Source organism: Pseudomonas sp. MF09150 (genome assembly GCF_059862355.1).
The window spans coordinates 1-112,400 of sequence record NZ_JCBCUS010000014.1; the positions used below are offsets into that span (position 1 = coordinate 1).

107 protein-coding genes and 5 pseudogenes (1 of these 112 running past the window's edge) are annotated in these 112,400 nt (G+C 59.8%); 46 read left to right on the top strand and 66 right to left on the bottom strand.

The annotated features are described in order from the left end of the window. Positions 1-125: 125 nt before the first annotated feature. The 8 genes and pseudogenes from AC19YX_RS31845 to AC19YX_RS31880 all read right to left on the bottom strand — a co-directional run. Positions 126-833: pseudogene (locus AC19YX_RS31845) on the bottom strand (TIGR03571 family LLM class oxidoreductase); the annotation flags it as partial. Between the two features lie 66 nt (positions 834-899). Beyond that, positions 900-2,024, bottom strand: coding sequence for an alkene reductase (locus tag AC19YX_RS31850; protein ID WP_500607826.1), 1,125 nt, complete (start codon positions 2,022-2,024; stop codon positions 900-902). A gap of 63 nt (positions 2,025-2,087) precedes the next feature. Next, complete coding sequence (locus AC19YX_RS31855) at positions 2,088-3,587, bottom strand: aldehyde dehydrogenase family protein (protein ID WP_010562393.1); 1,500 nt, start codon at positions 3,585-3,587, stop codon at positions 2,088-2,090. A gap of 261 nt (positions 3,588-3,848) precedes the next feature. After that, a complete protein-coding gene (locus tag AC19YX_RS31860; RefSeq protein WP_010562394.1) occupies positions 3,849-5,240 on the bottom strand; it encodes an NAD-dependent succinate-semialdehyde dehydrogenase in 1,392 nt (463 codons plus the stop codon). Between the two features lie 92 nt (positions 5,241-5,332). After that, positions 5,333-5,626: a DUF1330 domain-containing protein gene (locus tag AC19YX_RS31865; RefSeq protein ID WP_010562395.1), complete on the bottom strand. Its 294-nt coding sequence runs from the start codon at positions 5,624-5,626 to the stop codon at positions 5,333-5,335. 10 nt (positions 5,627-5,636) lie between these two features. Continuing rightward, the gene (locus AC19YX_RS31870; protein ID WP_010562396.1) at positions 5,637-6,314 is read right to left on the bottom strand and encodes a type 1 glutamine amidotransferase domain-containing protein; all 678 of its coding nucleotides are present in this window, start codon (positions 6,312-6,314) and stop codon (positions 5,637-5,639) included. An 81-nt stretch (positions 6,315-6,395) separates the two neighbouring features. Beyond that, positions 6,396-7,553 carry an iron-containing alcohol dehydrogenase gene (locus AC19YX_RS31875; protein WP_010562397.1) on the bottom strand — a complete coding sequence of 386 codons (1,158 nt, stop codon included), beginning with the start codon at positions 7,551-7,553 and terminating at the stop codon, positions 6,396-6,398. Positions 7,554-7,618: 65 nt separating this feature from the next. After that, positions 7,619-8,211, bottom strand: a pseudogene (locus AC19YX_RS31880) (TetR/AcrR family transcriptional regulator). Between the two features lie 7 nt (positions 8,212-8,218). Here AC19YX_RS31880 and AC19YX_RS31885 point away from each other — a divergent pair. After that, a complete protein-coding gene (locus AC19YX_RS31885) occupies positions 8,219-8,422 on the top strand; it encodes a hypothetical protein (protein WP_130926025.1) in 204 nt (67 codons plus the stop codon). 593 nt (positions 8,423-9,015) lie between these two features. On the opposite strand, the gene AC19YX_RS31890 is transcribed toward AC19YX_RS31885, so the two are convergent. From AC19YX_RS31890 to AC19YX_RS31930, 9 genes and pseudogenes are all read right to left on the bottom strand, one after another. Next, entirely contained in the window at positions 9,016-10,026 is a 1,011-nt protein-coding gene (locus tag AC19YX_RS31890; RefSeq protein ID WP_010562400.1) for a zinc-dependent alcohol dehydrogenase family protein, read from the bottom strand. A gap of 55 nt (positions 10,027-10,081) precedes the next feature. Continuing rightward, positions 10,082-10,378, bottom strand: a complete 297-nt coding sequence (locus AC19YX_RS31895) for an ArsR/SmtB family transcription factor (RefSeq protein WP_042946287.1) — start codon at positions 10,376-10,378, stop codon at positions 10,082-10,084. A 377-nt stretch (positions 10,379-10,755) separates the two neighbouring features. After that, on the bottom strand, positions 10,756-11,040 hold the full coding sequence (locus tag AC19YX_RS31900) for an integrase (RefSeq protein ID WP_373419523.1): 285 nt from the start codon (positions 11,038-11,040) through the stop codon (positions 10,756-10,758). Further along, positions 11,037-11,606 (bottom strand): tyrosine-type recombinase/integrase, encoded by a 570-nt coding sequence (locus AC19YX_RS31905; protein WP_231998119.1) that lies wholly within the window; start codon positions 11,604-11,606, stop codon positions 11,037-11,039. Before AC19YX_RS31905 ends, AC19YX_RS31900 begins: the two co-directional genes overlap by 4 nt. A 276-nt stretch (positions 11,607-11,882) precedes the next feature. Then, positions 11,883-12,856, bottom strand: a pseudogene (locus AC19YX_RS31910) (FUSC family protein). Positions 12,857-13,508: 652 nt separating this feature from the next. Beyond that, positions 13,509-14,698, bottom strand: a pseudogene (locus AC19YX_RS31915) (MFS transporter). 103 nt (positions 14,699-14,801) lie between these two features. Next, positions 14,802-15,779, bottom strand: coding sequence for an NAD(P)H-dependent flavin oxidoreductase (locus tag AC19YX_RS31920; protein ID WP_221732857.1), 978 nt, complete (start codon positions 15,777-15,779; stop codon positions 14,802-14,804). A 36-nt stretch (positions 15,780-15,815) separates the two neighbouring features. Next, positions 15,816-16,478 (bottom strand): 3-oxoacid CoA-transferase subunit B, encoded by a 663-nt coding sequence (locus AC19YX_RS31925; protein ID WP_010562408.1) that lies wholly within the window; start codon positions 16,476-16,478, stop codon positions 15,816-15,818. Next, a complete protein-coding gene (locus AC19YX_RS31930) occupies positions 16,475-17,161 on the bottom strand; it encodes a CoA transferase subunit A (protein ID WP_010562409.1) in 687 nt (228 codons plus the stop codon). Before AC19YX_RS31930 ends, AC19YX_RS31925 begins: the two co-directional genes overlap by 4 nt. Positions 17,162-17,342: 181 nt before the next feature. On the opposite strand from AC19YX_RS31930, the gene AC19YX_RS31935 reads away from it, so the two are divergent. Next, positions 17,343-18,269 (top strand): LysR family transcriptional regulator, encoded by a 927-nt coding sequence (locus tag AC19YX_RS31935; RefSeq protein ID WP_010562410.1) that lies wholly within the window; start codon positions 17,343-17,345, stop codon positions 18,267-18,269. Positions 18,270-18,376: 107 nt separating this feature from the next. On the opposite strand, the gene AC19YX_RS31940 is transcribed toward AC19YX_RS31935, so the two are convergent. The 3 genes from AC19YX_RS31940 to AC19YX_RS31950 form a co-directional block, all read right to left on the bottom strand. Then, positions 18,377-19,651 (bottom strand): MFS transporter, encoded by a 1,275-nt coding sequence (locus AC19YX_RS31940; RefSeq protein WP_010562411.1) that lies wholly within the window; start codon positions 19,649-19,651, stop codon positions 18,377-18,379. Between the two features lie 64 nt (positions 19,652-19,715). Then, on the bottom strand, positions 19,716-20,870 hold the full coding sequence (locus AC19YX_RS31945) for an acyl-CoA dehydrogenase family protein (RefSeq protein ID WP_010562412.1): 1,155 nt from the start codon (positions 20,868-20,870) through the stop codon (positions 19,716-19,718). 57 nt (positions 20,871-20,927) lie between these two features. Beyond that, positions 20,928-21,794 (bottom strand): IclR family transcriptional regulator, encoded by an 867-nt coding sequence (locus AC19YX_RS31950; protein WP_010562413.1) that lies wholly within the window; start codon positions 21,792-21,794, stop codon positions 20,928-20,930. Between the two features lie 236 nt (positions 21,795-22,030). On the opposite strand from AC19YX_RS31950, the gene AC19YX_RS31955 reads away from it, so the two are divergent. The 7 genes from AC19YX_RS31955 to AC19YX_RS31985 all read left to right on the top strand — a co-directional run bounded on the left by AC19YX_RS31955 (position 22,031) and on the right by AC19YX_RS31985 (position 30,147). Then, positions 22,031-22,816 (top strand): enoyl-CoA hydratase, encoded by a 786-nt coding sequence (locus tag AC19YX_RS31955; RefSeq protein ID WP_010562414.1) that lies wholly within the window; start codon positions 22,031-22,033, stop codon positions 22,814-22,816. A gap of 3 nt (positions 22,817-22,819) precedes the next feature. Further along, complete coding sequence (locus AC19YX_RS31960; RefSeq protein WP_500607827.1) at positions 22,820-24,349, top strand: 3-hydroxyacyl-CoA dehydrogenase; 1,530 nt, start codon at positions 22,820-22,822, stop codon at positions 24,347-24,349. Between the two features lie 27 nt (positions 24,350-24,376). Next, entirely contained in the window at positions 24,377-25,579 is a 1,203-nt protein-coding gene (locus AC19YX_RS31965; RefSeq protein WP_010562416.1) for a 3-oxoadipyl-CoA thiolase, read from the top strand. 25 nt (positions 25,580-25,604) lie between these two features. Beyond that, on the top strand, positions 25,605-26,843 hold the full coding sequence (locus AC19YX_RS31970) for a CaiB/BaiF CoA transferase family protein (RefSeq protein WP_010562417.1): 1,239 nt from the start codon (positions 25,605-25,607) through the stop codon (positions 26,841-26,843). 60 nt (positions 26,844-26,903) lie between these two features. Then, positions 26,904-27,668, top strand: coding sequence for an electron transfer flavoprotein subunit beta/FixA family protein (locus tag AC19YX_RS31975; RefSeq protein ID WP_010562418.1), 765 nt, complete (start codon positions 26,904-26,906; stop codon positions 27,666-27,668). A gap of 2 nt (positions 27,669-27,670) precedes the next feature. Next, on the top strand, positions 27,671-28,600 hold the full coding sequence (locus AC19YX_RS31980) for an electron transfer flavoprotein subunit alpha/FixB family protein (protein WP_010562419.1): 930 nt from the start codon (positions 27,671-27,673) through the stop codon (positions 28,598-28,600). Positions 28,601-28,878: 278 nt separating this feature from the next. Continuing rightward, positions 28,879-30,147 (top strand): OprD family porin, encoded by a 1,269-nt coding sequence (locus AC19YX_RS31985; protein WP_010562420.1) that lies wholly within the window; start codon positions 28,879-28,881, stop codon positions 30,145-30,147. Positions 30,148-30,245: 98 nt separating this feature from the next. Here the strand turns inward: AC19YX_RS31985 and AC19YX_RS31990 are convergent. From AC19YX_RS31990 to AC19YX_RS32000, 3 genes and pseudogenes are all read right to left on the bottom strand, one after another. Beyond that, positions 30,246-30,472: pseudogene (locus AC19YX_RS31990) on the bottom strand (type II toxin-antitoxin system RelE/ParE family toxin). A gap of 576 nt (positions 30,473-31,048) precedes the next feature. Next, on the bottom strand, positions 31,049-31,837 hold the full coding sequence (locus tag AC19YX_RS31995; protein ID WP_010562421.1) for a hypothetical protein: 789 nt from the start codon (positions 31,835-31,837) through the stop codon (positions 31,049-31,051). Between the two features lie 110 nt (positions 31,838-31,947). Further along, complete coding sequence (locus AC19YX_RS32000; RefSeq protein WP_010562422.1) at positions 31,948-32,301, bottom strand: hypothetical protein; 354 nt, start codon at positions 32,299-32,301, stop codon at positions 31,948-31,950. A 140-nt stretch (positions 32,302-32,441) separates the two neighbouring features. Here AC19YX_RS32000 and AC19YX_RS32005 point away from each other — a divergent pair, with 140 nt between their 5' ends. Further along, entirely contained in the window at positions 32,442-32,789 is a 348-nt protein-coding gene (locus AC19YX_RS32005; protein WP_010562423.1) for a helix-turn-helix domain-containing protein, read from the top strand. A gap of 373 nt (positions 32,790-33,162) precedes the next feature. Here the strand turns inward: AC19YX_RS32005 and AC19YX_RS32010 are convergent, their stop codons facing one another. The 5 genes from AC19YX_RS32010 to AC19YX_RS32030 form a co-directional block, all read right to left on the bottom strand. Then, positions 33,163-33,369, bottom strand: coding sequence for a hypothetical protein (locus AC19YX_RS32010; protein WP_010562425.1), 207 nt, complete (start codon positions 33,367-33,369; stop codon positions 33,163-33,165). 42 nt (positions 33,370-33,411) lie between these two features. After that, entirely contained in the window at positions 33,412-34,308 is an 897-nt protein-coding gene (locus tag AC19YX_RS32015) for a recombination directionality factor (RefSeq protein WP_500607828.1), read from the bottom strand. An 80-nt stretch (positions 34,309-34,388) separates the two neighbouring features. Further along, positions 34,389-35,393, bottom strand: coding sequence for a YqaJ viral recombinase family nuclease (locus AC19YX_RS32020; RefSeq protein ID WP_010562427.1), 1,005 nt, complete (start codon positions 35,391-35,393; stop codon positions 34,389-34,391). A gap of 73 nt (positions 35,394-35,466) precedes the next feature. Then, the gene (locus AC19YX_RS32025; RefSeq protein WP_010562428.1) at positions 35,467-36,435 is read right to left on the bottom strand and encodes a DUF932 domain-containing protein; all 969 of its coding nucleotides are present in this window, start codon (positions 36,433-36,435) and stop codon (positions 35,467-35,469) included. A 92-nt stretch (positions 36,436-36,527) separates the two neighbouring features. Next, complete coding sequence (locus AC19YX_RS32030; RefSeq protein WP_081480315.1) at positions 36,528-36,857, bottom strand: hypothetical protein; 330 nt, start codon at positions 36,855-36,857, stop codon at positions 36,528-36,530. Between the two features lie 476 nt (positions 36,858-37,333). Between AC19YX_RS32030 and AC19YX_RS32035 the strand changes: the two genes are divergently transcribed. Together AC19YX_RS32035 and AC19YX_RS32040 are read left to right on the top strand one after the other, a co-directional pair. Continuing rightward, entirely contained in the window at positions 37,334-37,615 is a 282-nt protein-coding gene (locus AC19YX_RS32035; protein WP_081480316.1) for a helix-turn-helix transcriptional regulator, read from the top strand. Further along, positions 37,608-39,038 carry a YfjI family protein gene (locus tag AC19YX_RS32040; protein WP_081480317.1) on the top strand — a complete coding sequence of 477 codons (1,431 nt, stop codon included), beginning with the start codon at positions 37,608-37,610 and terminating at the stop codon, positions 39,036-39,038. The genes AC19YX_RS32035 and AC19YX_RS32040 overlap by 8 nt, the downstream gene beginning before the upstream one ends. Positions 39,039-39,144: 106 nt before the next feature. Here the strand turns inward: AC19YX_RS32040 and AC19YX_RS32045 are convergent, their stop codons facing one another. The 10 genes from AC19YX_RS32045 to exaC all read right to left on the bottom strand — a co-directional run bounded on the left by AC19YX_RS32045 (position 39,145) and on the right by exaC (position 49,911). After that, positions 39,145-39,885 (bottom strand): hypothetical protein, encoded by a 741-nt coding sequence (locus tag AC19YX_RS32045; protein ID WP_130926023.1) that lies wholly within the window; start codon positions 39,883-39,885, stop codon positions 39,145-39,147. A 29-nt stretch (positions 39,886-39,914) separates the two neighbouring features. Further along, on the bottom strand, positions 39,915-41,111 hold the full coding sequence (locus AC19YX_RS32050; protein WP_042946344.1) for a tyrosine-type recombinase/integrase: 1,197 nt from the start codon (positions 41,109-41,111) through the stop codon (positions 39,915-39,917). A gap of 523 nt (positions 41,112-41,634) precedes the next feature. Next, the gene (gene ppa, locus AC19YX_RS32055) at positions 41,635-42,162 is read right to left on the bottom strand and encodes an inorganic diphosphatase (protein WP_003176323.1); all 528 of its coding nucleotides are present in this window, start codon (positions 42,160-42,162) and stop codon (positions 41,635-41,637) included. A 112-nt stretch (positions 42,163-42,274) separates the two neighbouring features. Continuing rightward, complete coding sequence (locus AC19YX_RS32060; RefSeq protein ID WP_500607829.1) at positions 42,275-43,087, bottom strand: M90 family metallopeptidase; 813 nt, start codon at positions 43,085-43,087, stop codon at positions 42,275-42,277. Between the two features lie 5 nt (positions 43,088-43,092). Beyond that, positions 43,093-43,749: a DedA family protein gene (locus tag AC19YX_RS32065; RefSeq protein WP_020295256.1), complete on the bottom strand. Its 657-nt coding sequence runs from the start codon at positions 43,747-43,749 to the stop codon at positions 43,093-43,095. Positions 43,750-43,987: 238 nt separating this feature from the next. After that, complete coding sequence (locus AC19YX_RS32070) at positions 43,988-44,443, bottom strand: GNAT family N-acetyltransferase (protein ID WP_020295257.1); 456 nt, start codon at positions 44,441-44,443, stop codon at positions 43,988-43,990. Positions 44,444-44,549: 106 nt separating this feature from the next. After that, positions 44,550-45,374 carry an ethanolamine ammonia-lyase subunit EutC gene (eutC, locus tag AC19YX_RS32075; protein ID WP_078471631.1) on the bottom strand — a complete coding sequence of 275 codons (825 nt, stop codon included), beginning with the start codon at positions 45,372-45,374 and terminating at the stop codon, positions 44,550-44,552. A gap of 11 nt (positions 45,375-45,385) precedes the next feature. Continuing rightward, positions 45,386-46,780, bottom strand: a complete 1,395-nt coding sequence (locus tag AC19YX_RS32080; RefSeq protein ID WP_500607830.1) for an ethanolamine ammonia-lyase subunit EutB — start codon at positions 46,778-46,780, stop codon at positions 45,386-45,388. Positions 46,781-46,906: 126 nt separating this feature from the next. Continuing rightward, positions 46,907-48,187 carry an ethanolamine utilization protein EutH gene (gene eutH, locus AC19YX_RS32085; RefSeq protein ID WP_078471633.1) on the bottom strand — a complete coding sequence of 427 codons (1,281 nt, stop codon included), beginning with the start codon at positions 48,185-48,187 and terminating at the stop codon, positions 46,907-46,909. A gap of 203 nt (positions 48,188-48,390) precedes the next feature. After that, positions 48,391-49,911, bottom strand: coding sequence for an acetaldehyde dehydrogenase ExaC (exaC, locus tag AC19YX_RS32090; RefSeq protein ID WP_020295261.1), 1,521 nt, complete (start codon positions 49,909-49,911; stop codon positions 48,391-48,393). Positions 49,912-50,302: 391 nt separating this feature from the next. Between exaC and AC19YX_RS32095 the strand changes: the two genes are divergently transcribed. The 4 genes from AC19YX_RS32095 to AC19YX_RS32110 all read left to right on the top strand — a co-directional run bounded on the left by AC19YX_RS32095 (position 50,303) and on the right by AC19YX_RS32110 (position 54,620). Continuing rightward, entirely contained in the window at positions 50,303-52,222 is a 1,920-nt protein-coding gene (locus AC19YX_RS32095) for a sigma-54-dependent Fis family transcriptional regulator (protein ID WP_500607831.1), read from the top strand. Positions 52,223-52,361: 139 nt separating this feature from the next. Beyond that, the gene (gene mpl, locus AC19YX_RS32100) at positions 52,362-53,711 is read left to right on the top strand and encodes a UDP-N-acetylmuramate:L-alanyl-gamma-D-glutamyl-meso-diaminopimelate ligase (protein WP_078471635.1); all 1,350 of its coding nucleotides are present in this window, start codon (positions 52,362-52,364) and stop codon (positions 53,709-53,711) included. Beyond that, on the top strand, positions 53,708-54,340 hold the full coding sequence (ubiX, locus tag AC19YX_RS32105) for a flavin prenyltransferase UbiX (RefSeq protein ID WP_020295264.1): 633 nt from the start codon (positions 53,708-53,710) through the stop codon (positions 54,338-54,340). The genes mpl and ubiX overlap by 4 nt, the downstream gene beginning before the upstream one ends. Continuing rightward, complete coding sequence (locus tag AC19YX_RS32110; RefSeq protein WP_078471636.1) at positions 54,333-54,620, top strand: YceK/YidQ family lipoprotein; 288 nt, start codon at positions 54,333-54,335, stop codon at positions 54,618-54,620. Before ubiX ends, AC19YX_RS32110 begins: the two co-directional genes overlap by 8 nt. A 33-nt stretch (positions 54,621-54,653) precedes the next feature. Here the strand turns inward: AC19YX_RS32110 and AC19YX_RS32115 are convergent, their stop codons facing one another. The 3 genes from AC19YX_RS32115 to AC19YX_RS32125 form a co-directional block, all read right to left on the bottom strand. Next, positions 54,654-55,295: an oxidoreductase gene (locus AC19YX_RS32115; RefSeq protein ID WP_078471637.1), complete on the bottom strand. Its 642-nt coding sequence runs from the start codon at positions 55,293-55,295 to the stop codon at positions 54,654-54,656. Between the two features lie 28 nt (positions 55,296-55,323). Then, positions 55,324-57,042, bottom strand: coding sequence for a C13 family peptidase (locus AC19YX_RS32120; RefSeq protein WP_201128172.1), 1,719 nt, complete (start codon positions 57,040-57,042; stop codon positions 55,324-55,326). A 103-nt stretch (positions 57,043-57,145) separates the two neighbouring features. Next, positions 57,146-57,601, bottom strand: a complete 456-nt coding sequence (locus tag AC19YX_RS32125) for a MaoC family dehydratase (RefSeq protein WP_020295268.1) — start codon at positions 57,599-57,601, stop codon at positions 57,146-57,148. A 179-nt stretch (positions 57,602-57,780) separates the two neighbouring features. Between AC19YX_RS32125 and AC19YX_RS32130 the strand changes: the two genes are divergently transcribed. Genes AC19YX_RS32130 through AC19YX_RS32140 form a run of 3 tightly spaced genes read left to right on the top strand, consistent with a single transcriptional unit; the run spans position 57,781 to position 59,456 of the window. Next, positions 57,781-58,143 carry a CidA/LrgA family protein gene (locus AC19YX_RS32130; protein ID WP_078471640.1) on the top strand — a complete coding sequence of 121 codons (363 nt, stop codon included), beginning with the start codon at positions 57,781-57,783 and terminating at the stop codon, positions 58,141-58,143. Continuing rightward, the gene (locus AC19YX_RS32135) at positions 58,140-58,856 is read left to right on the top strand and encodes an LrgB family protein (RefSeq protein ID WP_020295270.1); all 717 of its coding nucleotides are present in this window, start codon (positions 58,140-58,142) and stop codon (positions 58,854-58,856) included. Before AC19YX_RS32130 ends, AC19YX_RS32135 begins: the two co-directional genes overlap by 4 nt. A gap of 9 nt (positions 58,857-58,865) precedes the next feature. Next, the gene (locus AC19YX_RS32140) at positions 58,866-59,456 is read left to right on the top strand and encodes an LON peptidase substrate-binding domain-containing protein (protein WP_078471641.1); all 591 of its coding nucleotides are present in this window, start codon (positions 58,866-58,868) and stop codon (positions 59,454-59,456) included. Positions 59,457-59,520: 64 nt separating this feature from the next. Here the strand turns inward: AC19YX_RS32140 and AC19YX_RS32145 are convergent, their stop codons facing one another. Next, entirely contained in the window at positions 59,521-60,837 is a 1,317-nt protein-coding gene (locus tag AC19YX_RS32145; protein WP_500607832.1) for a bifunctional DedA family/phosphatase PAP2 family protein, read from the bottom strand. Between the two features lie 88 nt (positions 60,838-60,925). After that, positions 60,926-61,612, bottom strand: coding sequence for a DNA-3-methyladenine glycosylase (locus AC19YX_RS32150; protein ID WP_201128160.1), 687 nt, complete (start codon positions 61,610-61,612; stop codon positions 60,926-60,928). A 176-nt stretch (positions 61,613-61,788) separates the two neighbouring features. Here AC19YX_RS32150 and AC19YX_RS32155 point away from each other — a divergent pair, with 176 nt between their 5' ends. The 13 genes from AC19YX_RS32155 (at position 61,789) to AC19YX_RS32215 (ending at position 74,365) form a co-directional block, all read left to right on the top strand. After that, complete coding sequence (locus AC19YX_RS32155) at positions 61,789-63,060, top strand: glutamate-5-semialdehyde dehydrogenase (protein WP_078471644.1); 1,272 nt, start codon at positions 61,789-61,791, stop codon at positions 63,058-63,060. Then, positions 63,029-63,751 carry a nicotinate-nucleotide adenylyltransferase gene (gene nadD, locus AC19YX_RS32160; RefSeq protein ID WP_242487417.1) on the top strand — a complete coding sequence of 241 codons (723 nt, stop codon included), beginning with the start codon at positions 63,029-63,031 and terminating at the stop codon, positions 63,749-63,751. The genes AC19YX_RS32155 and nadD overlap by 32 nt, the downstream gene beginning before the upstream one ends. A gap of 70 nt (positions 63,752-63,821) precedes the next feature. Continuing rightward, on the top strand, positions 63,822-64,316 hold the full coding sequence (rsfS, locus tag AC19YX_RS32165) for a ribosome silencing factor (protein ID WP_078471645.1): 495 nt from the start codon (positions 63,822-63,824) through the stop codon (positions 64,314-64,316). A gap of 9 nt (positions 64,317-64,325) precedes the next feature. Further along, complete coding sequence (rlmH, locus tag AC19YX_RS32170; RefSeq protein ID WP_003185785.1) at positions 64,326-64,793, top strand: 23S rRNA (pseudouridine(1915)-N(3))-methyltransferase RlmH; 468 nt, start codon at positions 64,326-64,328, stop codon at positions 64,791-64,793. 12 nt (positions 64,794-64,805) lie between these two features. After that, the gene (gene mrdA / locus AC19YX_RS32175; protein ID WP_078471646.1) at positions 64,806-66,701 is read left to right on the top strand and encodes a penicillin-binding protein 2; all 1,896 of its coding nucleotides are present in this window, start codon (positions 64,806-64,808) and stop codon (positions 66,699-66,701) included. 31 nt (positions 66,702-66,732) lie between these two features. Continuing rightward, on the top strand, positions 66,733-67,836 hold the full coding sequence (gene rodA / locus AC19YX_RS32180) for a rod shape-determining protein RodA (RefSeq protein WP_078471647.1): 1,104 nt from the start codon (positions 66,733-66,735) through the stop codon (positions 67,834-67,836). A 5-nt stretch (positions 67,837-67,841) separates the two neighbouring features. Next, complete coding sequence (gene mltB / locus AC19YX_RS32185; RefSeq protein WP_371106507.1) at positions 67,842-68,864, top strand: lytic murein transglycosylase B; 1,023 nt, start codon at positions 67,842-67,844, stop codon at positions 68,862-68,864. Continuing rightward, positions 68,864-69,874: a septal ring lytic transglycosylase RlpA family protein gene (locus AC19YX_RS32190; protein ID WP_078471649.1), complete on the top strand. Its 1,011-nt coding sequence runs from the start codon at positions 68,864-68,866 to the stop codon at positions 69,872-69,874. The genes mltB and AC19YX_RS32190 overlap by 1 nt, the downstream gene beginning before the upstream one ends. A 175-nt stretch (positions 69,875-70,049) precedes the next feature. Next, positions 70,050-71,207 carry a D-alanyl-D-alanine carboxypeptidase family protein gene (locus AC19YX_RS32195; RefSeq protein WP_078471650.1) on the top strand — a complete coding sequence of 386 codons (1,158 nt, stop codon included), beginning with the start codon at positions 70,050-70,052 and terminating at the stop codon, positions 71,205-71,207. 84 nt (positions 71,208-71,291) lie between these two features. Then, a complete protein-coding gene (locus tag AC19YX_RS32200) occupies positions 71,292-71,567 on the top strand; it encodes a DUF493 domain-containing protein (protein WP_008152827.1) in 276 nt (91 codons plus the stop codon). After that, entirely contained in the window at positions 71,567-72,214 is a 648-nt protein-coding gene (gene lipB / locus AC19YX_RS32205) for a lipoyl(octanoyl) transferase LipB (protein WP_500607833.1), read from the top strand. The genes AC19YX_RS32200 and lipB overlap by 1 nt, the downstream gene beginning before the upstream one ends. 31 nt (positions 72,215-72,245) lie before the next feature. Beyond that, positions 72,246-73,241 carry a lipoyl synthase gene (gene lipA, locus AC19YX_RS32210; protein ID WP_161955756.1) on the top strand — a complete coding sequence of 332 codons (996 nt, stop codon included), beginning with the start codon at positions 72,246-72,248 and terminating at the stop codon, positions 73,239-73,241. A gap of 176 nt (positions 73,242-73,417) precedes the next feature. Further along, on the top strand, positions 73,418-74,365 hold the full coding sequence (locus AC19YX_RS32215) for a S66 peptidase family protein (RefSeq protein ID WP_500607834.1): 948 nt from the start codon (positions 73,418-73,420) through the stop codon (positions 74,363-74,365). A gap of 38 nt (positions 74,366-74,403) precedes the next feature. Here AC19YX_RS32215 and AC19YX_RS32220 read toward each other — a convergent pair whose 3' ends face one another. The 5 genes from AC19YX_RS32220 to leuS all read right to left on the bottom strand — a co-directional run bounded on the left by AC19YX_RS32220 (position 74,404) and on the right by leuS (position 80,459). Next, entirely contained in the window at positions 74,404-75,726 is a 1,323-nt protein-coding gene (locus tag AC19YX_RS32220) for a lytic murein transglycosylase (RefSeq protein WP_500607835.1), read from the bottom strand. A gap of 61 nt (positions 75,727-75,787) precedes the next feature. Further along, on the bottom strand, positions 75,788-75,949 hold the full coding sequence (gene arfA, locus AC19YX_RS32225) for an alternative ribosome rescue factor ArfA (RefSeq protein ID WP_020295286.1): 162 nt from the start codon (positions 75,947-75,949) through the stop codon (positions 75,788-75,790). Positions 75,950-76,079: 130 nt separating this feature from the next. Further along, the gene (holA, locus tag AC19YX_RS32230) at positions 76,080-77,117 is read right to left on the bottom strand and encodes a DNA polymerase III subunit delta (protein ID WP_201128156.1); all 1,038 of its coding nucleotides are present in this window, start codon (positions 77,115-77,117) and stop codon (positions 76,080-76,082) included. 39 nt (positions 77,118-77,156) lie between these two features. Next, entirely contained in the window at positions 77,157-77,762 is a 606-nt protein-coding gene (locus AC19YX_RS32235; protein WP_078471655.1) for an LPS-assembly lipoprotein LptE, read from the bottom strand. 90 nt (positions 77,763-77,852) lie between these two features. After that, positions 77,853-80,459, bottom strand: coding sequence for a leucine--tRNA ligase (gene leuS / locus AC19YX_RS32240; RefSeq protein ID WP_500607836.1), 2,607 nt, complete (start codon positions 80,457-80,459; stop codon positions 77,853-77,855). A 260-nt stretch (positions 80,460-80,719) separates the two neighbouring features. Between leuS and AC19YX_RS32245 the strand changes: the two genes are divergently transcribed. Together AC19YX_RS32245 and AC19YX_RS32250 are read left to right on the top strand one after the other, a co-directional pair. Further along, positions 80,720-81,040: a hypothetical protein gene (locus AC19YX_RS32245; RefSeq protein ID WP_201128154.1), complete on the top strand. Its 321-nt coding sequence runs from the start codon at positions 80,720-80,722 to the stop codon at positions 81,038-81,040. Between the two features lie 126 nt (positions 81,041-81,166). Further along, the gene (locus AC19YX_RS32250) at positions 81,167-81,928 is read left to right on the top strand and encodes a YdcF family protein (protein WP_500607837.1); all 762 of its coding nucleotides are present in this window, start codon (positions 81,167-81,169) and stop codon (positions 81,926-81,928) included. Positions 81,929-81,983: 55 nt separating this feature from the next. Here AC19YX_RS32250 and lnt read toward each other — a convergent pair whose 3' ends face one another. The 5 genes from lnt to miaB form a co-directional block, all read right to left on the bottom strand. Then, the gene (lnt, locus tag AC19YX_RS32255) at positions 81,984-83,507 is read right to left on the bottom strand and encodes an apolipoprotein N-acyltransferase (protein ID WP_078471659.1); all 1,524 of its coding nucleotides are present in this window, start codon (positions 83,505-83,507) and stop codon (positions 81,984-81,986) included. An 8-nt stretch (positions 83,508-83,515) separates the two neighbouring features. Continuing rightward, entirely contained in the window at positions 83,516-84,355 is an 840-nt protein-coding gene (locus tag AC19YX_RS32260; protein WP_020295293.1) for a CorC family transporter, read from the bottom strand. A gap of 41 nt (positions 84,356-84,396) precedes the next feature. Beyond that, entirely contained in the window at positions 84,397-84,855 is a 459-nt protein-coding gene (gene ybeY, locus AC19YX_RS32265) for an rRNA maturation RNase YbeY (protein WP_020295294.1), read from the bottom strand. After that, positions 84,848-85,858, bottom strand: a complete 1,011-nt coding sequence (locus AC19YX_RS32270; RefSeq protein WP_020295295.1) for a PhoH family protein — start codon at positions 85,856-85,858, stop codon at positions 84,848-84,850. Before AC19YX_RS32270 ends, ybeY begins: the two co-directional genes overlap by 8 nt. Before the next feature lie 170 nt (positions 85,859-86,028). Beyond that, complete coding sequence (miaB, locus tag AC19YX_RS32275; protein WP_078471660.1) at positions 86,029-87,411, bottom strand: tRNA (N6-isopentenyl adenosine(37)-C2)-methylthiotransferase MiaB; 1,383 nt, start codon at positions 87,409-87,411, stop codon at positions 86,029-86,031. Positions 87,412-87,545: 134 nt separating this feature from the next. On the opposite strand from miaB, the gene AC19YX_RS32280 reads away from it, so the two are divergent. Continuing rightward, entirely contained in the window at positions 87,546-87,872 is a 327-nt protein-coding gene (locus AC19YX_RS32280; RefSeq protein WP_020295297.1) for a DUF1820 family protein, read from the top strand. A gap of 132 nt (positions 87,873-88,004) precedes the next feature. On the opposite strand, the gene AC19YX_RS32285 is transcribed toward AC19YX_RS32280, so the two are convergent. The 4 genes from AC19YX_RS32285 to AC19YX_RS32300 form a co-directional block, all read right to left on the bottom strand. Continuing rightward, positions 88,005-88,559 (bottom strand): tetratricopeptide repeat protein, encoded by a 555-nt coding sequence (locus AC19YX_RS32285; RefSeq protein WP_020295298.1) that lies wholly within the window; start codon positions 88,557-88,559, stop codon positions 88,005-88,007. Positions 88,560-88,782: 223 nt separating this feature from the next. Further along, positions 88,783-90,066, bottom strand: coding sequence for a glutamate-1-semialdehyde 2,1-aminomutase (hemL, locus tag AC19YX_RS32290; protein WP_500607838.1), 1,284 nt, complete (start codon positions 90,064-90,066; stop codon positions 88,783-88,785). Between the two features lie 17 nt (positions 90,067-90,083). After that, positions 90,084-90,707, bottom strand: coding sequence for a thiamine phosphate synthase (thiE, locus tag AC19YX_RS32295; protein WP_201128151.1), 624 nt, complete (start codon positions 90,705-90,707; stop codon positions 90,084-90,086). A gap of 16 nt (positions 90,708-90,723) precedes the next feature. Beyond that, positions 90,724-91,521: a hydroxymethylpyrimidine/phosphomethylpyrimidine kinase gene (locus AC19YX_RS32300; RefSeq protein ID WP_078471819.1), complete on the bottom strand. Its 798-nt coding sequence runs from the start codon at positions 91,519-91,521 to the stop codon at positions 90,724-90,726. A gap of 289 nt (positions 91,522-91,810) precedes the next feature. On the opposite strand from AC19YX_RS32300, the gene AC19YX_RS32305 reads away from it, so the two are divergent. From AC19YX_RS32305 to AC19YX_RS32320, 4 genes are all read left to right on the top strand, one after another. Continuing rightward, on the top strand, positions 91,811-94,207 hold the full coding sequence (locus tag AC19YX_RS32305; RefSeq protein WP_500607839.1) for a hybrid sensor histidine kinase/response regulator: 2,397 nt from the start codon (positions 91,811-91,813) through the stop codon (positions 94,205-94,207). A gap of 72 nt (positions 94,208-94,279) precedes the next feature. Continuing rightward, positions 94,280-95,929, top strand: a complete 1,650-nt coding sequence (locus tag AC19YX_RS32310; RefSeq protein ID WP_500607840.1) for an acyl-CoA dehydrogenase family protein — start codon at positions 94,280-94,282, stop codon at positions 95,927-95,929. Between the two features lie 86 nt (positions 95,930-96,015). Beyond that, complete coding sequence (gene amn, locus AC19YX_RS32315; protein ID WP_201128143.1) at positions 96,016-97,488, top strand: AMP nucleosidase; 1,473 nt, start codon at positions 96,016-96,018, stop codon at positions 97,486-97,488. A gap of 149 nt (positions 97,489-97,637) precedes the next feature. Next, positions 97,638-98,204 (top strand): pseudouridine synthase, encoded by a 567-nt coding sequence (locus AC19YX_RS32320; protein WP_201132075.1) that lies wholly within the window; start codon positions 97,638-97,640, stop codon positions 98,202-98,204. On the opposite strand, the gene AC19YX_RS32325 is transcribed toward AC19YX_RS32320, so the two are convergent. Next, positions 98,199-98,408 carry a DUF2788 domain-containing protein gene (locus AC19YX_RS32325; RefSeq protein WP_020295306.1) on the bottom strand — a complete coding sequence of 70 codons (210 nt, stop codon included), beginning with the start codon at positions 98,406-98,408 and terminating at the stop codon, positions 98,199-98,201. The genes AC19YX_RS32320 and AC19YX_RS32325 overlap by 6 nt on opposite strands. 120 nt (positions 98,409-98,528) lie before the next feature. Further along, the gene (locus tag AC19YX_RS32330; protein WP_020295307.1) at positions 98,529-99,008 is read right to left on the bottom strand and encodes an Lrp/AsnC family transcriptional regulator; all 480 of its coding nucleotides are present in this window, start codon (positions 99,006-99,008) and stop codon (positions 98,529-98,531) included. A gap of 413 nt (positions 99,009-99,421) precedes the next feature. Here AC19YX_RS32330 and AC19YX_RS32335 point away from each other — a divergent pair, with 413 nt between their 5' ends. After that, positions 99,422-100,540 (top strand): DUF6515 family protein, encoded by a 1,119-nt coding sequence (locus AC19YX_RS32335; RefSeq protein WP_500607841.1) that lies wholly within the window; start codon positions 99,422-99,424, stop codon positions 100,538-100,540. Here AC19YX_RS32335 and AC19YX_RS32340 read toward each other — a convergent pair. Both AC19YX_RS32340 and pmcY read right to left on the bottom strand, forming a co-directional pair. After that, positions 100,534-101,430: a cation diffusion facilitator family transporter gene (locus tag AC19YX_RS32340; RefSeq protein WP_201128141.1), complete on the bottom strand. Its 897-nt coding sequence runs from the start codon at positions 101,428-101,430 to the stop codon at positions 100,534-100,536. The two genes, AC19YX_RS32335 and AC19YX_RS32340, sit on opposite strands and share 7 nt — an antisense overlap. Before the next feature lie 27 nt (positions 101,431-101,457). Next, positions 101,458-101,877, bottom strand: a complete 420-nt coding sequence (gene pmcY, locus AC19YX_RS32345) for a periplasmic Zn2+ metallochaperone PmcY (RefSeq protein ID WP_020295310.1) — start codon at positions 101,875-101,877, stop codon at positions 101,458-101,460. A 119-nt stretch (positions 101,878-101,996) separates the two neighbouring features. Here pmcY and hrpB point away from each other — a divergent pair, with 119 nt between their 5' ends. Continuing rightward, positions 101,997-104,528 carry an ATP-dependent helicase HrpB gene (hrpB, locus tag AC19YX_RS32350; protein WP_500607842.1) on the top strand — a complete coding sequence of 844 codons (2,532 nt, stop codon included), beginning with the start codon at positions 101,997-101,999 and terminating at the stop codon, positions 104,526-104,528. A 19-nt stretch (positions 104,529-104,547) separates the two neighbouring features. Here the strand turns inward: hrpB and AC19YX_RS32355 are convergent, their stop codons facing one another. Then, positions 104,548-105,627 (bottom strand): endonuclease/exonuclease/phosphatase family protein, encoded by a 1,080-nt coding sequence (locus AC19YX_RS32355; protein WP_500607843.1) that lies wholly within the window; start codon positions 105,625-105,627, stop codon positions 104,548-104,550. 87 nt (positions 105,628-105,714) lie between these two features. Beyond that, positions 105,715-106,377 (bottom strand): DUF7847 domain-containing protein, encoded by a 663-nt coding sequence (locus AC19YX_RS32360; protein ID WP_078471670.1) that lies wholly within the window; start codon positions 106,375-106,377, stop codon positions 105,715-105,717. A gap of 203 nt (positions 106,378-106,580) precedes the next feature. Here AC19YX_RS32360 and AC19YX_RS32365 point away from each other — a divergent pair, with 203 nt between their 5' ends. From AC19YX_RS32365 to AC19YX_RS32375, 3 genes are all read left to right on the top strand, one after another. Then, on the top strand, positions 106,581-107,357 hold the full coding sequence (locus AC19YX_RS32365) for a DUF2076 domain-containing protein (protein WP_500607844.1): 777 nt from the start codon (positions 106,581-106,583) through the stop codon (positions 107,355-107,357). Between the two features lie 149 nt (positions 107,358-107,506). Further along, positions 107,507-107,986 carry an NYN domain-containing protein gene (locus AC19YX_RS32370; protein WP_020296927.1) on the top strand — a complete coding sequence of 160 codons (480 nt, stop codon included), beginning with the start codon at positions 107,507-107,509 and terminating at the stop codon, positions 107,984-107,986. Between the two features lie 27 nt (positions 107,987-108,013). Then, positions 108,014-108,625 (top strand): 3'-5' exonuclease, encoded by a 612-nt coding sequence (locus tag AC19YX_RS32375; protein WP_078471672.1) that lies wholly within the window; start codon positions 108,014-108,016, stop codon positions 108,623-108,625. Positions 108,626-108,658: 33 nt separating this feature from the next. Here the strand turns inward: AC19YX_RS32375 and AC19YX_RS32380 are convergent, their stop codons facing one another. Further along, a complete protein-coding gene (locus AC19YX_RS32380; RefSeq protein WP_020296929.1) occupies positions 108,659-109,111 on the bottom strand; it encodes an Lrp/AsnC family transcriptional regulator in 453 nt (150 codons plus the stop codon). Positions 109,112-109,271: 160 nt separating this feature from the next. Here AC19YX_RS32380 and yedA point away from each other — a divergent pair, with 160 nt between their 5' ends. Then, complete coding sequence (gene yedA, locus AC19YX_RS32385; protein WP_201128126.1) at positions 109,272-110,183, top strand: drug/metabolite exporter YedA; 912 nt, start codon at positions 109,272-109,274, stop codon at positions 110,181-110,183. 130 nt (positions 110,184-110,313) lie between these two features. On the opposite strand, the gene AC19YX_RS32390 is transcribed toward yedA, so the two are convergent. Next, on the bottom strand, positions 110,314-110,772 hold the full coding sequence (locus AC19YX_RS32390) for a hypothetical protein (RefSeq protein WP_421548980.1): 459 nt from the start codon (positions 110,770-110,772) through the stop codon (positions 110,314-110,316). A gap of 222 nt (positions 110,773-110,994) precedes the next feature. On the opposite strand from AC19YX_RS32390, the gene rhlE1 reads away from it, so the two are divergent. After that, complete coding sequence (rhlE1, locus tag AC19YX_RS32395; protein WP_500607845.1) at positions 110,995-112,323, top strand: RNA helicase RhlE1; 1,329 nt, start codon at positions 110,995-110,997, stop codon at positions 112,321-112,323. A 51-nt stretch (positions 112,324-112,374) separates the two neighbouring features. Here the strand turns inward: rhlE1 and AC19YX_RS32400 are convergent, their stop codons facing one another. Next, positions 112,375-112,400, bottom strand: partial view of a TIGR03862 family flavoprotein gene (locus AC19YX_RS32400; RefSeq protein WP_500607846.1) — the end only. The gene runs 1,207 nt beyond the window's last position; the window shows 26 of its 1,233 coding nt (coding positions 1,208-1,233); its start codon lies off the right edge, out of view; its stop codon occupies positions 112,375-112,377.

Sequence of the window (112,400 nt, forward strand, 5' to 3'; positions counted from 1 at the left end):
AACCCTGCTCACGCATGCGTAGGGCCGTGGAGCGCTTTTCACGTTGTTCTTGGGGGCTGAGTTTACGGGCATCTATTTTCATGGAGACAGATTATCTAATATGCCCTATTTATTTGCCAGGTTAATATTTCCTGTCGCCAATCCTCCACGATCAGTCGCTGTATTTTTGGCGGACGTGGATAGTTGATCCATCCATGGCTTTCACGTGCGATCCAATCGAGCGGCTGGCGGCTGTGTCCGGTTACGAATAGCGGTATTTCCCGAGTCGTAGGTTTGGGAACGAGGTCGGCCCCCACTAACTCGCCGCCACTCCAGCGAATGGGCTCGAAGTGTGTTCGATGGGCTTGGCGTATCACATTGAAGTTTTCTTGAAAGGTCTCGCCACGCTTTTCTGGATCAATGCTGAATGCGGGAAACTCCACGGGACGATCGCCAGAGGCTACTCCCAGGAGCAAGCGACCTCCGCTCAACTGATCAATGCTCGCTGCGGCCTTTGCCGTGTGCAAGGGATTACGCAAAGTAAGGGCGATGGAGGCGGTACCTAGTGCGATTTCTGTTGTATGGGCTGCCATGTAGCCCAGATACACCCAAGGGTCGAAAACCTGGCCGACATCGCCGAAGCTAGGGTCCCTGAGTGGGACGTCGCGAAACCAGAGCGCCGAAAAACCAAGTGCCTCTGCACGTTTGGCCAGCGCGACCTGATCTAGCATGCTCGGTGTATCACCTTCGAAAGCCTCTAGGGGAAAGAACAGCCCAAGGCTTAGATGACCCTGCCTGAAGGTTCGTTTGAATCCCCTATGCTCTTGGTAGGGGATCGTGCTCGGTTGGTACATGCTTAACTTCCTCGGTCAGCAAACGCTGAGCCACGCCCCTGAGTTATGGGGCGTGGCATTGAGCGTTTAGGATTTGTAAGTCGGGTAGTCGGTGTAGCCCTTATCGGTACCGCCGTACATGCTGCTTGGATCAACTGGGTTAAGCGGCCAGTTGTTGGCGATACGAGCGGGCAGGTCGGGGTTCGCAATGAAGGGGCGACCAAAAGCGATCAGGTCGCCCCAGCCAGCTTTTATCACGCGATTTCCTCGTTCAGCGGTGTACTTGCCGGCATAGAGAATCTTGCCGCTGAAGGTCTTACGAACATCTTCCCGGAACGTCTCAGGCAGCTCGGGTGCGTTTTCCCAATCGGCTTCGGCGAGCGACAGGTAGGCAATGCCCACTTCCTCGAGGATCTTCACTGCCTCGATGTAGGTTTGGTGAGGATCTTCTTCGACCAGGCCAAGGTATACGCGGTCTTCGTCTGTGGTCGCGAACAGCGGGGCGAAGCGAACGCCCATGCGCTCCTTGCCGACGACACCAGCAACGGCCAGGGTGATTTCGCGCAGGAAGCGAAGACGGTTCTGCAGCGAACCGCCATATTCATCATCACGCTGGTTGGTATGGGCCGAAATGAACTGGTTTACCAGGTACCCGTTCGCGCAATGAAGCTCCACCCCGTCAAAACCTGCGTCCAAAGCATTTCGGGCTGCTTGGGCGTAGAGCTCAACCAGTTCCTTTACCTCCTTGGTGGACAGGGCTCGTGGGGTCGATGGGTCGGCCAGTGCACCCGTGCCGGGTCCAGTTTCGATGAACACCTTGACGTTCTCCGCGCGGATGGCTGATGGCGCGACGGGCGCTTCACCACCGGGTTGCAGCGATGTGTGTGACACGCGGCCTACATGCCAAAGTTGAGCAAAGATCACCCCCCCTTCGGCGTGAACAGCGTCGGTGACCTTACGCCAGCCTTGTATCTGTTCTGGGCTATGAATGCCGGGTGTCCAGGCATAACCCTGTCCTCGGGGTTCGATCTGTGTGCCCTCGGTCACCATGAAGCCAGCACCGCTGCGCTGACGGTAATATGTGGCCATTAGGTCGTTCGCAATATTGCCGGGTTGGGAGCTGCGCGAACGCGTCAGTGGCGGCAGAACGATACGGTTCTTGAGGGTGTATGGGCCCAGCTGAGTGGTTTTAAAAAGTTCTGATTGTGTCATTTCGTTTACCTGCATATCTAAAATATTCGATGTTATAGGTCAAAAAAACATGGATCAGCGAGGTCAGAAGAGCCCGAGCGGTGCTTCGTTGAGGCTGACGTAGATGTTCTTCTTCTGGCTGTAGGCTTCCAGCATTGACTTGTGAGTTTCCCGTCCTAGGCCAGATTTCTTATAGCCACCAAAGGGGGCGTGGGCAGGGATCTCATGGTAGGTATTTACCCACATACGTCCGGTTTCCACCGCGCGTGCCACACGTAACGCCCGGTTGATGTCTTGGGTCCAGACTGCGCCCGCTAGGCCGTACTCGGAGTCGTTGGCCATGGCAATGACCTCCGCTTCATCCTTGAAAGGAATGACGCACAGAACAGGGCCGAAAATTTCCTCGTAGGCGACGCGCATATCGTTGCGCACACCGACCAGAATCGTTGGCTGGATGAAGAAGCCGGCATCGTAATCGGCACCTGTAAGGCGACCGCCGCCGATCAGTACCTCGGCACCTTCCTGTTTGGCGATATCAACGTAGCCGAGGATCCGTTCCATCTGGGTCTTGCTGACCTGTGCGCCCATCATGGTGTCTGGGTTCAGTGGGTCACCCACACGCACAGCTTCGAACTTATGCTTGAGCTCAGCCAGGAATTGCTCGTAGATGGACTCGTGAACGAACAGCCGTGCGCCGGATTCGCAGACTTGGCCTTGGTTCCACAGGATGGCGAGGACTGCGCCTTCCACGGCCTTGTCCCAGTTCGCATCGGGGAAAACGATGTTGGCTGACTTGCCGCCCAGTTCAAGGGTGGCAGGAATGATTTTCTTCGCTGCCGCATTGGCGACGAGTTCGCCGACACGCGTCGAGCCAGTGAAGGCAAGCTTGCGCAGGTCTGGATGATCCAGTAGCGCCTGGCCAACTGAGGTGCCTAAGCCTGTGACGATGTTGACCACGCCGGCCGGAAGTACCTTGGCGAAGATCTTCGCCAGTTCAAGGATGGTTACCGGGGTTAGCTCAGAAGGTTTGATGACTACGGTGTTACCCGCCGCGATGGCTGGAGCGATCTTCCAGGCGGCCATAAGAAGCGGGAAGTTCCACGGAATCACTTGGCCCACGACGCCGAGGGGTTCACTGAGAGCGATGCTGAGTGTTTGCTCATCCAACATGACCGCCTCATCCGATTGGCTGCGGATTGCGCCGGCGAAGTAGCGGAAGTGATCAATCGCCAGTGGGATGTCGACGGAGCGACTTTCACGAATGGGTTTGCCTACATCAAGGGTTTCCAGAACGGCGAACCGATCGGCATCGGCTTCCAGCAGGTCGGCGATCTTCAGCAACGCATTGGCGCGTTCCGCTGGCGAGGTGGTACGCCAGGTCACGAAGGCGCGTTTTGCGGCCTGCACCGCGCGGTCGACGTCGGCAGCTGTGGCGTTTGGGATGTTGGTGAGAATTTTTCCGTTGGCGGGGTTGATAATGTCGAGGGTTTCACCGTTTTCGGCCGCCACCCACTGGTTGTCGATAAACAGGCCGTAGCTGTTGTCGGGAAGGTAGCTCGGATGGGTATCACTGGAATTTTGCATGGGTTACCTCCTGAGGTAAGTGCGATGGGTTTGGTTGAGATTATTTTAGATATTGATATATGTCAATATGTAGTTGTGTATTTGCGCAGGCATTCCTATCGCCGCACCTTTTCAGCCTGCTTCTGGATCGGCGGGGAGCGCGCTGTGCTGCGCGCCAGGCTTTGCTACGTAGTCCAGCCCCCCCCCCGATCTCTTCATCAAGGAGGGGGGGCTGCTGCATAAAAGCACTGAGGCCTGTTTGCGTTGAGGTGAAGATGTAAGTTAGAACGGCGCGTCGATATCCATGACGTTAATCAGCTTGTGGTTGACGAATTCCTTGATTCCCAAACCAATCAGCTCGCGACCGTAACCAGATCTTTTGATTCCGCCGAAAGGTAGGTCGGCTTTCGATGACGTTGGGTGATTGACGAACACCATGCCTGTCTCGATGCGCTTAGCAACCTCAACACCATGCTGTCCGTCTGCGGTGAATACCGAACCACCGAGCCCGAACGGAGAGTCGTTGGCGATAACTATCGCGTCTTCTTCGTTTTTAGCTCGTAGGATCATCGAGACCGGACCGAAGAACTCCCAGTAGTAGGCAGGGTTATCAGGCGTCAGGTTGGTCAGAATGGTCGGTTGAACAAATGCACCCTTGCTTGGTACCTTGGGCCCAACCTCGGTGGCCGTAGCACCGTAGTTGACTGCTTCACGAATCTTCGCGCGGATTTCGTCGGCGGCAGTTTGAGATGACAGGGGGGCTAGATTTGTTTCCGGATCGAACGGGTCGCCGGCCTTCAGTTGTGCTACACCTTCGGCATAAAGGCGCAGGAACTCGTCGTAGACTTCTTCCACTACAATCATGCGTTTGGATGATATGCACACCTGTCCAGCATTCCAGTGACGGCCTACAACAGCCCACTTCACGGTCTTTTTCAGTTCAGCGTCGCGCAGAACTATGAAGGCATCTGCCCCCCCCAGTTCCAATGTAGATTTCTTCAGTGCCTTGCCAGCCTGGGAGGCGATTATGGCACCTGCGCCTTCGGAACCGGTCAGTGCCACACCGTGTACTCGAGAGTCGTTGAGGATTGTCTCGATTTGCTGGCGAGTTGCGTACATGTTGCTGAATGCGCCAACAGGTAGACCAGCATCAAGCAGTAGTTGTTCGAAAGCTTCGGCACATTGCGGTACGTTTGAAGCATGTTTGAGCAGCACGGTATTACCCGCTGCCAACTGCGGTGCGAGAATGCGAGCAATTTGATAGTAAGGAAAGTTCCATGGTTCAATGGCCAGGATAGTGCCCAACGGCTCATGGACCAAGATTGCTTCACCCTCGGCTGGGTCGGCTACCGGCAGCTTCTGCGGAGTTAACAACGCTTCTGCATGTTTAACGTAATACTCAAAGATACTTGCTGAGATTTCTACTTCACCTAATGCTTCGGCAGTGATCTTGCCCATTTCCAGTGTTAGCAACCGGGCATAGTCGTTTGCTCGCGCGCGCAGCAGGTCGGCAGCTCGCTGAAGGACGGCCCCACGCTCTGCGATTGAGCAATTCTTCCAGACAAGAAATGCGTTGTGAGACGCCTCAAGAGCCTGTTCAATCTGAATATCTGTTGCATCTGGAAAACTTTTTAGAACTTCACCTGTATAGGGATTAACGGATGCGTATGCCATGCTGTTTCTCCAGTAATTTAAGTAAATTTGATTTGTTAATGAGACTGGTAAGTAGACAGAACCTAAACTGCGGGAATATTTTGGTGCATTTACTAATGATTGATGCCATCAATCAGGAATACTCGGTAAACCGCACCTTTAAGACGATGTTGCAGTGCCTCTTGGTAGGCGGGGCTGGAGTACCACTCTCGAGCTGCTGCTATGTCCGGAAATTGAAGAATGACTGCGCCCTCAATCGGTCCGCCTTCGAGCACCTCCAGTTGGCCGTAGAAGGCCAATGGTGTGAGGTTCCGACCCTGGCGTGCCGCCGGTGCTTTACGGGCATAGAGTTTCAACTCAGCCTCGTCTGTGGTGTGTTCACGTGTGAAGACTACGTAGGCGGACATTGACGTAGTCTCAGGCCAACAGTTTGAGCAGCGAGTGAGCCGTAGCTTCAGAGGAAGCTGGGTTCTGGCCAGTTACGAGCAACCCATCGACTTCGACATGAACGCTCCAGTCAGCACCCTTGGTATAGCGCCCACCATTTGCCTTGAGCATATCCTCTACCAGGAAAGGCACGATTTGAGTTAGACCCACCGCAGCCTCCTCGCTATTGCTGAAACCGGTTACTTTCTTGCCTGCAACCAGAGGTTTGCCATCTACACACTTGACATGGCGCAAAACCGCTGGTGCGTGACAAACCGCTCCGACAGGTTTGCCGGATTGGATTGATTGCTCGATCAGAGAGATAGAAAAGGTGTTCTCCGCAAGATCCCACAGCGGACCATGGCCGCCAGGGTAGAACACCGCATCAAACTCGGAACTGATCACGTCGCTCAGTTTCTCGGTGTTGGTCAGCGCGTGAGTGGCGACTGAATCGGTCTCAAAGCGACGGGTGGCGTCTGTCTGGAAGTCGGGCTCATTGCTCTTCGGGTCGATGGGTGGTTGGCCGCCTTTCGGCGATGCTAGGGTCACTTGCACGCCAGCGTCGATGAAGGCGTAGTAAGGCGCGGCCAGCTCTTCGAGCCAGAAACCGGTCTTCTCGCCAGTGTCACCAAGCTGGTCGTGGGAAGTCAGAACGAGGAGAATCTTCATGTCGTATACCTTGCAGTTGTGCGTGCTTGTGGATGTTTTGTAATGCGCTGCCTGTGTGGATAAGCAGTGCGGGAAGTTGGCTTATAGGCTCGCTTCAAGCACACGGCGGCTGACGTCTAAACTGACGTTTTTGTGTTCGCCGAGTGCGGTGAGGTGGTGTGTGTCGAGCTGGTTTATTAGCGCGTCTATAGCGTCAGTGCCGAGCTTGTAGGCGGATAAGTGCGTCGGTAAGCCCAGGCTCTCGAAGAACATCCGGGTCTGTTGTATGGCCGTGTCAATCCGTTGTTCTTCGTCCCCTTGGCTGATCTGCCAAACCCTCTCGGCGTACTGCAGCAGCTTCGCGCGCTTGGCTTCACGACGAATCTCTAGGTTCGCAGGAAGCACGATGGCCAGGGTCCGTGCGTGATCGATGCCGTACAGTGCGGTGAGCTCATGGCCGATCATGTGGGTGGACCAGTCCTGTGGTACGCCCGCTCCGATCAGGCCATTGAGCGCCAAAGTGGCCGTCCACATGAGGTTGGCACGCGTGTTGTAGTCCGCGGACTCTTTCAGTACAAGTGGGCCAATTTCGATCAGCGTTTGTAAAAGACCTTCGGCAAAACGATCTTGGACGCGCGCATCGATTGGGTAGGTCAGGTACTGCTCAATGACATGCACGAACGCATCGACAACGCCGTTTGCGAGTTGACGGGTGGGGAGGGTTTGGGTTTTGGTGGGATCGAGAATCGAGAATTGTGGAAACATGTAAGCGCTTCGAAACGGCAGCTTGTCTTGTGTCGCCCGGCGAGTAACCACGCCTCCATTGTTCATCTCCGAGCCAGTTGCCGGTAGGGTCAGAACGGTGCCAAATGGCAGCGCTCGTCGAATACTTGCACCCCGCGTTTCCAGAATGTCCCAAGCATCACCCTCGTAGCCAACAGCAGCGGCAACGAACTTGGTGCCATCGATGACCGAACCTCCACCGACAGCCAGGAGAAAATCCAAGCGATGGGTGCGAACCTGATCAACAGCCTTGATTAGCGTTTCATAGCTGGGGTTTGGTTCTATACCCCCGAATTCTTGCACTTCCCGAGAGCCTAATGCGTCACGGACTTCGCGGAGCGTACCGTTTGCACGAGCGCTCTGGCCACCATAGAGCAGCAGGATGCGGGCCGCAGCCGGAACCAGTTCATCCAGGCGGCTGATGGTTTCGTTGCCGAAGACAATTCGCGTAGGGTTGTAGAAGTCAAAATTAAACATTGCTTTAACTCCGATTAAATAGACCAGTCGTATATTTTTTGAGTAAATTTTTTACATTGAAAATCTCATCGGTCGGATATCTGACTGAGTAACAGAGAAGTAGTCTCGAAGGCCGCCTGCAAAGGCATCTGATCACGCGTGACCTTGGCCCTTAGACTGGCTCCGAGCCAAAGTTGGTACAGCATGGTCGCCAAGCCACGGGTGTCAGTACCGCCCGGCAGAGATCCATCGTTTACAGCGTCACTCACCGCATTGGCTAGACGAGTAATTACTCCTTCCATGCCATCCTGGACCACCATGCGCATTGGCTCCGATAGATCACTGACTTCCGCTGCAAGCTTCACTGCCAAGCATTTCCCCTCGGGATAACAGGCTGATTGGGTTTCAATCCAGGTAGCCCAGTAGGCCAGCAAGCGTTGTGCTGCTGATACACTTGGACGGTTCATAGCGTTTCCAATTGCACCATGTAGTCACTGAAATAGCTCTCCAAGAGCGCCTCGCCAAAGGCTTCCTTGGAATTGAAGTAATGATAGAACGAACCTTTTGGCACATTCGCAGATAGAAGGATTTCGCTCAAACCAACAGCTGTGAATCCTCGCCCGACGATGATGTTTTGAGCAGTGTCGAGGATGTGTTGCCGTACATCGGTGGTTGTCATCGTATTCATGGATGTACCATATCAACAATTAGACCAGTCGTCTACTTTGGGTTTTGAGCAAGCCCTCAACGAAATTTTGGTAATCGCAGTTCGTGAGCCAGCCATCACTTCATTTGATGCGCAGCATTATGTCGGTGCGATGATCGCCGCCGCGTTAGGAAGAAAGATCTATGATGCTCGTTGGAGGGGAGCAAATTGCAGCTCTTCTTGAACCGAGCTGATTTTGCTACAGCATTGCTTAGGCTGGGAACGAGTTTTGACATCCATCGTGAACCAAGCGGCTCGCCATAGTTTTGGACAACGAACTGTACGCATCAAATTTGACGAAAAATAGCGCGCTGCCTGCACTGTGGTTTGAGTCGGAACGGCTGCTGGGCGGATTATCCGGATCTGTGGACTGGAACAGTGGGTAATTGCACAGGCTTGCCCAGCCATTTGCATTCGACCTGACCAAGCATTTGCCTCGGATTTCACCATCACGTTGCGTGAACCATGACCGGCAGAGAGCGACCATGGCTCTGTGAGAATGCCTGCGATTGTCTATTCTTCAACCCAATAACTGCATGACAAAATTGTTGTAGCCCTAATGATTCTGCTTTGACTAGAGGGGCTAAATCGAATCGTTTTCATGACACTTAGAATGACTGCTTCTTAGCTGATTGCCTCGGAGCACAGCATGGGTGAGTCGACCCAATGCTGCCGGTTGCGACAGACAGCAATGGGCAAATCCGTCTCGCGCTGCGTCGGCAGCCACCTCGACACGACTTTGAGGAGGGCATACGGATCTTGCCCATTCATGCGCGCTTAGATATCCAGGCAAATTTTGCCGAAATGCTGGTTGGTTTCCTGATACTTGAACGCTTCTACAATCTCGCTCATAGGGAAATGACGATCAATAATCGGGCGTATACCGTTAACGTTGATGGCTCGGACCATGTCTTGCTGCTGGCTGCGGCTGCCTACCAACACACCCTGCAGGCGCACTTGCTTGATCAGTGCCGGTACAAAATTCATTGCACCGCTTACGCCACTCAGTATCCCGATGACGGAGATGTGACCAGCAACCCGAACTGCAATCATCGATTGCTCAAGCGTCGCAGGGCCGCCGACTTCTATGATGTGATCAATACCGCGGCCCCCCGTTAGAGCGCGTGCAGTTTCGCCCCAGTTAAGGTCTTTGCGATAATTGATCACATGATCAGCGCCTAGTGCTTTCAGACGTTCAAGTTTTTCGTCGCTTGAAGAGGTAGCAATGACGGTAGCACCGGCCATTTTAGCGAACTGCAGGGCAAAAATTGAAACGCCACCAGTGCCTTGAACGAGCACGGTGTCGCCCGGCTTGAGTGAGTCATCGGCCATCAGAGCGCGCCATGCAGTAAGGCCGGCGGTGGTGAGCGTCGACGCTTCAGCGTGGCTGTATCCGGTCGGCGCGAGGGTGAACGATGTGGCTTGGGCAGTCACTTGCTCACGAGCGTAGCCGTCAATGCCATCACCTGGCACGCTAACAAAGCCTTCAACCAGTGGTGCGCCGCTGATCCACTCCGGGAAGAAGGTACTGACGACCGAGTCACCCACCTTGAATTCAGTGACATCTGGGCCGACAGCAATGACTTCGCCTGCACCATCGGCCATGGGGATGCGTTTTTCGCTAGGGCCCCACATACCGCTGACTACCGCGAAGTCGTGGTAGTTAAGCGAGTTGGCGTGCAGGCGCACGGTGATTTCGCCATGGGCTGCGGCTCGGGCTTCGCTGCTGCCAACCACAACCTTTTCATAGCCGCCACCGGGTTGGACGAAGATTGTTTTGCTGCTCATAGGGGTTTCCTTGTGTTTTCTAATTACGCGAAATAACGAAATGAAAGGTTAAAAATTACAAATCGCTGGTCAGCCTAGCCGCAAAGTCATCAATCGCCTCCTCGTTGCGTCGGTAATAAGTCCATTTTCCGATGCGTGTGGTTAGCACGAAGCCTGCACGTTGTAAGATAGCTAAGTGTGCAGACGCGGTAGAAGGTGAAAGCCGTGCCTTGTGCTGCAAATGGGTTACGCACACCCCTATGGCAGGATCGCCATGATCCTGAGGTGGGAAATTACTGAGAGGGTCTTTGAGCCACTCCATCATTTGCATGCGAGTGTCATTGCCCAGGGCTTTGAGCTGTTCGAGTATCATGGCGGGCAATGTTACGGATTTTTACGAAATGTTCAATAAGTATTCTATTGCCCGGCGCAAGGGTTTGAAATCAAAAAAAACGCATCTAGCTGAATCGCCCCGGGTTTTCGAGATACTCTTCAAGCTCGCTTGACTGCGGACGATCCAGTCGTTGGGAGAGTTTTACTCGTATTTATGCGCCTTTTAATGGTGCGATCTGCGTATTCGAGCAGAATGCTGCCCAGTCTTCCATTACTGCTTTGCGTTTCTCTAAGAAGTCAGAGTGGAAGTCGTCTGGTGAAGCTCATTGTCTTCGCGCTAGTGCTGACCATTTCGCGGCCTTCCCTTGACGGCAACCGCAGCCTTTATCGCAGCCTCGCTCCCCGTCTAGCTATTGCTTAGTACTGAATTTCATACTTTAAACTCACGAAGGTGGCCCAGTCAGCCATCAAGCTACGGCGTTTTTCTAGCAAATCACTGCGCCAATAAGCAGCTTCTGCTCCGCTCGCGACCACATGAGCCAGAGACATTTCGCAAACCTCGAGTGCGTAGTCGGTTTTCTCTGCGGCCCAATCTCGGAATGTGCTGCGAAACCCATGCGCGGTAATGATTCGGTCATTGTTGTTACGCCAACCTTTACCGCCATCTTCCAAATCCCTCTGATCCATGCGTTGCAATGTCATGAGCATGGCCATATTGATGATCGGCTTACCCGTGCGTGTACCCGGAAATAGAAGCGAGCTATCGTTGAATCGGGGCACCCGTTTAACAATGTTACGAGTGCTTCGCTGAACGGGACGGTATGAGTTTTGCCAGCTTTCATGCGCTCTGCGGGAATAAGCCATAGCTTGGCTTTCAAGTCGATTTCACTCCAGCGGGCGGCAAGGACTTCGCTGGTTCGACACGCCGTGAGAATGGTCATTTTGAGTGCGCAAGCGGATTGTCCTTCGACACGGTCAAGCGCTCGCATAAAACGAGACAACACTAAGTAGGGCAATGCGGGATGATTTTGAGTCCGTTTCGTCTTGGATGTTGAAGGTAGCACTTTGTCCAGGTGTCCACGCCAGCGTGCTGGATTTTCACCATCGCGCAACCCGCGTGCTTTAGCTGCATCGAGAACCAATTCGAGTCGATTGCGTACCCGGCTAGCAGTTTCGGCTTTGCTGGCCCAGATGGGTTTGAAAATTTCGAGAATATGCTCGGTGGTGATCTGGTTTGTTGCGAGGTCACCGATAATGGGGGGCGGCATAAGTCGCCAGTGTGTTTGTCCATTGCTGAGAATGGTTTACGTTTTCCCAGCCGGGACGATGGGCCTCTAATTAATCGACTGACACGTCTTGGAAGTTGATTGATTTGCTTTTTCGTTGCTGTTCAGTAGTGAGTTGCACAGCTCGTTCGTTGTCACGAGCTTGTAAGGGGTCAATGCCATCTCGCAGTAAACGACATCTATCACTGCTTTTTTGTCGAGCCTCCTTCAGGCCTTTTGCAGGATCGGCGCCTAACGTGATATCAATACTTCAAGCGATCACTCACCCAGAAAATCTTCGTGTTCTGTCGCTGCCTCGGTAATGGATAACGATAGAATTGCCGCGCGCAACAGGTCCTGGCGTTTGCGTTCATTGGCGCCACGAGATTGCCAGGTGAAACTGCGTGCACTGGAACGGGCTGCGGTGGCCAGGCGCAATGAATCGGCGTTGGTGAGCCGCCCCAGGATGACAACCACAGGCCGACGTACCGGGTGAAAATCTTCGGCGAGATAATGTAACGCAATGGTGGCATAGCCTATCGTCCAGGCGCCCAAGAGCCCTCGGAGTTCACGTTCGGCCTGGGTATCGATGTCGCCGTTGGCGGTCGCTAGTTGGCGGCCCAGACGGTCCGCGGTCCGGGTCTGCCACCCCCTGAAAGACCATCTGTTCGGATGGCGGCCAATACGCCTAAAATCCCTGCGGACGGCGCGATGCAGCCGATATCGGGTTGCAAGGAGGTTGGAGGGGAAGATCAGGGCGAAAATCAACGTGCCGCATGCGATGCCGAGCAGCAGTATCAGCACACCATTGAAGAAACCGGCAGCGTCGAACATCTGCGATGTGTTTTGCGGTGGGACAGACTCCAGAAAATAATCGCGAAACTGGCCCCCGGCGCAGCGGTACGTGGATGACGCATTGCCAGTCCTGCGGCAAACATGAATCCGCCTGTAATGACCGCCAGCATGGCAAAGTCGGATACAGCAGGCAGCAGCACGAAATTGCACAGCGCCGCAGCGACGGCCGCGCAAGCCGCGCCCGACATGAAGCCGATACCGCCCGCCACGGGGTCCGCCCGGGTGGCAAACAGTGAGCACATCACACTCACGATCGTCACGAAACCAGGACCGGACGACCAGCCGGTAACAATGCAGAACAACGCTGCCGCAGTACGGTAAGAAACGTTCGCAAACCATTGTGTACAGCGCGACTGAATCGATGTGAAAAGCCAATGGCAACGCACGTGCCTTCCCATGAGCGAGCGACTCCCATTGTACCAATGACTGGTGTAGCGATTCGAGCAATACGCTCAGCCGGTCGAGCAAAATTAGCCTGGACGTGGGCAACTGTTCTACGGTGAGCGCTTCCCGCGAGTAAGCCACTTTGACACGTTCGTTCAGTGATGCGACAGCCATGTGCATGGCTGATGGATTGACGGCGATAGCTTCCAGCAATGCCTGCGATTCACCCGTCAGTTCGAGTCCGCCAACTCGCGATGCTTTTGAAAGCTTTACCTGCAGCGACTGGGCCGCAGCCAATTGCGCAAACGTCGCTGCGGTGCAGACCTGAAAACTGCCCATTGAGTGTTTCATGACCGTCGAGCCTGCCGCCGAGTATTCCAGCGCGGTATGCAGATTTATCGCCTTGGCAAAGAGCCGATGCAGTGCAACATCGTTCACTTCGCCTTTGAGTGCTACGGCGCAGGTCGCCGCCGATTGCTGGATGTAACTGTCAAGCTGCGCACGGACATCGTGACGACTAGCACACTACCGCATTGATCCAGAGTGACTGCGTTGCTGGCCGATTGCATCTGTGCATTGCTCATCGAGTGTTCTCCGCAGGTTCGAACGGGGCCGACTGCTAAAGATGAAGGTTGCTGGTCAGAGGAGGGCCGTGCGGGCCCGGCATCAGTGCATCGGGTCATATTGCTTCTCTTTAATGAACAGCGCCGGGATCAGGCCGCAGAACAGATAGGCAACACCCATCGCCAGGAAACCCATGCCGATTGAGCCGCCGGTGGCGAGATAGCCGATACCGGCCGGTGCAATCGCAGCACCTACGCGACCAATGTTGTAGGCACCGCCCACGGCCGAGCCGCGAATCTTGGTCTCGAAGCTCTCGGTCATATAGGTGGCGTTCACGCCATAAGGGATGCCGTACAGGAAGCCAAAGAAGATCAGCAGGTAGGCAATGTTTTCTGGCGATTGGTAGAACACAATCAGTGGCAGGAACAGCGCAGTGCCAAGCGCGCCGAAGGAGTACATCACGCGCCGCCCGAACTTGTCGGCCAGCCAGCCGGCGACCACCTTGCCGAGGATCATGGCGACATAGGTGCCGACCATGTAGAGGGTCATCGCCTTGAAGCTCATGTGCAGTTCTTTTTCCAGGTAGGTCGGCATCCAGTTGTTGGATCCGTAGTAGCCGAACTGCAGAAAGCTGGCGGTCAGCGACCATAGAATGAACATACGGCGATGCTTCGGATTGCCGAAGATCAGCTTGATCGCGCTTTCAGGTTTTTCCTGACTGACGCTGTGCTTTTGACCATCGCTTTTTGCCTGCCCAGCGACCCAGGCAGGTGGTTCAGGAATAACGCGGCGCATCACTACGGCCATTAACACTGGCATGATTGCGATGTAGAACAACCAGCGCCAGCCGTAGGTCGGCAGGATCCAGCCGCTCAGTAGTGTGGCCACCACGTCTCCTGGAGTGCGCACAAGGCAGTACTGCGCCGCTTAGTCGGTACATACTCGGCCAGCAGCGTGTTGCAGACCACGTATTCGGCACCCAGGCCTAGTGCAGCAATGAAGTGGAATACCGCAAACTCGGTGTAGCTGTGGGTCATGCCGAGCGCGGCAGTACCGACCGAGAAGACGACGATGGTCCAGACCACAGTCCGCACCCGGCCATAGCGGTCAGCAGCCCAACCGCCGAAAATGCCACCGATCGCCATTCCGACCAGCGTAATGCTGCCGAGCATGCCTGCTTCAAGACTGGTCAGTTGGAACTCTTTCGTCAGGCTCGACAGGCTGTACGACAAAAACATCAGGTCGGCGCCATCGACCATCAGACCGAGAAAGGCAAACCCGAACACCAGCATCTATTTCCTGTCTTGCGTAGGCGCTAAGGTGTCAATTTGGGCTTTTACCAATGCCATGATTGCGTCCTCTAATTGTTTTAATAGGATGGCTGGCGGACTAAGGTCAGGCAGTCCGCAGGCTAGCCAGCCGGTTGGCAATCAAGTCTCCCGCGTCGCCGACAATGCGCGAGACCAATTGCTCGACGGTGGGGATGTCGTAAACCAGACCCTGGGCCATGCCGACGCTCCATACCCCGTTGTCCCAGTCACCGCTGCTGTAGACCGCGCGGCCACGCGTGCCGGCCACCAACGGCGCCACATCCGGGAACTGCGTACCCGTCTGCTTTTCGAGACTGATTACCTGTTCGGTCAGTGCATTTTTGTGCACGCGCCAAGTATTATTGAAACTGCGCAGAACCAGCTCGGTCTGGCGCTCGTCAGCCTCGACCAGACGACGCTTGATGTCGGGGTGAGCCGGCGCCTCTTGGGTGGCCATGAAGCGTGTGCCCATGATGATGCCGTCGGCGCCCAATGCCAGGGCTGCCACCAGGCCGCGGGCGTCGGCAAAACCACCCGAAGCGATCAGAGGGATTTTGATTGAGTCGGCCGCACGAGGGATGAGTACCAAGCCGGGAATGTCATCCTCGCCCGGGTGGCCGGCGCACTCGAAGCCGTCGATCGAGACTGCATCGACGCCGATCTGCTCGGCCTTGAGCGCGTGCCGCACCGATGTGCATTTATGGATGACCTTGATCCCGGCTGTCTTGAAGCGGTCCATATAGGCGACCGGATTGTTGCCTGCAGTTTCGACAATCTTGATGCCGCTGCGGATGATGACGTCGATGTACTCGTCGTAGGGGATCGGCCGGATCGCCGGCAGGAAGGTCAGGTTGACGCCAAACGGCTGAGTCGTCATCTGGCGACAGCGCTCGATCTCCGCATGCAGATCATCTGGGCTGGGCTGCGTCAGAGCGCTGAGAAAACCCAGAGCGCCACTGTTGGCAACGGCGGCCACCAGCTCGGCGCGGGCAATCCATTGCATGCCGCCCTGGATGATGGGGTGCATGACCCCGAAGGTTCGGGTGAAGTTGGTTGATAACATGAGGTCTCCTGATTAAGCGTCGTGTGGTAGTGGGTGTCAGGCCAGCAGGTTGGCTTCGGTACGGCTCTGCAGGTAGTCGAACGTGACGCCGGGCGCCATGGCCTTGACTTGTAGGCCGGCTTGGGTGACGTCCAGCACGGCCAAATTGGTGTAGATACGCGTCACAACACCCGCAGCTGTCAGTGGTAAGTTGCAACGTCGCAATAGACGAGGGCGACCCTGGGTGGTGTGCTCCATCAATACCCATACCTGCTTGGCGCCAAAGGCGAGTTCCATGGCCCCGCCAACGGCCGGAGGCGTCCCAGGATCAAGCCGGGTCCAATTAGCCAGATCACCGTTTTCAGCAACTTCGTAAGCGCCTAGAATCGCTAGATCAAGATGACCGCCGCGCATCATTGCGAAACTGAGTGCCGAGTCGAAAATGGCCGAGCCTGGCAGCAGTGAAATGGGCTGCTTGCTGGCGTTGATCAGGCAAGGGTCGGCCTCGTTAGCGGGTGGGCGAGCGCCGAAATGCAAGATGCCATTTTCACTGTGGAGGAAAATTTCACGCTCAGGTGCCATCAGGTTGCCGACCAGTGTGGGTAAACCGATTCCCAGGTTGACGTAGGCGCCATCCGGTATGTGTTGTGCGGCATGTGCGGCGATCTGCTCACGGGTCCACGGCGTCACCCCGTTTTCAAGGTTGAGAACGGGGTTCATAAGTACTCCTGAGTTGCCGATTTATTGGCCAATACAACACGGTCGATGAAAATGCCGGGTGTGACCACGGCTTGCGGGTCAACTGTCCCCAATTCCAAGAACTCGTCCACCTCCACGGCCACCAGATCGGCGGCGGTCGCCATGAGGGGATTGAAGTTCCGGCCTGTCAGGTGATAGATCAAGTTGCCGTAACGGTCAGCCGCGCGCGCGCGCAGCAGTGCGAAGTCGGCTCGCAGGGGCAACTCAATCAAGTAGTCTTCGTCGCCGACACGGTGAATGGTTTTTCCGTCGGCCAACATGGTTCCGATGCCGATTGGACTTAGAAAGCCTCCGAGGCCGGCTCCCCCGCAACGTATCCGCTCCGCGAGGGTGCCTTGCGGAACCAGCTCCAATTCAATCTTCTTGTCGCGGTAGGCGTTGCGGAAGACGGTCGCACCCGCAGTCAAGGGGTAGGAGCAAATCAGCTTGCGTACAAGGCCGGCAGCGATCAGCATCGCCACCCCTTCACGGTCGTAGCCAGCGTTATTCGAGATCACCACCAGATCCCGAGCACCTTGGTCGAGCACTGCTTCAAGCAGCCCTGTCGGCAAACCAGCGCTGCCAAAGCCGCCGATCATCACGCAACAACCATCTTTGAGGTTCTCTATGGCTGCGGTGTGGGACTCCACATATTTGTTAATCACAGCATTGCCTCCTGAACACGTCGCTTTGCAGGACTTCATCTTCAGGAATGCAGTTGATAACATCAATCAACCGTAAGTTTTGATTCTATAAGCTAGTCTTATGATGTCTGGCAGTATCGACCTGGATCACAATTAGGTGGAATGGCTGTCTATAGAGCCGTTGATAAATGGGTTATTTGTGATGGAAATTGAATTACGCCACTACCGCTATTTTTTGGCGCTGGCCGAAGAGTTGCACTACGCCAAGGCCGCCGAGCGCTGCGGCATTTCGCAACCAGCACTTAGCCAACAAGTGCGCGCACTGGAAGAGCGCGTGGGCGCCAGCCTATTGTCGCGTAGCCGACGCCATTTGGAGTTGACGGAAGTCGGCAAGGTGTTCTATGCCCAGGCGGTTGCCATGCTACGTCAGGCCGATGCTGCCAATTCGGCCATCGTAGAGGTGGCTCAAGGCCGGTCAGGTCGGGTGGTGATCGCCTATCTCGCCTCGGCCGCGTTGTCAGGTGCATTGCCCGGTATCGTGTACCTGTATCGACAGCAAAGGCCCCACGTCGAGTTGGTCCTGCACCAGATGGATATGGAGGAACAGATCGATGCTGTGACCAAGGGGCTGTGTGATGTTGGGTTTATTCGTCCACCCATTGCATTGCCCGAGGGGGTGGCGTTGTTTGATGTATTGCGCGAACCGTTGATGGTGGCACTGCGCAGCAATCATCGCTGCGCCGCAATGGCTCGCGTGCGCCTGGAAGATTTGCAGGATGACACGCTCATCAGCGTGCACCGCAAGGAAGGTATCGGTTTCTATGACACAACGATGAAGGCTTGCGCTGCTGCGGGCTTTGTTCCGCGGGTCGAAGTCATTTCGTCGCAGATGTCGATCGTGATCAGCATGGTGGCGGCCGGTTTTGGCGTTGCAATCGTGCCCGCATCGACGCGTACTTTCATGCCGCCCGACGTGGTGTTTCGGTGCATTGAAGGGTGTGATGTGACGACGGCATTGTCGATGATCCATGCCCGCAATAATCAGTCACCAGCCGTCCAGTTATTCACCAAGATGGCACGCGACTGGGCCCGCAGTACGTCCATAGCGAGCGTCAGCATTAGCAGGTAACCGATGGCGTCAGAGTGAGTCAATGGTGCCAGGCCGCGTAGGTTTCCACCGCCACGAGGCAAAGAGGCGAGGCGGCGAACCGCTAGGCCTCCCGGAATTACAAAGCGCTATTGCTTTTGCGGGTCGAACTGCTTATCTCTGATAAACAACGCCGGGATCACGCCGCAGATAAAATAGGCTGCGCCCATGACCAGAAAACCCAAGCCAATCGAGCCGTGAGAGGCGAGAAATCCAATTGCTGCCGGAGCAATCGCTGCGCCCAGGCGCCCGATATTGTAAGCACCGCCTACAGCAGATCCTCGGAATTTTGCCTCGAAACTTTCAGTCATGTACGTGGCGTTTACACCGTATGGAATACCGTACAAGAAGCCAAATACCACCAGCATCCACAGGATATTTTCCGGGCTTTGAAATAACACGATCACCGGCAGGAAGAGTGCCGTTCCCAATGCTCCAAAGGCGAAGACGGCGCGGCGCCCAAGACGGTCAGCCGCCAGACCTGCGAGTATTTTACCGAGGATCATGGCGGTGTAGGTACCAACCATGTAGGCCGTCATGGACTTGAGGTTCATGCCCAGTTCGCTTTCCAGGTAGGTTGGCATCCAATTGTTGACACCGTAATAGCCGAATTGTAGAAAACCAGCAGTCAAAGCCCAAAAAATGAACATGCGGCGAGCCTGTGGGTCGCTAAAAATAAGTTTGTACTTACTATCGCTTTTTTTGCTCGCTACTTTCGTGATGCCATCGATTTTTTGCTTGGCACGCTCAGCCTGAGCGTTGATCCACGCTTGTGGTTCTGGGACAAAGCGTTGCATCACTACGGCCAAAATCACCGGGATAATGGCAATGTAGAATAGCCAGCGCCAGCCATGGATCGGTAGGATCCAGCCCGCCAGTAGCGTCGCAACGATATAACCTACTGACCAACCTGCTTGCAGCGTGCCGAGTACAGTTGTGCGGTAGCGAGTGGGTACGTATTCAGACATCAGCGTATTGCAAGCCACATACAGTGCACCGATCCCTAGCGAGGCCACAAAACGGGTGATCGCGAATTGCCAATAGTTATGCGTCATGCCGAGCACTGCCGTGCCAACTGAAAAAAGTATGATACTCCAGACTACCGTTTTCACTCGACCGAAACGATCGCAGGCCCAGCCACCGTAAATGCCCCCGATCGCCATTCCAGCCAGGGTAAAGCTTCCCAGGCTGCCGGCCTCTATGTTGCTCAGACCGAATTCGGCTTTCAAGCTACTGAGGCTGTAGGAAAGAAACATCAGATCGGCACCGTCGATCAAAAGTCCTAGAAAGCAGAAGATAAATACCAGCACCCAAGTGTTTGTCTTGGCCTGCGCACTTGCGCCGACATGAGCAGAAGCTTCCATAACGTTTCCTTATTGTATTTATAGGGAAGGGGGGGCTTTAACGCGTATTTGAAGGTTTGAGGGGTCAGCCTTGTGCGTCGCGAATCATGTTGCGGGCGATGACGATCTGCTGGATCTGAGTGGTACCCTCGTAGATGCGGAACAGACGGACGTCCCGATAGAAGCGCTCGATCGCGTATTCGCTGACGTAACCGGCGCCACCGTGGATCTGCACGCAACGGTCGGCAACCCGTCCGCACATTTCAGTGGCGAACATCTTGGCGCAGGAGGCTTGCGTGCTGACGTTAAGTCCGTCGTCACGCTGGCGTGCGGCATCCAGGACCATGCAGCGGGCTGCATAGATTTCCGCCTTGCTGTCGGCAAGCATCGCCTGGATCAGCTGGAACTCGGCAATCGGCTTGCCGAATTGTTTGCGCTCAATCGCATATTGCAGTGAATCGGCCAACATGCGCTCGGCGGCGCCGACGCTCAGGGCGGCAATATGCAGGCGACCTTTATCCAGGACTTTCATGGCGGTTTTAAAACCCACGCCTTCAACGCCACCGATCAGTTGGCTGGCGGGAACGCGGGCATTTTCAAAGATCACGTCGCAGGTGTGAGCGCCTTTGTGGCCCATCTTGTGATCGGGTTTACCCAGGGAAATCCCGACCGTGTCACGCTCGACGATGAACGCACTGATGCCACCGGCACCCTTGATGTTCGGATTGGTGCGCGCCATCACGGTGAAGATGTTGGCGTGGGGCGCATTGGTGATGAAGCGCTTGGTGCCGTTGAGGGTATAGCTGTCGCCGTCACGCACGGCCGTGGTTTTGAGCGAGGCGGCATCAGACCCTGAGTCAGGTTCGGTCAGGCAGAAGGCACTGAGCAGCTCGCCGCTGGCCAGCTTGGGCAGGTACCTGGCTTTCTGCTCCGGGCTGCCATCGAGCAGAATGCCGATAGAGCCGATGCCGTTGTTGGTCCCGATGTAAGAACGAAAGGCCGGGGAGGTACGCCCCAGTTCGAAGGCGATCTTGACCTCTTCTTCCATGGTCACGCCCATGCCGCCGAACTCTTCCGGCAGGGTCAGGCCGAACAGCCCCATCTCTTGCAAGTGCACGACGATGTCGTCCGGGATGTTGTCGGTCTCGGCCACCTCGTTCTCACGGGGAATCAGTACTTCGCTGACGAACTGACGAAGGGAATCCAGCAGTATCTGCAGGGTTTCGGTATCACGGATCATGTGCGCTCCCAAGGCTCGCAAGCGAGCCGGTTTTTTAGGGCGCCGTTACTCCGTGCGTCAGCGAGCAGCGGCGCCAATGTTATTGACCATGTTGATCAGGCGAGGCCCGATATCGTCCACGAGCTGCTCACGGGGTAGCTGAAAGCTCGGTCCACCGCAGTTGAAGGTCAGCAACCCGTACTGCGGGTGCAGCAACGGCACTGCGACGGAGTTGACGTCGCGGTGCCACTCACCGACTGACAGGCAGAAGCCGTAGTCGGCGTAATCCCTGAACGCTCTGTCCAGGCCCTTGCGGATGGCTGGCCATTGCTCCGTTTCACGCTGGCGAATGTGGTCGAGCAGAAATTCCCGCTCGGTTTCCGGCATCGCCGCCAGGCACGCCCGGCCCACCGAACTCTGTGCCAGCGGCAAGTAGCTGCCGATCTGCCGGCGCATGGTCATGTTGCCCTGACCCTGGACCACATCCAGGTACACCATCTGCAGTCGATCGCGGGCGGCCATCGCGACGGCCGCCTGAGCGTGATTGGCCAAATCCTCCATCAACGGATGGGCCACTGTGCGAATCGCCAGGTTCGACAACATGGCGTAACCGAAACCCAATACGCCGACGTCCAGCTGATACTTGCCTGAATGTACTTCACGCTTGAGGCAGCCCAGCCGCATCAGCGTATTGGTCAGCCGCGTCACGGTCGGTTTGGGCAGCCCGGTCATCCGCGCCAGGTCCTGATTGCCGAGCACATTGTCCCGCGGCGTGAAACAGCGCATCAGCTCAAGCCCGCGGGCCAACGCCGTCACGAACTGGCCAGTGCTTTCGTCATCGCTCAGCGCGCTGGCGGGATCGAGCATGCCCATCTTCAGCAAGCCGATTTCATCCGTTCCTTTCGACTGGTCCACGGCCTGGTGATCTGCCTTGTTGCGACCCATGGTAGAACCTCGCTTTCGAGAAATGCAAGAAAATAAAATACAGTTTCGCCTGGCGAAATTGTATTCGCTGCTTTAAAAAAAACCAACTCATTTATAGTTATTTAGTAAGACCCTGTATTTAAAGGATTAAACAATATTTATCAGTTTGCCTGTTTACAGGGATTTATAAGCGTCTCTATGATTAATCATTATTACGGTATTCAGTTTCGTATAGCGAAACATAATAAGAGGTAGGTATGGACTCCCAGCCCAACGCTGTAGTGACTCTGCACATTCGCGATGACGCCGTCGCTGTCGTACGGATCCAGCGGCCCGAGGTCAAGAACGCGCTCAACAGCGCCGTGCGCGAACAGTTGGCAGAAATCTTTCGCGCCCTGGCTGGCAATGAACGGGTGCGTGCGATCGTTCTCACCGGTGGTGAACAGTGCTTTGTCGCCGGTGCCGATATCCGCGAGTTCGCCGAGGCCAGCCCTATCGAGATGTATCGCCGCCACACGGAGTACCTGTGGGAGGCCATTTCTCGTTGCCCTAAACCTGTGATCGCCGCGGTGAACGGTTTTGCCCTGGGCGGCGGCTGCGAACTGGCGATGCACTGCGACATCATCGTTGCAGGGCAGTCGGCACGCTTTGGCCAGCCGGAGGTCAAGTTGGGCCTGATGCCGGGCGCCGGTGGCACCCAGCGGTTGATTCGCGCCGTCGGCAAATTCCAGGCGATGCGTATCGCCCTCACGGGATGTCTGGTCCCGGCCCCCGAAGCGCTGGCCATGGGCATGGTCAGCGAGGTGGTGAGTGACGAGCGCACAGTGCCGCGCGCCCTCGAGCTGGCCGCTGAAATAGCCGCCTTGCCGCCGCTGGCTGTGGCGCAGATCAAGGAGGTGCTGCTGCTCGGCGCTGACTTGCCCCTGGACAGCGCCCTGGCGTTGGAGCGCAAGGCGTTTCAGTTGCTGTTCGATTCCAGGGACCAGAAAGAGGGCGCCAATGCCTTCCTTGAAAAACGCAAAGCCACCTTCTCGGGAGAGTGAAGCATGACACGCGAGATCAACCGTATGGCTGTGGTGGGGGCTGGCATCATGGGCACCGGCATTGCCCAGATTGCAGCCCAGGCCGGTATCCAGGTGCTGTTGTTCGATAACCGCGAAGGCGCCGCCCAGGCTGCTCGCGATAACCTTGAACAGACGTTGGGCAAGCTGGCGAGCAGGGGCAAGATCCTCGGCGCAGATGCACAGGCCACACTTGATCGCCTGCAGGTAGCGACCGCGTTGACCGAGCTCAAGGAGGTCGACCTGGTCGTCGAAGCCATTATTGAGCGCCTCGATGCCAAGCAGGCGTTGCTCGCCCAGCTTGAAGCTGTCGTCGCTGACGATTGCATTCTGGCCACCAATACCTCGTCGCTGTCCGTGACCAGCATCGCCCGGGAGTGTCGTCGTCCTGAGCGTGTCGCGGGGTTCCATTTCTTTAACCCGGTACCACTGATGAAAGTCGTCGAAGTCATCGACGGCCTGGCCAGTGATCCGCTAGTCGGTGATCGCCTGCAGGCGTTGGCGGCGCGCATGGGCCACCGGGGTATTCGGGCCAAGGATACGCCGGGGTTCATCATCAACCATGCGGGACGCGCCTATAGCACCGAAGCCCTGCAAATACTCAAGGAAGGCGTGGCCGAGCCTGCCGAAATCGACCGCATCCTGCGCGAAGGCCTGGGGTTTCGCATGGGCCCGCTGGAGCTGTTCGACCTGACGGCCCTGGATGTCTCGCACCCGGTGATCGAGTCGATCTATAACCAGTTTTACCAGGAGCCTCGCTATCGCCCGGCCGCATTGACTCGGCAGATGCTTGAGGCCGGATACGTCGGGCGTAAGGTCGGGCGAGGCTTTTACCGGTATGCCAATGGCCAAATGGTCGATGCGCCCCCGGCGCAGGCAGTGCCGATCATGGAGACCCTACCGCCGGTGTGGCTGGGGGCCGAGAACGAGACCGATCGTGTCAGCCTGATGGCGTTGCTGGAGCAGTTGGGCGCGCAGGTAGAGCAGGACGCCACGCCGTCCAGCGAAGCACTCTGCCTGCTGGCGCCCTATGGCCTGGATGCCACCAGCGCTGCGGTACGCTTTGCCACCGACCCGACGCGCACGGTATGCATCGACCCGCTGCTCGACAGCGCTCGCTACCGCACGTTGATGCTAAACCCGGCCACCCGAGTCGACATGCGAAATGCCGCACATGCAGTGTTCGCTCGCGATGGCGTCGGAGTCAGCGTGATCAACGACAGTGTCGGCTTCGTCGCTCAGCGTGTGCTGGCCATGATCGTCAACCTGGCCGGCGATATCGTCCAACAGCGCATCGCCAGCGTTGATGACCTGGATGAAGGTGTTCGCCGAGGGCTGGGTTATCCAAAGGGGCCGTTGGCCTGGGGTAACAGCGTTGGCAGCAAACGCCTGCTGACCATCCTGGAGCGCATGACCGAACTGACCGGCGATCCGCGTTACCGGCCGAGCCCTTGGCTGCGTCGACGCGCGACCCTCGGCCTATCGCTGTGCCACACCGAGCCGACACTGACCTGACCTGACCTTAACGCCTAGGATACTTTTATGCTCGACGCCTACATCTTCGCAGGGCTGCGTACTCCCTTCGGTCGTCACGGTGGTGCACTCGCACCGGTGCGCCCCGATGATCTTGCGGCTCATGTGATTCGAGAACTGCTTGCGCGATATGCCATCCCTGGTGACGCTATCGAGGACGTGATCCTCGGCAATACCAACCAGGCAGGTGAGGACAGTCGCAATATCGCCCGCCACGCGGCGCTGCTCGCCGGTTTGCCAGTGACGGTGCCGGGGCAGACAGTCAATCGATTGTGTGCCAGTGGTCTGGCCGCCGTGATCGACGCAGCCCGCGCGGTGACCTGCAAGGAAGGCGAACTTTTCATCGCTGGCGGGGTGGAAAGCATGTCTCGCGCCCCCTTTGTCATGGCCAAGGCTGAAGCCGCCTACAGCCGTGATTTGACGGTCTTCGACAGTACCATCGGCGCGCGCTTTCCCAACCCGAAAATCGTCTCCGAATTTGGCAATGACAGCATGCCTCAGACGGGAGACAACGTGGCCCATGAGTACGGTATCGACCGAACACAGGCCGATATTTTTGCCGCAGGCTCGCAAGCGCGGTACGAAGCAGCGCGCAAGGCTGGCTTCTTCGCTGACGAACTACTTGCGGTGAGCGTACCCACCGGCCGAAAGACTCCGCCCAACGTGATTGAACAGGACGAACACCCGCGTCCGCAATCGGATTTCGCGGCACTGACTCGCTTGCAGCCTTTGCTCGAAGGCGGCGTGGTGACTGCGGGCAACGCTTCTGGTGTGAATGATGGTGCCGCTGCTTTGCTGATTGGCTCCTCTGCCGCTGGCGAACGCCATGGGCTGGTACCTATGGTGCGAATCCTGTCTGCAGCGGCCGTTGGTGTGGCGCCTCGCATCATGGGCGTCGGTCCGGTAGAGGCGATTCATAAGGCGTTGGCGCGAGCCGGACTGAGCTTGGCGGATATGGACATCATCGAAATCAATGAAGCTTTTGCCAGTCAGGTTCTGGGCTGTCTTAAAGGACTTGGCCTTGCTTTCGACGATCCTCGCGTGAACCCCCATGGCGGTGCCATTGCCGTAGGGCATCCGCTGGGCGCTTCGGGTGCGCGATTGGCACTGAGCACCGCACGGGCGTTGCAGCTAAGTGGCAAACGTTACGCGGTGGTCAGTCTATGTATCGGCGTCGGCCAAGGGCTGGCGATGGTTATCGAGCGCGTCTGAATGCGCGCAAAAAAGGTGGTATGAAATGGGTGCTTTGACTGGATACCGCGTGCTCGACTTGAGCCGTGTGCTGGCCGGTCCTTGGTGTGGCCAGACCCTGGCCGACCTGGGAGCCGAAGTCATCAAGGTTGAACGACCGGGTGCGGGTGACGATACCCGTGGTTGGGGGCCGCCATGGATGAAGGGTCAAAACGATGAGACCACACGTGAAGCCTCCTATTACCAATCGACCAACCGTGGCAAGTTATCGGTGGCGCTGAACCTGGCGAGCGCCGAAGGCCAGGAGCTGGTACGCGCGTTGGCCACCGACTGTGATGTGCTGATCGAAAACTACAAGGCGGGGTCTTTAGCGAAATACGGACTGGATTATGCCTCCTTGTCTCAGCTCAATCCGCGGTTGGTGTATTGCTCGGTGACTGGCTTCGGGCAGACCGGGCCGCGAGCTGCAGAGCCGGGTTATGACTTCATCATCCAAGGCATCGGCGGGCTGATGAGCATCACCGGGGAACGTGATGACCTACCCGGTGGAGGGCCGCAGAAAGTTGGCGTGGCGTTCTCCGACCTGATGACAGGGCTCTACTCGACGGTCGCCATTCAGGCTGCATTGCTCAGCCGCGAGAAAAGCGGCGTGGGTCAATACATCGATATGGCGCTGCTCGACGTTCAGGTCGCCACACTGTGCAACCAGAGTCAGAACTACCTGTCTTCCGGTAAAGCCCCAGGCCGCTACGGTAATGCCCACGCCAACATCGTGCCGTATCAGGTATTCCGCGCCAGTGATCAGGATTTCGTTATCGCCTGCGGTAATGACTCCCAGTTCGTTGGACTCTGCGAGGCTATCGGTCTGACGGACCTTCCTTTAGACCCTCGCTTTGCGCGCAATGCGGACAGAGTGACGAATCGGGAGGCAGTCATCGAGATTCTTGCGCAGCATTTTCTCGGCGCCACCGCCGATGAATGGGTGCGACGTATTCACCCGCAGGGCGTGCCGATAGGGGTGATCAACAGCATTGCCCAGGCACTGGATGAGCCGCAGGTGAAAGCGCGCAATATGCTGGTGAACATCCCCCATCCGCTGAAGGCAGATTTCGTGACGGTGGGCAGCCCCATCAAGTTGTCGGGCACGCCGGTGGAGTATCTGCGCCCGGCCCCGATGCTGGGTGAACATACGGATGAAGTTCTCAAGCGTCAGTTGGGCCTGGACGATGAACGCCTGGCCGAGTTGAAGGCACGCGGCGTCATCGAGCAACTTGGCGAACGCTGATATGCATGACCTCGCACGCCACCTGAGCTGTCGGGTCAATTTTCACCATTGGAGCCTGTCATGAAAGTCCTCGTAGCCATCAAACGGGTGGTCGACTACAACGTGAAAGTTCGCGTCAAGGCGGACAATTCCGGCGTCGATCTTGCCAATGTCAAGATGTCGATGAACCCGTTCTGCGAAATCGCAGTGGAAGAAGCCGTACGCTTGAAAGAACTCTCTATAAAAGAAGGGCGCGTTGCGACTGAAATCGTCGTCGTCTCCGTCGGCCCGTCCACCGCTCAAGAGCAGCTGCGCACCGCGCTGGCTCTGGGTGCCGACCGCGCCATCCTCGTCGAATCCGCTGAAGATCTGACTTCCCTGGCCGTGGCCAAACTGTTGAAAGCGGTTGTCGACAAGGAACAGCCTCAGCTGGTGATCCTTGGCAAACAAGCCATCGACGGCGACAACAACCAGACTGGCCAGATGCTCGCTGCATTGAGCGGCTACGGTCAGGGCACCTTCGCGTCCAAAGTCGAAGTGTCCGGCGACACCGTTGCCGTGACTCGCGAAGTCGACGGCGGCGCGCAGACAGTTTCCCTGAAGCTGCCAGCCATCGTCACCACCGACCTGCGTTTGAACGAGCCGCGCTACGCGTCCCTGCCTAACATCATGAAAGCCAAGAAGAAGCCTCTCGAAGTGCTGACTCCGGACGCTTTGGGCGTTTCCACCGCCTCCACCAACAAGACCGTGAAAGTCGAAGCGCCGGCTGCACGCAGCGCGGGTATCAAGGTCAAGTCGGTGGCTGAACTGGTCGAGAAACTGAAAAACGAAGCGAAGGTAATCTAATCATGACTATCTTGGTAATCGCAGAACACGACAACAAGGTAGTGGCCCCGGCCACCCTGAACACCGTGGCTGCCGCTGCGAAAATTGGTGGCGACATCCACGTCCTGGTCACTGGCCAGAACGTTGGCGCCGTGCCTGAAGCCGCCGCGAAAATCGCAGGCGTAGCTAAAGTGCTGGTGGCCGACAACGGCGCCTACGCGCACCAACTGCCGGAAAACGTCGCTCCTCTGGTTGCAGAGTTGGGCGCTGGTTACAGTCACATCCTGGCTGCCGCGACTTCCAACGGCAAAAACATCCTGCCGCGCGTTGCTGCGCTGCTGGACGTCGACCAGATCTCCGAAATCATTTCGGTTGAATCGGCTGACATCTTCAAACGTCCAATCTACGCCGGTAACTCCATCGCCACCGTGCAATCGAACGCTGCCGTCAAAGTAATCACCGTACGTAGCACCGGCTTTGACGCCGTCGCAGCTGAAGGTGGTTCGGCTGCTGTCGAAGCAATTGCAGCTGCTCACAATGCGGGCATTTCTTCCTTTGTTGGCGAACAGCTGGCCGAGTCCGATCGTCCTGAGCTGACCGCGGCCAAGATCGTCGTTTCCGGCGGTCGCGGCATGCAGAACGGCGACAACTTCAAACACTTGTACGCCCTGGCCGACAAGCTGGGCGCGGCTGTTGGCGCTTCCCGCGCTGCGGTCGACGCAGGTTTTGTTCCCAACGACATGCAGGTCGGTCAGACCGGCAAGATCGTTGCTCCACAGCTGTACATCGCGGTCGGTATCTCCGGCGCAATCCAGCACCTGGCCGGCATGAAAGACTCCAAAGTGATCGTTGCGATCAATAAGGACGAAGAAGCGCCGATCTTCCAGGTGGCTGATTACGGCCTGGTGGCGGACTTGTTCGAAACCGTACCAAAACTACATCAATTGATCTGAAACGTCGTGATGACCAGTCCAGGCGCTATGACATCAGCCAGATCCGTGTGCATGAGCGCAGCGTGAGTCCGAGTCGAGCGCCCACGAGGCCGTAGAAGAATACCGTTACGGTATCCAATCCATTGAAGGACCGACGACATACATACATGCCCGCGCGAGCTGGCTTCTTTAGTCGCGGCTATTCGGAAAACTTCGCATCTGTTTCATCAACCGACCCCAGGGCCTCATCGCCCTGTGTGAGATCCACAACTAAAAAAATAAAAACTGAGGGCTCCAACATGGAATGCAACACTCGAATACTCGCCGCCCGACTATTGCTCGCGGGTGGTGTCATCAGCCTCTCGACTCCCGCCGCTGCTGACTTTATCAAGGACAGCAAAGCCAGCCTGGAACTGCGTAACTTTTATTTCAACCGGGATTTTCGCCAGTACAACGCAGCGCAATCCAAACAAGAAGAATGGGCGCAAGGTTTCCTGCTGCGTTATGAGTCGGGCTATACCGAGGGTTTGATCGGTGTCGGTTTCGATGCCATCGGCCTGCTGGGGGTCAAGCTCGACTCCAGTCCTGATCGCGCCGGCTCTGGCCTGCTCAAACGCCACAGCGACACACGCAAAGGAGCCCAGGACGAATATGGTGAAATGGGTTTGACGGCGAAACTGCGCACCTCGAAAAGCACGCTTAAGCTCGGCACGCTGCTGCCCAAACTGCCGACGGTATTGGCCAACGATTCACGGCTGCTGCCACAAACCTTCGAAGGCGTTCAATTGACCTCGCTGGAAATCGATGGCTTGACCGTGGATGCCGGGCGGCTGACGCAGGTTAACCAGCGCGACTCCTCAGACTATGAAGACATGAGCATCACCCGCACCGGCGCCAAGGGCATCATCAGTCGGCGGGTGGACAGCGACAGCTTCGATTTCGCCAGCCTGAACTACAAGTGGACCGGCAACCTCACCACCGGCTACGCTTACGGCCATCTCGACAATTTCTACGACCAGCACATGGTCAACCTAACCTACATATTGCCGGTGACCACCGGCCAGTCATTGAAGTCGGATCTGCGCTTCGCCCGTTCTAAAGACGATGGCGGCAGTAACGTCGATAACAATGCGTTTGGCGCGATGTTCACCTACAGCCTTGGCAGTCACGCTTTCGGCCTTGGTTATCAAGCTATGCGCGGCAACACAGGTTTCGCCTACATCAATGGTACCGACCCGTTCCTGTTGAACTTTGTGCAGATCAGCGACTTCGCCAGCAAGGATGAGCGGTCCTGGCAAGCGCGCTACGACTACAACTTCGCGGCCATTGGCATACCCGGTCTAACCTTCATGACCCGCTACCTCAACGGCTCCAACGTTGACTTGGGCAGCAACCGTCCCGAGGGCAAGGAATGGGAACGCGATACCGACATTGGTTATGTCGTGCAGGGAGGACCGCTGAAGAACGTTGGGGTGAAATGGCGTAATGCGACCGTACGCTCGACCAACTTTGGCAACGATCAAGATGAAAATCGATTGATCATCAGTTATACGTTGCCGATCTGGTGAGTAACGGACGTAGCCGACGGAAAAAACGCTGAAAAGCCCTCCGCGTCCTGGAGGCTAAGCCCGCCAGGTTGACGTGTTCCGCCTGGCCCAGCGCAAACCTATCGATCCTCGCGGGTTTGCCACAGGCGCAGTAGGTAGATAGTGGATTTCACTATCTCGTAACGCATCTCGTCGTGGCCGATCTGTATTCGGCGCACATCCGGGGGCTCAAATTTTTTCAGCTGTTCGCCAATCCGCGGATTTTCAGCAGTGTGGTCGGCGCGGCCGTGAGTGGCTGTACCGTTCGTGCGGCCGCAGGCTGATGGTTATGTCTGGGGCAGCAGATACGACCAGAACCTTGAACGTCATCTTGATCAAACCGAGGTGAACAAACTGTTCCCTGACAAGGCTCTGGCAAGGATAGTCGAACGGCCCGTCGCTGATCGATTCGGCCGACCAGTCGACTTCGACCAGCACTTTCTAGTCAACTTTGAACCACTGATAGCGCGCCGAGGACTGGGAGATTTTTGCTAGTTCTTCACCGAACTGTTGGCGGTGATGCATTTTTGACCGGGCGGCTGATTTTGATTGATCCAACTGCAGCTTCTCCACTCCCAGGACTATCGTTTGCTGGGTATTCGGGCGGGACAATGAGTTCCGGCAGTCCGGATCAACGACGCATCAGCGCCAAAACAGTTTGGCAATACAGAGTCTCAACACACTGGCGGTAATTACGCCAATGGGCGACTGGAGCCTGGCCCCGTTTACCGAAGGGCAACGGCGCAATATTTTGTAGCTGCTAGGCGGACTTGGTCGAGTACCTACCTATTGGAATCGGCTGAGGTCGAAAAAAGATAGAACGAGAATCAATAGGGGGCCTGCGCCCCCTATTACATCGACCGTGCTGCTGTGCTCAGGACTGTTATTGCAACAGGTAGCCCATCGGATGGTCATCATTGTCGAAGCAGAGGATGGTTTCACAGTGGCCGCCTAGCTGGTCGGCATTCGATTCGCTGATGTCCGGCAACCATTTGCCCAGTTCGGCAATAGGGACTTTTTTGCTGTTGATGTAGCAATCGTCATCCATACGTGGGTTGCACCAGGCGGTCTTGACGTCGGGCCATTCGGACTGGGCCGAGCTGGAAGGTGACTGAGCTGCTTCCTGGGCATTTCCCTTTTGAGCTTGCCAGGCGGCATAACCACCCTCATAGCGCTTGTCGAAAGTGGAAGCAAGTTGGTTATCAGGGACGCTAATATCTAGGTAGAACTGGTACAGGATAGAACCGGCTTCGGCATACGACACCTGATGAGAGGTATCGACACGGTAGGCCACCGGCTTGCCGTCGGTGCTGGTGCCGATGCGGTACCAGATTGATAATGTGAACAAAACATCTTGGTTCCATTCACCCACCATCGCATTGCTTATACGGCACTTGCCGCGCAGGCACTGGCCACTTACCTGGTTGACATAGCGCACGTCCTGTTTGCGCTGGGCATCCCAGATGAGCACATCGCGGGTGGTTTCCATCCACGTGCATTTCAGCATGGGTTGACCATTGAAAGCTTTCTTTGCAATACATGGGATCGCTTCGGGGAGGCCATTGGTTGAAGTCTCGTCTGGGAAGGCGATAGCACCCCAGGCGTAATGGTCCACCACGGCGTTGGCGTTGGCGCAAAAGATGAGCAGCAGGATGCTGATTATCCGTTTCATGGGTTCTCTCCAGTTTGTTGCTTCGTGCGAAATTAACGACCGGTGAAGAGGCAAACGAGCCCTGCAAAACAATAGGGTTACGCTGTTGGTAATTGTGGGAATGAGTGAGATTATTTCTTGTAGGTGACCTTGAGCCGCTGATTTACGTAGTCCTTGAGGATTTCGTAATCAGGGTTGTAGGTAACTAGACTGTGCCCCACGCTTGCGACGGCCCCGAGCGTTACCACGGTCAGCGTTGCAGGTATGGATAGGACGCTGAATACAGCACCGAGTGCGCCGCCTTTTACCGCAGCACTTTTTACGTCGCTTCTGACTCGACACTTCAGTCCCTGGCTTTCAATCTTGGTTTCGACAAGTTTGATACTTGCCATGAAATTGCCCCTGAGGCCATTGATCTCGAAAGACGCATTGCTTTTCACGAGGCCTTCAATCTGCGCTTCATTCAGGCCGGTTACGACGATCATGGTTTTTCTGAGCTCCCTGCAAGAGGTTGTCGATTAGAGAAAAAAGTCGCATATCAACCTTTAGGGGTGAGTCTCGGTTTGAGAGGTCCTTCATGTCACTAGGTTGATCGCCAACTATCCAGGTTGAAGTGGAGGGTGGCATGTCAAAAACCGAATCGAAGCAATTGGCGAAGCTGGTGGGCCAAGCAATTGCTCGCCAGCGTGTTCGTTGCAAGCTGAGTCAGGAGCAGGTCGCCGAGAGGCTTGGGATTGGCAGTGAGGCGGTGTCGCGTATCGAGCGCGGGATCGTGATGCCCAACGTCGAGCGATTGGTGGAGTTAGCGGGCATTTTTGGCTGTGAGACAGCCGACTGGCTGACCGAGGGAAGTTCACGTCCGGAAGATCAGGCGTGCCGGCTTTACGATCTGCTGTCGACGCTGGACATGAGCGACCGTACGCTCGTCATGGGCATGGTGGAAGGGCTTGTTAAGCGTCTCGTTCGTAGCTGAGTAGCTGTTTCACGGCGGCGGAGGCACTAGCTCCGCTGCCTCCTTGTCGAAGAGCGCGCCGCAACGCGGGCATAAGCAATCGAACCCCGCGAACTGATACTTTCCGACATCGTCAGCAACTCGCAGCGCTGATGGGTAGGCGGGAACAATAGCGGCCAGCCCATTCAGTAGTGAGTAGTATCCGGGACGATCCTGAAGGCTCTCATGCGTGTTCTGAGCTCCCCGTACTGCTCCATCGGCGAGGCCGATCAGCAAGGCGATGCCCCTTGCGGCCTCCAGGGTGAGGACGGCTTGGCAGTCGCAGATCAAACACTGGCTGATCATCGTTCATTCTCCTAATGGGTGAGTGTGGCTATGCGCTGTTTGGCCACCGTTAGGTGGCAGTGTTTTTGCTGGGATTGCTCTGGATCGATGCGCTCAACACCTTGAGCGGGCGATTCAGAATCCAGCACGCCAACAGCACGGCGACCAGCAGTGGCGGGAAGCGCAACATCAACATAATGCTTACGACCAACGTGCCGGCTGCCGCCAACGCGCCAACGAACGCAAACAGGCAAAGCAGAAATCGTAGTAGGGCCATTTCGGGTCTCCAAAGTCTTCCTGAAGTCAGGCAGGTGTCAGGTCAATGGGTTTGCGTGGCGAGCGCTTCGAGCTTGTCGGCCAGAGCGTTGGAGTTGGTTTGTAGTGCTTTGCATCGTTCCGTGGTGGCAATTGCATCCGGGCTCGAAAAGAACTCTTCAATCACAGCACTGCTGTCTTCCTCGCTGTCCTCAAAAGCGCCGTTGCTAAAGCCTCGTCGAGCCGCCTCATCCAGCGCTACCTGATCAAATCCCGCTGATTGCCGTTGGGTCTCAAGTTCGTTGGCAGACTGCAGCATCTCTGCGATGTTCATGCCGCCGCGCACCGTCAGGTCGACGTAGAAAATCGGTGTGCCATGGCTCTGTCGTGTCGACTTGCCACGCAGACGCAATTCCAGCGGTAGGCAGGCCAACCGGTTACCCGAGATGGCCTGGAAGTAATGCAGCCGAGCGGCCAGGGTGCGGATGCTGTTGAAACCAGTAGTGCGGAACACGAAACTGCCTAGCGGATCGTCATCACCGATCAGCACATTCAACCTGCCATAGGGCTTGCAAGCTCCGCCTTTGGCTAATGAACAAGCATCCGGCGAGGGGCAGGGGAGTGATTGCATACCGTCCTGCGTGACACGTTTACAGGCCTCGCCATTGCCGACACACAGCGGTCGTCCAGACTGGCGATCGAACAGGGTGTAGTCGGCACGGAAGTTCAGATCTGGTTCGTTGAACAGCAGGCGCACCGGGATGCTGCGCAGCTTGTCTTCCTTGCTCTGGCGTAGTTCGTCATTGAGTGGGTGTAGTAGCCAGCCGTCCCGGCCTTGCACCTGGGACGTGATGGTGAATTGATCATCTTTCTCCGGCAGGCGTTTACCGTTTTTCTCGATGACTTTGCCGATGGAGATGCGTCCGAGCGCAGGGGGTGTCAGGGCTAAGCCTTTCAACATGATGGTTCTCCTGGAAATGAAAAAAGGCCGGCCACGCAGCGCGAACTGCATGGACTGGCCAAGGGGAGGTAATAGCGGAGTCAGTTGATCAGGAAGCGGCGACTGCCTTCCTTGGTTTTGGTGTAGCGAACTTGTAGGTACGGTTTCTCTTGCAATAGGCGTTGGACATCGAGTACGGCACTGTCCTTGGATTTTTTCCAGCTGATGTAACCGCTGGAAAACTCCGCTCGGGTGGCCTCGCCCATGGCCTGCAGTAGTATCTGCTTGAGCTGGGCCTCGCGCGTTTCCTTCTCGCCAATGGACTGGCGAACGGCCTTAAGTTCCAGGTAGGCCTCTGCTAAACCGGCGCGACTGCTGAAGTCGACGGTCTGGCCGTTGTCTTCTGGGTACAAGCAGCGCAAAGCTGCTTCAGCCGATGCGCTACCGTCGGCCGGTGGCGGGGTATCGGTTTCCACGTAGGTCCAGAACTTGCGCTCCAGTTCGATCAGGCGAGCGATCATTTGCTCGTCACGCTCGATGCGATGAATCTCCAGGTGCTGACCGCCCAGCAGTACCGCCACATCCGCGGCTTGCTTGCCAGTGACGGCGAGCTGGTGCATCACTTGAAGTTGGACATACTCGGGCACGCCTTCCTTCCAGAGACGTGCCCCGTTTATGCCGGCGGTCTTGCATTCGAGGATCTGCACGTCGTCTCCGCCAATTACCTCGCGGTCGATGTTGGCCAGCATCCAGGGCAGTTCGGGGTTCGGATGCTGCAGCACGGCGTTAATCCGCCGCACTTTTTTACCGGTGCGCTTGCTGTAGTGCCAAGCGACGATGGGTTCCAGCACATTGCCCCAATAGGCTGGACTCTCTTCATCATGAGGATCTATTTTCGGTAGCGTGGCATCGCGACCAGTCTTTTCAAGCCACAGCTCCAACTGCGACTTGTACGGGTTGAGCCCAACCGCAGCGCCTGCGTCGGAACTACCGATGCCTTGTTTACGCACTTCAAGCCAGTCCTCGCGCGGCAGTTCCTTGGTGCTGACCAGGCGAAGGGCAGGGCGGAGCTTCGGGGTACTACTATTCAATGAGGTTGCTTTCATCGTGTTCACCTTGCAGGCATAAATACGCCCGACCAGCACAAGGCTGACCGGGCGTGGCGATTGACGAGAAGGGTTAAGCTGCGAGACGCAGCGCTGCATCCAGGGCGCGTTGCTTGATTTGCGAACCCTGACCAAACCACGCTGAGTCCATGCGGTACTCATTGCTACGTGCGCGGCGCTCGTGATCGACGTACTCGGTCACCGCATTGAGCAAGCCCCAGGCGGTTCCGCGTGCCGATTCGAGCTGGCTGCCCCGACCACGGCCTTCATACAGCTCTTGCACCTTTCGTAGGGCGCGTTCGTTGGGTAGTTGCTCTGGTAGTTGATTGCTCGGATTTACCTCACACAACACCGACATGAAATATCCAAGAGCCTCATGCCACTGGACCTTGCGTTCAGCGAGATGGCGCATGCGATACATGAACTCGTCCCAGCCGGAGACGGCTATGCCGAGTTGCTTCTTCACTGCCTTCGGATCGAAGCGGGTACTGTGCGGCACCTTGATTGCACGAGATGAGCCGTCCAGGGCTATCGTCAGGGTGTTGTTGCAGACCACGCGCACGGTGGTGGGTGTTGCCGTGGTGGCCAGGGTGCCGTCGCAGGACGTGGCCAGCAGCAGGTAGCCGTTGACCTGATCGTTTCCTTTCAGGGCAGCGCCTTGTCCGGTGCGCGCAAGTGCCCAGAACTTGCGCCCGCCTTTGAGTACCCCCGCAGTCTCCAGCTCGTAGCCGGAGACCTCGGTGAGGTCACGATAAAACTCCAGCACCTCACGCGGCTGCACGGTGTGGTAACGCTGGGAGACCACCGACAGCGGTGCTTTAGTATCGGAGCGGTAGAGCACCTTCTGCTCCGGAAAAGAATGTATAGCGCCGATGTGGCCGACGGCACCCGATTTGAAGTGTACGGGGCTTTCTTGGATCGCCCAGTCCATCCCAGCTTCGCGTTGCCAAACTTCGATGGGTTGCTTCTGAGTGAGCTGATTGCCCAGGCCATGCCAGGGAGTTTCGCCAGCGTAGGCCATAGTTTCGACGAGATGAGCCATTGTTTTAATTCCTTTAGGTGCAAGCCGGCATAAAGCGCCACGCAGAGCGCAGCACCGTCCGGACGAAATAAATAGAGGGGAGGTTGACTTGGTTAGGTCGGGAGGTTGAAGTGGTGGCCACATAGCAAGCAGAGGTTGTGGGCCAGGACGTGGCGATCGAGCGACTCACCCAGTTGGGCGCCGAGAGCACAGCCGGCGACACCACCGGCCAACCCGCCGAGGATGGCACCCGATACCGAACCGAGGGTGATACCTACAGGGCCGGCGATGGCGCCAATAAGCGCGCCTGCTTGGCCTCCAGCAAGCGCAGCACTAACGCCGCGCACAGCACCACCCACGGTGCCGATGGCCGCGCCGACTTTCATGGCGTGATGAAAAGAAGCGACTTTGGGGGAATGACAGCGAGGGCACTGCAATGACATGGGGCGAACCTCCTTGGGGGTGATGTCACTGCGATTATGTGTGGCTGAATTCTTTTCGAATTGAAGTGCTCAGGTTAGACCAAGCATCGGCATACGAATTGAAGCCTTAGAGCGCGCGACGCCCCATCTCTCCAAGCTATCTACTCTAAATAGCGGCTATTTTGGCTATCCGTAGCCAAAATAGCCGCTATTTTACCAATGTATGCGCCAAACTCACGATTTCTAAAAATCGTTATTACGATAAGTCAAGATGTGTGCTTGGAAATTTCTCGCTGACTTCCGGTCACTGCATCCTCGCCCAGGATTCATCCACGTGGAGCCTTTTGCGGTAGGTTGTGGGTCTATTTAAGTTGTTTTCGTAAAAGTCAATATTGGCGCTAACAATTTTATTAAATTTTATAAGCGCGGGCGGTTCGGTTGTGAGCGCGGCCTAATAACATTTCCCCTGTGTATTCAGAGCGTAACGAGAGGGTGAAATGGAAAGGGAAGATGAAAGAACAGCGATTGCTACGTCTGATGCGAGGGAGGCGGTACTGCGAATTAAGCAGGTAATTGGTCGTTTGGGAGTGGCGCGCTCTACGATATATGATTGGATGAATCCCAGGTCTCCAAGGCATGATCAGGAATTTCCTTTGCCAATAAGACTTTCGAGTGTAACTGGCAGGGGGGCAATTGGTTGGTTGGAGTCTGATATATGCCGATGGATTGAATCGAGGCTTTCAGTTGTCCCAGGGGGCGGAGGGGGGCGAAATGTTTGAGTCAAAGGGTAAAGGCCTTCCCCCAATTAATAGCAAGTTTCCAGCAAGTTTGCAGTTTCCCCTCCTTAATTCAGCAATTGACGAGGTTGAAAGAAATATACAGTCTCCAAGGCCGTTAATATTTTTTGGGGCTTTGACTGCTATCTCAGTAGCGGCTCAGGGGAGGTTTGATGTGCGCAAGCCTATTGGGCAGTGTGTACCGCTGTCATTATTGATGCTGGCGATAGCTAGTTCAGGTGAGCGTAAGTCGTCTTCAGAAAACGTTTTCTTAGAGCCTGTTCGTGAGTTTCAAAAAACACAAGATGTTGTGTGGAGGGCGCAGCTAGGAGAGTGGGAAGTGAGGGATAAGATTTGGCTCGCTAAAAACAAAGAGCTGTTAAAACGAGTTGAAAAGGCATCAAGTAGAGGTGAGTGTACTGAGCTAGTTGAGCAAGAGTTAATAGCGAATGCTTTGGTTCGTCCGGTTAGACCAAGGCAGTGCAAAATGATTTATGAGGACTCAACTTCGGAGGCGCTGTTTTGCGGGCTTTATCAAAACATTCCAACGGCAGGTATTATTTCAAGTGAAGGTGGTTTGAAGGGGCGGGCGTTTAACGATTTATCTAAGCAGAACGCAATGTGGAGCGGTGATCCAGTGGTGGTGGATCGTAAAACGGCGGAAAGCTATGAGCTTCATGGGGCTAGATTGACTGTTTCATTTATGACGCAGCCTAGCGCTTTTAAGTCGTATATTGATTCCCATGGTGAGAAGTCTCGTGGGTCTGGGCTGTGGGCGCGCTTTTTGGTGTGTTTTCCTGAGTCAACTCAGGGGACAAGGGTTTTGAGCGGTGCAACAATTTCATGGGATCATATTAACAATTATGCAGGTCGATTAAAGGAATTACTTTCTTATAATTTAGGGCTTTTGCATTCCCCTAATCAAAAACGTAAGATAATTTCATTTGCTCCTGCGGCTTGCGAGAGATGGCTTCAGGTGTTTAATGATATCGAGTCAGAGATCAGGGAAGGTGGCAGATTTTATGCCGCGGGGGATCATGCCTCAAAATTGGCGGATAATATTGCACGGGTAGCGGCGTTGTTACATGTCTTTGAGGGGTTTGATAGTGATATATCGATTGAGACGTTGAATTTCGCAATCGACTTTTGTCTTTGGTGTTCCGATGAGTTTTATCGGTTATTTGTCCCTCCGAGGGAAATAGATTTAGATGTTTATGAATTGCGCGCGTGGTTTGACAAATATCGTGAGGATGGCTTTGAAAATGTGAGGAAGAATAGTATTCTTCAGTATGGGCCGCGAAGATTGAGAAGTAAGATACGTCTTGATGCAGCGCTGGACGAGCTTATTTCTCTAGGCGAAATTTCTTATTCTGAACAAGGAAGTACGTTGGTGGTGGATTTTTCAAGGAGGGGGTACTTATTTTAGCTAGTGGTCTTTTCTCTTCTGCCGAGAAAGCTTTGAGACTGTATTTTTCAAATAAAATTTATAAGGCCAGGGTCGTAGTACTCTGGCTTTTTTATATGCCCCTAATTTAGCGTCGCTTTTTACGTAGTGCCTTGTATGTTTCCTGATTGCAGGTGTTGTGAATGAGCTCTTCGGTTATGAAGTTCTTTAGGTCTTTAATCGTTTCTTGTGCTTGGATTTCTGAGAGGTAACTTTGAAATTTCATGCTGGTATAAATTGCTTCAATGGTTTCAGATTCGGTGCCCCATCCATTTTTCGGTGGGTTTTTCAGCAGTAGAGAGAAGTGATCTCTTATTTTTGATATTTTTGATTCCTTCCGGTTTCCGCCTTCAGTTGCGCGTTCGCGCCTAAACTTTTCTTCGTCAATATGATTCTTGTAACCATCAAGGAATCCTAGTAAGTAGGATGCATGCGATATATAGATAAATGCTTTCTCTGTATTATTTTGTTCTACTTGTAGTTTTGCGCTTAGATAATAAACTTTTGCGTAGAAAAAATACAATTTAATTTTGCTTCTTTTTTCTTCGTCGTATGTGTTTGTCCAGCAGCTTAGAATGTCCTTCCATGTGATTTTTGGGGTTTCTAAAAACCTTGATATGCTCTGGTCTATGTGGCTGTTTAATTCCTTTGGCCAGTTTTTTTTCAGGGTCGCTCTGAGTATTAGGTGTGTGTGATTTAGTAAGTTGTTTAGTTTTTCTTCTTTTGCCTCTATTGGGTGAGGGAGAAGATTTTTACTTTTTTTCTTTAAAGGTTTATTTTTCGAATATAGAGAATTTAGAAGTTCGGTGAGAGTTTTATTGTCTTTCATTGTGTGGAGGCTCATTTATGAATTGTAGGCTATGGTAAGGATAAAAAAACAGCCCAGTCCGCCATTAGAGCACGGCGTTTTTCTAGAAAGTCTGAACGCGAGTAAGCCCCTTCTGTTTGATCCCTCTCATCGTGAGCCAGCGCCATTTCACAGACTTCACGTGGGTAGTGTGTGCATTCGCCAGCCCAATCACGAAATGAAGATCGAAAGCCATGGCGAGTGATGTGCTCGTACCCCATGTCGTGCAGGAGGGTTCTGATAGCATTTGCATGCATCACCCCTGTCTTGCCTTGGCCTGGGAACAGAAAGGGACTTCCTTCGTCTCGCAGAATACTCTTCACAAGCTTTACCACTTCTTCGGCAAGCGGGATTACGAAAGCTACTCGCATCTTCATTCGCTCATCTGGCAGTGACCAAGTGCATGCTTCCAAATCAAACTCATCCCAACGAGCGAACCTAATCATGTGGGCGCGTGCGCTGGTCATGATCAGCAGTTGAGCGGCCCAAGACGGAGGTGTGGCGTTTACCCTAAGCTTTACCATCAGTTCCGGCACTTCCTGCCAGCGCATTGCTTCGAAGTGCTCACGCTTCCGAGCCTTCCTCTTTTCAGAGCGGCTCAACAGATTGTCTAAGTGCCCGCGCCAGCGAGCAGGGTTCTCACCTTGTCGCAGGTTACGTGCCTTGGCTGCGTCCAGGACTTGTTCTATTTGTCCACGTACCTCGTCAGCCGTTCTGGTCTTGGTGGCCCAGATGGGTTGCAATATCTTAAGTACTTCGGGAGTACCTATGTCTTCGGCTGAAAGCTTGCCTATGTGATCAAACGCATACAGCTCCAGCTTCCGCAGCCACCCTTTACGCCACTTTTCCGACCACGCCGCGCCGTGAGCATCACGGTATTGCTTTGCGAGCGTCTCGAATTTTAGTTGCTTGGCTTCACTTGCACGCTGGGCTTCCCGTTGAGCGGCGCGCTCTATATCTCTGGCTATCAGGGGATCAATGCCATCACTTAGTTGGCTGCGTTTAGCGCTGGCGTCTTGTCTGGCTTTCTTGAGACTCACCTCAGGGAATGAGCCTAGGCCCATCTCTCTGCGACGGCCCGCCAGCTGGAAGCGAAGCAGCCAGGATTTACGCCCGGTAGATTTGACGACCAAGCGAAGCCCATCACCATCTTCATAGGTGCCGGGTTCGGTCAGATTTTCGACTTGTTTCGGATTCAGTTTACCCATTGGATTTCCCCTGTCGCCCGTTTTGTCCCCCCACCTGTCCCCCCACTTCATCGTCGGATGAGGTCGAATGGCTTTGAACGCCATCGGACAGGGGAATGCTTGAAACTCCCGGAATAGCTACGCTATCAGTAAGATTCTTGGATGGGGTAGGATTATTTCGGACAATTAAAAAGCCGGCTTGTGGCCGGCTTCTCGGGGACTGGCTTGGTTCATTTTTGGTAAACCGCACCAGCCTTCAAAACGTACACCCAGCTCTTGCGGCTGGCTGTGGGACTTGGCGAGAAAATCATCCGCTTCGTCGTGCGATCTGACCGCGGAAGGGCCGATGCGCAAATGTGGGGCGCAGCATACGCATATTTGCCGCAAATTCCCAGCGCGAAGGGCCGGCCAGAGGCCTCGAGAGCCAAAATAGTGCAACGGAATTTTACCTGCCCCAGGCACCGGGTTTCTGGCATGCACAAAAAAGCCCCGAATCACCGGGGCTTTTCCTTGCAGCTTACGACTGGAAGCTTAGCGCTGCTTCTCAGCCTTTATAGGCTGCAACCGACTTCATGATCTCGGCACGGGCTGCGTCTGCGTTGCCCCAACCGTCGATCTTCACCCATTTGCCTTTTTCGAGGTCTTTGTAGTTCTCGAAGAAGTGCTTGATCTGTTCCAGCAGCAGTGGCGGCAGGTCGGTGTATTCCTTCACGTCGACGTACAGCTGGGACAGCTTGTCGTGTGGTACCGCGATGACTTTGGCGTCGCCACCACCGTCGTCGGTCATGTTCAGGATGCCCACCGGACGGGCGCGGATGACCGAGCCTGGGGTCACTGGGTACGGGGTCACGACCAGCACGTCGAGGGGGTCACCGTCGTCGGCCAGGGTGTTGGGGATAAAGCCGTAGTTGGCTGGGTAGAACATCGGGGTTGCCATGAAACGGTCAACGAACAGGCAGTCGCTGTCTTTGTCGATTTCGTACTTGATCGGCGCGTGGTTGGCCGGGATCTCGATCGCGACGTAGATGTCGTTCGGCAGGTCTTTGCCAGCCGGAATCTTGCTGTAGCTCATTGGGCGGTGCCCCCGTTAGATGACCAAATGACTTGGCCGGATTGACCAAAAAGTGGCGGCGATTATAGACACACTCCGCTATCGATGCCACGTACCAAGGGTCGTACAACGCTTAGTCGTGTGGCTGATAGACCGGATCTTCGGCCTGAAGTTGCCGCAGCCTGGCGAGCGGATTCTGCCGGTAAAACAGCTGCAACTGTTCATAGACTTTCGGATAGGCCTCGTTGAGCAAATCCGGGGCGCTGAAGAAGTATTCGCTGGTGACGGCAAAAAACTCGGCTGGGTTTTCCGCGGCGTAGGGGTCGATGGCGGTTTCGGCGTCCGGGTTCTGCTCGAGTTGGCGGTCGAGGTCGTCGTAGGCTTCTTGCATCACCTGCGCCCAGTCGCTGACCCGCATATCGCTGTGCAGCGGCGGCAGGCCGTTGGCGTCGCCGTTGAGCATGTCCAGCTTGTGCGCCAGTTCGTGGATCACCAGGTTGTAGGCTTCCCAGCCGCCGCTGGCCAGGACTCCGGGCCAAGCCAGGATGATCGGCCCTTGTTGCCAGGCTTCGCCGCTGTGTTCGCCGTCCCACTCGTGCTCGACTCCACTGGCATCGCGATGGCGCTGGGGGCTGAGGAAGTCGTCCGGGTAGAGGACGATTTCATGGAAGCCTTGGTACCAGTTGAGGTCGCCCAGGTGTAGCAATGGCAGCTGGGCCTGGGCCGCCAGCAGCAGACGCTGTTCCTGATGCAGTTCTACGCCGGGGAGGGCGGTCAGGTGTTTTTCATCGAGAAACAGCACGCTGGCTTCACGCAGCCATTGGTCTTCGGCCGGGGTGATGCCATCGAGGAAGGGCAAGTGCTGGCGCACCCGATGCCAGGTGTCATCGGCAATCGGATGCTTGGCCAGGATGCGCTTGCGGCGCCAGGCACTGAGGGACCACATGCCGGTCAGCGCGGCTCGGCGTTTGACGTCGAGCGGCCAAAGCGGCTGCGGGCCACGCCGATGATCATCGGGACCAGGGACAGGAGAATGATGCCCACCACCAGCAACGACAGGTTTTTCTTGATGAAGGGCACGTTACCGAAGAAATACCCCAGGGTGACCAGGCCGCCTACCCAGAGGATGGTGCCGGCCACGCTGAAGCCGAAGAAGCGCGGGTAAGGCATCCGCGCCACGCCGGCGACGAACGGCGCAAAGGTGCGGATGATTGGCAGGAAGCGCGCCAGGGTCACGGTCTTGCCGCCATGCTTGTCGTAGAAATCGTGGGTCTTTTGCAGGTAATCGCGGCGGAAGATCTTCGAGTTCGGGTTGTTGAACAGGCGTTCGCCCGCTGTTCGGCCGATGACATAGTTGGTGCTGTCGCCGAGGATCGCCGCCAGCATCAGCAGGCCGCCCAGCAGCACCGGGTCCATGCCGCCACCCGCGGCCACGGCGCCGGCAATGAACAGCAGGGAATCTCCCGGCAGGAAGGGCATCACCACCAGGCCGGTTTCGCAGAAGATCACCAGGAACAGAATGGCGTAGATCCATGGGCCGTAATTGGTCACCAGCAAGTCGAGGTAGACGTCGAGGTGCAGGATGAGGTCGATCGGGTTGAAATCCATGGAGGCACCTGTGGTGACGGCCCGGCTCGGCGGACCTGTGCAATGACTCGGGGTAAGGTCTTACAGCGAGGGCAGACGTTTCTTACTTGCCGAAAAGGTCAGCATTATAAAGTGTGAACTGTGAAATGCGCGTTGAGATTGTAGCGGGGCGTTTCGAGGGCCAGGCATCGTTTGGCGGCGGGCAGAGGCGGGAAATTCGGTAAATGCCACAGCGGCCCGAAGGCCGCTGTCGAGCGGATCAATCATCGCTGATGGGCAATACGTAGTTCTTGAACTCGGTGTCTTCGCGAAAGCCGATGGACTCGTAGGTTTTCTGCGCCACTTCGTTATCGCTGCTGGTGGAAACGCGCATGCGCACGGCGTGGGTTTCCTTGGCCATTTTCTTCGCGGTGCGGATCAGGTTGTCGGCCACCAGTTGGCGCCGAGCGTCTTCAGCGACGTAGATGTCGTTGAGGATCCATACACGCTTGAGGGACAGGGACGAGAAGCTGGGGTACAGCTGACAGAAACCGAGCAGTTTGTTGTCGTCATCGGACAGCGCCAGGTAAATCACCGATTCCTTGCGGCGCAGGCGTTTTTCCAGAAAGGCCCGGGACGAGTCCGGGTAAGGCAGCGCGCCGTAGAATTCGCGGTATTTGACGAACAACGGCGTCAACAGGTCCAGGTGTTCCAGGGTTGCTTGAGTAATCCGCATGGTAGGCCTCAACAGCAAGTGGATATGACGGCAAACGGTTCATTACTCGGGGCAGCCGTGTTCGGATGCTGCCTAAAGCTGGAAAAAAGCGCAATCGTCTTGAAAATCACGCTTCGGGTGGGCTCAACAGGAAATTGCCCTTCATGTTCTCCGGTGTGTCCGACTCCAGGGTTTGCACCTGGGCTTCATCCTTGAGGTTGACCCCCGACAACTGCCGCCGGCATGCCTCGCGCATCAGGTACAGCAGGCGGTGGGCGGCCATGCCGTAGCTCAGGCCCTCCAGGCGCACGTTGGAGATGCAGTTGCGGTAGGCGTCGGTCAGCCCGACCTTGGGCTGGTAGGTGAAGTACAGACCCAGGCTGTCCGGTGAACTCAGGCCCGGGCGCTCGCCGATCAGGATCACCACCATTTTCGCGCCCAGCAGTTGGCCGATTTCATCGGCTACCGCGACCCGGCCCTGTTCCACCAGAATCACCGGCGACAGCGACCAGCCTTCGGCGTTGGTCTGCTCTTCCATTCGCGCCAGGAACGGCAAGGTATGGCGATGCACCGCCAGCGCCGAAAGCCCATCGGCCACCACCACTGCCAGGTCGACTCCGCCGGGGTTGGCGCTGGCGTAATCGCGCAGGGTTTGTGCCGACTCATCACTCAGACGTCGCCCCAGGTCGGGGCGTTGCAGGTAGCTGTGGCGATCGACGGCTGCGCTGTGCAGCAACAGGCTGTCACGCCCGCGCTCGGCCAGCTGGCTGCTGAGCCCGGCATGGTCGAAGGGCAGGTGCACGGCATCGCGAGCCTGGGCGTGGGCGTACTGGAAATCCAGTTGGGCGCCGGTTGGCATGCTGGTGCCGGTGCGGCCCAGGGCGATGCGGGCCGGGGTCAGGCGGCGCAGTTCCAGCCAGGGGTTCTGGCTGTCGGTGGGGTGCTTGTCCATAAGTGTCTCGCTTATCCCAATTGCGCCAGCGCCTGGCGGAAGGCCGGTGGCAGGTTATTGCCGAAATGCACCTTGCCATCGGCTTGGGTGAAGATTCCGGTGTGCGCCAGCCATTGCTCGAACTCCGGGGCCGGCTTCAGGCCCAGGGTCTGCCGGGCGTAGAGCGCGTCGTGAAAGGAGGTGGTCTGGTAGTTGAGCATGATGTCGTCGGAGCCGGGGATGCCCATGATGAAGTTGATTCCGGCCACCCCCAGCAGGGTCAGCAGGGTGTCCATATCGTCCTGGTCGGCTTCGGCGTGGTTGGTGTAGCAGATGTCGCAGCCCATGGGCACGCCCAGCAGCTTGCCGCAGAAGTGATCCTCCAGGCCGGCGCGGATGATCTGCTTGCCGTTGTACAGGTATTCCGGCCCGATAAAACCGACCACGGTGTTGACCAGGAACGGCTTGAAATGCCGGGCCACGGCATAGGCGCGGGTTTCGCAGGTCTGCTGGTCAATGCCGAAGTGGGCGTTGGCCGACAGGGCGCTGCCCTGGCCGGTTTCGAAATACATCAGGTTTTGTCCCAGGGTGCCGCGGTTCAGGCTCAAGCCGGCGTCGTAGCCTTCCTGCAACACATTAAGGTTGATGCCGAAACTGGCGTTGGCCGCCTCGGTGCCGGCAATCGACTGGAACACCAGGTCCAGCGGCACGCCCCGGTTGATCGCCTCGATGGAGGTGGTGACGTGGGTCAGGACGCAGGCCTGGGTCGGAATTTCATAACGCTGGATGATGGCGTCGAGCATTTCCAGCATGGCGCAGATCGAGGCAATGCTGTCGGTGGCCGGGTTGATGCCGATCATGGCGTCGCCGTTGCCGTACAGCAGGCCGTCGAGCACGCTGGCGGCGATGCCCGCCGGTTCGTCGGTGGGGTGGTTGGGCTGCAGGCGGGTCGACATCCGCCCGCGCAGCCCTACGGTGTTGCGAAAGCGCGTGACCACACGGATCTTCTGCGCCACCAGCACCAGGTCCTGCACGCGCATGATCTTCGACACCGCGGCAGCCATTTCCGGAGTCAGGCCTGGGGCCAGGGCGCGCAGGCTGGTTTCGTCGGCGGCATCGCTGAGCAGCCAGTCGCGAAAACCACCCACGGTCAGGTGGCTGACCGTGGCGAAGGCCTGTTGGTCGTGGGTGTCGATGATCAGCCGGGTGACTTCATCGGACTCGTAGGGAATCAGCACTTCCTGCAGGAAGTGTTTCAAGGGGATGTCCGCCAGGGTCATCTGCGCGGCGACCCGTTCGCCGTCGTTCAGGGCCGCGACCCCGGCCAGGAAGTCTCCGGAACGCGCCGGGCTGGCCTTGGCCATGACCTCCTTGAGGCTATCGAAGCGATAGGTCTGGGGGCCGACGGTATGGGAAAAACTGGCCATCTCTGTCTCCGTTTCAACGATGAAGGTGCGTTGTCGTGGGGGTGGCAGTTGTCAGAATGCCACCTTTTTCGACCGCTGTTCCAGGCGCTTGCCCGTGTACGTACAAGCCGGTGTTGCGGGCCGTCCTCAGGCGGTGGCCTTGTGTCCGGCGGGCAGCGGGGCCTCGGGCTCGGCGTCGCCCAGGTATTCGCCTTCGGCGATGATCCCGGCAGCGCGATCCTGGGCTTCCAACTCCAGGGCCTTGGGCACCGATAACCAGTAAGCCAGGCCCACGGCGATGAATCCGGCGCTGATTTTGCCGATCAGCACCGGGAGGATGATGGTCGGTTGGAAGTTGGCGGTGAACGACAGGTGGTCGCCCAGCAGAAAGGCCGCGCACACACCAAAGGCGATGTTGATCACTTTGTCTTTGGGCGGCATGAAGCGCACCAGGCGGAACATGGCCAGGATATTGGCGATGGTCGCCAGCATGCCGGCACTGCCGACGGCGCTCAGGCCAACCTTGCTGCCGAGGTTTTCCAGGGGCTTGCCCAGGTATTTGCGCAACAGGTAGACCATGGGGAAGGCCCCGGCCAGCATGATGCCGATGTAGCCGGCGGTTTCCAGGGCGCGGGTCTGGTCCTCGGCGTCGGCGATGATCGGATGGAAGCCCCAGCCGCCGAATACCAGCGAGAACACCCCGGTGAAGTATTCGACGATGGAAAACACCAGCACCAGCTTGATCGCCGCGTCCATGGCCCGGCCGAAAATGATGAAGCCCTTGATCATCATGTCCGGCAGAAAGCGCAGGCCGACGGCCAGGGCCACGACGAAGATCAGGATCGGCAGCAGGTTGGCAAAAATACTGCCCATGCCCAGGGCCAATTGATAACCGGCTTCGCCATTGGTGGTCACCAGGTCGCGCACCAGTGGGTTGCTGAACGCCAGGATCACGCTGGCGATCAGTACGCCGATGGGGATGGTCAGGATCCCGGACATGATTCCCAGCGCCATGTATTTATGGTCGCGCTTGTCGAGCATCGCCAGGCCCATGGGAATCGAGAAGACGATGGTGGCGCCGCCCATGAAACCGGTGATCAGGGCCATCACCAGCGCTTCCTTGCTGGCCGCCAGGGCCGAAGCCAACTGATAGCCGCCCATGTCCGAGGCGATGATCATGGTCGCCGCCAGCGCCGGGTCGGCGCCCAGGGAGTTGAAGAACGGGCCGAAAACGCTTTCGATCACCACCGTGAGGTAGGGGATGGAGGCCATGATCCCGGCGGCCGGTACGAAGATGTACCCGGTGGCGTGGATGCCCTCCATGAATTCTTTGCCCAGCCCTCGGTCGCTGTCGTAAATCGCGGCGAATGCCCCGAGCACGGCGCAGAGCATGATGAGGTAGAGCACGTAGTTGCCGATCTGATCCATTAGGTTGTTCCTTGTTCTTATTGTTCTTTAAAAGCCGCGTGGACTTTCAGCACGACAGCCCGATGCGAGGCCAATCGGGAATTTTTGACAGCAGCATTCCTCTCGGCCAGTCGTGGACGCCGAAACGGATGGAGGATGGAGGGGCGCTTCAGGCCCTGGCGGGCCGGAACCCCCGGCGACCTGGGTCGCCGGGGGGGCGTGGATCAGAAGAAGCCCAGCGGGTTGATGTCGTAGCTCACCAGCAGGTTTTTGGTCTGCTGGTAGTGATCGAGCATCATCTTGTGGGTTTCACGGCCGACACCGGATTTCTTGTAACCGCCGAATGCGGCGTGCGCCGGGTACAGGTGGTAGCAGTTGGTCCAGACGCGACCGGCCTTGATCGCCCGGCCCATGCGGTAGGCGCGGTTGATGTCGCGGGTCCAGAGGCCGGCGCCGAGGCCGAACTCGGTGTCGTTGGCAATCGCCAGGGCTTCGGCTTCGTCCTTGAAGGTGGTGATGCTCACCACCGGGCCGAAGATTTCTTCCTGGAACACGCGCATATCGTTGGTGCCCTTGAGCAGGGTCGGCTGGATGTAATAGCCGGTTGCCAGGTCGCCGGTGAGTTTTTCTACCTTGCCGCCGGTGAGCAGTTGCGCGCCTTCCTGCTTGGCGATTTCCAGGTAGGACAGGATTTTGTCGAATTGTTGCTCGGAGGCCTGGGCGCCGACCATGGTGTCGGTGTCCAGCGGGTCGCCGCGCTTGATCTGCTCGACCTTCTTCATCACCACTTTCATGAAGTCGTCGTAGATCGACTCTTCCACCAGGGCCCGGGATGGGCAGGTGCAGACTTCGCCCTGGTTGAAGAACGCCAGCACCAGGCCTTCAGCGGCCTTTTCAATGAACTGCGGCTCGGCCTTCATGATGTCGGCGAAGAAGATGTTCGGCGATTTGCCGCCCAGTTCCACGGTGGACGGGATGATGTTCTCGGCGGCGCATTTCATGATGTGCGAGCCCACCGGAGTGGAACCGGTGAAGGCGATCTTGGCGATGCGCTTGCTGGTGGCCAGGGCTTCGCCCGCTTCCTTGCCAAAACCGTGTACCACGTTGAGCACGCCTGGCGGCAGCAGGTCGCCGATCAGCTCCATCAGCACGCTGATGCCCAGCGGGGTTTGCTCGGCGGGCTTGAGCACCACGCAGTTGCCGGCGGCCAGGGCCGGGGCGAGTTTCCAGGCGGCCATCAGCAGCGGGAAGTTCCACGGGATGATCTGCCCGACCACGCCCAGGGGTTCATGGAAGTGGTAGGCGGCGGTGTGCTCGTTGATTTCGGCGCTGGTGCCTTCCTGGGCGCGAATGCAGCCCGCGAAGTAGCGGAAGTGGTCGGCGGCCAATGGAATGTCGGCGTTGAGGGTTTCACGCACGGCCTTGCCGTTGTCCCAGGTTTCGGTGATGGCCAGCAGTTCGAGGTTCTGTTCGATGCGGTCGGCGATTTTCAGCAGGACCAGGGAGCGGTCCTGGGCCGAGGTCTTGCCCCAGGCGTCGGCGGCAGCGTGGGCAGCGTCCAGGGCCTTGTCGATGTCTTTGGCGGTGGAGCGCGGGAATTCGGCGATGGCCTTGCCGTTGACTGGCGAAGTATTGGTGAAGTAGTTGCCATCGACCGGAGCGACAAACTCACCGCCGATGTAGTTGCCGTACTTGGCCTTGAACGAAACGATAGCGCCTTCAGTACCGGGGTGTGCGTAACGCATGGTGGGTATCTCCTGGCTTTTGTGCTTATAGGGGAGGACGCGCTGTTGCGCTTGTTAAGCCTAGAGCAAAGGTCGGGCCAGCGTGTTGCAGGCCCGCAGAATCAAGGGTTTTGTCGTGTTTCGACAGGCAATTGGCGGCGGGCTGTGACGGATATGGCACAGCGGTGAGTGACAGTTTGTCACCTGTATGGCACAACCTGTGACTCATCAGTCGAGTCGGCATTGCAATGAATCCGCCGCAGGAGGATGCTGGTTTGCTTGTGAAATTCACCCGTCCCGTCTGTCGCTGCTGCCTGGTTGCGAACGGGTCCAGGGGCTTTCAGCCATCTTGCGGCAGCGGCCAGAGGTGGTTCCGTCTGAGCGTGACAGCGCAGCAGGAGAATAATAAGAAATGCATAGCAGTAATCATCTGACCCGGCACGCCCAGCAAGTGCTGACCGTTACCCAGGGCAAGGCCCGCTTGCAGGGCCCGGGCAGCGACCCGTCGATCGCCCGCTCGTGGCTGCGTTGCCTTGAGGATTACCACCTCGACCCGGCCCAGGCCATGGCGCCGACCGTGCTCGAGCAGGGGCGGGTCCTGGAAAGTCGCGAGCGCCTGCAGCAAGTGCTGCAGATCGCCGGCAGCGAGATGGCCAGCCTGCATCAGCAATTGTCCGGTGCCGGCCATGCGGTGCTGTTGACCGATGCGCGCGGGGTCATCCTCAACTGCATTACCGCGCCCACCGAGCGCAAAATCTTCGAGCGCGCCGGCCTGTGGCTGGGCGCTGACTGGAGCGAAGCCTGCGAAGGCACCAACGGTATCGGCACCTGCCTGGTGGAGCGTCAGGCGCTGACCATCCATCAGGATGAGCACTTTCGCGGGCGGCACACGGGCCTGACCTGTTCCGCCAGCCCGGTGTTCGACCCTCATGGCGAGCTGCTGGCAGTGCTCGATGTATCGTCGGCACGCCAGGATGTCTCGCGGCAAAGCCAATTCCACACCATGGCCCTGGTCAACCTTTCGGCGAAGATGATCGAGAGCTGTTATTTCCTGCGTTATTTCGACAATCAGTGGTTGCTGCGTTTTCATTTGCAGGCCGAGTCCGTGGGACTGTTCAGCGAAGGGCTGCTGGCGTTCGACGGTGATGGGCGGATCAGTGCGGTGAATCAGAGCGCGCTGAACCTGTTGGGGCATGTTCGTGGCGGTTTGCTGGGGAAACCGGTGGAGTCGTTTTTTGATTGTTCGCTCGATGAGTTACTGAGCCGGGCCAGCGTCAATGCCAGCGCCAGTTGGCCATTGCGCAGCCGTGATGGGCGCAACCTGTTCGCCCTGCTGCGTGGCCAGCCGCGCGCGGTGCCGCAGCCGGTGGTGATGCCGGCCCCTGTGCTCGAACGCCCGCGGCTGCCGGGCATATGCCTGGGTGATGCGGCGCTGCAGAACGATTTTCGCAAGGCCCTGAGGGTTTTCGAGCGCGATGTGCCCTTGCTGATCAACGGCGAAACCGGCTCCGGCAAAGAGGCCTTCGCCAAGGCCGTGCACCACGCCAGCCAGCGTGCGGAAAAAGCCTTTGTCGCGCTCAATTGCGCGGCGATTCCGGAAAGCCTGATCGAGAGCGAGTTGTTCGGCTATCGCGGCGGCAGCTTTACCGGCGCTCGCAAGGAAGGCATGCGCGGCAAGTTGCAACAGGCCGATGGCGGCACGTTGTTTCTCGATGAGATCGGCGACATGCCCCTGGCCATGCAGACTCGCCTGTTAAGAGTGCTGGAAGACCGGATGGTGGTGCCCATTGGCGGCGAGCCCCAGGCGGTGAACGTGCGGATCATCAGCGCCACCCACCGCGACCTGCTGGAGCGGGTGCACAACGGCAGTTTTCGCGAGGACTTGTACTACCGCCTCAATGGCCTGGAAATCGGCTTGCCGGCGTTGCGCCAGCGCAGTGACAAATCCCAGTTGCTGGACTTTCTCCTGGCTGAAGAGGCCGGTGAGCAGGCGGTGCTGCTGGATGCGGCGGCGCGCCAGGCGTTGCTGGACTTTCATTGGCCGGGCAACGTGCGCCAGTTGCGCAATGTACTGCGGACACTGGCGGCGCTTTGCGAGGATGGGCGGATCGTCCTCGAAGATCTGCCGGCAGTTATCCGTCACAGCCGTCCGGCCCCCGTGGTGGCCACGGTCGAGGATATTTCGCAGCACCCGCTGGATGATGCCGAGCGCTTGGCGCTGCTCAACGTCCTGGAGCAACAGCGCTGGCACATGACCCACACTGCCGAGCAATTGGGCGTCAGCCGCAACACCCTGTATAGAAAGCTGCGCAAACATGGCATCGCCCGCTAGCACGCCGTAGGGGATACCTCGGGGAGGACAAGCGGCTACAGCTAAGGCCATAAGCTGCGGCGTTCGATCTGCTCGGCAGCTAAAGAGTGCGAATTGCAGCCCTCTACGCTAACCTGCCGCGATGTTTACGAGGTCGACTATGCACATTCATATTCTCGGTATTTGCGGCACTTTCATGGGTTCAATGGCGGTTCTGGCCAAGGAGTTGGGCCATCGTGTGACCGGTTCCGATGCCAACGTCTATCCACCCATGAGCACCCAGCTCGAGGCCCAGGGCATCGAGTTGACCCAGGGTTACGACCCGGCGCAGCTCGACCCGGCGCCAGACCTGGTGGTCATCGGCAATGCCATGTCCCGCGGTAACCCGGCAGTGGAATATGTGCTGAACAAAGGCCTGCCCTACGTCTCCGGCCCGCAATGGCTGGCCGAGCATGTCCTGCGAGGTCGCTGGGTACTGGCGGTCGCCGGCACCCATGGCAAAACCACCACCAGCAGCATGCTGGCCTGGGTGCTGGAGCACGCGGGCATGAGCCCGGGTTTTCTGATTGGCGGTGTGCCGCAGAATTTCGCAGTCTCGGCCCGTTTGGGTGACACACCCTTTTTCGTGATCGAGGCCGATGAGTACGACAGCGCCTTCTTCGACAAACGCTCCAAGTTCGTCCACTACGGCCCGCGCACCGCGATCCTCAATAACCTTGAGTTTGATCATGCGGACATCTTCCCCGATCTGCCGGCCATCGAGCGGCAGTTCCACCACCTGGTGCGTACCATTCCCAGCGAAGGCCTGGTGATCCATCCGACCACCGAGCCGGCCTTGCAGCGAGTGATCGACATGGGCTGCTGGACCCCGGTGCAGACCACCGGCGCGGGTGGCCAATGGCAAGCCAGGCTTCTCAGCGAAGACGGCTCGCGCTTCGAAGTGCTGTTTGAAGGTGTGGTTCAAGGCGTGGTCGAGTGGGACATGACTGGCCAACACAACGTCGCCAATGCCTTGGCCACCCTGGCAGCGGCGCGTCATGTGGGCGTGGTGCCGTCCATGGGCATCGACGGGTTGAGTGCGTTCAAAAGCGTCAAGCGGCGCATGGAAAAGGTCGCCGAAGTACAGGGCGTGACCATTTACGACGACTTCGCCCACCATCCTACGGCCATCGCCACCACCTTGGACGGCCTGCGCAAACGCATTGGTGATGCTCCGCTGATCGCCATCATCGAACCGCGCTCCAATTCGATGAAGTTGGGTGCCCACCGTGATGGCCTGCCGGAAAGCGTCAACCAGGCCGACCAGGTGATCTGGTATGCCCCCGCCAATCTCGGCTGGGACCTGGGCGCGACCGCCGCGCTGTGCTCGGTGCCGGCCATTGTCAGTGACTCGCTGGAAGGCATCATCGAGCGCGTGAAGAGCCAGGCCAAACCCGGTACTCACGTGGTGATCATGAGCAACGGCGGTTTTGGCGGCCTGCACGGCAAACTGGCTGAGGCCCTGCAATGAACAACGGTCCGGAACGTATCACCCTGGCCATGACGGGCGCCTCGGGCGCCCAGTACGGCTTGCGCCTGCTCGATTGCCTGGTCCGTGAGGATCGGGAAGTGCACTTTCTGATCTCCAAGGCCGCGCAATTGGTCATGGCCACCGAAACCGACGTCTCGCTGCCGCCCAAGACGCAGATGATGCAAGCCTTCCTCACCGAGTACACCGGTGCGGCGGCGGGGCAGATCCGGGTCTATGGCAAGGAAGACTGGATGTCGCCCGTGGCCTCGGGCTCCGGCTCGCCGGCGGCGATGGTGGTGGTGCCGTGCTCGACCGGAACCCTGTCGGCCATTGCCACGGGTGCCTGCAACAACCTGATCGAGCGTGCGGCCGATGTCACGCTCAAGGAGCGTCGCCAGTTGATTCTGGTGCCACGCGAGGCGCCGTACTCGAGTATTCATCTGGAGAACATGCTCAAGCTGTCGAACATGGGCGTGACCATTCTGCCGGCGTCGCCGGGCTTTTATCACCAGCCGCAGACCATCGATGACCTGGTGGATTTTGTGGTGGCGCGGATTCTCAACCTGCTGAACATTCCCCAGGACATGCTGCCGCGCTGGGGCGAGCACCATTTGAGCAGTGATGAGTAGGGCGTTGCTGGTGGCGTTGATCGCCCTGCAACTGGGTGGTTGCGCCACCGCGCGCACTCTCAATGCCGCCCAGCCGGGAGCGCCGGTGGTGTACTCGGGAACCCGCCTGGATTTGTACGCGATGCAGGGTGGCTGCTGCGCCATGGACCGTTTTGGGGCCGAGGCGCCGAGCTATCCCGGTGTTGACCTGCCCGCCAGCGCTGTGCTCGACACGCTGCTGTTGCCGTTGTCGGTCCTGACGGTGTTGGGTGTGGGGTTCCAGGCTACCGGCGGGCTGTAGCGGCGCTTGCTGGAGTGCCGCGCCAGCCCGGTTCTATTTGCCCAGCTTGCGTAACTCGTCGGACTCAACCACCCGAACCCCGTCCTGTTCTTCCAGGGCCAGGCGCCACATGGCACGAGCCAGCTGGCAGGCTTCGATACCGCGGTACTTGCCGGGAATCAGTTTGGACAAGGGGCCGGCCAGTTGTTCCGCCAGGCGTGGCTCAAGGCGCTCGCCCAGCAGCAGCGAAGGGCGGCAGATGGTCAGTTGCGGCCAATCCTGGGCTTGGAGCGCCTGCTCCATTTCGCCCTTGACCCGGTTGTAGAAGATCGAAGACTGGGCGTCGGCCCCCACGGCGCTGATCACGATCAGGTGCCGCGCGCCCATTTCCCGCGCGCGCTTGGCAAAGGCCACCACCATATCCAGGTCCACGGCACGAAACGCCTGTTCCGAGCCGGCCTGCTTGATGGTGGTGCCCAGGCAGCAGAAGGCGATGTCGACCTGGCCTGTGAGTTGCGGCAAAAATACAGCCGGGTCGCCCACCGGGTTTTCCAGGTGCGGATGCTCGCTCAACGGGCGGCGGCTGGGTGCCAGAACGCGGGTCACGGTGGGTTCGTTGAGCAGGCGATCAAGCAGGTGTTCGCCAGTCAGGCCGGTGGCTCCAGCGAGCAGGATATGCTGAGGCGTCAAGTACATAGTGTTTCCCCCTTGATACTGTTTCAGCTTAGTTGCTCTTTGCTTCCTTGCTGTTGATTGAGACACTTTGCAGCGCTTTTCGTGCCTGCTGTTTTCGCAATTGTTGCCAGTGCGCCAAGACCCCCTTGGGCGCCCAGATCTGCGGTTCCGAGGCTTCGAAATTATCGGCCTGCTCGCGTTCGGCGACGTTGGCCCGGGCCAGTTTGAAGGCCTGCTCCAGATCATCGGTCTGGTTCAGCGCCTGGGCGAACAGCGCATCGCCAAAGTAGGTGAAATCCGCTTCCTCCGAGCAGCCGAAGGACACTCGGTCGGCCTGCGAGGCGGTCATGATCAGCGTGCGTTCGTCCTTGAGCGCCGGGATAAAGCCGCCGGAGTAACAGGCCGAGATCACGATGATTTTGTCGCGGTTCTTCAGCGGGGCCAGGGCCGTCGCCAGCTCATCGGCCGGCAGGTCGGCCAGCTCCAGACGCGGCTGATCGAGCACCAGTTCGTGGGCGCTGGTGCCGTGGCTGGTCAGGTAGATGAAAACAAGGTCTTCCGGGCCGCTGCGTTCGGCCAGGGTCTGGGCCGAGCGGTGCAGGCTCTCCCGGGTGGCCATGGGCCGGTCGGCCAGGTGGTCGCGGTGGTTGACCAGGCGGATCTGGCCGTAGGCACCGAAACGGCTGGCGAGCATGTTGCTGACGTAGTCGGCTTCGCGCAGGAACACGCTTTGCTTGCCGTCACCGGCCAGTGTCAGGCTGTACAGCTCTATCGCCGGTGTCGAGGCGGGAACGTTGGTCAACGCTTGTTCGAGCAGACGCCCCTGGGCCAGCAAGCCGAGCTCCAGTGGGTCCGGCAGCAATTTGCCGCTGGCATCGCGCACGCGCAGGCCGTTGATCCAATCGCCGCTTTGCACGGTGCCGTCACGCAATACCAGCACCCCGTGGCCCTGGTAGCTGTCGCTGTCGAAACCGCCGATATAAAAACTGCCGTCGCTGAGGTTGAGACGACCCTGGCCGCTGAAGCGCCAATCGCTGAATTGCCCGACATAGTGGCTGCCGTCGACGCCTATCAGTTCACCTTTGCCGCTCAGGGCGCCTTCTTTGAACTGGCCGATCCACACGTCGCCATCCGCGTTTTCGTAACGCCCCTTGCCGTGCAACTGGTTCTGCTTGAAGCCGCCGACGTAGATGTCGCCCTCGGCACTGTTGAAAGTGCCGTTGCCTTCGAGCTGGCCATTGACGAAGTGGCCGCTGAACTGATTGCCGCTGGCGTCGCTGCGCTGGCCTTCGCCATTGGGCTTGCCGTGGGCGAACTGGCCCTGGTATTGGCTGCCGTCCTCCAGCTCCAAGCGCCCCAGGCCGGAATAAAGGTCGGCCTTGAACTCGCCACGGTAGGTCATGCCACCCTCTTTGAGGGTGCCTTCACCATCGCGGCGGCCAAACTTGAAACCGCCGGTGTAACTGCTGTCCTGGGTGGTCAGGCTGCCCTGGCCGTGGAACAGGCCTTGCTGGAACTGGCCGCGATAGACCTCGCCGTTGCTGCCATGCCATTCGCCGTTGCCATGCCATTGGCCATTTTCGAATTGTCCCGCGTACCAGCTGCCGTTGGGATAGTCGATGCGCCCCTGGCCCTGCAGCAGGCCGTTGACCACGTCGCCCCGATAGCGTCCGCCGTCGGGCAGCCGGGCGTCGGGCGGCAGCAGCGATTCGCCGTCTCCGCAGGCGGCGAGCAACAGGGTCAAAACCAGGGGTACAAGTGGGCGCATAGCGGGATCCGGGTAATTATGGGACCGAGTATGCCGTAGCCATGTGGCTTATATATAGAGAGGCCGTGCGAAACAGCGTGAGCTGTTTCGCATCAGCGGTGTTTCAGACGAAGCAGAGCGACAGTGGCTCGGCGATATAGGCGGGTTTTTCCTGGCCTTCGATTTCCAGGGTGGCGGTGGCCTTGAGCAACCACTGGCCGGGTTTCTTTTCGGTGACTTCGGTGAGGTCGACCTTGAGTCGCACCTTGGAGTTGACCTTGACCGGCTGGATGAAGCGCACGCTGTCCAGGCCGTAGTTGACCACCATCTTCAGGCCTTCAGGCAACACCAGGATGTCTTCCATCAGCTTGGGAATCAGTGACAGCGAGAGGAAACCATGGGCGATGGTGCCGCCAAAGGGGGTTTGCGCAGCCTTGACCGGATCGACGTGGATAAACTGGAAATCGCCAGTCGCCTCGGCAAACAGGTTGATGCGCTCTTGGTCGATGGTGAGCCATTCGGAACGTCCGAGTTCCTTCCCGACATAATCTTTGAGCTCTGCAACAGGAACGTAGGGCATTGAGACTCTCCTTGGTTTATCGGTTTTATAGTTTTTCACGAGGTGGGGGCGGTGCCCTGACAACCACTTTAGATCATCATGGCCAATTGCTTGGGTCAACCATCCATGCTTTTGGCGAATGCCGGTCCATAGCCCTTGCGTGCTTATAATGCGCGACGCGTTTTTGCTGGAGAGTGGGGATGTTGTTACGCGGTCTGACATGGCTGGTGCTGTTCCAATTGCTCGGCACGGCGATCAATCATCTGTTTCTGCCGATACTGCCGGGGCCTATCGTCGGCCTGCTGCTGATGCTGATCTTCCTGATTGCACGGGGCGAAGTCGGGGAGCCCCTGAGCCTCGCGGCCAGCAGCCTGCTGCGTTACCTGCCGTTGTTGCTGGTGCCGCCGGCCGTGGGCGTGATGGTCTACGCCAAAGACATTGCCGCTGATTTCTGGGCGATTGTCGGTGCACTGGTGCTGTCCCTGGTGATTTCCATGGCCTTTGTCGGCGTGCTGATGCAGAAGCTGGTCAAGCGCCAGGCGCGGCGGGAGGAAGGGCAATGACGTTCGACTGGCAAGGTGCCTGGGCGGCCGTGATCCACCACCCGTTGTTTGGCATCGGCATTACCCTGGGGGCTTATCAACTGGTGCTGGCGGCGTTCGAGAAAACCCGCTGGATCTTTCTGCAGCCGGTGCTGGTGTCGATGCTGCTGGTCATCGGCGTGCTGCTGGGCTGTGGCCTGACGTACGCCGAGTACCGTAAGAGCACCGAGATCCTGAGTATTCTGCTGGGCCCGGCCACGGTGGCGCTGGCTGTGCCGCTTTATCTGAATCTGCGGCGGATCCGGCAATTGTTCTGGCCGATATTTACTACGCTGGTGGTGGGTGGCGTGGTCGCTACCGGCCTTGGCGTATTGCTGGGATGGTGGTTTGGCGCCGAGCACATGATCTTGATGACCATGGCGCCCAAGTCGGTGACTTCGCCGATTGCCATGCTGGTGGCCGAGCAGATCGGTGGTGTGGCGGCCCTGGCGGCGGTGTTCGTGCTGATCACCGGGGTCATCGGGGCTATTTTCGGCCCGAGCATTTTGAATCGCCTGGGTGTCCATAGTCCCGAGGCGCGCGGCATGGCCCTGGGCATGACGGCGCATGCCGTGGGCACCTCGGTGGCCTTGCAGGAAAACGAAGAGTGCGGTGCCTTTGCGGCGCTGGCGATGAGTCTGATGGGCGTGGCCACGGCGGTATTCCTGCCGCTGGCGGTGTCGTTGGTGGTTTAAGGATTTTTTATGAGCCTGGCGCTTTTTCCGCTGAATACCGTGCTGTTTCCGCAGTGCATCCTCGATCTGCAGATTTTCGAGGCGCGCTACCTGGACATGATCGGCCGCTGCATGAAACAGGGCAGTGGTTTTGGCGTGGTCTGCATCCTCGAAGGCGAGGAGGTCGGCAACGTGCCGGAAGGTTATGCGCTGATCGGCTGCGAAGCGTTGATCACCGATTTTCATCAGCAGGACAATGGCCTGCTGGGCATTCGGGTCAAGGGTGGGCGGCGTTTTCGGGTGCTCAGCAGCGAGGTGCAGAAGGACCAACTGGTGGTCGCCCAGGTCGAGTGGCTCGACGAGGCTCCGGAGCAACCGTTGCAGGATGAGGACGCCGACCTGATCGCCTTGCTCAAGGCGCTGGCCGAGCATCCGATGGTCGAGGCCTTGAACATGGGCACGGAAGCCACCGGCCAGCAGTCGCTGGCGAACCAGTTGGCCTATCTGCTGCCATTTTCAGAGCTGGACAAGCTGGACCTGCTGCAACTGGATGATCCGCAGCAACGCCTGGATGCGATCCAGGCGCTGTTGGATGAGTTGCAGGGCGAGCTTTTCGCCTGATCTCTGAATGTTGGGCTGCAAGTTCAGCGTGACGGCCCTTGCCACCACTCTCTAGTGGATTTCCTCAATAGGCGTAGCGCAGCAGGGCGTGGGGCAGGTGCCGCATGGCCATGAATGCGCACAGCGCAATCATGCTCGGCAGCACCAGCCACCAGACCCTGGCTGGCATTGCTGGCAAAGGCGTCTGACGCTGGCTCAGGGCCAGGCTGGCGGCACAGACGCAGGTCGCGAGCATCGCGCCGGCCAGAATATCGGTCGGCCAATGCGCCCCGAGGTAGACCCGCGACAAGGCGATCGAAGCGGCCGGCAGGCAGCCCAGCAGCAGCCAGGTCAGGCGCATCCTGGGTGGCTGGCCGCGCCCGGCAAGTACCGCCAGGGTCAGGAACAAGGCAAAGGCGCCGGAAGAATGCCCGCTGGGCATGCTGTAGCTGGTCAGTGGATCGGTCAGCACCTCGGGGCGGACCCGGGCGAAGAACCACTTGCTCCCGGTGTTGGCCAGAGCGGTGCACATCAGCGTGGCGCCGGCGAAAATCGCCTGCCGCCATTGGCGAGCAATCAACAGCAGCAGGGTGAGCACGCCGCTGATGATGAACATGGTGCGGAACTCGCCGATCTGCGTGACCATCACCATGATCCGGTCCAGGGAGGCGCTGCGATGCTCCTGCACCAAGGCAATCAGGCCCTGATCGAACTGGATCAGGTAGGGGTAGCCGATAAACAGCCCGGCCAGGATCACCAGGCTCATCACACTCATGATCAAGGTGGCATTGCGGTGTCGACGCAGGCTGCTGGTAATGCTCAGGCCCACCAGCACGGCGATGCTGCCGACCACGACTCCCGCCTCGGGCCAGAAACCCTCGGGCAGCGGCAGGCGTATCGCGGCGCCGGTGGCCCAGCCGGGCAGTAGGTAGGCAACGGTCCAGCCGGCAGCGGCCAGCAGGCTGACGGCAATAAAGCGGGGGAAGGGCATGTCGAACATGCCGGCGACCATCGGCAGCATCGGCCGCAACGGCCCGATAAAACGACCCACCAGCAGGCTGGCGATGCCATAACGCTGAAAATACGCTTCGGCGCCGCTGATCCATTGCGGGTGTTGGCGCAGCCCGGGCAGTCGACGAATGCTCTGGTGAAAATGTCTGCCGAGCAGGTAGGAAACGACGTCGCCCAGCAGCCCCCCGAGAAACCCCAGCAGCAAGGTTTCGCCCAGGGACAACGCGCCGTTGCCCGCCAGCACGGCAATCGCGAATAGCAGCACCGTGCCGGGCACGATCAGGCCGGCAATCGCCAGGCACTCGACACAGGCCACAATAAATACCGCGGCGGCCAGCCACTGCGGGTTGGCCGTCAACCAGGTGGTCATGCCATCGAGCCATGGGCCCATAAAGTCAACTCCGTCATGTGCACATTGAACGCAGAAGCGCGCCAGATCGCGATAGCGCTACCGCGGGCAGGTTCGTTGCTGCGGGATTTCAGTCGAGCAGAAAGTAATCGCGTCCTTCGACTTGGCCGCGCCGCAAGGGGTTCCGTGTGCAATAAGGCGCGTAGGACGCATCGACGAAGCGGTACATCAAATGCTCGTCGCGGCCGTGGGGAATGCCCAGGCGGGTGGTCTGGATAATCTGTCCAACCGGGGTGCCGACATCTTCGACAAACAGCAGCTCCTGATCAAAGCGCTTGGCATCCCAGATTGGGACTTTCAAGCCCAGCGCCTTGCACAGCAGGGTCTGGCCGGCGCACAGCTTTTGCGAGGGGCGGGGGCGGCCACTGGCATCGGGGTTGTTGAGCAGCATTTGCGCCAGGCTGGCCGGGCCAGAGACCGCGTCGACCCAGGGGTAGGCCGATTTTATCAGCACCGCGTTGCCCGGGCCCTGGGCGCTGAAATTCAGCGAATCGCCGCCGCGGGCGTAATACATGTAGATGTGGCCGCCATCCAGAAACAAAGCTTTACGCTTTTCTGTGTAGCCGAGGGAGGCGTGGCTGCCTTTTTCCTCGCAGTAATAGGCTTCGGTCTCGATAATGCGCGCCGATAACCACAGGCCGTCGACTTTATGCCGGATGATTTTGCCCAGCAGTTCGCGGGCCAGCAGTTGCGCATCACGGTCGAAGAAGCTGTCAGGCAGGGCGTTGGGCAGGTCTGCGTTGGTCAGAATGGACATGGTGGCAACGGTGGGCGACGAGAAATGTGACGCAATGATATCAACATCAGCCTTAACTCATGCTTAACGCGCGCTATTTGCCCTCCATTTTGACCATCCGCCCGTGACCGCTGTCCGTGGGCCGATGCGACAGCTATAATCTGCCGCTTTCCTCTTTGCCAAGACCACACCAGACCATGACTGAGTCCGTTCTTGACTACATGACCCGTTTGGGTCGCGCTGCCCGCGAAGCTTCGCGTGTCATCGGCCGTGCCAGCACTGCGCAGAAAAACCGTGCGCTGAATGCTGCCGCCGCTGCTTTGGACGCCGCTCGGCCAGAACTGACCGCTGCCAACGAGCAGGACCTGGCTGCCGGTCGGGCCAATGGTCTGGAACCGGCCATGCTTGAACGCCTGGCACTGACCCCGGCCCGTATCGACGGCATGATCGTCGGTCTGCGCCAGGTGGCGAGCCTGCCGGACCCGGTGGGCGCGATCCGCGATATGAGCTACCGGCCTTCGGGTATCCAGGTCGGCAAAATGCGCGTGCCGCTGGGTGTGGTTGGCATTATTTACGAATCACGGCCGAATGTGACCATCGATGCCGCGAGCCTGTGCCTGAAGTCGGGTAACGCGACCATCCTGCGTGGCGGCTCCGAGGCCATCCACTCCAATCGCGCCATCGCCCTGTGCATCCAGCGCGGCCTGGCCGAAGCCGGCTTGCCGGCGGCCGTGGTCCAGGTGGTCGAAGTGACCGACCGGGCGGCTGTCGGTGCCTTGATCACCATGCCGGAATACGTCGACGTGATCGTACCGCGCGGTGGCAAGGGCCTGATCGAACGCGTTAGCCGTGACGCCCGCGTGCCGGTGATCAAGCATCTGGACGGCATCTGCCACGTTTATGTCGGTGCTCACGCGGACCTGGCCAAGGCCCAGCGCATTGCCTTCAACGCCAAGACCTACCGATATGGCATCTGCGGCGCGATGGAAACCCTGCTGGTGGATCAAGCGGTGGCTGCCGATTTCTTGCCGGCGATGGCTGCGCAGTTCCGCGAGAAGGGTGTCGAGTTGCGGGGTTGCGAGCGTACTCAGGCCATCATCGACGTGATTGCTGCAACCGAAGAAGACTGGAATACCGAGTACCTGGCACCGATTCTGTCGATCCGCGTGGTGGACGACCTGGGCCAGGCCATTGAGCACATCAACCATTACGGCTCGCACCACACGGACTCGATTGTCACTGAACACCAGGGTGAAGCCCGGCGTTTTGTAGCTGAGGTCGACTCCAGTTCGGTGATGATCAACACCCCGACCTGCTTCGCCGATGGCTTTGAATACGGATTGGGTGCGGAGATTGGCATTTCTACTGATAAGCTGCACGCCCGCGGCCCGGTAGGTCTCGAAGGCTTGACCTGCGAGAAATACATCGTGGTCGGTGATGGCCAGTTGCGTGGACAGGAGTCGGTCTGACTTGGGCGACCTTGGCCAGCCAGCCGTTCTGCCCGTCAGCGAACCCCGGCCCAGACGCATTGGCGTACTCGGCGGGACGTTCGACCCGGTGCATATCGGCCATTTGCGCGGTGCGCTGGAAGTGGCCGAATCGCTGACTCTTGATGAATTGCGCCTGACACCCAGTGCCAGGCCGCCTCATCGCAACACGCCGCAGGTGTCGGCGTTGGACCGTCTGGCGATGGTCGAGTGCGCGGTCACGGGGGTATCACCGTTGGTGGTGGACGACCGTGAGCTGAAACGGGACAAACCGTCCTACACCATCGACACCCTGGAACTGATGCGGGCCGAGTTGGCCGCGGATGACCAGTTGTTTCTGCTACTGGGCTGGGACGCTTTTTGCGGCCTGCCCACCTGGCATCGCTGGGAGGAGTTACTCCAGCATTGCCACATCCTGGTGCTGCAACGCCCGGATGCCGACAGCGAACCGCCGGATGCCTTGCGCAACCTGCTGGCAGCGCGGTCGGTAAGTGACCCCTTGGCCCTGACCGGGCCAAGCGGGAATATTGCATTCGTCTGGCAGACCCCGCTTGCGGTGTCTGCCACCCAGATCCGTCAACTGCTGGCCAGCGGTAAGTCGGTACGTTTCCTGGTGCCTGACGCGGTCCTGGCCTACATCGATGCGCACGGGCTTTACCGTGCGTCGAACTGAAAAGGCGCGCTTGAAGGCACGAATAGTCGTGTATTGAAGCGCCCGAACATACGAGCAAAACGAGTTTTATATGACGAACAACGACGTAAACAAAGTTAAGCGCAAAGGCACGTTCAAGAGTGCCCCGCTGCCTGAAAAAGTCATCATCGGCGAGCCCCTCAAGGGCGAAGAGCTGGTCAAGGTTGCCGTAGCGGCCCTGGAAGACGTCAAGGCCCAGGACGTGCTGGTCATCGATGTGCGTGACAAGCAAAGCATCACTGACTACATGATCATCGCCACCGGTACCTCCAACCGTCAGATCGGCGCGATGCTGGACAAGGTTCGCGAAGCCGTGAAGGCCCTGGGCGTCAAGCCGCTGGGTGAAGAAGGCAAGGGCGACAGCGACTGGGTGTTGTTGGACATGGACGACGTGATCGTTCACATGATGACCTCCAACGCCCGTCAGTTCTACGACCTGGAGCGCCTGTGGAAAGGCGCCGAGCAGAGCCGTGCCGCCGATGGCAAGCACCACAGCCCGGAAGTGGGTCACGAGCATTTCAACAAGCTCAACAAAGACCAGGAATAAGGAACGGCTGTGCGCCTGCGTCTGATCGCTGTCGGTTCACGCATGCCCAAGTGGGTGGAAGAGGGCTGGCATGAATATGCCAAGCGCTTGCCGTCCGAGCTGGCGCTGGAACTGGTGGAAATACCGCTCAATACCCGGGGCAAGAACGCCGACGTGGCACGCTTTATCCGTCAGGAAGGCGAAGCCATGTTGGCCAAGGTCGGCCCCAATGAGCGGATTGTCACCCTCGAGGTGCACGGCAAGCCCTGGAGCACCGAGCAACTGGCGGTAGAACTGGACCGCTGGCGGCTCGATTCGCGCACGGTCAATTTCATGGTTGGCGGCCCGGAAGGGCTGGCGCCGGAAGTCTGTGCGCGGGCGGATCAGCGCTGGTCGCTGTCGCCGCTGACCTTGCCCCATCCGCTGGTACGCATCCTCATCGGTGAACAGCTGTATCGCGCCTGGACAGTCCTGTCCGGGCACCCTTATCACAAGTAGCCCTGCGCCCTAATGTCCCAGCCGATCCGCATCAAGGACCACGAGAAAGACGCCCGTCTGGTGCGTGGCCGGGTCGTGTTCGGTGCAATTGCAGTGGTGTGCCTGATCGGGGTGCTGATCGCGCGGTTGTATTTTCTGCAGGTCATCCAGTACGAGTACCACTCGACCCTGTCGGAAAACAACCGCGTCCATGTGCAGCCGATTCCACCGACCCGCGGCCTGATTTTTGACCGCAACGGCGTCGTGGTGGCGGATAACCGGCCGAGCTTCAGCCTGAGCATGACCCGCGAGCGCTCCGGCGACTGGCGCCAGGTTCTCGATGTGATTGTCGAGGTGCTGGAGCTGACGCCGGAGGACCGCGTGCTCTTCGAAAAGCGCATGAGTCAGGGGCGGCGGCCATTCGAACCGGTGCCGATTCTGTTTGAGCTCAACGAAGAGCAGATCGCCCGGATCGCGGTCAACCAGTTCCGCCTGCCGGGCGTGGAAGTGGTGGCCCAGTTGGTGCGCCATTACCCCCAGGGCGCGCACTTTGCGCACTCGGTGGGCTACATGGGGCGGATCAACGAGAAAGAGCTGAAGTCCCTGGATCCGGTCAACTACAGCGGCACTCACCATATCGGCAAGACCGGTATCGAGCGCTTCTACGAGCCGGAATTGCACGGCCAGGTGGGCTACGAAGAAGTCGAGACCAACGCCCGCGGCCGCGTGCTGCGGGTGCTCAAGCGCACCGATCCGATTCCTGGCAAAGACATTGTCCTGAGCCTCGACATCAAGCTGCAGGAAGCCGCCGAACTGGCCTTGGGCGGGCGTCGTGGCGCGGTGGTGGCCCTGGATCCCACCACCGGTGAAGTACTGGCGATGGTCAGCCAGCCAAGCTTCGACCCGAACCTGTTCGTGACCGGCATCAGCTTCAAGGCCTATGCCGAGTTGCGCGATTCGATCGATCGTCCGCTGTTCAACCGGGTGCTGCGCGGCCTTTATCCGCCGGGCTCGACCATCAAACCAGCGGTGGCGATTGCCGGTCTCGATTCGGGCGTGGTCACGGCCTCGACCCGGGTCTTCGATCCGGGTTATTACCAATTGCCCAATTACGATCACAAGTACCGCAACTGGAACCGCACCGGTGACGGCTATGTCGACCTGGACACGGCGATCATGCGTTCCAACGACACCTACTTCTATGACCTGGCCCACAAGCTGGGGATCGATCGGTTGTCGGCCTACATGAACAAGTTCGGTATCGGGCAGAAGGTGTCCCTGGACATGTTCGAGGAATCACCAGGGCTGATGCCGTCCCGTGAATGGAAGCGCGCCACCCGGCGCCAGGCCTGGTTCCCGGGGGAAACCCTGATTCTCGGGATCGGCCAGGGCTACATGCAGTCGACCCCTTTGCAGCTGGCCCAGGCCACTGCGCTGGTGGCCAGCAAGGGCAAGTGGAACCGCCCGCACCTGGCCAAGACCATCGAGGGCGAAAAGCCGGTGGATGAAAATCCGATGCCGGACATCGTCCTGCGTGACCCGTCGGACTGGACCAAGGTCAATCACGGTATGCAGCAGGTGATGCACGGCGCTCGCGGTACCGCGCGCAAGGCGGCAGTCGGCGCGCAGTATCGGATCGCCGGCAAGAGTGGTACCGCCCAGGTGGTCGCCATCAAGCAGGGCGAGAAGTACGACCGCTCCAAAGTCCAGGAACGCCACCGCGACCACGCCCTGTTTGTCGGGTTTGCCCCGGCGGACAACCCCAGAATCGTGGTCTCGGTCATGGTCGAGAACGGTGAGTCGGGTTCCGGCGTCGCGGCCCCGGTAGTGCGTCAGATCATGGATGCCTGGCTGCTTGGCCAGGACGGTCAGCTCAAGCCCGAGTTCGCCAGCCCTATCAGCGCGGAGGCTACGGCCCGTGAAGAGTAATTTTGATCGCATCCTCTCCAGCGAGGATGTGATGCGGCGTCGCGCGACTCTGTTGCAGCGCATGCACATCGATGGACCGTTATTGATCCTGCTGCTGACCCTGGCGGCCGGCAGCCTGTTTGTCCTGTACTCGGCCAGCGGCAAGAGCTGGGACCTGCTGGCCAAGCAGGCGACCTCGTTCGGCATCGGCCTGGTGTCGATGATCGTGATCGCCCAGTTCGAGCCGCGCTTCATGGCGCGCTGGGTACCGCTGGCCTATGTGTTCGGCGTGGTACTGCTGGTGGTGGTGGATGTCATGGGGCACAACGCCATGGGCGCCACCCGCTGGATCAACATCCCGGGGGTGATTCGCTTCCAGCCGTCGGAATTCATGAAGATCATCATGCCCGCGACCATTGCCTGGTACCTGGCCAAGCGCACCCTGCCGCCGCAACTCAAGCACGTGGGGATCAGCCTGGTGCTGATCGGTATTCCGTTCATTCTGATCGTGCGCCAGCCCGACCTCGGCACCTCGCTGCTGATTCTCGCCGGCGGCGCCTTCGTGCTGTTCATGGGTGGGCTGCGCTGGCGCTGGATCCTCAGTGTGCTGGCGGCGGCGGTGCCGGTGGCGGTGGCGATGTGGTTCTTTATCATGCACGACTACCAGAAGCAGCGGATCCTGACCTTCCTCGATCCGGAGAGCGATCCGCTCGGCACCGGCTGGAACATTATCCAGTCCAAGGCGGCCATCGGTTCCGGCGGCGTATTTGGCAAAGGCTGGTTGTTGGGCACTCAGTCGCACCTGGACTTTCTCCCGGAAAGCCACACCGACTTCATCATTGCGGTGATGGGCGAGGAGTTCGGTCTGGTGGGCATCTGCGCGCTGCTGCTGATCTATCTGTTGTTGATCGGTCGCGGGCTGGTGATTACCGCCCAGGCGCAGACGCTGTTCGGTAAATTGCTCGCCGGCAGCCTGACCATGACGTTTTTTGTTTACGTTTTCGTCAACATCGGTATGGTCAGTGGCCTGTTGCCGGTTGTAGGGGTGCCGTTGCCGTTCATTAGCTACGGAGGAACTTCGCTGGTGACACTGCTGTCAGCGTTTGGGGTTTTGATGTCGATCCATACCCATCGTAAGTGGATCGCGCAGGTTTGAAAAAGGTGAAGAATTCAATGCAAGTAATGCGTGGCTGGGCCGCTCGGTATGCACCGTGGGTCGGTCTGGTAGGCATCCTTGGTGCAACGCAGGAAGCGTTGGCCGGCGATTACGAGGGTTCGCCGCAAGTGGCCGAGTTCGTGGGTGAAATGACCCGCGATTATGGTTTTGCAGGCGAGCAGCTGATGGGTGTGTTCCGCGAGGCTGAACGCAAGCAATCGATTCTGGACGCCATTTCAAGGCCTGCCGAGCGCGTCAAGCAATGGAAAGATTACCGGCCAATGTTCATCACCGACGCGCGCATTGCCCGCGGGGTGGACTTCTGGCGTCAGCACGAAGCCGCATTGGCCCGTGCCGAGCAGGAATATGGCGTGCCGGCCCAGGTGATAGTGTCGATTATCGGCGTTGAGACCTTTTTTGGTCGAAATACCGGTAATTACCGGGTGATCGATGCTTTATCCACCCTGAGTTTTGATTATCCGCCGCGCGCCGAGTTCTTCCGCAAGGAACTGCGCGAGTTTTTGCTGCTGGCCCGTGAAGAGCAGGTTGACCCCTTGACGCTCAAGGGCTCCTACGCCGGGGCCATGGGGCTGCCGCAGTTCATGCCGAGCAGCTTTCGCGCGTACGCCGTGGATTTCGACGGTGACGGCCACATTAATATCTGGACCAATCCGGACGATGCCATTGGCAGCGTCGCCAGCTACTTCAAGCGCCACGGCTGGGTTGCCGGCGAGCCGGTGGTCAGCCGCGCCGATGTGCGCGGCGATCAGGTCGATGAAGGCCTGACCACCGGCATCGAGCCGACGAAAACCGTCGGGGAGTTGCGGGCCCTGGGCTGGTCGAGTCATGATGCGCTGCGCGATGATTTGCCCGTCACCGCCTTCCGCCTGGAAGGCGACAATGGCCCGGAATACTGGATGGGCCTGAAGAATTTTTACGCGATCACGCGTTATAACCGCAGCGTGATGTACGCCATGGCCGTACATCAGTTGTCTGAACAGCTGGTCCAAGCACGGGGCGTCAAGTAATGCCGGCATCGCCAATTCGCAAACCCCTGAAGCTGGTGGCTTTCGCCGCGTTGTCCTTGCTGGTGGTCAGTTGCTCGACGAGTCGAGCGCCGCAACAGAAATCCTCGACCGCGGTGCGTTCCGCCCCGGGCCTGGATATCAACCGTGCCCACAAGGACGGCGCGCCCTGGTGGGATGTCGACGTTTCACGCATTCCCGATGCCACCCCGACCCTGCACACCGGGCCCTACAAGGCCAACCCTTATACGGTGCTGGGCAAGACCTATTTCCCTATGGCCGAATCCAAGCGCTATGTCGCGTCGGGCACGGCCTCTTGGTACGGCACCAAGTTTCACGGGCAGAACACCGCCAATGGCGAGGTGTATGACCTGTATGGCATGAGCGCGGCGCACAAGACACTGCCGCTGCCCAGTTACGTGCGGGTGACCAACCTGGACAACAACAAGACCGTGATTCTGCGGGTCAACGACCGTGGGCCGTTCTACTCTGATCGCATCATCGACCTGTCCTACGCCGCAGCGAAAAAGCTCGGGTATGCCGAGACCGGCACGGCGCGGGTCAAGGTTGAAGGCATCGATCCCCAGGAGTGGTGGGCCCAGCGTGGTCGCCCGGCGCCGTTGATGCTCAATGAACCGCAGGTGGCGCAGAATGCCGCGCCGACGGTCACGGCATCGACTGGCACGGTAGAACAATGGACGCCGCCGCCCCAGCAGCACGCTGCCGCCGTGGTGCCGGTGCAGCTGGAGGCCAAGAAAGCGGCTGCTTCCCCAGCCTCTGGCCAGTATCTGCAGGTGGGCGCCTTCGCCAACCCGGATGCTGCCGAATTGCTGAGGTCGAAGTTGAGCGGAATGGTGAGCGCCCCGGTGTTCATCAGTTCGATCGTGCGTAATCAGCAGACCCTGCACCGGGTGCGCCTGGGGCCGATCGGCTCGCCGGGTGAGATTCAGCAAGTGCAGAACAGCGTGCGCCTGGCCAATCTGGGTCAGCCGAGCGTCGTGACTGCCGAGTGATTTTTTGATTCAGGGTCTGCCCGCGTGCGGGTGGCCTAGGTTGTTGGCTCTGTGAACAACAAAAACCCGGCAAGGGTCAGTGAGTGAACAACTGAACACGCGACAGCCCGTCAGAAGGCTGTCTGATTAGTTTTGCCCGAGAGGGCAAGTTTCCATTAGCTACTTCGAGAGACGGATGAACATCACCACCTTTGCCAAACGCCTGTGCCTGCTTGTCCCGCTGATCATCACGCCCGCTGCCTGGGCGGTAGAGGCGATGCCGTCGCCACCGCAACTGGCCGCCAAGTCCTATGTGCTCATGGATGCCAGCAGCGGTAACGTGCTGGTGGAGAACAATGGTGACCAGCGTCTGCCGCCAGCCAGCCTGACCAAGCTGATGACAGCCTACATCGCGACCCTGGAAATCCGTCGCGGCCAGATCGGCGAGAACGACCCGGTGACCGTCAGCGAGAACGCCTGGCGCACCGGCGGTTCGCGGATGTTCATCAAGGTCGGTTCGCAGGTGACCGTCAGCGACCTGCTGCACGGCATCATCATCCAGTCGGGTAACGACGCCAGCGTTGCGGTTTCCGAGCACATCGCCGGCAGCGAAGACGCATTCGCCGACATGATGAACAAGACGGCCGGCGACCTGGGCATGAGCAACAGCCACTTCATGAACCCGACCGGCCTGCCGAACCCTGAACACTACTCGTCGGCCCACGACATGGCGGTGCTGGCTCGCGCGATCATCCACGAAGACCCGGCTCACTATGCGATCTACTCGCAGAAAGAGTTCTTCTGGAACGGTATCAAGCAACCTAACCGCAACCTGCTGCTGTGGCGCGACAAGACTGTCGACGGTCTGAAAACCGGCCATACCGACGAGGCCGGCTACTGCATGGTGTCCTCGGCCGTGCGTGATGGCATGCGTCTGATCGCGGTGGTCTTCGGCACCAACAGCGAACAGGCTCGCGCCGCCGAGACCCAGAAGTTGCTGACCTACGGTTTCCGCTTCTTCGAAACCCAGACCTTCTATCAGAAAGGCACCGAGCTGGCCCAAGCACCGGTCTGGAAAGGCACCACCCACCAAGTCAAGGCCGGCCTGGCTGAAGACCTGACCATGACCATGCCCAAGGGCCAGCTGAAGAAGCTCGCCGCCAGCATGACCATGAACCCGCAACTGGTCGCGCCTATCGCCAAGGGCGACGTGATCGGCAAGGTTGAGGTCAAACTGGACGACAAGGTCGTACACAGCGCCGACCTGATCGCTCTGGAAGCGGTCGAGGAAGGTGGTATCTTCCGCCGCATGTGGGATAGCATCCGTCTATTCTTCTACGGCTTGTTCAACTGATTACTGTTGTCGACGGACATGGGCCCTGCTCTGAAACAGACCAGGGCCCATGTCCGTCGCCACGGCTTACGAGGCCGTTTTGCCATGACAGACACTGAAGTAAAGGCGCCAAAGATCGAATTCCCTTGCGCGGATTACCCGATCAAGGTGATTGGCGACACCGGTGTGGGTTTCAAGGACAAGATCATCGCGATCCTTGAGAAGCACGCCACCGTTGACCACAAGACCCTGGCCGAACGCCAGAGTACCAACGGCAAGTACACGACTATCCAGCTGCATATCATCGCCACCGGTCAAGAACAGCTGTACGACATCAACAGCGAGTTGCGGGCTACCGGTTTCGTACACATGGTGCTGTGATGCAGCAACCGCTCGGCTTTCGCGAGCTTGGCCGGATGGATTACGAGCCGGTCTGGCACGCCATGCAGCGTTTTACCAATGAGCGCGGCAGTGATGCCGCCGATGAAATCTGGCTGGTCGAGCATTCACCGGTGTTTACTCAAGGCCAGGCCGGCAAGGCGGAACACCTGCTGATTCCCGGGGATATCCCGGTGGTCCAGGCGGACCGAGGCGGGCAGGTGACCTATCACGGTCCCGGCCAGCTGGTGGCTTACCTGCTGCTGGATGTGCGCCGGCTCGGGTTTGGTGTGCGCGAGCTGGTCAGTCGGATGGAATGCTGCCTGATCGAGTTGCTGGCCAGTTATGGCGTGACAGCGGCAGCCAAGCCGGATGCGCCTGGCGTGTACGTTAACGGGGCGAAAATCGCCTCCCTGGGCCTGCGGATTCGCCATGGTTGCTCCTTTCATGGCCTGGCCCTGAATGTGGATATGGATCTTGAGCCGTTTCGACGGATTAACCCCTGCGGCTATGCCGGGCTGGCGATGACCCAGCTGTGCGAGCACACAGGGACGATTGAATTTGCCGAGGTAAGTGCCCGGCTGCGCGCGCAGCTCGTCAAACACCTCGACTATGCTGAGCAGACGACCCTAACGGGCGGAATCGACTGATATGACTACTGCGCAAGACGCTGTGCAAACCATGATCCCGACGCTCGATATCACCGAGCGCCCGGCCCCGCGTGCCAAGGTTGAAGCCGGCGTCAAGCTGCGCGGCGCCGAAAAGGTTGCACGCATCCCGGTGAAGATCATTCCGACCACCGAGCTGCCGAAGAAGCCGGACTGGATTCGCGTACGGATTCCGGTGTCCCCGGAAGTCGATCGCATCAAGGCCTTGCTGCGCAAGCACAAGCTGCACAGCGTTTGCGAAGAGGCCTCCTGCCCTAACCTGGGCGAATGCTTCTCCGGCGGCACCGCGACCTTCATGATCATGGGTGACATCTGCACCCGTCGTTGCCCGTTCTGTGACGTCGGCCACGGCCGTCCGAAACCACTGGATGTCAACGAGCCGGAAAGCCTGGCCATCGCCATTGCCGACCTGCGTCTGAAGTACGTGGTGATCACCTCGGTCGACCGTGATGACCTGCGTGACGGCGGTGCTCAGCACTTTGCCGACTGCATCCGCGAAATCCGTAAATTGTCGCCGAATGTACTGCTCGAAACTCTGGTTCCGGATTACCGCGGCCGGATGGACGTGGCACTGGCAATCACCGCTGCCGAGCCACCGGATGTGTTCAACCACAACCTGGAAACCGTACCGCGCCTGTACAAGGCTGCGCGTCCGGGTTCGGACTACCAGTGGTCGTTGACCCTGCTGCAGAAATTCAAGCAGATGATGCCGCTGATCCCGACCAAGTCCGGCTTGATGCTGGGCCTGGGCGAGACCGACGATGAAGTGATCGAAGTCATGAAGCGCATGCGCGAACACGACATCGACATGCTGACCCTGGGCCAGTACCTGCAGCCGTCGCGCAGCCACTTGCCGGTCCAGCGCTTCGTGCACCCGGACACCTTCGCCTGGTTCGCCGAGGAAGGTTATAAGATGGGCTTCAAGAATGTCGCCTCGGGCCCGCTGGTGCGTTCGTCGTACCACGCCGACGAGCAGGCGAAACTGGTCAAGGCCAGCCTGGTCTCCTGATTCGCGACCGGTAAAAGCGCCCGCAAGGCTTGCCTTGTGGGCGTTTTCGTTTCTGCGGTATCGACATCACCTTTCTTTGCAGATAAATCCCAGGTCTTTCCAGGCATTCCGGGGCTTTTTTTGCTCAGCAATCCTGTCTACTGTGAGCCACACAATCCACGTCGGGAGAACCATGGATGACCACCCAGCCGATTGAAACATTGCTCGCCCATCTGCCGGTGCCGGCCCTGCTGCCTGAAGGGCAGATCGGCCTGATCGCACCTGCCGGACCCGCAGCCCTGGATGTTGATAAAGCCGTGCAATGGATGCGCGCGCGGGGCTATGCATTGCGGATCTTCCCGGGCGTGGGTGAGGCTGACGGCTACCTGGCGGGCAGCGACGAGGTGCGGTTGCAGGACCTGCACGCGGCCTTTGCCGACAAGGCGATCGGCGCCATTCTCTGCCTGCGTGGGGGCTATGGCAGCCCGCGGTTACTGGACCGGATCGACTACGACCTGCTGCGGCGCAATCCCAAGCCGTTTATCGGCTACAGCGATATCACCGCCTTGCACCTGGCGATACACCGTTATGCGGGATTCGTGACCTTTCACGGGCCGATGCTCAACGCCGACCTGTTGGGCGGCAAGCAGGCACCGACCGAGGCTTCGTTGTTCGGCATGCTGCGCGGCCAGTTCAAGGCCGGCAGCGTGCTGGCGCATCCGGTGGCCTATCCCTTGAACACCATCGAGCCGGGAATTGCCTGTGGCCAGTTGCGGGGGGGCAACCTGTCGATGATTGCGGCGACCATGGGCACGCCCTACGAGATCAATGCCCAGGACGTTATTCTCTTCATCGAAGACATCAATGAGCCGCTCTACCGCATCGACCGTCTGCTGACTCACCTGCGCCTCGCGGGCAAGCTGCAGCAGTTGCGGGGGGTGTTGGTCGGGGATGTGGCGGGAGTGGACCCCGAGGCTCTTGCACGCCTGCTCAAGCAGACCTTTGCCCCCCTGCGCATTCCGGTACTTGCCGGGTGGCGCAGTGGCCATTGCGATCCCAACCTGACCTTGCCGCTCGGGGCTTTGGTCAGGCTGGATGCGGGTGAGCAGCAACTGGTCCTGGAGCAGGACGTGGTGCTGAGGTAGCGCGATGGGCCTGGGACGTGCTCCCTGGCCGTCTCTGGTCATTGATTGCGCAGGCTTTCCAGCAACTTATGGGTCGGGTAGCCATCTGCCGGCCAGCCGAATGATTGCTGCGCGCTGCGGATCGCCTTGCGGGTATTGGCGCCGATGATGCCGTCTGCAGTGCCTGCGTCGTAGTTGCGGGCGCTCAGCAGGTTTTGCAACTCGATACGCTCGGAGCGGCTCAGTGGCAGGTCATCCTTGGGCCAGGCGCCGCTGATCAGGCCGGCACCGGTGAAGCGTTCGGAAAGCAGATTGACTGCCAGCGCGTAGGACGACGAGTTGTTGTACTTGAGCACTGCACGGAAGTTATCGAGGATCAGGAACGCCGGTCCCCGGTAACCCGCAGGCAATAGCAGGGCTGCTGAGAGGTGTTCCGTGCCCGCCGGCAGATTGCTGCCGTTGGGCAGCTTCAGGCCCAGCTTTGCCCATTCGGCGACACTTTTACGGATGGCGCCGTCGGCCAGTGAGTAATCGAAGTTATCGGCCAATCGCACCTCGAAGCCCCAGGGTTGGCCTTTTTGCCAGCCCGAGCTTTGCAGGTAATGGGCGGTCGAGGCCAGGGCATCAGCCGGGCTATTCCAGATGTCGCGACGGCCGTCGCCGTCGAAGTCCACGGCGTGGGTGTTATAGGTGGTCGGAATGAACTGGGTCTGGCCCATGGCGCCAGCCCAGGAGCCGAGCATCTTTTCCGGCTGGATGTCGCCCTGCTGGAGGATCTGCAGGGCGGCAATCAGTTGGCTGTTGGCGAAGGCTGGACGCCGTCCCTCATAGGCCAGGGTTGCCAGGGAGCGAATGACCGACTTGTTGCCCTGGAAGTCGCCGAAATTGCTTTCCATGCCCCAGACGGCCACCAGTGCCTGGCGGTCGACGCCGTAGCGCTGTTCGATCTTTTGCAGAGTGTCAGCGTATTGGGTGAGCAGGGCCTGGCCTTTGCGCACTCGCAGCGGTGATACCGCACCGTCCAGGTATTCCCATACCGGCCGGCTGAATTCCGGCTGGCTACGGTCGGCCTTGATCACGCTCATGTCTGGAGTAATGCCGGCGAAAGCGCGATCGAACAGTTCGGCACGGATGCCAGCATTCAAGGCTTCGACGCGGAACCCGGCCTGCCATTCAGCGAAGGTCTGGGTGGGTTGGATATCCAGATTGTCGACGGTCAGTGGAGCGATAGTCGCAGGAGCTGCCAGCGGGGCGGCTTGAAGGTTGGGCAGTGGCTGGGCGTCGGCGGCTGTAGGTTTTTCCGCGCAGGCGACAAGCAGAATAAGACTGGAGGCGGCGGCCAGTTGGCGAAGGCGCCAATGACGGGAATTACGGAGGGGCATGCACAGGTCCAGGGAATACGAATCAGGTGCAGACCTTACCATGCCAAAGGGGAGCTTGCCTTCAGGCGGCCAGAAAGTAAGAAGCCTCCCAGCTTTTAGACTGGAAGGCTTCGCGGCGGTAGCTGCCTTTGCCCTTGGCGGGTTGTTCCTGACGGCTGCGGAACAGTGGCTGGGCAATGATGGATTTGGCCTTGTTGGGGCCATGCTTGGATGGCTTGCTCATGGGATCTCTCGCTGTGCTGGTGAGTTGTACGGCGCAGATGATCGGCCAGAGTTCGGCTGTTGTCCAGCCCCTGTGATGTGTAGGTGATTTCGCCAGTGATCGCTTATCGAGAGCGGGCAGGCACTGTCAGTTACTCCGCCGGCAGTGCCAGGCGTTGCCCCGACATCAGCAGCGACAGGCGGCTCAAGCTGCTCCAGGGCGAGCCAGCGGCCTGGCCCTTGATCTGGGCATCGATACGCTGGGCATCCAATAGCAGTTGTCCCCAGCGTTGCGCCGAATAGCGTTGCAGGGCTTTGCTCATCAGCGGCTTGCGTTTGTCCCAGACTGGGGGGCGGGCTTGGCTGAAGACTTTATCCAGGGGTACGCCCTGGCTGAATTGCAGCGACAGATTACCCAGCAACCGCAGTTCCCGGGACAGCGCCCAGAGAATCACCGGAGGCTCAACGCCTTCACCACGCAGGCCTTCGAGCATGCGCAAGGCGTGCGCGGCTTCGCCATTGAGAATGGCGTCCACCAGCCCGAACACATCGAACCGAGCGCTGTCGGCAACCGCAGCCTGCACGGTCTCGACGGTCAGTTGTCCGCCTTCGGCCATCAGCTTGAGCTTTTCGATTTCCTGTGCGGCGGCCAGCAGGTTGCCTTCGACCCGTGCGGCAATCAGTTCAACCGCGTCCTGGCTGGCAGAAAGCCCAGCCTGGGACAAGCGCTGGCGAATCCACTGTGGCAGCTGGTTGGCGTCCACTGGCCAGATCTGCACGAACTGAGTCTGCTCGCCTTCGACCAGGGCCTTGCCCCACTTGGTCTTCTGCGCGCTGCCATCGAGCTTGGGCAGGCTGATAAGCAGCAAGGTGTCTTCGGCAGGGCGTGAGCAGTACTCGATCAGCGCTGCTGCGCCCTTGTCGCCGGGCTTGCCCGACGGCAGGCGCAGCTCCAGCAAGCGCTTTTCGGCGAACAGCGACATGCTTGCGCCGGCTTGCAGCAGCGTGCCCCAGTCGAAACTGGCATCGGCGCTGAACACCTGGCGTTCGTCATAGCCTTGCTGGCGGGCCGCGGTGCGGATCGCGTCGGCAGCTTCCTGGCACAGCAACGGGTCATCGCCACTGATCACATAGACCGGTGCGAGGCTGCCTTGCAGGTGTTTACCGAGTTGGGCGGGGGCGAGTTTCATAAAGAAGGGCAAGCGGGGCGCCTGGGCGCCCCGCAAGGCTTACTGGTTCGGCAACTGCATTGGCGACTGTTGCGGTGTTTCCGCTTCAGCCTTCTGTGCCGCTTCCAGGGCGTCGGCGTCGGCCTTGGCCTTGTTCCTCGCCGTCTGCTCAAGCTGCTGCAGTTGCTCCGGGTGCAGCAGCTGCAGGCGCAATACCATGCGCTGCACCAGGTCGCGGCGCATTTCCTTGCGCACTTCGATCGCCTCCTGGTCGGTACCTACCAGGTTGCTGCCGTCGTGGATATAGACCTTCTGTACTTGCATTTTGTCATCGAGCAACACGAGGTTATCGCTGCTGAGGATCTGGTAGTTCAGTACGTTAGTGATCTCATACTCGGTGGAACGACCGGCGCCGGCGTAGCTGAGGCTGCGCTGGCTTTCCTGTTCGTTGGTCAGTACCAGCTTGTACGGCGCGCCAGTGTGGATCTCGATGCCACTGTTCTGCAGTATCTGACGCAGGAGGGTGACGGTTTCGCCATAGGCGTTGCGTGCACTCAGGTCGAGTTCCTTGAACGCCATGTCGTAGTTGCCGGTGCCGCGCAGCTGGAAGCCGCAGGCGCTTAGCAGTACAGCCAGGCCCATCACCAGCAGATTGCGTTTGATCATCTTGTTGCTCCCCTTGAAACCATGTGGGCCGACTCTGCGGCCCTGGAGGTTTTATGCGGCGCCAGGTCAATGACCTGGCACCTGATCCAATTAGCTAGCGACGATATTAACCAGTTTGCCGGGCACGACGATCACTTTGCGAATCGTCAGGCCTTCGGTGAAGCGCAGCACGTTCTCGTTGCTGCGAGCAGCGGCTTCGACCTCTTCGCGGCTGGCGCTGGCCGGCATTTCGATCTGCCCGCGCAGCTTGCCATTCACTTGGATGACCAGTTGCAGCGTGTCCTGTACCAGGGCGCTGTCATCCTGTACCGGCCAGCCGGCGTCGATCACCGCGCCACTGTGGCCCAAGCGGTTCCATAGATCGTGGCTGATGTGCGGCGTGATTGGCGCCAGCAACAGGACGACCGTTTCCAGGCCTTCCTGAACCAGTGCGCGGTCCTGTTCGGTGATTTGCGGTGCTTTTTCCAGCACGTTCATCAGCGTCATCACCTGGGCGATGGCCGTGTTGAATTTGTGATTCTGGCCCACGTCCTGGCTGGCCTGGCGGATAGCCAGGTGGGTACTGCGACGAATGACTTTTTGCTCATCGTTCAAGCTGGCCACATCCAGTTTGCCTGGGAGACCCTGGCTGATATGGGCGTGCGCCAGGCGCCAGACGCGCTTGAGGAAGCGGTGCGAACCTTCAACGCCGGAGTCGGACCATTCCGCGCTCATGTCAGGCGGCGAGGCGAACATCATGAACAGGCGGCAGGTATCGGCGCCGAACTGGTCGATCATCGACTGAGGGTCGACGCCGTTGTTCTTGGACTTGGCCATCTTCTCGGTGCCACCGATCTCTACCGGCAGACCATCGCTGATCAGCTTGGCACTGATCACCTTGGCTTTGCCGTCACGCTCCAGCTCGACGTCCGCCGGGTTGAACCAGGTGTAGGCGCCATTGGCTTCGCGGCGATAGTAAGTCTCGGCAACCACCATGCCTTGGGTCAGCAGGTTTTTGAACGGTTCATCAGAGGTCACCAGGCCTTCGTCGCGCATCAGCTTGTGGAAGAAGCGCGCGTAAAGCAGGTGCAGGATCGCGTGTTCGATGCCGCCGATGTACTGATCCACCGGTAACCAGTGGTCAGCCGCGGATTTTTCCACCAGCCCGCCTTCATAGTGTGGCGAGGCGTAGCGGGCGTAGTACCACGAGGACTCGACGAAGGTGTCCATGGTGTCGGTTTCACGCTTGGCCGGAGCACCGCATTTCGGGCAGGCGCATTCGTAGAACTCTGGCATGCGCGCCAATGGCGAACCGGCGCCGTCCGGCACCACGTCTTCGGGCAGCACGACGGGCAGTTGCTCTTCCGGGACCGGCACATCACCGCAGCTGTCGCAGTGGATGATCGGGATCGGGCAGCCCCAGTAGCGCTGGCGGCTGATGCCCCAGTCGCGCAGGCGGAACTGGGTACGCGAGGCACCCAGGTTTTTCTTGATCAGCGCCACTTCCATGGCGTCGAAGGCGCCTGCGAAGTCGAGACCATCGAACTCGCCGGAGTTGATCAGCGTGCCGTGCTCGCCATAGGCGTCTTGCCAGGGTGCCGGGTTGGTATCACCGGAGCTGGTGCGCACCACCGACTTGATCGGCAGGTTGTACTTGGTGGCGAATTCGAAATCGCGCTCGTCGTGTGCTGGAACAGCCATCACTGCGCCATCGCCGTAATGCATCAGCACATAGTTGGCGACCCACACCGGAAGTTTTTCACCGGTCAACGGGTGCTCGACGAACAGCGAGGTCGGCAGGCCTTTCTTCTCCTGGGTGGCGACATCGGCTTCCGCGACGCTGCCGCCTTTGCATTCGGCGATAAAGGCCTGCAGCTCAGGGTTGTTCTGGGCCGCCAGGGCCGCCAGTGGATGCTCGGCAGCCACGGCAACGTAAGTCGCGCCCATCAGGGTGTCCGGGCGGGTGGTGAAGACTTTCAGTACGCCCGCTTCGCCGATGGAGTCGACGTTGTACGGGAACTGCACTTCCATGCCGCGGGACTTGCCGATCCAGTTGCGCTGCATGGTCTTGACCTGCTCAGGCCAGCCCGGCAGATCGTCGAGGCTCGACAAGAGTTCATCCGCGTAGGCGGTGATCTTGAAGTAGTACATCGGGATTTCGCGCTTTTCGATCAGCGCGCCGGAACGCCAGCCGCGCCCGTCGATCACCTGCTCGTTGGCCAGCACGGTCTGGTCGATAGGGTCCCAGTTCACGGTGCCGTTTTTGCGGTAGATCACGCCTTTTTCGAACAGGCGAGTGAACAGCCATTGTTCCCAGCGGTAGTAATCCGGCTTGCAGGTGGTCACTTCACGGGACCAGTCCACGGCCAGGCCCAGGCTGCGCAGCTGGGTCTTCATGTAGGCGATGTTTTCGTAGGTCCACTTGGCGGGAGCCACGTTGTTCTTCATCGCGGCGTTTTCCGCCGGCATGCCGAAGGCGTCCCAACCCATGGGTTGCAGGACGTTTTTGCCCAGCATGCGCTGGTAGCGGGAGATGACGTCGCCGATGGTGTAGTTGCGCACATGCCCCATGTGTAGCTTGCCGCTGGGGTAAGGGAACATCGATAGGCAATAGAAAGTCTCCTTGCCTGGCTGTTCACTGACTTCAAAGGACTTTTGCTCATCCCAGAATGACTGGGCGGCGGCTTCAATTTCACGGGGCTGATATTGTTCGTGCATGGCTACTTTTGAACTGAATAGGGGTGGCCTAATCCTCTTCATTGCAACGTTGGGCGGTGATGGCGCCAGATACGGCGTTTTCGAGGCCCAGTCGAGCTGGAAGTGGAGTTACAGGAAGCGCCGTAGCATACATGACCGCGCTCTGCCGAGGGAAACCCTGATTGCGCGCCCTGGGCCGTTGGTCGCGGCGCCAGGCCGCTTTCATCTGCCCGGCTAAGCTGAAATTGGGGAGCAAGACTGATCTTCAATGAGGTGAGCGGATGGCTGAGTCGCAGCAAAAAGCTACAAAACCCGAGTTGTACGAAAAGCTTATAGATCGTTTGGCATTGGCGCTGGATGCAGCAAAAACGGCGGGTCGCTTGCGCGATGAGCGTCCCCTGGAGCTGGAGTTGCGAGGTCTGAGTCGCGCCGAGTTCGAGTTGGTCAAGGCGTATCTGGATCGCAGTGAGCGTATGACGCAGGCAGGCGTGCTGGAGAGTTTGAGGCAGTGCGCAGCGCCACGTTCAGCCAAAGTCATCTGGTTGAAAGACAGGCTGCCATTGAGGGAGCAGGTAAAGGCCCGTTCCCTGAGGTGCAAGTAGCCCTGAGCTGCTCGTTTTGGTCTGCCTCCGGCTGCTGGCGCGGGCCTTGAGGTTTGAAAGTCATCTCGCGCCTGTTGTTGCAGGGCGTCTATCCACATAGGCTTCGGGCATCTTTGGAGATGCCCGATGCCCTTTCGTTATTTCATCAAACAATTGCTGTTGCCGCCCGGTGTCCTATTGCTGTTGCTGGCCCTTGCCTGGTGGTTTCGTAAAACGCGCCCACGCTTGGCCGGGCTGTGTTTTGCCCTTGGCCTGGGCGGTTTCTGGCTGATGAGTCTGCCGGTGATGGTGGAGTGGGGTGCCAGAGCCCTGGAGCGCGAGCCGGCGCTGGCGACAGATCAGTGGGCGGCGCTGGCCGAGCGGGCGGATGCGATTGTGGTGTTGGGTTCCGGGCGCGAACGGGGTGATCCGGCCTGGGGGTACGACCAGCCCACCGGTGTAGGCCTCGAGCGTGAGCGCTATGCCGCGCGACTGGCCAAGGCCTCTGGCCTGCCGATATTGACCAGTGGCGGCTTGCACTATGGCACGCCGCCGACCGAGGCTGCGCTGATGGCCGAGTCGTTGATGGGGGACTTCGGGGTGGCGGTGCGCTGGCAGGAAGGGCGCAGCCGCACCACTTGGGAGAATGCTCAGTTCAGCGCCGAAGTGCTGTTGCCCCAGGGCATCAAGCGAGTGGTGGTCGTGACCCAGGCCTGGCACATGCCGCGTGCGGCCTGGAGCTTCGAGCAGGCAGGTTTTACCGTGGTGCCGGCGCCGGTGGGTTTTCTGGGGGTGGATAATGCGCGGCCGCTGGGCGGCTGGATGCCGGAGTTCAAGTCGATCTGGCAGAGCGGCCAGTTGTTGAACGAAGCCGTGGGGCAGGTGGGCTACAAGCTGTTCTATCGCTGAGGGCCGACAAGCCAGGGCCCGCAGCCACGGGCGGGAACGGCTTGCCGGCGTCGGGTCAAACGGTCTTGGCAATACGACTGGCCAGCAACGCCCAGCCAAACAACAGCCCGCACAGGATGATCAATGGCCATGAGCGCCATTGCAGATAGGGCGTGAGGTTATGCATGGGCACCACTTCGCCGTAGAGAATCCCGCGCTCAAACTGCGGAATCTGCACGGTGATCTTGCCAAACGGGTTGATCAGCCCGGTCACCCCGTTGTTGGTGGCACGGATCATCCAGCGCCCGGCTTCCAGGGCGCGCATCTGAGCCATCTGCAAATGCTGCAGGGGGCCGATCGAGGTGCCGAACCAGGTGTCGTTGCTGATGGTCAGCAACAAGTCGCTGCGAGCCGAGAGGCCGGCGGCGAATTCCGGGTAAACCACCTCGTAACAAATAAACGGTGCGATCTGATAACCCTTGGCCTGCAGCAGCGGCTGGTCGGCGGGGCCACGGGCGAAGTCCGACATCGGCAGGTTGAAGAAGTCGATCAGGCCGCGCAGCAGGTCCTGCAGGGGCACGTACTCGCCAAAGGGCACCAGCTTCTGTTTCAGGTAAGTGCCATCGCCTTCGCCAACCACGGTGATGCCATTGAAGAAGCGTTTTTCGTGGCGCAGTTCCTGGCGAATCGGAACCCCGGTGATCAGCGCGGAATGCCTGTCAGCCGCAAAGTTGCCCATCATCGCCAAGTAGCCTTCAGCAGATTCCTTGAGCACGGGGACTGCGGTTTCCGGCCAGATCAGCAGGTCCACAGGCTTGGAACTGAAGCTCATGTCGCGGTACAGCGCCAGTTGCGCGTTGAGCTGGGCCGGGTCCCATTTCATGCTCTGTTCGATGTTGCCCTGAATGGCGGCAACGGACAGCGGCTTGCCCGATGGGCTGGTCCAGGCGTGGTCCTTGAGGCTGAGGCCGATTACCCAGGGTGCAGCCAGTAGCAGCAGGCCGGCGACGATAAAGCCTTTGCGTCCGGCCCGGATCAATCGCGGCAGGTTGTAGAGCAGCGCAGCGGTCAGGGCGAGGGAGAAGGAAATCAGCCACATGCCGCCCAATGGCGCGAGCCCGGCCAGGGGGCCATCGAGCTGGCTGTAGCCGGAATAGAGCCATGGGAAGCCGGTCAGGAACCAGCCGCGAAAGGCCTCCTGGGCCAGCCACAGGGCAGCGAACGCCAGGGCATCGGCCAGGGGCGCTTCATTGCGCCGCAGCCAGCGTGCCCAGAGCCAGGCGGGCAGGGCGAAGAACCAGGCGATTGCAGCAATGAACGCCAGCATCAGCAGGCCAGCCAGCAGCGCTGAGGCGCCGCCGTAGGTATGGATGCTGACGTAGATCCAGCTGGTGCCGGCGCCGAACAGGCCAAAGCCGAAGCACCAGCCACGGCCCAGGGCTTGACGGGGTGTCAGCTCACGCAGGCCGGCGTAGAAAAAGCCGACCGCCAGCAGGGCCAGCGGCCAGATATCGTACGGTGCCAGGGCCAGGGTGGTGATTGCGCCAGCCGCCACGGCCAGCAGGTTACCGGGCCAGCCGGGGCGGGTGATCCAACGCATGTCAGTCCTTAGCGGGAGATAGGGGTCAGGCGCAGCAGGTGGATCCGGCGGCTGTCGGCATTCAGGATGCGGAAGCGATAGGCGCCGATTTCGGTGATTTCATTACGCTTGGGCAAGTGCCCGAACGCGCTCATCACCAGGCCACCCACTGTGTCGAATTCATCGTCGGAGAACTCGCTGTCGAAAAACTCGTTGAAGTTCTCGATCGGCGTCAGTGCCTTGATCAGGAAGTCGCCGCTGGGCAACGGCTTGATGTAGCTGTCTTCCTCGACGTCATGTTCGTCCTCGATGTCGCCGACGATCTGTTCCAGCACGTCCTCGATGGTCACCAGGCCGGCGACGCCGCCGTATTCGTCGATGACGATCGCCATGTGGTTGTGGTTGGCGCGGAACTCGCGCAGCAGCACATTCAGGCGCTTGGACTCCGGCACGAACGTCGCCGGGCGCAGCAGATCCTTGATGTTGAAGCTGTCGCCGTTCTCCTTGAGGATCAGCGGCAGCAGGTCCTTGGCCAGGAGGACGCCCATCACGTCGTCATGGCTTTCGCCGATCACCGGGTAGCGCGAGTGCGCGGAATCGATGACTGCGGGCAGGAACTCGCGCGGGGTCTGGGTCGCCTTGATGCTGATCATCTGCGAGCGCGGGACCATGATGTCCCGAACTTGCAGGTCCGCAACCTGGATGGCGCCTTCGACGATGGCCAGCGCTTCGCTGTCCAGCAGCTTGTTCTGATGGGCTTCGCGCAGCAGCTCCAGCAGCTCCTGGCGGTTTTTCGGCTCATGGGCAAAAGCCTGGGTGAGCTTACCCAGCCATGACTTCTGCCCGTTGCTCGATCGATCTTCGCTCATAGCGATTACTCTAAATCCTTGGTTGTTACAGGTGGATGTAATTAAGACTCGTCGTCGGCATAAGGGTCGCGATGACCCAGTTCTGCAAGCAACGTTCGTTCCAGTGCTTCCATTTCTTCGGCTTCGTCGTCATCTATATGGTCGTAACCCAGTAGATGCAAGCAGCCGTGAATGACTAGATGTGCCCAATGGGCCTCAAGTTCCTTGCCTTGCTCCGCCGCTTCGCGTTCGACCACTTCAATGCAGATCACCAGGTCGCCGAGCAGCGGAATATCCAGCAGCTCGTCCGGCACATCGGCCGGGAACGACAGCACATTGGTGGCGTAATCCTTGTGGCGCCAGGTGTGGTTCAGCTCGCGCCCTTCAGGCTCGTCCACCAGGCGAATGGTCAGCTCGGAGTCGGCGCTGCGCTGGCGCAAGGCCAGTTCGCACCATTGGCGGAACTGGGACTCGCTGGGGGCAGGCTTGTCACTGGCCAGTTGCAGATCAAGCTCAAGCATCGTGGCGATGGCCTTTTTCTGCAGTTGGCTCTTCGGGCGCAGGGTTTTCGAAGCGGTCGTAGGCTTCGACAATGCGCTGGACCAGCGGGTGGCGCACCACGTCCTTGGCCAGGAAGTGAGTGAAGCTGATGCCCGGGACGTCCTTGAGCACGGTGATGACCTGGGACAGTCCGGACTTGGTGCCTTTGGGCAGGTCGACCTGGGTGATGTCGCCGGTAATCACCGCGGTCGAGCCGAAGCCGATACGGGTCAGGAACATCTTCATCTGTTCGACGGTGGTGTTCTGGCTTTCGTCGAGGATGATGAAGCTGTTGTTCAGGGTGCGGCCGCGCATGTAGGCCAGCGGGGCGATCTCGATGATTTGGCGTTCGATCAGTTTGGCCACGTATTCGAAGCCGAGCATCTCGTAGAGCGCGTCGTACAGCGGGCGCAGGTAGGGGTCGATCTTCTGCGCCAGGTCGCCGGGCAGGAAACCGAGTTTTTCACCGGCTTCGACTGCAGGGCGTACCAGCAGGATGCGTCGCACTTGCTCGCGTTCCAGGGCGTCGACGGCACAGGCCACGGCCAGGTAGGTCTTGCCGGTACCGGCGGGGCCGATGCCGAAGTTGATGTCGTTATTGAGGATCTCTTTGACGTAGCGCTGCTGATTCAGGCCGCGTGGGCGAATCATGCCTTTCTTGGTACGCAACGCAACGCTGGCTTCGGCCACCGGGTTGTTGGCGAGATCCTCTACGGCGGATTCCTGCAGGTACAGGTGCACAGTTTCCGGCGACAGCTCGGTCCCCTTGGTTTCCCGGTACAGGCGGCGAATGAGGTTTTCCGCGGAGGCGGTGAGTCTGGATTCACCAATGAGTTCGAACTGGTTTCCGCGATTGCGGATCTCGATGCTCAGGCGTTGTTCGATCAAGCGCAGGTGCTCGTCGAATTGTCCGCACAGGTTGGCGAAGCGGCGAGCCTCAAAAGGCTCGAGGAGGAAGCGATGTGGTTCTATGGGTGCGTTCAAGGTCGTTTTAAGCCGCCCTGGGGCAATTAAGATGAAATCAAGGATAACGCCAGTGGCGCGGGTGCGAAAGCACTTAAATAGTGGAGCCGGTCCTCGGCAACCCAGCCTGGCCAGTGTGAGCGCTGGTCAGGCTGTTGTGAGGTTGTTCAGCTCACGCGAGCGGCAATCCTTCAGGCCACGGTGGCAGGCGCACCGACTTCTCTCGCGGTGCCGCTTTGCTCGGTTGCAGGCAGCAATGATCCGCGCAGCGAGTGCGGCTGGGCTGCATCGATGTGCACGTCGGCGAACTGGCCGATCAAGGTCGGGTTGTCGCAGCGGAAGTTGACGATGCGGTTGTTCTCGGTCCGGCCCTGCAGTTCGCCAGGGTCTTTCTTCGAATAGTCGGTGACCAGGATCCGCTGGATCGACCCGACCATTTGTCGGCTGATCTCGAAGCCTTGCTGATTCAATCGGTGCTGCAGAGCATTTAGACGTTCTTTTTTCAGCTCTTCCGGGGTGTTGTCGACCAGGTCGGCAGCCGGGGTGCCCGGACGCTGGCTGTAGACAAACGAGTAGGAAAAGTCGAAGCCGACGTCTTCGATCAGCTTCATGGTCTGTTCGAAGTCTTTTTCAGTCTCGCCCGGGAAGCCGACGATAAAGTCGGAGCTGATGCAGATGCCGGGTACCGCCGCGCGCAGTTTGCGCAGCTTGGATTTGTACTCCAGGGCCGTGTGGTTGCGCTTCATGGCCGCGAGGATCCGGTCGGAGCCCGATTGCACCGGCAGATGCAGGTGTTTCACCAGTTCCGGGACTTCGGCGTGGGCCTGGATCAGGCTGTCGGAGAATTCCAGAGGGTGCGAGGTGGTGTAGCGAATACGCTCGATGCCGTCGACCGCGGCCACCACTCGAATCAGCTCGGCCAGGTCAGCCAGGCGCCCGTCATGGGTCAGGCCGCGATAGCCGTTGACGTTCTGCCCCAGCAGGGTGACTTCGCGCACACCGTTTTCCGCGAGGTGGATGATTTCGGCGATCACATCGTCAAAGGGCCGGCTGACTTCTTCGCCGCGGGTGTAGGGCACGACGCAGAACGTGCAGTATTTGCTGCAGCCTTCCATGACCGACACATAGGCGCTTGGGCCATCGATGCGCGGCTCCGGCAGGTGGTCGAACTTTTCGATTTCCGGGAACGAGACGTCGACTTGCGGCAGTTTGGTGATGCGCGCCGCGTCGATCATTTCCGGCAGGCGGTGCAAGGTTTGCGGGCCAAAGACCACGTCGACGTAGGGTGCGCGATCGCGGATCGCCGCGCCTTCCTGGCTGGCCACGCAACCGCCGACGGCGATCACCATGTCCGGGTTGGCCAGTTTCAGTTCGCGCCAGCGGCCGAGCTGGGAGTACACCCGGTCCTGGGCGCGCTCGCGGATCGAGCAGGTATTGAGCAGGATGACGTCGGCATCTTCAGCGCGGGCAGTGACTTCCAGGGCCTGATGTTCACCCAGCAGATCGACCATGCGCGAGCTGTCGTACTCGTTCATCTGGCAACCGTGGGTTTCGATGTAAAGCTTCTTGGCCATTGGGGGATCGTCAACTGGTGGTAAAGAACCGCGCATTATAGGGGGCATGCCGATAGGTTCCTAGCACTGTGCATCGGGTGCCATGCTATAGTTCGCGCCCTCTTTTATATCCCCCGATGTGTTACCCGCCCACCATGACCAAACGTGAAGCTCCAATCTATAAGGTGATTTTCCTCAACCAGGGCCAGGTGTTCGAAATGTACGCCAAGCAGATCTATCAAAGTGATCTGTGGGGTTTCCTGGAGGTGGAAGAGTTCGTCTTTGGCGAGCGCACCCAGGTGGTCGTCGATCCGAGCGAAGAGAAGCTCAAGGCGCAGTTCGAAGGCGTGGTCCGCAGTTTTGTGCCGATGCATTCCATCGTGCGCATCGACGAAGTGGAGCGTCTGGGCACACCGAAGATCAGCGAAGCCCGCGGCATGAGCAACGTCATGCCGTTCCCGATGCCGATGCCCGAAAAGTAGTATCGGCACAGTTGCTGAGCGAGGGCGTGTACCCTCGCTCGACAGCAAGGCAGACGCAAATCTACCCCTGCGATTCATTAAGGTAAGTGCCGTGATCGGCTCGAGGGGAGTGCTGCACTCCCTGAATACAGCTCAGGGCAGAGGGGAGAAGGGCGAACGCCCGTCGGCGCTCTGCAGCTCCATCAGGTATTTGCGGAAGATCTGCCCCAGCACCTGGGTCGCTACTTCCAGTTCATCACGCTGCATGTGCTCGGCGACTTCGTCGGCCGTATCCAGCGCATCTTCGGCACCGTTGACCGCCGCCATTTTCAGCACGATATACGCCTGGACGTTATTGGCGGGTACGCCTTCACCGTGGAAAAACATGGTTCCAAGCTTGAACTGTGCCTGGGCGTGGCCTTGCAGTGAGGCTTTCTCGAAGTAGCTGAGGGCCAGGTTGAGGTCGCGCGGTGCGCCCTTGCCCTCGTAATAGAACTCGCCCAACTCGTACTGTGCTTGTGCATCGCCTTCATCGGACGCTTTCTGGCAGGCGGCGAGCGCCTCGGCCAGGTCTTGCGGCTGAGTATTCAGGGTGCAGCGACCCATCGCTGGGATCAACAACGAGTTGCCGCCCGCTTGTGCGTGCGCGAGCAGGGGCTGAAGGAGCAACAGGCAGCCCAATGCAAGGGCGCGGCCGGTGCGGTTCATGGGAATCGACTTACCTCTGGAGGGCACGCGGACCCATCGAGGGATCCAATAAGCGCGCATTATGAAATAAGCAGGGCCAACCTTACAAAGTCTTTACTCGTTTTTCTGCTGCGCGGGCGCTATATCCGCAGCTTTCGGCGGATTTATTGCTTTGCGGGGCGCAAACAGCGAGTGACGAGGTACAACCGCCGCCCGCAAATGCTGGCGGCGGTTGAGGCGGGCTTTACTTCAATGCGGCAAATGCGCGTTCTGCGGCGTCCAGGGTCAGTTTCAACTCGGCATCGCCGTGGGCGATCGAGGTGAAGCCGGCCTCGAAGGCGCTCGGCGCCAGGTACACGCCACCTTCGAGCATCAGGTGGAAGAAGCGCTTGAACAGGTTGGCGTCGCTGGCCATGACGTCGTCAAAGGTGACGATGTCGTCGGCGCCACTGAAGTACAGGCCGAACATGCCGCCTGCCTGAGTGGTGACGAACGGTATGCCTGCGGCATCGGCACGCTGTTGCAGGCCGTCGAGCAGGCGGCTGGTGTAGTCGCTGAGTTCGGCGTGGAAGCCCGGGCGGCTGATCAGGCGCAAGGTGGTCAGGCCGGCAGCCATGGCCAGCGGGTTGCCCGACAGGGTGCCGGCCTGGTAGACCGGGCCCAGCGGGGCGATGTGGTGCATGATCTCGCGCTTGCCGCCGAAGCAGCCGACCGGCATGCCGCCGCCAATGATCTTGCCGAAGGTGCTCAGGTCCGGAGTCACGCCGTAATGGGCCTGGGCGCCGCCGAGGGCGACCCGGAAGCCGGTCATCACTTCATCGAAAATCAGCACCACGCCGTGCTGGTCGCACAGGCTGCGCAGGCCTTCGAGAAAGCCCGGCGCCGGTGGCACGCAGTTCATGTTGCCAGCCACTGGCTCGACGATAATGCAGGCCACTTCCTGGCCGACTTCGCCCAGCATCTTCTCGAGCGCAGCGATATCGTTGAACGGCAGCGTCAGGGTGTGTTTGGCAAACGCTGCAGGAACACCGGCCGAGCTTGGAACGCCCTGGGTCAGCGCGCCGGAACCGGCTTTTACCAGCAGGCTGTCGGAGTGACCGTGGTAGCAGCCTTCGAACTTGATGATGCTGTCGCGGCCGGTGAAACCCCGGGCCAGGCGGATGGCGCTCATGGTGGCTTCGGTGCCGGAGCTGACCATGCGCACCATCTCCATCGACGGCACGATGGAGCAGACCAGGTCCGCCATCTCGGTTTCCATGGCCGTCGGCGCGCCGTAGGACAGGCCATGCTCCAGCTGCTTGCGTACCGCGTCCAGCACGTCCGGGTGGCTGTGGCCGAGGATCATCGGGCCCCACGAGCCAACGTAATCGACATAACGCTTGTCATCTTCGTCAGTGACGTAGGCGCCTTCGGCGTGCTTGAAGAACAACGGGGTACCGCCAACGCTCTTGAACGCACGAACGGGCGAATTCACGCCGCCGGGGATGTGTTTCTGGGCATTGGCAAACAGAGTTTCGGAACGGGACATGATCGGGCTCTCAGCAATCAGCAATTGAATAAGTCGTTGAAGGCGCGGGCGCGGCGCGTCACTTCCTGGGTGCTCGATGCACCAAACAGGCCGTGGACCACCGCCAGCAGGTCGGCGCCATGGGCCACCAGTGGCGCGGCGTTGTCGAGGGTGATGCCGCCGATCACGCAGATCGGCAGGTGCAGGCTGGCGCGGGCCTGGTCCAGCAGTTCAAGGTCGGCGCTCGGTGCGCCGGGCTTGGTGCTGGAGTTGAAAAAGCGGCCAAAGGCGACATAGCTTGCGCCTTCCTTGGCGGCCTGCTCGGCGAGTGCGAGTTGGCTGTGGCAGGTCGAGCCGATGATTGCCTTGCGCCCGAGCAGGGCCCGGGCGGGCGTCAACGGACCATCGGTCTGGCCCAGGTGCACGCCGACACCAATGCGCGCCGCCAGCTCGGCGTCGTCGTTGATGATCAGTTGGGTCGTGTAGCGCTCGCACAGTCGCTGCAGGGTCTCGGCCTCGCGCAGGCGACGGGCCTCGTCGTTGCTCTTGTCGCGGTATTGCAGCAGCGTCACGCCGCCATCCAGCGCGGCCTCCACGTACTGCAGAAACTTGCCGGCCAACAATTGGCTGTCGGTGATGGCGTACAGGCCACGTAGTTTCATTGAAAGCCTCAAGGCGTTACGAGCAGAAATCCAGGGGTAGGCGGCGCGGTACGAACTGGCCTTTGCCCAGTTGTTCGGCGTCGCGCAGGGTGCGCCAGGTATAATCCAGGGCGGTTTTCACTGCGCTGGCCAAGTGTTCCCCTTGGGCCAGGCGGCCTGCCAGGGCGCTGGCCAGTGTGCAGCCGGAGCCGTGATAGCTGCCGGGCAGCCGCTGGCAGGTGTAGGTTTCACGCAGGCCGTCGCGACTATATAGACGATTATGCACCTGGTGCTCGTCGCCATGGCCGCCGGTGATCAGCAGGTGTTTGACGAACGGCAGGAGTTTTTCAGCGCACTGATCGGCGGTGCCTTCGGGCAATTCGGCCAGGATTCGTGCTTCAGGGAGGTTGGGAGTGGCAATGGTGGCCATCGGCAACAGGCGCTCGCGCATGGCATAGCCGACTTCATCCTTACCCAGGCGCCCGCCGCCGCCGGCCCTGAGCACCGGGTCGCAGACCATCGGCAAATGCGGATGCGCCTGGAGCAGTTCGACTACGGTGTCGACCATCTCCAGGGAACCGAGCATGCCGAGCTTGACCGCGGCCACGGTCGAATCATTGAGCACGGCGTTGGCTTGCGCCAGTACCCACTCACGATCCAGGACCCGGAAGTCGCTGACGTTGACCGTGTCTTGCACGGTCAGCGCGGTCACAGCCGGAGCTGCATGACAACCCTGGGCGAGCAGGGCTTCGATATCTGCCTGCAAGCCGGCGCCACCACTTGGGTCGTGGCCGGAGAGACAGAGGACAACGGGGCGAGAGCTGTAGATATTCATGGTGCGCGAGCTTACCACCAAACGTTTTTTTTCGCGGCTCTCGGCGCGCCTTTGCGCCGAGTCGCAGCTTCCCATGAATCGACTTGACTGAACGAACAGCTCTAGCTCAATGGATAGCTCTGAAATGCCCGTTCTAGAGCCTTTAGACTAAAATTTTCAATGGTGCTCAATGGCCATCAGCGGCTATGCTAGAGTGGATCCAAACCAATAACAGGTAATGCCGGTTTTACGTCTGCTCAAAAGGAATGGGGGCTTTTTGACACAACCGGACAGGCCACGCTGGGGCTTTATGCGCTATTTGTTGATGTTGCTGTTGTGTGTGCCGATGTTGGCTGGCGCGGTCGAGTTCGACGAGTTCACTCAACGCCTGCCCTTGGGCCAGGTCATGCAGGTGTTCGAAGATGTGAGTGGCGAGGCGACCATCGCCGAAGTCAGTTCACAGGCTTTGGCTGGCAATTTCAAAACCCACGAAAAGCCCACCCTCAATGCCGGTTACTCGCACTCGGTTTTCTGGTTGAAAGTCGACCTGGATTACCGGCCCGGCAACCCCACTGCACAGCGCACCTGGTTGCTGGAACTGGCTTACCCACCGCTGGATCATCTCGATCTCTATCTGCCCGATGAAGGCTCCGGCTACCGCCTGGCTGGCCGAACGGGCGACGCCTTGCCCTTCGACAGCCGGCAGATCCGCCAGAACAACTACCTGTTCGACCTGAGTTTTGCGCCCAACGAGCACAAGACGGTGTTCCTGCGCCTGCAAAGCGAGGGTTCGATCCAGGCCCCGCTGACTCTCTGGTCGAGCACCGCCTACCTCGAGGCGCAGCCGATGCGCCTGTACGTACTGGGCCTGATTTACGGCGTGCTGCTGGGGATGCTGATCTACAACCTGTTCATCTACCTCAGCGTGCGCGACACCAGCTACCTCTACTACATCTTCTATATCGCCTCGTTTGGCCTGTACCAGCTCTCGGTCAACGGCGCGGCGGTCGAGTATTTCTGGCCGAACAACCCATGGTGGGCCAACGCCGCCACGCCATTCTTCATCGCCTCGGCCGCGCTGTTCGGCAGCCAGTTCGCCCGCAGTTTCCTGCAGACCTCAAGCCACAGCCGTTGGGTTGATCGCCTGTTGTTAGTGCTGATCGCCTGCAGCGCCGTGGTGCTGGGCCTGTCGCTGATGACCAGCTACGCCCTGGCCTTGCGCCTGGCGACCGGCCTGGCCCTGATCTTTACCGTGGTGATCTTCGTTTCCGGGATTGTGGTCTGGTACCGAGGCTTGCGCGTGGCGCGCTATTTCATCATCGCCTGGTCGGCGTTTCTGTTCGGCGGGGTGATCAACACCCTGATGGTGCTCGGTTACCTGCCTAACGTGTTCCTGACCATGTACGCCAGCCAGATCGGTTCGGCGATCGAGGTGGCGCTGCTGTCCCTGGCCCTGGCCGACCGTATCAACTCGATGCGCGAGCAGCAGGCGCAGACCCTGTTCGATGCCGGGCAGAAGCTTGAAGTGCTGAACCAGCAACTGGCCCACAGCAATCGGCTCAAGGACGAGTTCCTGGCCACCCTGACCCACGAATTGCGCACCCCGATGAATGGGGTGATCGGCTCCCTGGAACTGATGCAGACCCTCGATCTGGATCCGGAGCTTGAGCAATATCAACAAACCGCTGCCGGCTCGGCGCGGGACATGATGCGCATGGTCAACGGCATCCTCACCCTGACCGAATTGCAGGCTGGCAAGCTCAGCGCGCAGCGCGAGTCGTTCAGCCTGCGTTCGATGGTTGATGGCCTGCGCCTGCAGTTTGCGGCCAATGCCTCGGGCAAGGCCCTGGGGTTCGATGTCGACCTGGCGGCCGGGGTGCCGGACCGCCTGCTGGGTGATCGCGGCAAGCTCAATCAATGCCTGGAGTGCCTGCTGGACAATGCCATCAAATTTACCCGTGTCGGTGGAGTGGTCCTGCGTATCACCGCCAAGCCGGAGGTTGATGGGCGCCAGGCGCTGACCTTGGCCGTGATCGACACCGGGATCGGCTTCGTCAATCTGGACGAGGCGACCCTGTACCAGCGGTTTTTCCAGCTCGACAGCTCAATGACCCGGGAATATGGCGGGTTGGGTGTGGGTCTGGCCATTTGCCGGCAGTTGATTGAGCTGATGGGGGGCCACCTGACCCATGAGTCCGAGCCGGGGCGCGGCAGTTGCTTCCGCCTGGAGGTCGAGTTCGAGGTGGACGTCAGTCCCGCTCTGCACACCCCTTCGGTGTTCCAGGCGCGCTCGGTGTGCCGGCGGGTGCCGGAGGATTGCACGATGCTGCTGGTGGATGACAACAGCATCAATCAGTTGGTGGTGCGTGGCATGTTGCTCAAGCTCGGTTACCGGGTGCTCAGCGTCGACAGCACCGCCCAGGCCCTGGAGCAGCTGCGGGTGGAGAAGGTGGATGGGGTGCTGCTTGATTGCCAGATCAGCGCCCAGGACGCCACGGCGTTCAGCGCCCAGGTGCAGGCCTTGCCTGGTTGCGCCAGGTTGCCGGTGCTGGTGGCGCTGGCTTGCACCCATGCTGCCGAGCGCGAACATTGCACGGCTTATGGCTGGATCGAACACGTGGCCCGGCCGGTGAAATTCGAGGAGTTGCAGGTGGTGCTGTTCAAGCGTGTGCTCTGTCCTGAGCAGGGTGAAAGTGCCGATATTTAGGCGTATATGACACTTTGAACCCCGGGAGTGGGGTGCTTAACTGAGGCCAGTCACGCCTTCAGGAGCCCCGTCATGAACCTGCACCAGTTCGCTGAAACCCACGAAGTTACGAACCAGCCGCCGTCTCTGGATGGCATCAACCTGTATCGTATCGACCTGCCCCTGCAAGAGTGGACCCGGCGTTTTGGCGGCGCCTGGGCCGAGCCGCGGATCGATGCCTATGGGGCGCTGGCCGGTGGCCCGCTGATGGAGGCGGGTTTCCTGGCCAATCAGAACAAGCCGGTGTTTGTCAGCCATGATCGCTTTGGGCATCGCCTGGACCTAGTGGAGTTTCATCCGGCCTATCACCAGTTGATGCGTACTGCCGTCGAACATGGTTTACCGTCGCTGCCCTGGACCGACGCCCAGCCCGGCGCCCACGTGGCTCGCGCCGCGATGACTTACCTGCACAGCCAGGCCGAGGCCGGCAGCGGTTGCCCCCTGACCATGACCTTTGCCTGCGTCCCGGCGTTGAAGCTGCAGCCCGACCTGGCCGAGCAATGGCTGCCCAAGGTGCTGGCCACCGAGTACGACCCGCGCAACGTCGGCATCGCGCACAAGGCCGGTGTGACCATCGGCATGGCGATGACCGAGAAACAGGGCGGCACCGATGTACGGGCCAACACCACCAAAGCTTATCCGGTGGGAGCGGGTGGTCCCGGGCAGGCCTATGAGCTGGTAGGGCACAAGTGGTTCTGTTCGGCGCCGATGTGCGATGCCTTCCTGACCCTGGCCCAGACCGAAAAGGGCCTGACCTGTTTCCTGCTGCCCCGGCATCGCCCTGATGACAGCCGCAATCAGTTCTATATCCAGCGCCTGAAAAACAAGCTTGGCAACTGCTCCAATGCTTCCAGCGAAGTGGAGTTCCGCGGCGCCCTGGCATGGATGGTGGGCGAGGAAGGTCGCGGGGTGCCGACCATCATCGAGATGGTGGCCATGACCCGTTTCGATTGCATGGTCGGCTCCAGCTCACTGATGCGCCAGGCGCTGACCCAGGCCAGCCATCATTGCGCCCATCGGCTGGTGGGTGGCCGGGTGCTCGCCGAGCAGCCGCTGATGCAGAACGTCCTCGCCGATCTGGCCCTGGAAAGCGAAGCGGCCCTGGCCTTGAGCCTGCGCATGGGACGGGCCCTGGATCACCTGGATGATGGCCAGGAGGCCAAGTTCTCGCGGCTGGTGACGGCAGTGGGCAAGTATTGGATCTGCAAGCGGGCGCCGGCCATGATCAACGAAGCCGCCGAGTGCATGGGCGGCGCCGGGTACGTGGAAGAAAGCATCCTGCCGCGGCTGTACCGCGAGGCGCCGGTCAACTCGACCTGGGAAGGCTCGGGCAATGTGCAGTGCCTCGATGTGCTGCGTGCCCTGTCGAAAGAGCCTGGGGTGCTGGATGTGTTGTTCGCCGAGCTTGGCGATGGTCATGGCGATAAACGCCTGGCCGCTCATATCACCACGCTGCAACAGGCGTTCAAGGACACCGACGATATCCAGTACCGCGCGCGGCAGCTCACTGAAGACATTGCGCTCGGGTTGCAGGCCAAGCTGTTGCTGGAGGCGGGCAATGCGGCCGTCAGTGATGCCTTTATCGCCAGTCGCCTGGGCAATGCCGGGCGCGTCTACGGCACCTTGCCGCGGGGCCTGGATGTCGCGGCGATAGTGGCACGCTGCACGCCCCAATCCTTTTGATCAACCTTGGGCGCTGGTAGCGATTGGGCGGTTCCCGTGAGGCGGCGATGCAGGCAAGATGAACGCCTGCAAGATCAGAACACAGGATGCTTATCGTGACCGAAGCTTTTATTGTCGTTCAAACCGCCGAGCAAGCCGTGGATCGGCTTGCTCAACTGCATGAGCGGGCCACCACCGCCTTGAGCCAGGCGCTCAAGCGCTATCTCAAGGATCGCGTCGAACCCACCGCCGAGCAACGGGCGCAGTTTCGCTACCCCGAATTACGATTGACCTACCTCTGCCAGGGCGAAGTCCCGCAAACCACCCGGGCCTATGCCAAGGTCCAGCTGCCGGGCACTTACAGTGTCACGGTCACCCATCCGGCGGCGTTCCGTAAGTACCTGCTGGAGCAACTGGTGCCGTTGATGCACGACTTCACCGTGACCGTGGAAGTGGGCGTCAGCGAGCAGAATATTCCGTATCCCTATGTGGTCGAACAGGGCGATGAGCTGGCCGGTTCCGGCGTGACCGCCGCCGTACTGGCGCGGGTTTTCCCCAGCACCGACCTGTCCGCCGCCACCGACGGCATTGCCGACGGCCTGTATGACTGGGAAAACACCGACCCCTTGCCCCTGGCGCTCTTCGACGCCGCACGGGTGGACTTTTCCCTGCGGCGCCTGGTGCATTACACCGGCAGCGACTGGCGCCACGTGCAGCCCTGGATCCTGCTGACCAACTACCACCGTTACGTCGACCAGTTCATTACCCACGGCCTGGAGCAACTGCGCAGCGATCCGCGTTTTGTACGCATGGTGTTGCCGGGCAACGTGGTCATCGAAAAAACCATGGACCACGGCGAAGCCTCGGCGATTGCCGCCGGGGTGGTCTGGCACCGCTACCAGATGCCGGCCTATCACCTGCAGGCCTCCGATGGCCATGGCGTGACCCTGGTGAATATCGGCGTCGGCCCGTCCAACGCCAAGAACATCACTGATCACCTGGCGGTACTGCGTCCGCATTGCTGGCTGATGATCGGCCACTGCGGTGGCCTGCGGCAGTCGCAGACCATTGGTGACTATGTGCTGGCTCACGCCTATATGCGCCGCGATGGGATTCTGGACCGGGTGGTGCCGCCCAATATTCCGATCCCGGCCCTGGCCGAAGTGCAGATGGCCTTGCAGCAAGCCGCGGCCAATGTCACCGGGGAGAAGGGCGACGACCTGAAAAAACGCCTGCGCACCGGCACCGTGCTGACCTATGACGACCGCAACTGGGAGTTGCGCTGGGCTCAGGAACGACCGCTGATCAACTTGTCCCGGGCCGTGGCCGTGGACATGGAAAGCGGCACCATTGCCGCCCAGGGCTATCGCCTGCGAGTGCCGTACGGCACCTTGCTCTGTGTCTCGGACAAACCGCTGCACAGCGAAATCAAACTGCCGGGTTCGGCCAACGCTTTTTATGAGCGAGCGGTCAGCCAGCACCTGAAGATCGGCATCGCAGCGGTGGACCTGCTGCGCACCGACCTCAACTCGCTGCACTCGCGCAAACTGCGCAGCTTCGACGAGCCGCCATTTCGCTGAGTGTTTATTGAATGGTCATTTGGCGATCAGGCCACTAGCATTGTCGGTCCTGATCGCTGAATGTCCTTTTCACCATGCCCCGTCCCCCTCGTCCCGTTTCCCGCCGTCCTGGCAGCAACAGCCCGTCTTCCGGCCAGGCGCCGCGCCGTATCGCCAAGGCGCCGCCGACCGAGCCGAAACTGATTCTGTTCAACAAACCCTTCGATGTGCTGACCCAATTCAATGATGAGCAAGGGCGAGCGACCCTCAAGGATTTCATCGCCGTACCGGGCGTCTACCCGGCCGGTCGCCTGGACCGTGACAGCGAGGGCCTGTTGCTGCTGACCAACGATGGCCAGCTTCAGGCGCGCATCGCCGACCCCAGGCACAAGTTGGCCAAGACCTATTGGGTACAAGTCGAGGGCGTGCCCAGCGCCGAGCAATTGCAGCAACTGCGCGATGGGGTGCAGCTAAATGACGGCCCAACCCTGCCCGCCGAGGCCCGAGCCCTTGATGAGCCCGAGCTGTGGCCGCGCAATCCGCCGGTGCGCTTTCGCAAGAGCGTGCCCACCAGTTGGCTGGAGTTGGTGATTCGCGAGGGGCGCAACCGTCAGGTCCGGCGCATGACCGCTGCGGTTGGCCTGCCGACCCTGCGCCTGGTGCGGGTCAGGATTGGCGACTGGACGTTGGACGGGCTGGATCAGGGGCAGTGGAAGGAAGTCCCGGCGCGTTTATAGAACCCCGGACTCGATGAGGCCGATGACCACGCTCTTGATAATGAAGGCGGCCACGCCCAGGCCCAGGACGAAGAACAGGATGAACGAGCCGAAGCGCCCGGCCTTGGACTTCTTCGCCAGATCCCAGACGATAAACGCCATGAAAATGATCAGGATGCTGACCAGGACCGTCATCATCCATTCTTCGAAAACTGCAGGATCCATCGAACATCTCCAGCGCAGGCAGGGCAAAAAAGGCCGGCCGAGTATACGCCAAGGGGTATGGGCAGGGCATTGATCTGCGTGCGTTACGTCGCCACAGGCAGGCTCGCTGGCGCGGCGTAATCAGCCGCGCAGGTGGGTAAGTGGCAGTTCGGTGCTGTTGAGTACCTGGTTGAGGACGAAGCTCGAACGCACGCTGGTGACGCCTTCGATGCGGGTCAGGTGGCCCAGCAGCAGTTTCTGATAGTGGTCCATGTCGGGCACCACGACCTTGAGCTGGTAGTCGGCGTCCATGCCGGTCACCAGGCTGCATTCCAGGACCTGAGGCAGGTTGCGGATCGCCGCTTCAAAGTTCTCGAAGCGCTCGGGGGTGTGCCGGTCCATGCCGATCAGCACGTAGGCGGTCAGGCTCAGGCCGAGCATCTTGCGATCGAGCAGGGCGACCTGGCGCGAGATGTAGCCGTCGTCCTCCAATTGCTTGACCCGGCGCGAGCAGGGCGAGGGTGACAGGCCAATACGCTCGGCCAGCTCCTGGTTGGAGATGCGGGCGTCGCGTTGCAATTCAGCCAAAATGCTCAGGTCGTAACGGTCGAGTTTGCTCATGGAACAGGCCTTTGTCATAACTATTGCGCCAGATTATCTATCCTGAGTTAAAAATTGCGCAAGCTATGTTTATTTGAGCAATCTTCGCAATCCTGTGTCGACGCTCCAGGCCTATTCTTAACACCAGAATCACTGCCCGGACATAGAGTCCAGTGCGGCCCGCCGAATCAGGCCAGCCGCGGTCGCCACCCCCACAGGGTTGAGTCGGCCCCCGGGCTACACACTGTCCAGAAGACGGAGTGAGGTGAGCCGGGGCCACAAGCGCCGAGCACGGACGAAAATCTCAAGGGGGGACCGACGGGTCCCCCTTTTTTATTGCCCCTAAATAAGTCTCGTGACTGATAACCTGTCGCAGAACCGGCCTGTGCTTTTCCAGTCTTATCTATAGGCCCTAATCCGCAGTGAGGAATAGCATGAAGTCGCGCATCTGGCGTTTGGCAGGTGTTGGTTTGCTGTGTATCAGTGTCAGCGCGCAGTCGCTGGCCGACGAGCGGGATGAGGCACAACAACGTCCTCAGCATGGCGCCGGTGGTGGCAATGGCGGCGGCCAGCGCGAACATGCGCCAGAGGCGCGTCCGGCACCCGCCCAGCCGCGTCCGGAAAACAACCAGAACCGTCCTCAGAATAATCAGGCCCGGCCGCAGAATGAGATCATTCGCGGCGATAACAGCCGCCAGTTCGAACATAACGGCCAGAACCCGGGAAGCCAGAACCCGAGTGGACAATGGCAGAACCGTCCCCAGCACGATCCAAACGGCCAGGGCCGTCCGGTGCAGCAGCCTGCCGTGCAGCCGGCAACCCGCCCGCAGAACAACCTGCCGATCCAGGGGCGTCCCGACACCGTGCGCCAGACCCAGGAGCCGCAGCGCGGCTACTACCAGGACACGCCGCGACGCAATGATTACAACCAGCACTGGCAGGCGGGCGGGCCGGGCTCGCGTCCGGGCGGCGGACATGCCGACGATCATCGCTGGCCGGGGCGCCCGGATGGGCATGGCAACGGCTGGGGGCCAGGCCCGCAGTATCGCCCGGGGTATGTGATCGACCGTTTTCCGGATCGCAATTACCGCGTGCCTTATCGGGGCCAGGACTACTTCTTCTCCGGTGGCTATTGGTATCGCCCGCAAGGCCCGCGCTACGTCGTGGTGACGCCGCCCTATGGCATTCGCGTGGGTTATTTGCCGGATTACGCCCGGGAAGTCTGGATCGGCAGCGCGCTGTTCTTTCTCGCGGCGGGCGCCTACTACACCTACGAAGCCAACACCCAGGACTACGTGGTGGTGCAGCCGCCGGTGGCCAGCCCGCCGCCGCAACAGGCGGGCAATGGTTATGACGTGGTGGCTTACCCGGTCAGCGGGCAATCGCCGCAGCAGATCGATCAGGACCGTTACGACTGCTATCGCTGGGCCGTGCAGCAAAGTGGCTTCGATCCGGCAGTGGCCACCTATCCGCCTGCGCCCGAAGTGGTGCAGACCTACCGCCAGGCCCAGGGCAGTTGCCTGAGCTCGCGCGGTTATCAGGTGACTTACTGACCCCTGGCAGCCAGCACCACTTCCTGTGGGTCGGCGTGCACCAGCACTTCGGCCCTCGGGTAGGCGGCATGGATCGCATCGGCGGCCTGGTCGCTGATGCCATGGGCCACTGACAGGCTCAAGTCCCCCGGCAGTTCCAGGTGCAATTGCACGAACCAGTGACTGCCGGAGATCCGCGTGCGCAAGTCATGGGCACCCAGCACCCCTGGAACGGCGCAGGCCAGTTCGAGCATGTGCTGGCTGACATCCGGCGGCAATTCTTCGTCCATCAGCACGGCCACGCTCTCGCGGGCTATCTGCAGCGCACTCCACAGGATGTAGACGGCGATCGCCAGGCCAAACCAGGCGTCCAGCTGGTGCCAGCCGAAACTGGCGAGCACCAGCGCCACCAGGATGCTGGCGTTGAGCAGCAAGTCCGAACGGTAATGCAGGGAGTCGGCCCGTACCGCCGTGGAACCGGTTTCGCGGATGACCCGGCTCTGCACCATCAGCAAGGCCACGGTCAGGGCCAGGGACAGCAGCATCACGCCGATACCGACCCAGGGCGCGCCCAGCGGCTCGGGGTTTTTCAGGCGTTCGATGGCCTGGATCGCGATCAGCACCGCACTGGCGGCGACGAACACCGCCTGGGCCATGCCTGACAGCGACTCGGCCTTGCCGTGGCCATACCGGTGGTCGTCATCGGCCGGGCGCAGGGCGTAATGCACCGCCAGCAGATTGAGGAAGGACGCCGCACCATCGAGCAACGAATCGGTCAGGCCCGCCAGCAGGCTCACCGAGCCGCTGAGCCACCAGGCGACGGCCTTGGCCACGATCAGGATGCTGGCCACCGCCAATGATGCGCGGGTGGCCAGGCGCAGCAGGCGCGCGTGTTCCGGACTAGTGCTCATACGAGGCGAATTCCTTCAGAGGCCGCTTCAGGCCGCAGGCTGCAGGCCGTACAGCGCCAACTGTTGCACGCTGCCTTTGTGCTGGATCAGGCGTGGATCATCCAGCGGAAAGCTGCCGCCCAGTTCGCTTTCGAGAATCGCCTGCAGTTTGCGGTTATCGACTTTGCCGTCGGCGCCTATGGCTTGCTGGAGTTTTTCCGGGGCGATCTGCGCGGTTTTTCCGGGCTCCAGGTAGATGGCGCCGGTGGCGAAGTCGACGCCGAAGGCGATCAATCCGGGGATCACGTAAAACAGCAGCCCCACGGCATCGAGCACAGCCACCAGGGGGTCGATCTTGCCTTCGATCTGGCCGCGTCGATCCGGGAAGAAAATCGAGCCGCAGGCGGTGACCTGGGTCAGCAGGGTGGCGACCAGCACACCGCCAATCAAACGGAAGGGAATACGCATGGAAATCTCCTGAGCAAAGCGTGAAGCCAAAGGGGGTGAAGCGTTGTCGGTTTGAGTTCAGACCGTGATTAACGCCAGGCAGTTCGCCGTTATACTCGCGCCTCTGTTTTGGAGCCAGCATGAATTCTTTGCCAATTGATGAAGTTTTGCCTGCACTGCGCGCCGCCCTGGCGACACGCAATGAGGCGGTGCTCGAAGCACCGCCGGGTGCCGGCAAGACCACCCGCGTGCCTTTAGCCCTGTTGAATGAAGCGTGGCTGGCCGGACAGACCATCCTGATGCTCGAACCACGGCGCCTGGCAGCCCGCGCGGCGGCCGAGCGCCTGGCCAGCGAGCTGGGGGAGAAAGTCGGTGAAACCGTGGGCTACCGCATCCGCCTGGACAGCAAGATCGGCCCCAACACCCGTATCGAAGTGGTCACCGAAGGCATCCTGACCCGCCGCCTGCAGGACGACCCGGCGCTGGATGGCGTGGGTTTGCTGATTTTCGATGAGTACCACGAGCGCAGCCTCGACGCCGACCTGGCCCTGGCCCTGAGCCTGAATGGCCGCGAGCTGTTTCGTGATGAGCAACCGCTGAAGATCCTGCTGATGTCGGCCACCCTGGAAGGCGAGCGCCTGTCGCAACTGCTCGACGATGCGCCGATCCTGCGCAGCGAAGGGCGCATGTTCCCGGTGACCCAGCGTTGGGGGCGGCCTTATCAGCCTGGCGAGTTTATCGAGCCACGGGTGGTGCAGACCGTTCTTGAGGCCCTCAACGATGAGCCCGGCAGCCTGCTGGTGTTCCTGCCGGGGCAGGCAGAGATCCGCCGGGTGCATCAGCAACTGGCCGAGGCCCTGGGGGACCGTCGCGAGATCCTGCTGTGCCCACTGCACGGCGAGCTGGATCTTGCAGCCCAGCGTGCGGCCATCGACCCGGCGCCGGCCGGCCAGCGCAAAGTGGTGCTGGCCACCAATATCGCGGAAACCAGCCTGACCATCGACGGCGTGCGCGTGGTGATCGATGCCGGGCTGGCGCGGGTGCCGCGCTTCGATCCGGGCAGCGGCATGACCCGTCTCGATACCCAGCGCATCTCTCGCGCCAGCGCCACACAACGTGCCGGCCGTGCGGGGCGCCTGGAGCCCGGGGTGTGTTATCGCCTGTGGTCCGAGGATCAGCATGAGCAACTGGCGGCCTATGCCAGTGCGGAAATCCTCCAGGCGGATCTGGCCGGGCTGGCCCTGCAACTGGCCCGCTGGGGCGTCGCTCCGGGGCAATTGGTGTGGCTGGATGGGCCGCCCACTGCGGCTTACACCCAGGCCCGGGACTTGCTGGAGCGCCTCGGTGCCCTGGAAGCCAAGGCCGGTGAAGAGGCTACGTTATCGCGCCACGGCCAGGCCATGGCGCAATTGCCGGCCCATCCACGCATCGCCCATTTGCTGCTGCGCGGCCAGGCCCTGGGGCTGGCGGACATGGCCTGCGATGTGGCCGCGCTGCTTGGCGAACGGGACATCCTGCGCGGTGCCGGTGCCGACTTGCACAGCCGCCTGGTGTTGTTGTCGGGCGAAGCCCGTGCGGCTCGCGGTGCCCAGGGTGGGGTGCAGCGGGCACGGCAATTGGCGCGACAGTACCGCGGCTACCTGCGGGGCAACGCCAGCGTCGCGGTGCCGGACCCCGAGCATCCGCGCTGGCTGGGGGCTTTGCTGGCCCTGGCCTATCCGGATCGCGTGGCTCAGCAGCGGCGTCCCGGGGGGGCTGAGTATCGCCTGGCCAACGGGCGTGCGGCGCTGTTCAGCGAGGCCGACAGCCTGATGAAGCAAGCCTGGCTGGTGATTGCCGATCTGGGCAGCCGCCAGGGGCAGCGCGAGGAGCGGATTTACCTGGCGACCGATTTCGATCCGGCACTGTTCGATTCGGTCTTGGCCGAGCAGGTTCGCACCGTCGATCAACTGGATTGGGATGAGCGCGAAGGTGTGCTGCGAGCCGAGCGCCAGCGCAAGGTTGGTGAACTGGTGCTCAGTCGCGAACCCCTGACCGGGCTGGACGAGGCGGCGCGCAGCCAGGCGCTGGTCAACCTGGTGCGGCGCAAGGGGCTGGAGCTGTTGCCCTGGACCCCGGAGTTGCGCCAGTGGCAGGCACGAGTGGCCTTGCTGCGGCAACTGGACCTTGCCGCCAAGTCAGACAGCGAGTGGCCCGATGTCAGTGACGGCGCTTTGCTCAAGGGCCTGGAGCACTGGTTGCTGCCGTACCTGGGCAAGGTCTCGCGGCTCAGTCATTTCGCCCAACTGGACCTGTCGAGCATCGTCCGCAATCAGTTGCCCTGGCCGCTGCCGCAACGCCTCGACGAGCTGGCGCCGCAGCATTTGAGCGTGCCCTCGGGTTCGTCGATTCGCCTGGACTACAGCGAGCAGCCGCCGATTCTCGCGGTGCGCCTGCAAGAGCTGTTCGGCTTGGCCGAGACCCCGCGCATCGCCGGTGGCCGACAGGTGGTCAAGCTGCACCTGTTATCGCCGGCCCGGCGTCCGGTACAGGTAACCCAGGACCTGGCCAACTTCTGGCGCAGCACCTACGCCGAAGTGAAAAAAGACTTGAAGGGCCGCTACCCGAAACACTATTGGCCGGACGACCCGCTGGTGGCCGAAGCGACCGCGCGGGCAAAGCCGCGCAAGTAGCCCGGTCAATAAACGCGGGTTATTGCGCGGCTGGCAGCAGGAAGCGGGCGATCACCGGTAAATGGTCGGAGATGCGCAAGGTGTCGTCCTGCCTGACCCGGGCCTCGACCCGCTTGATGCGCGGGCTGTAGAACAGGTAGTCGACCGTGCGGTCAGGGCCGCTGAGGCTCGGGTCGTTGGGGTAGTGGGTCAGCCAGTTTTCGCGGTCAATGCCGCCGGCCTGGGTATTGGTCGGCACCATCGGATATTTGTCCCACAGCAGGTGCAGCGCGCTGTCGGCGGCGTAGGGCGCGCGCTGTTCCGGCGCCAGGCGCTGGTACTGGCCCAGGGGCAGCAGGTTGAAGTCGCCACCGATCAGCCAGGGCGTGCCGCGCCCTTCGAACATGTCGAGCACCTTGGCGATGGCCGTGACCTGGTTGGGCAAGGTCTCGTCGGCCTGTTTCGCCCGTTCCAGGTGGGTGTTGAGAATGGCCATCTGCCCGCCGTCGGTCAGGGGCAGGTAGCTCACCAGCAGGGCGTTCCTGGGCTGGTACTGACGGCTCAGCAGGTTGGCGGAGGCGATCGGCAGTTGCAGGCGTTCGGCGTGCTCGATCTGGTAGCGGCTCAGGGTGGCCAGTTGCCGGCCGACGCTGCCGAAAATATGCGGTGAGGGAATGAAGTCGGCCTTCCAGTCGTAGGCCTGGGTGCTGCAGGGGTAGAGGTCGGTGACCCGTTCCTGCAACAGCTTGAGCTGGTCCTGGTAAGCGCTGGCCTTGGCGCCGTTGTCCAGTTCCTGCAGCAAGACGATGTCGGGTTGCTCGTCGCGGATAACCCGTGCCACCTCGTCGAGGCTGAAGGCCATGTCCTCGGTGGTGGGGCTTTCATCCGGGCCCTGGGCCTGGTCATTCCAGAACACATAGCGCTTGCCGGCTAGGTACTGGACGTTCCAGGTCATCACCTTCAGCGCCTGGCCGGGCATCAGGATCGGAGCCTTGGCCGCGCAACTGACGGGCAGCGATTCCTTGGCATCCGGGCGCCACGTCAGGCTGTAGACCAGGCTTGCAAACAGTCCGGCCAGCAGGAGCAGGCCCAGCAGGGTGAAGCGAAGTAGACGGGTCATCGGCTCGGCTTATGGCGTTGCAGGATTGAGCGCGAGCATAACCGAGAGCAGGGCCGCGGCCCAAGGGGCAGAGCGGCCGGTGTCGGTTCAGCGTTTGTCGGGCAGATCGCTGATCAGCATGAACAGGCGGAACAGCACCACGCTGGTGAACAACTGCAGGAAGCTGTAGGCGCTGTCGATCACCAACCCCAGGAAGGCGTTCTGCGGGTCCGGGTAGGCCGCACTGCTGGCGCCCTTGAGCAGCCACAACGGGGTCATCACACAGAGGATGCACACCAGGATACGCAGGAAATGACCACGGGTCAGGCGCAGGCTTTCCTTGATCGCCGCCAGCGGTTGCAGGCCCTTGAGCACCAGCAGGTATTCGGCGAATGCCAGCATCACCATCACGCACAGCCCGGGCAGGAAGTACATCGACAGCCCGAGCAGAATCAGCAGGGTGCTGGTGGCGGTCAGCAGGGCAAAGCGCGGCCACAGCGTCAGGGACATGGCCAGCAGGTCACGGGTGCGAGGTGATTCGCCACGGCTGCGGGCATCGAGAAACAGAATCAGGGCGCCGGTGTACAGCGGGTAGACCAGCAGCCCCACCAGCACGCTGTAGCCGGGGAAGGCATCGGGGCCCAGGGCGTTATCGACGACTTGCTGCAACAGCGCTTCGAGTACCACCAGCGGCAGGCACAAGGGCACGATCTGTCCCAGGTTGCGCCGGAAGAAGAACAAGGAGTCGCGGAGCACGTCTAACGGATTCATCGGTTGGTATCGCAGTGGCAGAGCGGTTTGCCACTTTAACCGATGCGGGCCCCGGGCAAGCAAACGTAAACGTTCGGTAAAGCCTATTGAAAGCCCGGGCAACAGCCCCATTACTGATCCGGGCATCAGCCCGTTTCCTGGTCAAACCCTTTATCCACAACGGACAAGGGCCAGTTTTCTACCGGCAATCTAAAGAGGTCGCCATGAACAGCGAAGAGCAAGCCCTGATCGATGGACTGTTTTCACGGTTGCAGCAAGCCGAAACGGATTCAGCCCCACGCGACGCCCAGGCCGAGGCGCGGATCAAGGAGCATCTGACCCGCCAGCCCGCCGCGGGCTATTTCATGACCCAGGCGATTCTGGTGCAGGAGGCCGCACTCAAGAGCCTCGATGAGCAGAACAAGCAGTTGACCCAGCAAATCCAGCAATTGCAAAGCGAACTGCAGCAAGCCAGGGCCCAGGCCGCCGCCCCGGCGCCGAGCACCGGCGGGGGATTCCTGTCGAGCATCTTTGGTGGCTCCCGCGACGCGCAGCCGGCCCCGACGCAAAGTGCTGCGCCGGCGTCCAGCGGTGGCTGGCGTGAACCGGCGCGGCCGTCCTTCAATGCCCAGCCGCAGCAGAATTTTGGTGCGGCACCGCAAAATTATGCGGCGCCGCCGCAAAACTACGGGCAGCCAGCCGCACCGGCGGGCAGCGGGTTTCTCGGTGGGGCGTTGAAAACCGCAGCCGGGGTGGCGGGTGGTGTGATGCTGGCGCAAGGCATCAGCAGCCTGTTCCACAGCAACCAGCAACCCCAGGAAGTGGTGGAAGTGATCAAGGAAGAGCCGGCTCCGGTCAGCGATAGTGGCAGTGGCTGGGGCAATGACGACCAGCGCCTGGCCAATAACGACTCCTGGGGCAGCAATGACCAGGGCGGCCTGGACGATGCCGATTACGGCAGCGACGACAGTTCGTTCTCTGACGACGATTCCTTCGTCTGATCCCTTCGCCTGATCTGCGTTCGGTCCGGGAGCCCATGGCCCCCGGACCGATTATTCGCGGAACATTCCCCATGGCTGGCATACTGGGCGACTTTTCGGGGTTTGAGTCCCGATCCAGCCTGCGCGCTCCAGCGCCATGAGGATTAGCGGTGAAAAAAATCGCTGTGTTCGCCGACGTCCAGAACCTCTATTACACCGTGCGCCAGGCCTATGGTTGCCACTTCAACTACGCCGCCCTGTGGGCTGATATCAGCAAACAGGGGCAGATCGTCGAAGCCTATGCCTATGCCATCGATCGCGGTGACAGCAAGCAGCAGCAGTTCCAGCAGATCCTGCGCAACCTGGGCTTCACGGTAAAACTCAAACCCTATATCCAGCGCAGCGACGGCTCGGCCAAGGGCGACTGGGACGTGGGCATCACCATCGACATCATGGACGCCGCGGCTCACGTCGATGAGGTGGTGCTGGCCTCCGGCGATGGTGACTTCGACATGCTGCTCGAACGCATCATCCACAAGCATGGGGTCCAGGCCGTCGCCTATGGCGTGCCGGGGCTCACCGCCAATTCGCTGATTCGCGCCGCCTCGCGCTACGTGCCGATCGAAGGCGCGTTGCTGCTGAAGAACTGATTATTTTTTGTACGGAGCTGGACAGGTTTGGAACGCATTGCAGTCATCGACTTTGAAACCACCGGGATCTCCCCGAGCAGCAGTTGCCGGGCCACGGAAATTGCCGTGGTGATCCTGCAGCAGGGGCGCATCGTCGAGCGTTACCAGAGCCTGATGAATGCCGGCGTGCGGGTGCCGGGCTTTATCGAGCAACTGACCGGCATCAGCAACGCCATGCTGCGCACCGCGCCTTCGGCGGAGCAGGTGATGAACGAGGTCAACGAGTTTGTCGGCACCACGCCGTTGCTGGCGCATAACGCCGCCTTTGACCAGAAGTTCTGGGATTTCGAACTGGGACGGATCAAGCGCACCCGCTTGCAGAACTTCGCCTGCTCCCTGTTGCTGGCGCGGCGCCTGATGCCGGCAGCGCCCAACCACAAGCTCGGGACCCTGACCCAGTTTGCCGGCCTGCCCCATACCGGCCAGGCTCACCGGGCCATGGCCGATGCCGAGATGGCGGCCAACCTCACCACGCACCTGGCCGAGGAACTGCGCCGCACCCACGGCCTGCGCGAGCTGTCCCATGACTTCCTGTGCACATTGCAGAAAGTCCCGGCGGCGAAAATTCCCGACCACCTCAAGCGCCATCGCGGGTTCTAGGGCTGTTCGTTCGGCGCCGTCAGTGAAACTCGCTTACTTGCCGTTGTGTTCCAACTGGCCCAGGGGCACCCGCCGTTCGATGGCGCTGGAGAGCACGATCGAAGTCTTGCTGGAGCCGAACTGCGCCACCCGGTTGATCAGGTCTTCCAGCTCCGGCATCGACGCCACGGCGGCGCGCATGATCATGCAGGGGTCGCCGGTGACCCGGTAGCACTCGGTCAACTGCGGGATCCGGGCCAGTTCGTCATAGGCCTTCTGGTTGCCGTGCTGGGCCAGGCGCAGTTCGATCACGCACTGGATCGGCAGCCCGAGCTTGGCCATGTCGACGTTGGCCTGGTAACCGGTGATCACCCCGCTGGACTCAAGCTTGGCCACGCGCTCGGCCACGGCGGGGGCTGACAGATTCACCTTGCGCGCCAATTCGGCATAGGTCGCCCGGCCGTTTTCGATCAGTGCAGCGAGGAGCATGCGGTCATATTTGTCCATGATAAGGCTCCCAAACGCCCTGGCTTTCGAATGCATGGCTTATAGCCGTAATCTCCCTATTTTGGAAAGTGTACGGGCCTTATAAACAGGTTTTGTAACTTAATTTCCCTGCTCCGGCTTTCTAAAATAGCCTTCCCATTGCCTGCCTACCGAGCTGCTTATGCCTGGCCTTCGCCGCTTTCCCTTGCCGTTGATTGCCGCCTTTTTTGCCTTGTATGTGATCTGGGGTTCGACCTACCTGGTGATTCGCATCGGCATCGAATACTGGCCGCCGCTGTTGTTGGCCGGGATTCGGTTTGTGCTGGCCGGCAGCCTGATGTATGGCTTCCTGCGCTGGCGCGGCGTGCCGGCACCTACCTGGGCGCAGTGGAAGGCGGCGGGGATGATCGGCATTCTGCTGCTCAGCTGCGGCAACGGCGCGGTCAGCGTGGCCGAACACACCGGCGTGGCCTCGGGTGTGGCGGCGCTGGCGGTGGCCACCGTGCCGCTGTTCACCTTGCTCTGCGGTTATTTTTGGGGCGCGCGTAATACGCGGCTGGAATGGGCCGGCATCGTCCTTGGCCTGATCGGCATCGGCATGCTCAACCTCGGTTCCAACCTGCAAGCCAGCCCACTGGGTGCGGGCCTGTTGGTGTTCGCAGCAGCCGCCTGGGCCTTTGGTTCGGTATGGAGCAAGCACTTGCCGCTGCCCCAGGGCGCCATGGCCAGTGCCGCAGAGATGCTGGTGGGTGGCGTGGTGTTGCTGATCGGCAGTGCCCTGAGCGGCGAACAGCTGGAGAGCGTGCCGCCACTGGAAGGCTGGCTCGCCCTGGCCTACCTGGTGGGTTTTGGCTCGATCATCGCTTTCAACGCCTATATGTACCTGCTCAAGCACGTGCGCCCGGCCGCGGCCACCAGCTACGCCTACGTCAACCCGGCCGTGGCCGTGCTGTTGGGGATCGTGTTTGTCGGCGAGACCATCGGCACCGAAGAGGCCCTGGCAATGGTGGTGATCATCAGCGCCGTGGTGCTGATCGGCCTGCCGCAGTGGCGCCGGTCCAAGCCGGTGGTGGAAGAGCAGACCGCGGCCTGAAGCAGGCCGCCGTTTGTGAGGGTTGGCGACAGCTGGACTTGGCCGGTGGCGTGCCCGTGCCCGTGCTGATGCCGGGCCCCATAAAAAACGCCGGGCATTGCCCGGCGTTGTGTTTTTCAGCGCGCAGGGGTCAGGCATAGCCCGTCAGCATCAGCACGGCGACCATCAGGCCCACCACCGCCGCTGAAAACAGCAGCCCGATACCCGCGACGCGCCATAGCGAGTAGAACGGACCGTTGCTCGCCTTGTGCTCCAGCAACAGCGGCCCGAACAGTTGACGCGCATAAGCGTTCATCGCAAACAGAGGCGGCAGGACGAAAACCACGGCGGGGATGTTATCCGGCAGGAAAAACCCGGCCAGGGTCATGGCGACAAAAAGTCCGATGCCGATTGCCCAGACGGTGTTGGCCTCGGACTCACGGCCCAGTGCCTTGAGGTTCTGGACGATGAAGTAGGCGCCCGCCACCGAGGTGCCGAAGAAGGTGCCCAGGCCGACGGCGGCCACACTGTAGAGGCGCTGATTGTGGGCGGGGGTCTTGTCGGCGAGCAGTTCGGCCGCGGGGGCCTGGAAGGGGTTTTCGTTGTCCATGGGGGCAGTGGCTCCTGAGGTGCAAGGCATTGGGGGCGCGATAGGACGGGCACCAGGGCGCATCGATCCGCCCGCGCAGGGCAATTCTGCTCGGCTGGCGGCCGAGCGTCCACCTCGGCGATTGTCCGCCGTGCCTGGGTTTCGACTCAGGAGAACGCCCCTGAATTAGGGTAAACTGCCGCGCATTGCACCCTGTGCTGACATTTTTCCTACGGTACCCCCATGACATTCGCCACTCTTGGCCTGATCGAACCCTTGCTGCGTGCTCTCGAAACGCTTGGCTACCAGACCCCGACCCCGGTGCAGGCGCAAGCTATTCCAGCCGTACTGGCCGGTCGCGACCTGATGGCAGCCGCCCAGACCGGCACTGGCAAGACCGCCGGTTTTGCCGTGCCGCTGTTGCAACTGTTGGCCATGGAAGGGCCGAAAGTCACCGCCAACTCAGTCCGCGCGCTGATCCTGGTGCCCACCCGCGAGCTGGCCGAACAAGTGCACGAAAGCGTGCGCCAATACGCCGAAAACCTGCCCCTGAGCACCTACGCGGTGTACGGCGGCGTCAGCATCAACCCGCAGATGATGAAGCTGCGCAAGGGCGTCGACCTGCTGGTCGCCACCCCGGGTCGGTTGCTTGATCTGTTCCGCCAGAACGCGCTGAAGTTCAACCAACTGCAAACCCTGGTGCTGGACGAAGCCGACCGGATGCTCGACCTGGGCTTCTCGGAAGAGCTGTCGAATATTTACCGCGTGCTGCCGAAAAAGCGTCAGACCCTGCTGTTTTCTGCCACCTTCTCCGACGAAATCCGCCTGCTGGCCGGGCAGATGCTCAACGACCCGCTGAGCATCGAAGTCAGCCCGCGCAACGTTGCTGCCAACACGGTCAAGCAATGGGTGGTGACGGTGGACAAGAAGCGCAAGCCGGAACTGTTTGTGCACCTGATGCGCAAAGGCAAGTGGAAGCAGGTGCTGGTGTTCGCCAAGACCCGTAACGGGGTCGATGCCCTGGTGGAAAAACTTCAGGGCATGGGCGTCAACGCCGATGGTATTCACGGCGACAAACCCCAGGCCACCCGCCAGCGTGCGCTGGATCGGTTCAAGGCCAGCGAGACGCAGATCCTGGTGGCCACCGACGTCGCCGCCCGCGGCCTCGACATCGAAGACCTGCCGCTGGTGGTCAACTTCGATTTGCCGATCGTCGCCGAAGACTATATCCACCGCATTGGCCGTACCGGGCGTGCCGGTGCCACCGGCGAGGCGATCTCCCTGGTGTGCGCTGATGAGGTGAACCTGCTGTCGGCGATCGAGACCCTGACTCGCCAGACCCTCAAGCGCCATGACGAGCCGGATTTTGTGCCCGAGCACCGGGTGCCGGAAACCGACGCCAGCGGCCAAGTGGTGAAAAAACCGAAAAAGCCGAAAAAACCCAAGACCTCCGGTGGCAAGCGCAACCTCGGCAAGTGGGTGGAAAGCGGTGAAGTGGCCGAAGCCCCTTCAGTAAAACCGGTGCGTAAAGTGCCGGTCTTCAACACGGGGCCGCGCAAAAGGAAGCCTTGAGGGGCAGCGGCAAGCTTCTAGGGGCAAGCTGCAAGTTTTGAAGCTTGCGGCTTAGGTCTTGTCGTTTAGCCAGCCCT

Bases quoted from the DNA above. Each gene is read 5' to 3' on its own strand.
- lnt (WP_078471659.1), bottom strand. From the start codon at position 83,507: ATGCGTTGGATCACCCGCCCCGGCTGGCCCGGTAACCTGCTGGCCGTG.
- rsfS (WP_078471645.1), top strand. From the start codon at position 63,822: ATGACGAACAACGACGTAAACAAAGTTAAGCGCAAAGGCACGTTCAAG.
- AC19YX_RS32035 (WP_081480316.1), top strand. From the start codon at position 37,334: ATGGAAAGGGAAGATGAAAGAACAGCGATTGCTACGTCTGATGCGAGG.
- yedA (WP_201128126.1), top strand. From the start codon at position 109,272: ATGCCTGGCCTTCGCCGCTTTCCCTTGCCGTTGATTGCCGCCTTTTTT.
- AC19YX_RS32335 (WP_500607841.1), top strand. From the start codon at position 99,422: ATGAAGTCGCGCATCTGGCGTTTGGCAGGTGTTGGTTTGCTGTGTATC.
- ybeY (WP_020295294.1), bottom strand. From the start codon at position 84,855: ATGCTTGAGCTTGATCTGCAACTGGCCAGTGACAAGCCTGCCCCCAGC.
- AC19YX_RS32285 (WP_020295298.1), bottom strand. From the start codon at position 88,559: ATGAACCGCACCGGCCGCGCCCTTGCATTGGGCTGCCTGTTGCTCCTT.
- AC19YX_RS32040 (WP_081480317.1), top strand. From the start codon at position 37,608: ATGTTTGAGTCAAAGGGTAAAGGCCTTCCCCCAATTAATAGCAAGTTT.
- holA (WP_201128156.1), bottom strand. From the start codon at position 77,117: ATGAAACTCGCCCCCGCCCAACTCGGTAAACACCTGCAAGGCAGCCTC.
- AC19YX_RS31865 (WP_010562395.1), bottom strand. From the start codon at position 5,626: ATGTCCGCCTACGTAGTCTTCACACGTGAACACACCACAGACGAGGCT.
- AC19YX_RS31920 (WP_221732857.1), bottom strand. From the start codon at position 15,779: ATGTTATCAACCAACTTCACCCGAACCTTCGGGGTCATGCACCCCATC.
- AC19YX_RS31945 (WP_010562412.1), bottom strand. From the start codon at position 20,870: ATGATCCGTGATACCGAAACCCTGCAGATACTGCTGGATTCCCTTCGT.
- AC19YX_RS32115 (WP_078471637.1), bottom strand. From the start codon at position 55,295: ATGTACTTGACGCCTCAGCATATCCTGCTCGCTGGAGCCACCGGCCTG.
- AC19YX_RS32330 (WP_020295307.1), bottom strand. From the start codon at position 99,008: ATGAGCAAACTCGACCGTTACGACCTGAGCATTTTGGCTGAATTGCAA.
- AC19YX_RS32050 (WP_042946344.1), bottom strand. From the start codon at position 41,111: ATGGGTAAACTGAATCCGAAACAAGTCGAAAATCTGACCGAACCCGGC.
- AC19YX_RS32005 (WP_010562423.1), top strand. From the start codon at position 32,442: ATGTCAAAAACCGAATCGAAGCAATTGGCGAAGCTGGTGGGCCAAGCA.
- AC19YX_RS32110 (WP_078471636.1), top strand. From the start codon at position 54,333: ATGAGTAGGGCGTTGCTGGTGGCGTTGATCGCCCTGCAACTGGGTGGT.
- AC19YX_RS32155 (WP_078471644.1), top strand. From the start codon at position 61,789: ATGACTGAGTCCGTTCTTGACTACATGACCCGTTTGGGTCGCGCTGCC.
- hrpB (WP_500607842.1), top strand. From the start codon at position 101,997: ATGAATTCTTTGCCAATTGATGAAGTTTTGCCTGCACTGCGCGCCGCC.
- thiE (WP_201128151.1), bottom strand. From the start codon at position 90,707: ATGAAACTACGTGGCCTGTACGCCATCACCGACAGCCAATTGTTGGCC.
- AC19YX_RS31900 (WP_373419523.1), bottom strand. From the start codon at position 11,040: ATGACATTGCAACGCATGGATCAGAGGGATTTGGAAGATGGCGGTAAA.
- miaB (WP_078471660.1), bottom strand. From the start codon at position 87,411: ATGGCCAAGAAGCTTTACATCGAAACCCACGGTTGCCAGATGAACGAG.
- AC19YX_RS31985 (WP_010562420.1), top strand. From the start codon at position 28,879: ATGGAATGCAACACTCGAATACTCGCCGCCCGACTATTGCTCGCGGGT.
- AC19YX_RS31975 (WP_010562418.1), top strand. From the start codon at position 26,904: ATGAAAGTCCTCGTAGCCATCAAACGGGTGGTCGACTACAACGTGAAA.
- AC19YX_RS32145 (WP_500607832.1), bottom strand. From the start codon at position 60,837: ATGGGCCCATGGCTCGATGGCATGACCACCTGGTTGACGGCCAACCCG.
- AC19YX_RS32130 (WP_078471640.1), top strand. From the start codon at position 57,781: ATGTTGTTACGCGGTCTGACATGGCTGGTGCTGTTCCAATTGCTCGGC.
- mpl (WP_078471635.1), top strand. From the start codon at position 52,362: ATGCACATTCATATTCTCGGTATTTGCGGCACTTTCATGGGTTCAATG.
- AC19YX_RS32080 (WP_500607830.1), bottom strand. From the start codon at position 46,780: ATGGCCAGTTTTTCCCATACCGTCGGCCCCCAGACCTATCGCTTCGAT.
- AC19YX_RS32095 (WP_500607831.1), top strand. From the start codon at position 50,303: ATGCATAGCAGTAATCATCTGACCCGGCACGCCCAGCAAGTGCTGACC.
- AC19YX_RS31860 (WP_010562394.1), bottom strand. From the start codon at position 5,240: ATGGCATACGCATCCGTTAATCCCTATACAGGTGAAGTTCTAAAAAGT.
- AC19YX_RS31905 (WP_231998119.1), bottom strand. From the start codon at position 11,606: ATGCCGCCCCCCATTATCGGTGACCTCGCAACAAACCAGATCACCACC.
- AC19YX_RS32355 (WP_500607843.1), bottom strand. From the start codon at position 105,627: ATGACCCGTCTACTTCGCTTCACCCTGCTGGGCCTGCTCCTGCTGGCC.
- pmcY (WP_020295310.1), bottom strand. From the start codon at position 101,877: ATGCGTATTCCCTTCCGTTTGATTGGCGGTGTGCTGGTCGCCACCCTG.
- AC19YX_RS32025 (WP_010562428.1), bottom strand. From the start codon at position 36,435: ATGGCTCATCTCGTCGAAACTATGGCCTACGCTGGCGAAACTCCCTGG.
- AC19YX_RS31890 (WP_010562400.1), bottom strand. From the start codon at position 10,026: ATGAGCAGCAAAACAATCTTCGTCCAACCCGGTGGCGGCTATGAAAAG.
- AC19YX_RS31895 (WP_042946287.1), bottom strand. From the start codon at position 10,378: ATGATACTCGAACAGCTCAAAGCCCTGGGCAATGACACTCGCATGCAA.
- AC19YX_RS32000 (WP_010562422.1), bottom strand. From the start codon at position 32,301: ATGATCGTCGTAACCGGCCTGAATGAAGCGCAGATTGAAGGCCTCGTG.
- hemL (WP_500607838.1), bottom strand. From the start codon at position 90,066: ATGTCCCGTTCCGAAACTCTGTTTGCCAATGCCCAGAAACACATCCCC.
- AC19YX_RS32360 (WP_078471670.1), bottom strand. From the start codon at position 106,377: ATGAATCCGTTAGACGTGCTCCGCGACTCCTTGTTCTTCTTCCGGCGC.
- rhlE1 (WP_500607845.1), top strand. From the start codon at position 110,995: ATGACATTCGCCACTCTTGGCCTGATCGAACCCTTGCTGCGTGCTCTC.
- AC19YX_RS32305 (WP_500607839.1), top strand. From the start codon at position 91,811: ATGCGCTATTTGTTGATGTTGCTGTTGTGTGTGCCGATGTTGGCTGGC.
- mrdA (WP_078471646.1), top strand. From the start codon at position 64,806: ATGTCCCAGCCGATCCGCATCAAGGACCACGAGAAAGACGCCCGTCTG.
- ppa (WP_003176323.1), bottom strand. From the start codon at position 42,162: ATGAGCTACAGCAAGATTCCGGCTGGCAAAGACCTGCCGAACGACATC.
- AC19YX_RS32060 (WP_500607829.1), bottom strand. From the start codon at position 43,087: ATGTGGTCCCTCAGTGCCTGGCGCCGCAAGCGCATCCTGGCCAAGCAT.
- AC19YX_RS31965 (WP_010562416.1), top strand. From the start codon at position 24,377: ATGCTCGACGCCTACATCTTCGCAGGGCTGCGTACTCCCTTCGGTCGT.
- AC19YX_RS31870 (WP_010562396.1), bottom strand. From the start codon at position 6,314: ATGAAGATTCTCCTCGTTCTGACTTCCCACGACCAGCTTGGTGACACT.
- AC19YX_RS32120 (WP_201128172.1), bottom strand. From the start codon at position 57,042: ATGCGCCCACTTGTACCCCTGGTTTTGACCCTGTTGCTCGCCGCCTGC.
- AC19YX_RS32260 (WP_020295293.1), bottom strand. From the start codon at position 84,355: ATGAGCGAAGATCGATCGAGCAACGGGCAGAAGTCATGGCTGGGTAAG.
- AC19YX_RS31955 (WP_010562414.1), top strand. From the start codon at position 22,031: ATGGACTCCCAGCCCAACGCTGTAGTGACTCTGCACATTCGCGATGAC.
- AC19YX_RS32140 (WP_078471641.1), top strand. From the start codon at position 58,866: ATGAGCCTGGCGCTTTTTCCGCTGAATACCGTGCTGTTTCCGCAGTGC.
- AC19YX_RS32325 (WP_020295306.1), bottom strand. From the start codon at position 98,408: ATGGATCCTGCAGTTTTCGAAGAATGGATGATGACGGTCCTGGTCAGC.
- AC19YX_RS32045 (WP_130926023.1), bottom strand. From the start codon at position 39,885: ATGAAAGACAATAAAACTCTCACCGAACTTCTAAATTCTCTATATTCG.
- AC19YX_RS31875 (WP_010562397.1), bottom strand. From the start codon at position 7,553: ATGTTTAATTTTGACTTCTACAACCCTACGCGAATTGTCTTCGGCAAC.
- arfA (WP_020295286.1), bottom strand. From the start codon at position 75,949: ATGAGCAAGCCATCCAAGCATGGCCCCAACAAGGCCAAATCCATCATT.
- AC19YX_RS32030 (WP_081480315.1), bottom strand. From the start codon at position 36,857: ATGTCATTGCAGTGCCCTCGCTGTCATTCCCCCAAAGTCGCTTCTTTT.
- AC19YX_RS31970 (WP_010562417.1), top strand. From the start codon at position 25,605: ATGGGTGCTTTGACTGGATACCGCGTGCTCGACTTGAGCCGTGTGCTG.
- AC19YX_RS32015 (WP_500607828.1), bottom strand. From the start codon at position 34,308: ATGTTGAAAGGCTTAGCCCTGACACCCCCTGCGCTCGGACGCATCTCC.
- AC19YX_RS31925 (WP_010562408.1), bottom strand. From the start codon at position 16,478: ATGAACCCCGTTCTCAACCTTGAAAACGGGGTGACGCCGTGGACCCGT.
- lipA (WP_161955756.1), top strand. From the start codon at position 72,246: ATGATCCCGACGCTCGATATCACCGAGCGCCCGGCCCCGCGTGCCAAG.
- AC19YX_RS32195 (WP_078471650.1), top strand. From the start codon at position 70,050: ATGAACATCACCACCTTTGCCAAACGCCTGTGCCTGCTTGTCCCGCTG.
- AC19YX_RS32065 (WP_020295256.1), bottom strand. From the start codon at position 43,749: ATGGATTTCAACCCGATCGACCTCATCCTGCACCTCGACGTCTACCTC.
- leuS (WP_500607836.1), bottom strand. From the start codon at position 80,459: ATGCACGAACAATATCAGCCCCGTGAAATTGAAGCCGCCGCCCAGTCA.
- AC19YX_RS31940 (WP_010562411.1), bottom strand. From the start codon at position 19,651: ATGGAAGCTTCTGCTCATGTCGGCGCAAGTGCGCAGGCCAAGACAAAC.
- AC19YX_RS32300 (WP_078471819.1), bottom strand. From the start codon at position 91,521: ATGAATATCTACAGCTCTCGCCCCGTTGTCCTCTGTCTCTCCGGCCAC.
- rodA (WP_078471647.1), top strand. From the start codon at position 66,733: ATGCGGCGTCGCGCGACTCTGTTGCAGCGCATGCACATCGATGGACCG.
- AC19YX_RS32365 (WP_500607844.1), top strand. From the start codon at position 106,581: ATGAACAGCGAAGAGCAAGCCCTGATCGATGGACTGTTTTCACGGTTG.
- AC19YX_RS32390 (WP_421548980.1), bottom strand. From the start codon at position 110,772: ATGGACAACGAAAACCCCTTCCAGGCCCCCGCGGCCGAACTGCTCGCC.
- AC19YX_RS32280 (WP_020295297.1), top strand. From the start codon at position 87,546: ATGACCAAACGTGAAGCTCCAATCTATAAGGTGATTTTCCTCAACCAG.
- AC19YX_RS31935 (WP_010562410.1), top strand. From the start codon at position 17,343: ATGGAAATTGAATTACGCCACTACCGCTATTTTTTGGCGCTGGCCGAA.
- AC19YX_RS31850 (WP_500607826.1), bottom strand. From the start codon at position 2,024: ATGACACAATCAGAACTTTTTAAAACCACTCAGCTGGGCCCATACACC.
- AC19YX_RS32310 (WP_500607840.1), top strand. From the start codon at position 94,280: ATGAACCTGCACCAGTTCGCTGAAACCCACGAAGTTACGAACCAGCCG.
- lipB (WP_500607833.1), top strand. From the start codon at position 71,567: ATGCAGCAACCGCTCGGCTTTCGCGAGCTTGGCCGGATGGATTACGAG.
- AC19YX_RS32250 (WP_500607837.1), top strand. From the start codon at position 81,167: ATGCCCTTTCGTTATTTCATCAAACAATTGCTGTTGCCGCCCGGTGTC.
- eutC (WP_078471631.1), bottom strand. From the start codon at position 45,374: ATGGACAAGCACCCCACCGACAGCCAGAACCCCTGGCTGGAACTGCGC.
- AC19YX_RS32245 (WP_201128154.1), top strand. From the start codon at position 80,720: ATGGCTGAGTCGCAGCAAAAAGCTACAAAACCCGAGTTGTACGAAAAG.
- AC19YX_RS32380 (WP_020296929.1), bottom strand. From the start codon at position 109,111: ATGGACAAATATGACCGCATGCTCCTCGCTGCACTGATCGAAAACGGC.
- amn (WP_201128143.1), top strand. From the start codon at position 96,016: ATGCTTATCGTGACCGAAGCTTTTATTGTCGTTCAAACCGCCGAGCAA.
- AC19YX_RS32220 (WP_500607835.1), bottom strand. From the start codon at position 75,726: ATGCCCCTCCGTAATTCCCGTCATTGGCGCCTTCGCCAACTGGCCGCC.
- AC19YX_RS31980 (WP_010562419.1), top strand. From the start codon at position 27,671: ATGACTATCTTGGTAATCGCAGAACACGACAACAAGGTAGTGGCCCCG.
- AC19YX_RS32020 (WP_010562427.1), bottom strand. From the start codon at position 35,393: ATGAAAGCAACCTCATTGAATAGTAGTACCCCGAAGCTCCGCCCTGCC.
- AC19YX_RS32010 (WP_010562425.1), bottom strand. From the start codon at position 33,369: ATGGCCCTACTACGATTTCTGCTTTGCCTGTTTGCGTTCGTTGGCGCG.
- AC19YX_RS31995 (WP_010562421.1), bottom strand. From the start codon at position 31,837: ATGAAACGGATAATCAGCATCCTGCTGCTCATCTTTTGCGCCAACGCC.
- AC19YX_RS32235 (WP_078471655.1), bottom strand. From the start codon at position 77,762: ATGATCAAACGCAATCTGCTGGTGATGGGCCTGGCTGTACTGCTAAGC.
- AC19YX_RS32070 (WP_020295257.1), bottom strand. From the start codon at position 44,443: ATGCGGATTACTCAAGCAACCCTGGAACACCTGGACCTGTTGACGCCG.
- AC19YX_RS32215 (WP_500607834.1), top strand. From the start codon at position 73,418: ATGACCACCCAGCCGATTGAAACATTGCTCGCCCATCTGCCGGTGCCG.
- AC19YX_RS31855 (WP_010562393.1), bottom strand. From the start codon at position 3,587: ATGCAAAATTCCAGTGATACCCATCCGAGCTACCTTCCCGACAACAGC.
- AC19YX_RS31885 (WP_130926025.1), top strand. From the start codon at position 8,219: ATGGATGTACCATATCAACAATTAGACCAGTCGTCTACTTTGGGTTTT.
- AC19YX_RS32340 (WP_201128141.1), bottom strand. From the start codon at position 101,430: ATGAGCACTAGTCCGGAACACGCGCGCCTGCTGCGCCTGGCCACCCGC.
- AC19YX_RS32135 (WP_020295270.1), top strand. From the start codon at position 58,140: ATGACGTTCGACTGGCAAGGTGCCTGGGCGGCCGTGATCCACCACCCG.
- nadD (WP_242487417.1), top strand. From the start codon at position 63,029: ATGGCCAGTTGCGTGGACAGGAGTCGGTCTGACTTGGGCGACCTTGGC.
- AC19YX_RS32125 (WP_020295268.1), bottom strand. From the start codon at position 57,601: ATGCCCTACGTTCCTGTTGCAGAGCTCAAAGATTATGTCGGGAAGGAA.
- exaC (WP_020295261.1), bottom strand. From the start codon at position 49,911: ATGCGTTACGCACACCCCGGTACTGAAGGCGCTATCGTTTCGTTCAAG.
- AC19YX_RS32200 (WP_008152827.1), top strand. From the start codon at position 71,292: ATGACAGACACTGAAGTAAAGGCGCCAAAGATCGAATTCCCTTGCGCG.
- AC19YX_RS32150 (WP_201128160.1), bottom strand. From the start codon at position 61,612: ATGTCCATTCTGACCAACGCAGACCTGCCCAACGCCCTGCCTGACAGC.
- AC19YX_RS31960 (WP_500607827.1), top strand. From the start codon at position 22,820: ATGACACGCGAGATCAACCGTATGGCTGTGGTGGGGGCTGGCATCATG.
- AC19YX_RS31950 (WP_010562413.1), bottom strand. From the start codon at position 21,794: ATGGGTCGCAACAAGGCAGATCACCAGGCCGTGGACCAGTCGAAAGGA.
- AC19YX_RS32190 (WP_078471649.1), top strand. From the start codon at position 68,864: ATGCCGGCATCGCCAATTCGCAAACCCCTGAAGCTGGTGGCTTTCGCC.
- eutH (WP_078471633.1), bottom strand. From the start codon at position 48,187: ATGGATCAGATCGGCAACTACGTGCTCTACCTCATCATGCTCTGCGCC.
- ubiX (WP_020295264.1), top strand. From the start codon at position 53,708: ATGAACAACGGTCCGGAACGTATCACCCTGGCCATGACGGGCGCCTCG.